Here is a 115,343-nt window from a genome sequence, read left to right as displayed (position 1 = left end):
GTCCCGATGATACGTACATCCGTATGCAACATCGGCAGACCAATTGTTCCCACCCTGTTGTCATCCGGCGGATTGAAACAGACCGCAGGCGATGTCTCTGTTAGTCCATAGCCTTCGATAATTTCGCAACCGGTCTTCTCTTTCCACATAACCGCGGTAGAGGGGTTCAGCGCCATGCCACCAGAGGCGGTGAATTTGAGATTTGTGAAATCTACTTCACTAAACTTTTCATTATTGCAGAGCGCAACAAATAGCGTATTCAAACCAACAAAAGTGCTCATCCTCCACTTACCCATCTCCTTAACAAAGCCTGGGATATCTCGTGGATTTGGAATCAAGACACTATGGCCGCCCAACAGTGACACTACCTGCGCAACCGTAAACGCGTAGATATGATAAAGCGGAAGTGGTGAGATCACGGTTTCCGTCCAGTCTACACCTGGCACGGTTAACCGCTCTTCGGCCTGCAGCATATTAGCAATAAGATTGGCATGGGTTAGAACGGCACCTTTCGACACACCTGTCGTACCACCGGTGTATTGTAAAACGGCCACATCGGATGTTTGCACATCGACGGGAGTAGGCTGCTGACCATCATATTGATAAAGTGCCGAACGCAATGGAATGGCATCCGGCAGGTTGTAATCCGGCTCCATTTTTTTAAGGTACTTAACGGCCGCATTCAGCAGATTGCGCTTAATAAAATCGTGAAGATCGCCTACCTGAGTGACAAACAGGTGCTGAATATCAGTATTGGCGATGATTTTCTCTGCATTGTGCGCCATGCTTTTGTGGATAATCAGTGCTTTGGCGCCAGAATCGCGGAACTGATGTTCCATCTCTTTTGGGGTATAGAGAGGATTGGTATTAACCACCACCATCCCCGCACGAAGAATACCAAAGAGCACAATCGGATATTGAATAAGGTTCGGTAGCTGAATGGCTACACGATCACCCGGTTTAAGATTGGTTTCCCGCTGCAGGTAAACAGCAAACGCAGCGGATAAACGATCCAGCTCAGCATAATCGATGGTTCGGCCAAAACTGGTAAATGCAGGCCTAGGTCCATACTGCTGCGTTGTATAGGCCAGAACATCAGGAATTGTCTTAAATCCGTACGGGTTTATATCAGCCGGAATCGTATCGGCGGCAGGAAGCTGCTGCACCATCTTAGGCTCCTCGTATAATTATTTTTATAGAGAACCTTATCGGTTCTAAAGAGTATCAGGTCGAGGGCGTGTAGTTGCACCACACGCCCTACAAGCTTAGGCTACAGGGAAAAGTGCAGCCAGCTTAGTTGCAAGCATGATATCGCCATCGGCCTGGATACGACCAGTCATGAATGCCTGCATACCATCAGTTTCACCTGACATTACCTCTTCCAGTGTTGCGCTGTCCATACGTAGTGTTACCGTAGCATCACCGCTGTTGCCCTCAGCAACTTCACAGCCACCATCCTGAACAGACACATACCACTCACCACCATCGCTGATCTCATACTGAAAAACCGCGTCAGTACCCGCCGCTGCATCGGCATTAAAGCGGCTCTTCATTTCAGTAAAAATCGCATTCAGATCGGCCATTTCAGAAACCTCATTGTCGTTTTTATTCTTTAATTGATAACGTTTGGCATTTAGTTTGAGCAGGCCGCGCAACAAAGTGCGGCCTACCGGGTTGTTAAGTGCCTTTTTCATAACTCTGCCTTAAAAAGCGAAGTGTTCTTCTTCAAGCGACATCAGGTTGTCAGCACCTGACTGCATAGTCACTACAAGGGAACGTGTTCTTGGCAAAATTCGTTCGAAATAGAATTTCGCTGTATTGATCTTCGCTTGGTAGAACGCAGCATCGCCTTCACCCGCCGCCAGTTTTTCCTGAGCGACTTTCGCCATACGCGCCCAGAAGTAACCCAGCACGGCATAACCGGAATACATGAGGTAATCTACTGACGCCGCACCGACTTCATCCCGGTTCTGCATCGCTTTCATACCTACTTTCATGGTGATATCGCCCCACTCCTTGTTTAGTTCAACCAGCGGTTTGATAAATTCTGCAAGATCAGCATTATCCGATTCTGCCTGGCAGAACTTATGCAGAATCTTAGTAAAGCCTTTCAGAGACTCGCCCTGAGTCATCAGGACTTTTCGACCTAAGAGGTCGAGTGCCTGAATCTGTGTTGTTCCTTCGTAAAGCATGGAGATACGGCTATCACGTACGTTTTGCTCCATACCCCATTCTGCGATGAAGCCATGACCACCAAAGATCTGCAGACCATGGTTCGCAGACTCGAACCCAACTTCTGTCAGGAAGGCCTTTGCAATTGGGGTCAGGAAAGCCAGCAGCGCATCTGCCTGAGCTTTCTCTTCACCTTCAGCCAACTTCACCTTATCTACGAGCTGTGCGCAGTAATAGATGAGTGCACGGCCACCCTCAGCAAATGCCTTCTGGGTTAGCAGCATTTTACGTACTTCTGGATGAACGATAATTGGATCAGCAGGCTTATCCGGGCGAGCAGGGCCTGTTAATGCACGCATCTGCAAACGGTCTTTTGCGTATACCAGTGAGTTCTGGAAACCCCATTCCGCATGTGCAAGCCCCTGAAGCGCAGTACCCAAACGCGCCGTATTCATAAAGGTAAACATACAGTTCAGGCCTTTATTTGCCGGACCGATCAGGTAACCCGTTGCATTATCAAAGTTCATTACACAAGTCGCATTACCATGAATACCCATCTTGTGTTCAAGCGAACCACAGCTAACACCGTTATCTTCACCCAGTGTCTCTGGAAGGTGCTTCGGTACGATAAATAGAGAGATACCTTTAGTGCCTTCAGGCGCATCAGGCAGTCGCGCCAGTACGATATGAACAATATTATCTGCCATATCGTGTTCACCCGCGGAGATAAAGATCTTGGTGCCGGAGATTTTGTAGCTACCATCTTCCTGAGGTTCAGCTTTGGTACGCAGCATACCCAGGTCAGTACCGCAATGAGGCTCTGTCAGACACATCGTGCCTGTCCACTCACCTGAAACCAGTTTGGTCAGATAAGTTTGCTTCTGATCTTCGGTTCCGTGAGCATCCAGCGTGTTCATCGCACCATGGCTCAAACCTGGATACATACTCCATGACCAGTTAGCCGTACCCACCATCTCATTGATCAGGATACCCAGGGATTCTGGCAACCCCTGACCACCGTATTCAGTTTCATGCGCAAGCGATGGCCAGCCACCTTCGACAAACTGCTGATAAGCTTCTTTAAAGCCTTCAGGTGTGATTACCGCACCATCATCCCAGGTGCAGCCTTGCTGATCACCAACCTGATTCAGAGGGGAAAGAACGCGCTCAGCAAACTTTGCACCTTCTTCCATAATCGCAGATACCATATCCGGAGTCGCTTCTTCACAACCTGGCAGGCTCTGGTAATGCTGCTCTGTGTTCAGTACTTCGTTCAAAACGAAGTTCATATCACGGAGGGGCGCTTTATATTCTGGCATGTCATTATCCTCAATCTTATTTTTATCTTTCCTTCACCAGCTAAACCGGGGTAGGAAATGCAGCGGTATAGAACTTAAGAAATGAAGTTGCTGCTGTTTGATTATGTAATTAAGAATGGTTCAAAGGAGGCAAACCGCCAATAACAAAAGCTACCAGCTTTGCTAACAAAAAAAACCAGATTTGAAAAAAGCCTTCAATTCCAAGGGATTCAAGGGCAATCAGATAACATTAACAGGCAATTAAAATAACATTATTGTTCATTGCATTTCGCAACGCACAAAAAGCCGGCTAAATGCCGGCTTTTTAAACAACTGATTTCTATCGTAAGAAGTTAAAGAGATTCAGATCCTGAACCCTGGCAAAGCTTGAATAGGCTGCCTGCAAAACAGTTTGCTGTAACTGGAACTGACTTATCGCTTCGTTGTAATCGAGGTCTTCGAAGGCTGATAAAGATTCAGTGGTGAACAGCTCATAATCCGTATTCACCGACATCTGCTGCTCAAGGGTATTCAAACGTCCACCTATATTGGCACGCGTGCCAACATTGAGCTCTTCAATACCACTGAGATTTTCCAGAATATGATCCATCCGCTCATTAAATTTATCTTTTCCTTCCTGAGTGGTGAAATCGGCATTCTCAAGTTCCGCTTTCAGATCCAACGCCGTGTTCAAAATATTGTGCTGACTGATAGCATCCACGGTTATTGTCGAATCAGCGGTAATATTACCAACCGTCAACTCTGTACCTGCAACCTTAATAACATCACCATCATTAAAAGCAACGTTAGTTAGTACCACGGGAGGCGTATCATCACTTGAAACCGGCTGTGGTGGTGTTTGGCTGTCCGTGACAGAGAAAGTACCCGCACCATCATTGAAAGTTATTTGCAAAGCACCTCTCTCAACCGTAAAGGCGTCAAAAGCATCAGCATCCTTTATTTCATTAGAAGCTATCTGCTGGCTTGTCTGGTTGATGTCCGCAATTACATAACCCGAAACTTTAGGCACAGTTTCAAAAATATCAAAACCTGAATCGGTAGAAGCCACTTTAGTTTCAGGACCTACCTGAAGGAAGCGCTGGCCATCATCACCATTAAACACATATCGCCCCGTCCGAGGGTCAATCGTATAGGGCTCAGTAAAACCTTTATTCCCTGAAAACAGGAATTCACCTTGAACATCTTTAGTGTTCATCAAACCATCAAGGGACTTAATAATTTGATCAACTTCAGATGCAATCGCCGCACGATCAGTATCATTCAATGTACCGGTTTTACCTTGAATGGTTAGTTCGCGCAGACGTATAGACTGGTTATTGATCTGTTCAATTGTATTTTCTTCAAGCTGTAAGCGCCTTTCCGATACTTCGATATTGCTGTTGTACTGTTCCGTACGTGCAATCTCTTTTTTGAACTTCTGAATTTGCGCGGAAGCCAAAGGATCATCAGATGGCTGCAAAACCTTCTTACCTGTGGAAAGTTGTTGCTGCGTTTTAAATACATCGGCACTGGTTTTACTGATGTTATCAATATTATTCAGAAATACCTGTTGTGTAGAGATTCTCATAACCTATCTCCTAGACACTCTGTAACAGCGAATCAAAAATAGTTTGCGCTGCTCGAATCAATTGTGCAGAAGCCTGGTAAGCCTGCTGATACTGAACCAGTTTCGCCGCCTCTTCATCAAGGTTTACCCCGGCAATACTGGCGCGTAATTCTTTGTTGGAATCTAATACTGACTTACCCGCCTGAGCATTAACCTGAGCGACTGCGGCCTGGGTACCAACACGCTCTACCGTCTGCCCATACTTGTCCTGATACGATGCGCCTTCAATCAATTTTGCTGACTGTAGATCGGACATCAGCAGGGCATTTCGGTTATCAGAGACACCGCCAGTATTGGGATTCACTGTGAATTTGTCATTTACATTCGGATTGTTATTAATCGTGATCTCATAACCACTCAACTGTATAGACTGGCCACTCGTGTAATCACCCACCATTCGATCGCCATCACCATCGGTCAGCACATAGGACATAACCCCTGTGTCGGACATGTGGCTAATCTGATAGGTTTCACCGTTTTGCGGAACCGTATTTACATCCAATAACAATCCATAGCCAGGAACATTTACCTGATTATTACCATCAGCCACACCTGCTGCGATAAGCGTTGTACCACCATTATCCACCACTGCATATGTACCTGGAGCACCGGCTGTATAAGTTACGGTTACCGGGAACTGTACATTAGCCAGATCTGTCGAATTTGTTACTCTGGCTTCAATATCATTTGTACTGTTAATACTTCCCGGCGCTGTTGCCAGCGGCGAAAAAGACACATTGACAGGCGGCGTCATCGCACCTGGCACAGCAGATAGATCGTTGTAATCTTTATCTGTAATGGAAACAGAGATAGTACCTGTCCCTGTATTTTCAGCACTAGCAGAAGTTGCCAAAGGGGCTGCCAGGGCTAGCTGACTGGCGATATTAATCTCTGCACTGATTTCAGAAGCAGCATTACGCGTGGGGCGTAGAATAAACTGATCGCCAGTAGCAAAGGCCCCTGGCGTTGACATAGTTAACGTAAAACCGTCCACACGCAGGGTCATATCGCCTGAGACAGTATCAAGGAAATACTCACCATCCTGATCAACATCCGATGCACTGGCCACCTGAGTAAGCGAAATATTACTGTTACTCCAGCGCTGCTCATCATCGCCGCGCACTAACGTAAAGGTATTCCCATCATTAAATTCCAGGGAATATTCAGCTGCTTCAAGCGCTGTTACGTCATTAATAGTGATTCCTGCTGTAACAAGCGTCGCATTATCACGGGCAGAAAGTACCCGACTGGATACGGCCGATGCGCTATTAATATCAGTAAAAATTAGTCCTCCTGCAGCTCCATTAAGGTCCATACCTTTTTGGTGCTGGGAGTTCATAGTTTCAGCCAAAACCAGCGCAATACGCCCCATTTCATCCAAGGTATCACCGAGGATATCGTCACGGTAATCAATCACACCGCCGATCTTACCGCCTGAAAGCTGGTTAGTGATATCACCAACACTGTTACCAATCTGCAAACCGATATTCAGCTGGCTACTGTCCGCAGGGCTAAACAGAGTTGTCATCTGATTTGCACTAAGCCCTACCACCAGCGGTTCGCCGTTACCCACAAACACACTGACTTCCCCGGTAGGCTGTTCAATCGTCGTAAAGCCAATATAGGTTGAAAGCTCTTCCAGCTCTGCATCGCGCTTGTCCAGCAATTCACTATTCACGTTACCCGATGCTTGGGCAACCGCAATATCCTGGTTGAGCTGCGCGATGTTTGCAGAAATAACATTAATAGCCGCGACATTGCTCTCTAAGCGCCCATTAATCGTGTCATTCTGTCGACGAATATTTGCATCCAGATCATTAAAGCGTTGAACAAGTGCTTCTGTCTGAGCAATAAACAGCTCTCGGTTGGGTAAGCTAACCGGATCATCAACTGCGGTTTGCAAAGCACCGAAGTAATCATCCATCGCTTTAGATACACTGGTAACATCTGAAGCTAATAAGTTATCCAGTTCGTTAGCAAAATCTTCAAAGGCATCATAGCTGCTAAAAGTCGCACTATCTGTCCAGATCTGTCTATTCAGGAAAGCATCTGCAATTCGATCAACATCTTCCAGAACGACGCCAGCACGTCCCTCTCGGGATTCAAATACAGGACGCTGACGCGAATACCCTTCAGTATTCACGTTACTGATATTTTGACCTGTTACAGCCAAAGCAGACTGATTCGCCTGAAGACTTTGCGTACCTAGTAACAGTAATGACATAGCTAACTCCTTTTGAGGTTCCTGAGCTACATTTCAGAAGCTATTTAAGGAGGGTTGAGTAGTAGTTTATCGGCTACTACTTAACCCTCTTTAGAATCGGTGCTTCTGGTGGCGAGCAGATCGCCCTCAAAAATGTTTTTTATCTTTTCAGCATATTTTGGATCGGTGGCATAACCAGCGTCCTGTAGCTGCTGAACATATTCATATGGATCACCTGCACTTTCTAAGGCCATCCGGTAGCGAGGACTATTTTTCAAAAAGTCCACGTAATCTCTAAAACTGTCTTCGTAGCTGTCATAGCTACGGAAAAATGCATTCTCACGCTGGGCAACGCCGTTTCGATACTCGAGTGTTGAAACCTGAGCACTTGCACCGTCCCAACGTCGATCAGCTTTGATATTGAACAGGTTATTGCTGTTATCACCATCCACAGATCGAACCATGAATTTTCCCCAGCCTGTTTCAAGAGCAGACTGAGCAAGGAGAACGCGTGGATCAACACCTAATTCACCGGCTACTTTTTCAGCCAGCGGCATTAGCTTTTCAACAAACTCTTCAGGAGTTTCAAATCGTTCAGGCAAATCTGATGCAGGTGCTTTTGCTGCCGCCTGAAGCTGCTGTTCAAATACCTCTTTTACCGTTTCTTTCTGATCTTCCGTCAAAGTCAGGCCCGGCGGATTTTCCTGCCCCTCAGCTTTAGCTAACAGAGCTGATGCTGCAATCGATGCAGCCTGATCAAACGCTCGATTCAGTTCACGGCTATTCATATCCAGCGCTTTCAGATCAGGAGACGTTTTATTAGGCTCTGACTGTCCACCTAACTGACGTACCAGCACATCTGTCAGACCAATCCCCTGAGAGCTGGCCATCTCAAGCGCAATCTGATTGTCATACATGCTCTGGAACATTTTTGTCTGGCTACTATTCATGAAATTATCTTCACCAAACGCAGCATTAGCATCACGCATAGAGCGCAACAACATGCTGACAAACAGCTGCTCAAACTGCTGAGCGGCCAGGCGCAGACCTTCTTCACTGTTATCTTTAGCTTTAGATTTTAGTTTCTGAAGCTCAGCCAGATCAGAATAAAGCTGTGCGTTTCCGCCACCTGCACCTGTCTTAATCATTAGATCACCACCAATTCAGCTTTTAACGCGCCGGCCTGTTTCAGGGCTTCAAGAATCGCCATCAAATCACCAGGAGCGGCCCCAACCTGGTTTACTGCTTCAACGATATCTTGCAGATTCGCACCTGGCGCAAATTCGAACATGTGACCAGAACCTTCATCCACTTCAATTCCAGTACGAGGAGTGACAACAGTTTGCCCCTGCCCCAAAGGATTTGGCTGATCGACATTGAGCTCTTCTGCAATAGCAACAGTTAAGCCACCATGAGTAATAGCAACCGGTGCGACGCTCACATTCTGCCCAATAATAATGGTGCCTGTGCGTGAGTTGATCACCACTTTGGCTGCATCTTTAGCCGGCTCAACATTCAGGTTTTCCAGAACCGACAGGAAAGAAACACGCTGATTAGGGTCACGTGGAGCACGGACGCGGATCGAAGTCGCATCCATAGACGCAGCCATATCAGGTCCTAGAAGGTGATTAATCTGCTCGGCCACACGGCGAGACGTAGTAAAATCAGGACTGTGAAGATTCAATACGAGACTATCACCTTGAGTAAATCCACTAGGCACAGCACGCTCTACTGTGGCTCCGTTTGGGATACGACCAACACTGGGAACATTCAGGGATAGGCGAGAGCCATCGGCGCCCTGGACACCAAAACCTGATACCACCAGATTACCCTGCGCTACTGCATATACCTGACCATCCGCACCTTTCATCGGTGACATCAGCAAACTACCGCCACGGAGGCTTTTCGCATCGCCAATCGCAGAGACTGTAATATCAATCTTTTGCCCTGGTTTTGAGAATGCAGGTAGATCCGCATGGATCGCTACTGCTGCAATGTTCTTAGAAGATGGGTTTGTTGTGGATGGAATCGCCACACCAAAGTTATTCAGCATGTTACGGAAGGTTTGCGATGTAAAAGCTGTTTTATCACCTGTACCATCCAGACCTACAACCAGACCATACCCCACCAGTTGGTTAGAGCGGACACCGGAAATGCTGACCATATCTTTCAAGCGACCCGCTTCAGCGACCACCGTTACCAACATACAAGCAACAAGGACTAATGCTTTTTTCATCACACTTCTCCTCAGAATGGCATTAAAGCGCTAATAAAGAATTTTGACACCCAACCCATCACATTGGTGTCATTCACCGCACCTGTACCACTATATGTAATTCGCGCATCAGCAAGCTTAGTAGACATAACAGAGTTATCAGAGCCAATATCCTGAGGGCGGACCATACCGCTGATACGAATATATTCATCGCCCTGATTTAAGGTCAGCCACTTCTCACCTTTCACAAGTAAAACCCCATTCGGTAAAACATCATGTACTGTCACAGTGATGTTACCGGTAAGGTTATTACTCATGTCCGAAGAACCTTCCCCATCAAAATCCAGAGTCGGACCATTCAAAGTAGCGCTTAACGGTCTACCGTTGATATCGACGGTCTGTCCAAGAAGGGTCGGCTGTGCTAGCGATAAATTGCTTGATTTATCTAACTCAGTTTTTGCGCTCTTTTGTGAACTGGTGCTTTCTTGCAAGGTAATTGTCAGAATGTCACCTACGCGGTGTGCTCGACCGTCACCGTAAAGGTTTATACTCGTAGCAGAGTTATAAATTGATCCATTAACAGGCGCTGGCTGGGTGAGCGCTTGCGGCACGATCGGCGCATACTCGGGGTTGTTCGGTTTTACCTGTTTTTGAACACAGCCGGTTAGGAACAGAGTGGAAACCAAAAATCCAATGACTAACTTATTCATCTCAATTACCTCAGTTTCCTATTAAAGCTGCTGACTTACGTAAGACAACATCTCATCCGCGGTTGAAATCACTTTAGAATTCATTTCATAAGCCCGCTGAGTGGTAATCATGTCCACCAGCTCCTGTACAGAATTCACGTTTGAGCCTTCCAGTGCACCTTGAACCAAAATACCCGTACCATTCTCACCCGGGTTACTAATAATCGGAGCACCACTGGCACCGGTTTCCTGATAGAGATTCTGACCTAAAGACTGCAAGCCCTGCGGGTTAACAAAGTCAGCCATCTGCAACTGACCGATCTGAGTCGGTGTGTTGTTACCAGCAGTTACCACCTCGACAACACCGTCAGTACTAATCGAGAAATTAACGACCTCGCCCGGCAACGTGATTGCTGGATTGATCTGATAACCTTCAGGGGTTACCAACTCATTGTCTGCGTTTAGATGTAACTGACCATTGCGGGTATAAGCCGTATCACCATTTGGCAGTGTTACCTGTAGAAAACCGCGGCCATTGATTGCGACATCAAACGCCTCTTCGGTGATTTCAATTTCACCCGTACCAAACAGTTTTTGTGTGCCAACCGTTCTTACCCCTAAACCAACCTGTAAACCAGAAGGTAGCTGTGCCTCTTCAGCGGTCTGAGCGCCTGGCTGGCGACGAATCTGATACATCAGATCTTCGAAAACCACTGCGTCTTTTTTAAAGCCAACCGTTGAAACGTTGGCCAAGTTGTTGGATATCACCTTCAGGTTAGTGTCCTGAGCGGTCATTCCTGTTTTTGCTACATTCAGTGCACCGTGCATTTATCTATCCTCAGGTGAAACTTAAGAAATTCTTAAAATTGCAGCTGCTGACTCAGAGTTCTCTTCAGCTGTCTTCATCATTTTGATTTGCATCTCGAATTGACGGGACGACGTTATAATTCCGGTCAGTTCACTCACTGCATTTACATTGCTTGCTTCCAGATAACCCGAACGCACCTGAACAGCAGGGTCCGGCTCTAAAGGCACTTGATCACCGGTAATCATCAAACCGTCGGGACCTTTGAAAACAGACGCCGGATCCGGGTTTACAAGTTTCAACTGATCGGCGACCAAGAGTTCTGTTGCATTCTCCCCTAATGGCCGAACAGTAATCGTGCCATTAGTCGCTATTTCGATATTCTCAAAAGGAGGTAAAACAATAGGAATTCCGCCGTTGCCCATTACCGGCAAACCGCTGCCCGTTACCAACTGACTAGCGGCATTGATCTGCAGCGAACCGGCACGGGTATACCCTTCAGTTCCGTCAGGGCGAATAACGGTCAACCAACCATCACCTGTAACTGATACATCTAGCTTGCGCCCTGTATCAATTAAGGTTCCATGGGTGACATCGGTAGCAGGTCTCTCTGTCTGAGCATAGACACGCGACGCATGACCTTCCCCAAACACCTGCATGGCGCGGGCTTGCGCCAGATCAGCTTTGAAACCTGTAGTATTCGCATTTGCAAGGTTATTTGCATGAGCCTGTTGGGCCAGCATGTTTTCTCTGGCGCCACTCATTGCTAAATAAAGAACCTTATCCATCTTTTACTTCCCGTTTGAGCGGCAAGGCCGCGTCTCGTTGAATGATTTATATAGAGGGACAAAGCAATAGGTATGCCAAAAACCAAAAAGGCCGCATACGCGGCCCTTTTAAAGTCTCAGGTTGCAGCTCTATTAGATCTGCAGAATTGCCTGAGTTACTGTATTTTGAGTCTCGATTGTCTTCGAGTTGGCCTGGAAGTTACGCTGGGCCTCGATCAACGCCACCAGTTCGGCTGAAAGATCAACGTTCGACTGCTCCAAGGCAGCTGATCGCAGAGTACCGTTCAGACCAGTGCCAGGTGGGTTAACAATCGCATCACCAGATGTGAGTGTCGCGGTCCACTCAGTATCACCGGATGGCTGCAAACCTGACTGGTTCTCAAAAGTAGCAATTGCCACTACCCCCAGATCCTGGTTCTGACCATTAGAGAAACTTGCAACCATCTCACCGGTTTCACTAAAGCTAACACCGATCAGGTCACCTTTTGTGTAACCATCCTGAGTCGATGACTTCACGATAGATGCTGACGCGAACTGAGTAGTACCGGTCAGATCCAGTGTAATCGTTGTCGCATTATTAGCCGGATCCGCACCACTTACTGTAATTGAAGGAGCTGTCGCACCGGAAGTGAAGGTCACATCATTAATACCGCGCAACAAACCACTTGAAGGGTTAAATTCAAGTAAGATCGGGCCTACTTCGGTATTGCCCGCTGGCGCACCTGGCTCACCCGGATCTTCAACTTTACCAATATCCAGCAATTCAGTACCATTCAAGTAAGCATAAAGACGGTACATACCCTGGAAGCCATTGTCACCATCAACTGTAGAGTTAAGGGACATGCCGGTATAGCCTGTTGGCGTTATGGAGATTGGATAAGAGGTTGGATTGATATTACCCTGCTCAGCTTTGAAACGGATACTGATCTGATAGTTACCGCTGCCCGCATCGATTACAGAAACAGATTCAATAGCTGGGTTACGATCCAGAATTTCCTGCTCCCTAGCCTGAATAGTATTCGCCATATCCAGTTCGCTCATACTGTCGGTTACAACAATAGAGACACCAGAAACATCAATTGTGGCCGGGGATTGTGCAGCCGAAGGCACAGCCAAGTCATACAGCCTTACTTCATTGGCATCACGTTCTGTTGGCGCAGGTGTAATATCCGTTGGTGTACCGGAGACATCTTCAATAACAACATCGCCGTAGTCACTGTACTTAGCTTTGATTTCAAAGCTCATGACACCACCACTGTAACTCAGTGTAGCACCATCAATGCGGCTATCTGCTGCTTCAATTGACGCAATTTCAGCCGCCGAGAAACCATCGGTCGGATCTACAGTAACGCCCGAAATACGTACAGCTGTTGATGCAGTTGTTACAGAATAAACATCTTTCGTTGGACGACGCTCAACCATGTTGTACTTAATCGTATGCTCATTACCCAGGCTATCAAAGGTACGGACCGTTGTACTGTAGGTAAACGACGCAGGGGTATCCTTATCATAAGGGAAGGTCAGCGTAGTCGGATCTTCCCTTGAGTCGATATTAAACGACAGATCAATATCTTCAGTCGCTTTTGGCGGACTTTCTTTCTGGCTTACCGCCAGATTACCAATCGGCAAACGGTTACCCTGATCATCCAGACCATAACCCTGAAGGAACTTACCGGATTTGGAAACGATAAAACCATCTTTATCAAGCTGGAACGCACCAGCACGCGTAAAGGTTGTGCCGCCCTGACCATCATCCAACTGGAAGAAACCAGAACCATTAATCGCCAGGTCAAGGTTATTGTTGGTGAACTCGATGGTACCGGCCTGGAAATCCTGGGCAATATCACTAACCGTTACACCGGAACCGGCAACGTTAGAAGAACCCGCACCAACTACGGCTGTCGCATAGATATCACCAAATTCGGTACGGGATGTTTTAAAGCCCACTGTACTCGAGTTAGCGATGTTATTACCGATCACATCCAGATCTGTACTGGCTGCTTTTAGACCGGTTACTGCTGTATTAAAACCTGCCATTTTCTTATCCTCACGCGCCGATCTGTTTCACTTCGCTAACATCGTAAGTGCCAGCCGTTGTATTAACCTGCATGCCGATACCATTCTCGCCTAGCGTCACACTGTTAACGCGGTAGGCCATATTAGTATCGATTGCGTTGTATTCGCCGTCATCCATGCGTTCAACCACAAAGGTATAGTCCCCTGCTGGTTGCTCAGGATTGCCGTCTTCGTCAAACTTCATCTGCCAGGCAAATTCATGCTCACCTTGGCTAACTGCCCCAAGCTGCATGGTATCAACCAGTGACCCACTAGAGTTGTACACCTTAATCCGTACTTCTGAAGCACTGCTATCGAGGTTGAAAGAGCCTTTTGCATACGGATTGACTACCGTACCTACTTCAGCAGTATCACCCGCGATATAAACTGACTGCCCCACCATAGACGAAGCTTGCAGTGCAGCTTGACTTGCCAGCATAGATTGCGAAGTCGACTGCACGGTTTGAGTCAGGTTATTGATACTTTCAACCTGAGACATGGTCGCGATCTGCTGCATAAAATCATTAGTATCCGCCGGACTGGTGGGATCCTGATTTTGCAACTGGGCGATCATCAAGCGCATGAACATATCGCTGTCTTCCTGAGACTGCGAGGTCGACGAAGATTGGGTACTCTTAGTTTGATTCTGAGTATTAATCTTGTCGAATATGTTCTGGTTTACGCCATTTACATCACTCATGGCTATTAACCTCGTTACTTAGATTATTGCTGACCCAAACGGATAGTCTGTTGCAGCATCTGCTTAGCAGTGTTCATAATTTCAGTGTTGATCTGGAAAGAGCGTGAAGCGGAGATCATATCTGCCATCTCTTCCACAACATTAACATTAGGGTAGTAAACAAAACCTTGCTCATCCGCCATTGGATGAGCTGGGTTATATTCCTGGCGCAGCTCCGCTTCGCTTTCCACAATGCCTAGAACTTGAACCCCACGTCCTGCAGCAATGCCTGCTTCATTATCGGGCTCAGCTAATGGATCTGTTTGCTGAACTGCGAATACAGGCTTTCGCGCACGATAGGTTTCATCAAGGCTAGAGCTGACACTTTCAGCATTCGCCAAATTACTTGCCGTAGTATTCAGACGAATCGTCTGCGCATTCATGGCCGAACCAGCAATTCCGAAAACATTACTTAATGACATAATTATTCACCCTTAATCGCTGACTTGAGGCCGGTAAACTTCTTATTCAAAAACTGGAAAGAGGTCTGATAATCCAGTGCATTCTCAGTATAGCGGGCCATCTCCTGCTGTAACTCCACAGTATTCCCATCAACTGAAGCCTGATTAGGAATTCGATACATCATATCGGCAGCCAGATCTGGCTCTAGTAGCTGCGTTTTATGACCTGATGATGTCGCTGTTTGCTTTACTTGCATCTGGCTTGCATGCTCAAGCGCATGCGCAAACTCCATGTCACGAGCTTTGAAGTTCGGTGTATCAGCATTTGCTATATTATTAGCTAACACCTCAGCACGACGAGCCCGATGAAGTAATGCATCATCATGAATCCCCAGTGCCGCATCAAAACTAATTGCCATGTTCTTGCCTCTTTTAAAAGTTACCCGTTACAAAGCAATACATGTACCAATTAAATATAAACCATACAAATCAAACACTTAAATAAAATATCTTAAAAAAATCATATGCCCTGCAAGGTAAAACGGCAAAGCGGAACCGCTTCTTTGCCGCAAGCGGCAAGCATTTCTTTTAGGCATAAAAAAACCGCTGCAGTTGCAGCGGCTTTATATTTATTCAGTATGGATCTAAATAGCCTGATAAATAATACCCGGCCGGCAATGGATCATTTTGTATTTATCAGAAAGACCTGAGAGGAATTCAGATGCACCAAGGATTAGAAATCCTCCCGGCTTTAAGACGCCATGCATCTTAGTCAAAATCTCTGTTTTCTTCTCACTGGAGAAATAGATAAGGACATTTCGACAAAAAATCACATCGAACTTACCCATCGAAGAATACTGCCCCTGGAGGTTGATACTCTGAAAGCGCACCCGGGATTTAATATCCGGTTTTACCGCCCAACTACCATTGGGCATCTCGCGGAAATGCTGGGTCAAACGATCCTGAGAAAGGCCACGCCCAATGGCCAACATCTCATACTCTCCCCTACGCGCCTGCTCAAGGACCTGAGTTGAAATATCTGTAGCCATAATTTCTTCAGACATCAACTTGCCAGGACTTTTCTTCTTGAACTCGTCCAGTGTCATACTGATTGAGTATGGCTCCTGACCTGTGGAGCAGGCGGCAGACCAAATTCTGATCTTATTGCTTCCAGGGGAGCTGCCTAACATTTCGGGTAAGATTTTATCGCGCAGAATGTCAAAAGGGTGAACATCCCTGAACCACAAGGTTTCATTGGTTGTCATTGCATCGATAACCTGCTCTCGCAAGCGTTTCGAAGCCGGACTCTGAAGCTTAGTGATCAATTCTTTAAGCGAGGGGCAGTTCTGCTCTTGAACAATCTTACCCAAACGGCTTTGCACCAGATATTGCTTATGCTTAGCCAGAAGAATGCCACTATTGTCTTCCAGAAACTTACTGAACAACTCAAAGTCTGAGTCGGTAATGGTAAATCCGGACCTACCAGCAATACTCATAAGGAGTGAAGCACCTCTGAATTAACGCTTTTCAACTTGCTGAATACGCTGCACAACGGCTGTAGCCAGATCATCTGGATTAAACTTAGCAAGGAAGCCATCAGCGCCAACTTTCTTAACCATAGATACGTTAAAGCCTCCCGACAAGGAAGTATGCAGGACAACATGCATTTTACTCATTCGTTCATCTTCACGAACCATTGAGGTCAGTGTATAGCCATCCATCTCAGGCATCTCGATGTCAGAAATAACCATTAGGAAATGTTCTGTCACGTCGGTACCACGATCAGCCATATCTCTTAGAAGATCCCAAGCCATACGACCGTTGTTACATGAAGTTACCTTAATACCAAGGTTCTCAAGGCTTCTCTGCATCTGATTACGCGCTACGGAAGAATCATCGACAATAAGAATCTGATGCTCACGTGCTTTTTCTCGCACCTCATCATCTGCAACGTCTTTACTGACTTCTGTTGCCATCGGGTAGAGGTCGGCAAGAATCTGCTCAACATCAAGAATCTCAATCAACTTACCTTCGTATTCGAAGATGGCTGTCAGATAGTTCTCAACGCCAATTTCTGTAGGCGGAGCCATAATCTGATCCCATTGTGTATTGAGAATCCGATCGACCTTACGGACCAGAAATGCAAGCGTGCGACGGTTGTATTCGGCAACAATCAGAAAACAATCTTCGCGCTGATCCTGAGGAACATTGTTACGACCAATCGCTTCTGAAAGATCCAATACAGGAATAGTTTCGCCACGTATGTGCGCCATACCCTTGATCGCAGATGTTTGACGCGGAACTTCCGTCAGTTCAGGGCACTGAAGTACTTCACGCACCTTGAATACGTTAATGCCATATTGCTGATCCGTCTCCAGACCGAATAACAACAATTCTAATCGGTTCTGCCCCACCATCTGGGTACGCAGGTTTACACTATCTAGGATACCTGACATGATTTAACGATCCCGTAGAGATTCTAATTAATCTTTTTATACGCTGTGATTCAAACATAATGTTAGTAACAACAACGTGAATAAGCATAATTTAACACGACTTTTCCTGCTAACCACTTTTCTTTTCTGTTATCAGGCTACTTTTGCTGCCAGTCAGACAGAAAAGCTGGAGCAAGAGGCGCTTAGCTTTCTGCATCAACATTACAAAAGCACTCAGCAAAATGCGCGTACTGAGATCAAACTTAACCCGATTAGCCGCAAAATCAAACTAAAAAACTGTTTAAAACCGCTTGAATTTCAATCACCAAGAGGAAATGGCAACAGAATCACCTTCAAAGCGCGCTGTCCATCTCCATTATGGCAGTTGTTTATTGCCGCAGAAATTAAACAGTACCAATTTGTTGTCACAGCCAAGAATAGCTTACCTCGCAGAACTGTGCTGCAGGCAAAAGATCTGGTGCTTGAAGAAAGAGACACAACGACCCTTAGGTCCGCTTATTTCTTATCTACGTCTGAAATTATAGGCTGGAGCAGTAAAAGATCCATCTCGACAGGCGCGGTGATTACCGCATCGATGGTCAAAGCCCCCATAGCAGTCACTAAGGGCAATGCCGTTATCATTGAGGCTAAACGAGGTAGCGTGAAAATAAGAACCGCCGCAACCGCGCTGGAAAATGGCGAAATTGGCCAACAAATAAAGGTAAGAAACGACCGATCAGGCAACATTGTGAAAGCCGTTGTTGTTGCCCCTGGCCTGGTCAGAGCGCCATAGGCAATGGATTGCCCCTGATAGTGCTGCTATACTGATCATTAATTAACAAATAAGTTATTTTTTTCTAAAGTTCCCAATTCAACTGCCGATAAGCTTGTTCAGATACAAGTTTGAGGACGGAAAAATGATAAATGACATCACGGGCCTAACATCGTCACAGACGGCTGGCACTCGTGCGCGAACAGGTGAGAATGACGCAGCCAAATCTGGCAGCGCTACGCCTACGCAGTCTCCGTCCAGTAAAGGTGACACAGTCAAACTCAGCGGTGCCGCGCAGGCTTTGCAAAATGTTGAGAAACAACTGGCTAACACACCTGATGTGGACAGCGATCGCGTCGAGCAATTGAAGCGGGATATTGAAAGTGGCAACTATCAGATAAACGCCGAGCGCGTTGCCGAGAAGATGCTAAACTTCGATAGCTTACTCTAAACTCGATATGACAGAACAACAATTCTCTCAACTGGATACCCTGCTATTGCAGGGTATTTCGCTTCTGGAAACACTCAGTTCAATCTATGACAAGGAGCTAGAGGCGCTTAGCAGCAAAGACCTTGATCTCCTCAGCGATATCACCCAAGAGAAAACCGGCCTACTAAACAGATTCCATAATTTTACTCTGGAACGCGTTGAGCTACTGAAATCCTTCTCGATAGAAACATCAAAAGAGGATTATTCCAGTGCGGGTTTAAGCGAACCTTTTGCCAGCAAAATAGATGAGCGAAACCTGACGATTAAAAGCCATTTAAAAGAGCTGCAGCAAAAGAATAATCGTAACGAGCAAACGATTTACCGTAATCAGCAGAATATTAACCAGCTGCTTTCGATTGTCCGCGGACATGATAAGAAAGACCAGCTATACAATAAGGCTGGCGGTTCAGGTTTATATAAAGCCCAGAGCAGAATTGGTAAAGCCTAACCGACGAATAGTGACTCGTCTCTAGAATCAGGCTAGAATCGCCCTCACTTAAAAAGTCCCAGTAGCTCAGTAGGATAGAGCGGTCCCCTCCTAAGGGACAGGCCAGGGGTTCGAATCCTCTCTGGGACGCCATTCTATCTAAGCAGATTACCTAACGATCCCCGCGGCAATAAGCTCACCTCATGCCCTACATAACGCTTTAGCTGGTGCTGCTTATCTAATTCTGTCCCCGTCAAAGACAACCGCTCTGAAAGCTTAAGGTAACGCCCTACCATTTTGATTCGCTCTTCACGCTTGTCTCGTGAATCTCTCGCGGACTCCAAAAACAGTTGAGCCAGATTCAGAAGCGCCGATGCATTTGAAGAATCATATTCAGTAGCCAAACCAAAATATTTGAGCGCCTGCGGCATCTTTCCTGCCAGGTAATGTTTCACCCCTAGACGATTCACTTTATCGCTCATCTCTGGATCATGCTTGCGCTTAGCTGACGAACTTTGCTGACTAACTTCAGATACCAGAATCGGTACAGCATCGCCGGTGACACTGAGCAACTCGCGATCCAGATCTAAGGGTTTTTCCAGTTGAGAGTTAATTAACTGCGCATCACGGGTACATTTGTTAGCTGCATCAGTATCTCCAACTTGATGATACACCTCACTTTTCAGCAGCGACGCCTTTACCTGAAGCTCCCGATCATTTGGAAAAGCCTGATACGCCAGCGCAATGGTATTGTCGACTTCATTAACCAATTCCACAGTGACAGACTCAGACGAACTGGCCATTTCTAGGCGCTTAACATTAGCCAAGCGAAGGTAGGGTTCCGGAGATTTGTAGCAACTATGTCTTCCAAGAACGATCGATTTTTTATAGGCACCACCTGCCATATCCAACTGTTTGGTCTGAGTCGCCAATCTACCAAGCTCCATTTGCCTGGGTATCCCCAATGGGCTTTTCTGCGTGGCCTCAGCCACCACCTCACGGGCTTGTTCTAAATCCCCATTGTGCTCGTGCACCTTAACCAGAAGATCATAGGAAGCGATAAACAGAGGGTACTCCTCTATTAATTCCATCAACAACGCCTTGGCCTCATTTGTCTTACCTGAAACCAACAGAGCCTCGGCCCAAACCACACCGATCTCTTTATCATGCGTCTTCCAATACTGTTTCTCAGCTACCTTAGCTGCATCTGCTGAGCGTTTGAAGCGCAGTAAAAGGCGAGCAAGGATCAATTGGGCTTCGTCATATTCCTGATCGTAAGGGGCAAAATTATGCCGACAATAATTAATAGCTGTAGGCAGATCACCTATCTCCAGCGCATCGTCAACAGGTTGAAAAACGGACTTCCGATAAAGAATACTGTCTAAACGATGCTTAAGCTCGTCGACAGAGAAAGGTTTCATGATCAGATCATCAGGGCGACTGTCGATAGCATGAAGTACGACTTCCTGAGATGCATCGCTAGTCATAAAGACCCAGCAAGCACTGGGTTTGATAAATCCCCGGTAACGACACTCTTCCAGAAGCTGTATGCCTGTAACACTGTCACTGACATTGTGTCCTAGCAAAATTACATCGTAACTATTTTCAGATATCTCAGTAAGAACGCGATCATTGATGGTAACCGCCTTCACGTTGACCACCCCGAGGCTGCGCAGCATATAAAAGATGGTCGATCGCATATTTCCACTGCTCTCGATCAGCAATACCTGCTTGTTCGAATAATCTATTTTTGCCACAGAGTAATCCATAACCTGAATCCGGTTCTAGAAGTATAAAAGGGGAGGCGCTTAGACAAAAGCTTTCTGTAGGCAAAAAAAAAGCACCGAATGTAGGGTGAAACATGCGGTGCTAAGACAGTTCTATGCTGTGAGACCATCCTATCCTTAGCACAGACAAACACTAATGACCTGGATCAAGAAAAAACTAACTGGGTAGGCGTAGTCTGAGTGTATTGATACATTTTGATGAGATCTTGAGATTAAGGTTTCAGGTAAACTAATAAAAAACCTATAAAAATAGATTCCTATGACTACAGCTTTTATCACACATGATGATTGTGGCCTCCACAATATGGGTCCGGAACACCCTGAAAGCCCGGTACGCCTTTTAGCAATAAAGAAGGTACTTGAAAAGACCGGTCTTATGCAGGAGCTGGAGCAATTAGAATCCGTTCACATACTTCCCGAACAGATTCAACTGGCGCATGCCCATCTACACCAAAAACGCCTGGAGATGAAATTGCCCGAGCATGGCGTGGTATATACCGATGAAGATACCGCTCTGTGCCCACACTCACTTCATGCAGCCAGCCTTGCAGCTGGGTCAGCAGTCATGGCTGTTAACCGTGTTATCGCGGGAAAATCCCAGAACGCTTTCTGCGCGGTAAGGCCTCCTGGGCATCACGCAGAACATAATATCCCGATGGGTTTCTGCTTTTATAACAACGTTGCAATTGCAGCAATTCATGCACTTCAGCAACCTGGTATAGAGCGCGTTGCCATTTTTGATTTCGATGTACACCACGGCAACGGCACCGTAGATATATTCAAAGATCGCCCGGAAGTACTTGTGTGCTCAACTTTTCAACACCCCTTCTATCCTGAACGATACAGTGACATTCAGAGGGATAACATCATCAATTGCCCGATGGAGGCGCACAGTGACGGCATGGTTTTCAGATCACTAGTAGAGGGCAAATGGCTACCAGCCATACAGGCCCATAAGCCTGACATGATTCTGATCTCCGCAGGGTTTGACGCTCATCACGAAGACCCTATGGCTGATATTAAGCTGAATGAAGAGGATTACCGATGGGTTACTCAGATGCTAATGGATTCCGCAAGGACTTATAGCGAGAACAGACTGGTATCTGTACTTGAAGGCGGCTATAACCCGGTCTCACTGGCGTTTAGCGTTCAGGCGCACCTGGAAGTACTGGCAGGACATTAATCATCTACAAAGATTGTGCGTTAGAAATAAAAAAGGCTGCCTTAGGCAGCCTTTTTTAGTGCGAAAAGATATCTCTTAGCTTACAAACTTGATCATCACACCGGCCGCAATCGCAGAACCGATTACACCCGCTACGTTTGGACCCATCGCATGCATCAACAGGAAGTTCTGAGAGTTGTACTCCAGACCAATCTTGTTAGATACACGAGCAGCCATTGGTACCGCAGATACACCTGCAGAACCAATAAGAGGGTTGATCGCATTGCCGCCCATCATCTTGTTCATCAATTTCGCCATCAGGACACCTGCAGCAGTACCGATACAGAAAGCAACGATACCCAGCGCCATGATACCCAGAGTTTCCAGATCCAGGAACTTGTCAGCAGACAGTTTAGAACCTACTGACAGACCCAGGAAGATAGTTACGATATTGATCAGAGCATTCTGTGCAGTATCGCTCAAACGATCTACTACACCACACTCACGCATCAGGTTACCGAAGCAGAACATACCCAGCAGCGGCGCTGCATCCGGTAGCAGAAGCGCAACCAGGATCAGCAGTACGATTGGGAATAGAATCTTCTCCAGCTTAGTCACGTGACGCAGCTGACTCATCTGAATCTTACGCTCTGCATCCGTGGTCAGTGCACGCATAATCGGCGGCTGAATCAGAGGCACAAGCGCCATGTAAGAGTATGCAGCTACAGCAATAGCACCCAGAAGATGTGGAGCCAGAAGACTGGTTACATAGATTGCCGTAGGACCATCAGCACCACCGATGATACCAATCGCAGCAGCTTCCTGGATGTTGAAATCCATGACTCCGATTGCTGACATACCAACAGCACCAAGTACGGTAGCAAAGATACCGAACTGAGCTGCAGCACCCAGGAACAGAGTACGTGGATTCGCCAGCAGAGGACCGAAATCGGTCATCGCACCAACACCCATGAAGATCAACAGCGGTGCAGCAGTGGAGCCAATCGCTACGCTGTAGAAGTTATACAGCATACCGTTAGCATAACCACCATCAAGCGCTACGTTGATAGCCGCCTGATGTTCCGCAGCTGAAGAGCTGTGATAAGCATGCATAATGTCATGCGGATCGGTACTGGTAATATTCAGTGCAGCCGCCAAGCCATTCATCACTTCAGGAACAGCAAAGTGCACAGCATTTTCTACTGCCGTGTAAGCAAGGCCCGCTTCCGGAATATTGGCCATAATGCCACCGAAACCGATTGGCACAAGCAGCAGGGGCTCGAAATTCTTTTTGATGGCCAGGAACAAAAGTAACAGGCCAACCAAAATCATTACGATCTGACCGCCAGTGATGTTATAAGCACCAGAGGCAAGAAACAGTTCGATTAACTTATCCATCAAACAGTACCTTACGCCAGAGTCAGCAGAGTGTCGCCTACCTGTACAGCGTCACCTTCATTGACTTCCACAGTAGAAACTGTACCTGCACGTGCAGCACGTACTTCAGTTTCCATTTTCATCGCTTCCAGAATAACCAGAACGTCACCTTCCTGAACTGCCTGACCAGGTGATACCTGTACTTTCCAGATGTTACCTGCAAGCGGTGCAGCGATATCTTCACCAGCACCTACTGGAGCAGCTGCTGGCGCAGCCGCAGGTGCCGCAGGAGCTACAGCAGAAATGTCACCGCCTTCAGTTACTTGTACAACGTAGTTCTGGCCGTTAACAGTAATAGTGTAAGTCTGTGGGCCTGTATTCTTAGGTGCAGCCATTGCTTGTGCGTCCTCTAATGTAGGTGCAGGTTCAAATGCATCAGGGTTGTTACGGTTTTCCAGGAACTTCAAACCAACTTGTGGGAATAGCGCATAAGTCAGAACGTCATCAATTTCGTTCTCACCTGTAGTCAGCTCAATTCCTTTCTCAGCAGCCAGTTCTTTCAGCTCGCCTACCAGCTTATCCAGCTCAGGCTCAAGCAGATCAGCAGGGCGACATGTGATGGCTTCACCGCCATCCAGTACACGAGCCTGTAGATCCGCATTATATGGCGCTGGAGCAGCACCGTACTCGCCTTTAAGGATACCCTGTACTTCTTTAGAGATAGTTTTGTAACGCTCGCCCATCAGGACATTGATTACTGCCTGAGTACCCACGATCTGAGAAGTTGGCGTAACCAGTGGAATCAGACCCAGGTCTTCACGAACGCGTGGAATCTCAGCCAGTACTTCATCAAACTTGTCAGCAGCACCCTGCTCTTTCAACTGGTTTTCCATGTTCGTCAACATGCCACCAGGAACCTGAGCTACCAGAATACGGGAGTCAGTACCACGCAGAGAACCTTCAAACTTAGCGTACTTCTTACGCACTTCGCGGAAGTAGCCTGCAATCTCTTCAAGTAGATTAATATCCAGACCAGTATCACGATCCGTACCTGCTAGCGCAGCTACGACAGACTCAGTAGAGGTGTGACCGTAAGTCATAGACATAGATGAGATTGCTGTATCAACACGATCGATACCAGCTTCAACAGACTTCAGGATCGTCATGTCAGACAAGCCGGAAGTTGCGTGTGCGTGCAGTTGAACTTCCAGATCAGTCTGAGCTTTCAGACGAGAAACCAGATCAAATGCATCGTACGGCGTCAGGATACCGGACATATCCTTGATGTTGATTGAATCAGCACCCATATCTTCAAGAGTCTTAGCGTATTCCACCCAGTTATCGATGGTATGTACTGCACTCTTGGTATATGAGATTGTGCCCTGAGCGTGCTTGCCTGTAGCTTTCACTGCTTTGATTGCAGTTTCCAGGTTGCGTGGATCGTTCATCGCATCAAAGATACGGAACACGTCTACGCCATTTACAGCAGCACGTTCACAGAATTTGTTTACAACATCATCAGCGTAGTGACGGTAACCTAGTAGGTTCTGTCCACGCAGGAGCATCTGATGTTTTGTGTTTGGCATTGCTTGCTTCAGCAAACGGATGCGTTCCCACGGATCTTCTCCGATAAATCGGATACATGAGTCAAATGTTGCGCCGCCCCAGCTTTCTAGGGACCAAAAGCCTACTTTATCTAGCTTTTCCGCGATCGGCAGCATGTCTTCAACTCGCATACGCGTAGCGAACAGCGACTGGTGTGCGTCACGTAGTACTACATCAGTAATGCCAAGTGGTTTCTTTGCGTCGGTCATGGGTAATGGCCTTCTGTCGATTAATGCAGATTATTCGTTATTAATCCGTTCTTATGTTACGAACGGTGTTTGTGAACAGCAGCTGTCATAACAGCAATCAATTCATCATTGTTATTCGCAGCCGCCGCAGCTGCAGGTGCAGCTTTCTTTGCTTTCGGCTGTGCTGGTGCTTCTGGAAAAAACTTGCCTACTACTTTGGACATTCCTGTTGTAGCGAATACCAACAAAGTAAGAAAGACAGCTACGAAGCCCATACCGAAGATCATGAGGTTTAGACCTTCTGATAACAGATTATCCATCTACTGGGTGCTCCTGTACTTATCGAAACCCATACGCTAAAGGACGGCTTTTGGCCTATCTACGACTATCGCAGAATTCCATTCAGCGGATGTTCTGGTTGCAAATGGACCACAATTAAACCTGAAAAGTCTATCTCAGGCAATAAATAGAGGGGAATTTTCGGTCGAATGGAGGATATGGATCAAAAATTGCTTACAACCTTTGATCCATCAGTCATATAAAGGAGTATTAGTTAGCACTTCCAGGGCGATATACTTTAACGTTTGTAAAGCCGCGCTCCTGCAGTTGATGGGCATGCATCTGACTCATCACACCCTTCTCACAATAAAGCAGATACTCTTTCTCTTCAGAAAATTCATCTACCTTGGAGCCTAAAGCAAAGAACGGAATTAGCTGAATCTCGCAACCAGGGATATTCAAAGGCTTCTTCTCCTGCTCATGAGGCGCCCTGATATCCACAACCACCTGATTTTCATCAACTTTGGTTAGCGCTTCCACTTCTGCGTGGATATTTACATCTTCTTCAATTTCATCAATACTGATCACCTGACGGCGCTCAAGAGCGCGCTCGAGAACATCAAAGTCAAAGTCTGACTCCTCCTCTTCAACACGGTCTTTTTTCGCGCTGGTCGTCGGACGATCGGAGATCACACCACAGTATTCGGGCATATTCTTAGCAAAGTCATATGCGCCGATTTCTCGCGTGATATCAATAATATCCTGTTTATCCATGGTCACCAGCGGACGCACAACCAACTTCTCAGTTGCAGCATCGATAATCGCCAGATTTGGCAAAGTCTGGCTAGATACCTGCGCAATGCTCTCACCGGTCACCAGTGCATCTATCCCCATGCGGTCTGACACTTTCTCTCCGGCACGCATCATCATACGCTTAAGCACCACACCCATGTGCGAATGGTGCACAGACTGCAAAATCTCACCCACCACTTCATCAAAAGGGATCGTGATAAATTTCACACGTGCGGATGAGCCATACTTCTGCCACAGATAGAGCGCTACTTGTTTCACACCAATCTCATGAGCATGACCACCCAGATTAAAGAACAGGAAATGGGTTTTGCAGCCACGTCGCATTGACATATAGCTTGCAACGATAGAATCAAATCCGCCCGAGATAAGGGACAGAGTCGCTTCCTGGGTACCTAACGGGAAACCACCTAAGCCTTTGTAGATATTGGTAACGACATACAAACTTTCGTTACGAATTTCCAAATCAACATATACATCAGGTTTATGCACATTCACACCGGCCGTATCTGCATTCTGATTCAGACCGCCACCAACATATCGCTCTACTTCGATAGATTTAAAGTCGTGCTTACCTGAACGCTTAACCCGCACCTTAAAAGTTTTGCCCTTTAACTGCTCAGCATAGATAGCGAAAGCCTTTTCATAAATGTCATGAAAATCACCCAAAGGGTATTCAGTCACTTCGATAAAACTATGGATACCCGGGGTCCGAGAAAGCAGGTCAACAACCTGCTCAGTAACATTCTCGGCACTGCCCGCATACTCGACATCAAGCTTATCCCACTGCCCTTTTACCTTAATACCTTCATCGATACGACGAAGCATATTTTGCAAATTACTTTGCAGGCGCTGAATCAGGCGTTTGCGAACAGGACGACTTTTGATAGTAATTTCGGGAAACAGACGGATGGAGAACTTCATAGTCTAGCGCTCAAACGGAAAAGAATTTGGGTTTATTATAAAGCGAGGAAGCATTCTGATACAGAGCAGATGGCGCGCCCGAGAGGATTCGAACCTCTGACCGCCTGGTTCGTAGCCAGGTACTCTATCCAGCTGAGCTACGGGCGCATATCTGATATTTTTCTTTGGAAGTGGCGCGCCCGAGAGGATTCGAACCTCTGACCGCCTGGTTCGTAGCCAGGTACTCTATCCAGCTGAGCTACGGGCGCATTCCAAAAAAAACCGTTGTTTGAGTGGCGCGCCCGAGAGGATTCGAACCTCTGACCGCCTGGTTCGTAGCCAGGTACTCTATCCAGCTGAGCTACGGGCGCACATCAAAATGGCGGTGAGCGAGGGATTCGAACCCTCGATAGGGGTAAACCTATACGCCCTTAGCAGGGGCGCGCCTTCAGCCACTCGGCCAGCTCACCAACAACGAGCGCGTACTATACAGAACTGATTTTAAAAAGGAAAGGTAGTTTTGAAAAAAATTATTCCTTATTTCCTTCTTCCGCTTTTTCGCGTTGGATGCGCTGGTAAATCTCTTCACGATGGACAGATACATCTTTAGGTGCATTCACACCAATACGTACCTGATTACCTTTTACACCTAATACAGTGACAGTAACTTCGTCACCAACCATCAGAGTTTCACCAACCCGGCGAGTAAGAATTAACATTGTAGGATCTCCTTTGTACTTCCTAGGCAAGCCCGGAACAGATCCGGGATCTACATACTGGCATTCATCCAAATCCCTGCCAGAACGCTGCCTCTAACAACAGCTGTCTTTACTATAGACCAGCTTTTAAAAAATAGTTCGATTATTCACTGACAGTATCGTCTGCATCCAGCTCAAATGCGGAGTGCAACGCACGAACAGCAAGTTCCAGATATTTCTCAGCAATTACGACAGAAACCTTAATTTCTGAGGTCGAGATCATCTGGATATTAATATTTTCTGCAGCAAGCGCATCAAACATTTTACTCGCCACACCCGCATGGGAACGCATGCCCACACCAACAATAGACACTTTAGCAATCTTGTTATCGCCAGCTACCTCGCGAGCACCCAGCTCTTCAGCAACCTTCTGCAACACCTTCTCAGCTGCATCATAATCGTTACGATGTACGGTAAAGGTAAAGTCGGTCGTGTTGTCTGCTGCAACATTCTGGACGATCACATCGACTTCGATGTTCTCGCGGCTAATCGACCCCAAAATTCTGGAAGCGACTCCAGGAACATCAGGAACACCAACCACGGTCAATTTCGCTTCATCTCGGTTAAACGCTATACCTGAGATTACTGGTTTCTCCATTGTCGAATCATCCTCTGTGGTGATCAACGTGCCTGGTCCATCCTCAAAACTGGATAGAACCCTCAGCGGCACTTTATATTTACCGGCAAATTCAACCGCACGGATCTGTAATACTTTAGAGCCAAGGCTTGCCATTTCGAGCATTTCTTCGAAAGTAATCTGCTCTAATCTCTGCGCCCCTTCAACGACCCGAGGATCAGTTGTATATACGCCATCAACGTCGGTATAGATCTGGCATTCATCGGCTTTAAGGGCCGCAGCTAATGCCACCCCTGTCGTATCGGAGCCACCACGACCAAGCGTAGTAATGTTCCCCTGATCATCAACGCCCTGAAATCCAGCTACAACAACAACGCGACCTGCCTCAAGATCCGACTGCATTGAACTGACTTCAATATCCTGAATTCGCGCTTTCATATGCGCTGTATCCGTAAGGATCTTAACCTGACTCCCAGTATAAGAACGTGCCGATATGCCACGCTTATCTAACGCCATCGAAAGCAGGGCAATAGTCACTTGTTCCCCAGTAGAAACAAGCACATCCATCTCCCGAGGATTAGGTGCGCTCTGGATATCTTTGGCCAGGCCAATCAGACGGTTTGTTTCACCACTCATTGCTGAAACAACAACAACGATGTCATGACCTTCCGCCTTAAAGCCGGCTACTTTATCAGCAACCGCTTCTATACGATCAACCGTTCCAACTGAAGTACCACCGTACTTCTGAACATAAAGTGCCATTTTGTTTCCTAGTCGGAATTAAACTGCTGCTTCAACCAGGCCAGCAACCGAATCCAGCGCACCCTCAAGGGCCTGAAGATCGGTGCCGCCACCTTGTGCAAAGTCAGGACGACCACCGCCCTTACCACCTAGCTTAGCGGTAAGCTCTTTAATCAGGTCACCTGCACGTACTTTGCTGGTCAGCTCTTTAGTCACACCCGCAGCTAAAGCGATCTTTCCATCCGACTCTGTTGCCAAAACAACGACACCTGAGCCCAGCTTATTCTTTAACTGATCGATTGTGTCACGAAGGGCTTTTGGTTCTACGCCTTCTAGTTTAGCTGCCAGAACTTTAACACCCTTCACATCCACAGCATTACTAACCAGGTCTGCACCTTTTGCAGCAGCCAGCTTAGCCTTCATCTGCTCAAGTTCTTTCTCTAGCTGGCGAGTCTTAGCCTGCTGCTCTTGCAGTTTCGCTTCAAACTGACCTTTCTGATCGGCAAAGTAATCCAGTGCTACAGCACCTGTAACAGCCTCAACACGACGAATGCCTGCAGCTACACCACCTTCCGATGTGATTTTCAGAAGACCGATATCACCCGTGCGCTTGGCATGGGTACCACCACAAAGCTCAACCGAGAAATCACCACCCATTGTCAGCACACGAACAACGTCATCGTACTTTTCACCGAACAGGGCTGCTGCTCCTTTGGCTTTAGCCGCTTCGATCTCCATGATTTCAGTAACCACTTCACTGTTATCACGAATCTGCTGATTAACCAATGCTTCAACTTCTGCAATCTGCTCTGGAGTAACTGCTTCAAAGTGAGAGAAGTCAAAACGTAAACGCTGATCGTCATTTAGAGAGCCTTTCTGCTGAACATGCTCACCTAGTACTACACGCAACGCCTCATGCAACAGATGGGTAGCTGAGTGGTTCAGAGCAATCGCTTTACGCCGAACAGCATCAACTTGAGGTGCAACCTTATCGCCAACACTCAAACTTCCTTGCTCCACGCTACCGTGATGCAGGTTGTTTTTGCCTTCCTTAGTACAGTTAGTGACTGCAAATACGGAAGCTGAGGCATTTAATGCACCAGTATCACCAACCTGACCACCAGATTCTGCGTAGAAAGGTGTTTCATCTAGTACGACCAGACCTGTTTCACCTGTCTGTAGCGTGTCTACGGCCTCACCCTCTTTGAAAAGCGCCACGACAGTGGAAGCATCACTTTCCAATAACTCGTAACCGGTAAAGCTGGTTTCACCTTCAAGCTTGATTGCATCGTTATAGTCGACGCTAAATTTTCCAGCCGCACGCGCGCGCTCACGCTGCGCTTCCATCTCACGCTCAAAACCTTCTTCATCGATCGTCAGCTCGTGCTCACGGGCAACATCAGCAGTCAGATCATGAGGGAAGCCATAGGTGTCGTAGAGTTTGAAAACTGTCTCACCTGGGATAACCGTGCCATCTAAGCCTTCGATTGCTTCGTGCAGCAGACGCATACCATGGTCCAGAGTTTTAGCGAACTGTTCTTCCTCTTTCAGAAGAACACGCTCAACCTGTGACTGTTTCTCAGCCAGTTCCGGATAGGCTTCACCCATCTCTTTAACTAACGCTTCGACTAACTGATTAAAGAAAGGCCCCTTCGCACCCAATTTATTTCCGTGTCGAACAGCACGACGAATAATACGACGCAATACATAGCCAGCACCTTCATTAGAAGGCAAAACACCGTCAACAATAAGGAATGAACATGAACGAATATGGTCGGCAATTACACGGAGAGATTTGTTATCCATATCTGTCGTACCTACCGCAGCAGCAGTAGCTTTCAACAGATTCTGGAACATATCAATTTCATAATTAGAATGTACATTCTGCATAACTGCAGCTATACGTTCCAAGCCCATGCCGGTATCAACGGAAGGCTTAGGTAGCGGTGTCATTTCGCCATCGGCGCTACGGTTGTACTGCATGAATACAACGTTCCAGATCTCGATATAACGATCGCCATCTTCTTCAGGGCTTCCTGGAGGTCCGCCCCATACATCAGCACCATGGTCAAAGAAGATCTCAGTACAAGGACCACAAGGCCCCGTATCACCCATTGACCAGAAATTATCTTCGTCCAGCTTAGAGAAACGCTCTGGATCCACACCAATTTCTTCTTTCCAGATACGTTCTGCTTCATCATCAGAATGGTGTACTGTCACCCAAAGACGCTCTTTAGGCAGCCCCAGAGTTTCTGTCAGGAATGTCCAGGCAAAATTAATTGCATCCTGCTTAAAGTAATCACCAAAACTGAAGTTACCCAGCATCTCAAAAAATGTGTGGTGACGTGCTGTATAACCTACATTCTCAAGGTCATTGTGCTTACCACCGGCACGTACACAACGCTGAGAGCTTGTGGCTCGAGTGTAGTTACGCTTATCCGTTCCAAGGAAAACATCCTTGAATTGCACCATACCCGCGTTGGTAAACATCAGCGTTGGGTCATTGGCAGGAATCAGCGAGCTACTCGCTACTATTTCGTGGCCCTGCTGTTTAAAAAACTCTAAAAAAGCCTGGCGAATCTCAGCACTTGTCATGTATTTCATTGATATGAACCGTATGCGTATCCATTCTGGTAAAACAGCAAACCGGCCTCAACACCGATCTGCCATATAAAATCACCGCAAAATTGGGCGCAACATTATATATCGTGTTCGAAAATTGTTCGAATATTTTTGAACAACATGACAAATAAGCGTTTTTTCACTGCAGATTCTTAAGATTTCTAGCCTAACTCGCCCTCAGGGTGATCTATCGCATACTTAATCTCATCCATGGAATACCCACGCTGAGCCATGTAACGCATCCGCTTAGACTTTTCCTTATAGTCTTGCTTATCCAGCGGCTTGGAATATTTCCGTTGATACAACTCGCGTGCTTGTTCATACCAATCAACCTCGAGTTCATCGAGCACTTCTCTAAGGAGATCACCCTCGATTCCCTTTTTCGATAGATCAAACCTGATTCTGATTAAGCCATGCCCCTGGCCTACCCGCATTCGAATAAAGCTTTCCACAAACCGCAGATCCGACTGATAGCCGTCTTCTTGCAGTCGCTGTAGGACAGATTCCACCTGTTCCTCCGAACCAATTCTCTTTAGCTTGGTTTCCAGCTCTGCTTGTGCATACTCACGACGGGACAACAGGTCGATTGCTTTATGCAGCAGATCTTTTTCAGTGACTTCCTGTTCTTTCATAAGCTCGTCTCAATATTCTCCAGATACAAAAAAGCCTTCGATATCTCTATCGAAGGCTCTTGTCTTAAAACCTAGCTATTAGATCAGATCCAGGTTTTCTGACTCATCTTCTTCAGCAGGCTTATCCAGTGGGTTAGATAGCAAACGACTGCGTAGTTCCGTTTCTATCTCGTTAGCGATCTGCGGGTTCTCTTCCAGGAATTTAGAGGCATTGGCCTTACCCTGACCAATCTTATCGCCATTATAGGCGTACCAAGCACCTGACTTATCCACAAGTCCTTCTTTAACACCCAGGTCGATCACTTCGCCCATGTGATAGATACCCTGACCATACATGATCTGGAACTCAGCCTGCCTGAATGGCGGTGACACCTTATTCTTAACAACCTTTACTCGCGTCTCGTTACCAACCACTTCATCGCCTTGTTTGATTGCACCCGTACGGCGAATATCCAGACGAACAGAAGAGTAGAATTTCAGTGCATTACCACCCGTTGTTGTTTCAGGGTTGCCAAACATAACCCCGATTTTCATACGAATCTGGTTGATAAAGACAAGCAAACAGTTAGAGCTTTTAACATTACCGGTTAACTTACGTAGCGCCTGAGACATCAAACGAGCCTGGAGACCTACGTGTGAATCACCCATATCGCCTTCAATCTCAGCTTTTGGCGTTAGCGCTGCTACCGAGTCAACAATGATCACATCAACAGCATTGGAACGAACCAGCATATCGGTAATTTCTAGCGCCTGCTCACCCGTATCAGGCTGTGATACCAGCAAGCTATCCACATCAACGCCAAGCTTTTCAGCATAAATCGGATCTAGAGCATGCTCCGCATCAACAAAGGCACATGTCTTACCCTGTTTCTGGGCTTCAGCAACAACCTGAAGGGTCAGCGTGGTTTTACCAGAAGATTCAGGCCCATAGATCTCAACGATACGACCATAGGGAAGACCACCTATACCCAGAGCAATATCCAGCCCAAGAGAACCCGTGGAAACTGATGGAATCGCTTCACGTGGCTGATCACCCATACGCATGACTGCGCCTTTACCAAACTGACGTTCAATCTGACTCAACGCCGCATCAAGTGCTTTTTTACGATTCGCGTCCATCTTCAACCCTGTACCATTTAATTAAGTTGCACTGGAAAAAATACTGTATGTATGGACAGTATTATTTCATAAGTTTTCCCGATTGCAACCCTCAAGCCAATAACTTCCTTAAAATTCCTTCAAGTGCATAGTTAACCGCTTGTTTTCGAACGGATTCACGATCGCCCTTAAATACAACTTTTTCCGCTGTAGCTCCCACTTCTTCGCCTGCCCATGCAATCCACACAGTACCGACTGGTTTTTCAGACGTGCCGCCCCCCGGGCCAGCAATCCCACTTGTTACAACGCTATAATTTGCATCACTATTTCTCAGAGCACCTTCAGCCATCTCCAGTACTGTTTGCTCTGACACAGCCCCATGCTCTTCAAGCGTTGAACTCTTCACACCTAACAAACGCTTTTTAGACTGGTTACTGTATGTAACAAAACCACTATCGAACCACTCTGAACTTCCTGGTAACGCTGTGATTTCCTGAGCAATCCAACCTCCGGTACAAGATTCAGCAGTCGCTATTTTGTGGTTTTTATTAATCAATCGATCTGCAATCTCTGTAAGGCTATTAACACCTGTATTTTCCATTCAGACCTCAGCTATGTAACTCATTATTTTTACCGTACAATGCCTGATCTCAACCCTGTAATACAGCAGTTTCATTCAACTTCAGCTCAAGTATTGATACCTATGTCAAAACAAAACGCCTCTGGTCACACACCTATGATGCAGCAGTATTTGCGAATCAAGGCCCAACACCCTGATCAACTTGTCTTTTATCGCATGGGTGACTTTTATGAGCTGTTTTATGATGACGCAAAAAAAGCCGCCGAGCTGTTAGATATTTCGTTGACCGCTCGAGGAAAGTCTGCCGGTGAACCGATTCCAATGGCTGGCATCCCCTACCATGCAGCTGAAGGCTATGTGGGTAAAATTGTCAGAGCGGGTGAATCGGTTGTTATTTGTGAGCAAGTCGGAGATCCAGCCACCAGCAAAGGACCTGTCGAGCGCGCTGTCGCACGTATCATTACCCCTGGAACGGTAAGCGACGAAGCCTTGCTCGATGAGAACAGAGACAACCTGCTAGTCGCCCTAAACCAAGTTGGCGATGAGTACGGGTTTGCTATTGTTGATATAGCCTCAGGGCGTTTCAGCCTGATGCAAGTCGATAATCAGGACACGTTAATCAGCGAACTGGAAAGACTACGCCCCTCCGAAACGCTATTCAATGAAGAATCGCCTCTGGCTACTCTTTTAGAGAAACGTAAAGGATTAAGGCCACAGGCACCATGGCACTTTGAATCTGACACAGCAAATGAGTTATTACGCCAGCAATTTAAAGTTAAAGACCTGAGTGGATTTGGCTGTGATCACCTGCCGGTTGCTATCACCGCTGCCGGCTGCTTACTTCAGTATGCGAAAGACACCCAGAGAACAGCACTACCGCATATACGTCGAATTCAGATCGAGCAGCACAATGATTGCGTCGCGCTTGACGCAGCCACACGCAAGAACCTTGAAATAGATCAAAACCTGTCAGGTGGTTTTGATAACACCCTGGCTAAAGTAATCGACAAGTGCCGTACCCCGATGGGAAGCAGATTACTACGCCGTTGGTTACACCGCCCAATTCAGGACAGAGCTACACTTCTAGCCCGACAAGCTTCAATTCAGTGGTTGCAAAACAACTACAAGTTTGAAGAGATACAGAAGCCGTTAAAAAATATTGGTGATATTGAACGTATCCTGGCTCGAATTGCCCTGCGCTCAGCTCGCCCGCGCGATCTTGAGCGTTTGAAAAGCGCTCTAGCCTCTCTGCCTGAATTACAAAGCCAGCTTAAAACAACTGATGCTCCGCTTATCTCAGAACTGGCAATACAGATTTCTCAGTTCCCTGAACTATCCGATCTGTTATTAAAAGCCATTATTGATAACCCACCTGTCGTCATTCGTGATGGTGGAGTCATCGCCGAAGGGTTTGACGAAGAGCTGGATGAGCTCAGAGGTATTAGCGAAAACGCCGGCGCATATCTTATTGAACTTGAGACACGCGAAAGAGAAAGAACCGGCATCGCTACCCTTAAGGTAGGCTATAACCGTGTTCACGGTTACTTCATAGAGATTGGTAAAGCACAAAATGCAGAGTTACCCGCGGAATACATTCGACGCCAAACCCTTAAGAATGCTGAACGATACATCACACCAGAGCTAAAAGAATTTGAGGACAAAGCGCTTTCTGCCAAAAGCCGGGCACTGGCACGTGAAAAAGCACTCTATGAACAACTTCTGGAAACCCTCGCTGCAGAGCTTTCTCCTCTTCAGGATTCATCTGCTGCGATTGCTGAGCTCGATGTCTTAAACAACCTTGCTGAACGCGCCTCTACTCTGGATTATGTGCCACCCACTCTCACAGAGGAGCCGCAGATTAAAATTCAACGCGGTCGCCATCCTGTCGTTGAGACAGTACTTGACGACCCGTTTGTCGCTAATGATCTGGACCTTGATAATGAACGCAAGATGCTGATTATCACCGGCCCAAACATGGGTGGTAAATCCACCTATATGCGCCAGGCTGCTCTCATAACCCTGCTTGCTCATATTGGCAGCTATGTTCCTGCATCGGCAGCAACTATCGGCATTGTGGATAAAATTTTTACCCGGATGGGGTCATCTGACGACCTGGCAGGTGGGCGTTCGACCTTCATGGTGGAAATGACTGAAACCGCCAACATCATGCATAATGCGACGGCGCGAAGCCTGGTATTGATGGATGAAGTGGGTCGCGGAACCAGTACATTTGATGGTTTATCCTTAGCCTGGGCCTGCGCAGAGAACTTAGCAAGAGAAACCAACGCTTTCACCCTGTTCGCAACGCACTACTTTGAACTGACTAGCCTTCCTGACCAAGCGGCAAATGTGTTCAATGTACATTTGACTGCAGTTGAACATAACGACCACATCGTTTTTCTGCATGAAGTGAAAGATGGTCCCGCCAGCCAAAGCTATGGATTACAGGTCGCTCAGTTAGCAGGTGTTCCTCTGAACGTCATTGAACAAGCAAAAGCCAAGCTAAACCAGTTGGAGCAGGATGTCGCTGTTGGGGCACAAATGATAGCTCCACCTCCGCCAGTACAAAACGACATGTTTGCAGCGCCAGAACATAAAGCGATCAAGGAACTAAAAAAGATCTCACCCGATGATCTTAGCCCGAAACAGGCTCTCGAACACCTATATGCGCTAAAGGATTTACTATAATTAAAAAAACCGCCGAAAGGCGGTTTCTTTTATTTAACTGGAAGATCACTACTGCTGAAAAAGATCTTCTCCACTTAGGCCATTTTTCTCAACTATATCTCTTAGTTTGCGTAAGGCTTCAACCTGGATCTGTCTGACACGTTCACGTGTCAGTCCTATCTCTTTACCCACTTCTTCAAGGGTACTCATCTCATAGCCGCGAAGACCAAAGCGCCTTGAAAGCACTTCGGCGTGCTTCTCGGGTAAGGCATCCAGCCAGCGATCAAGATTACCACTGATATTGGAATTCTGTAGCAACGTCGCGGGATCTGAGGAAACCGTATCTGGAATGGTATCAAGCAATGACTTGTCAGAGTCTTTGCCCATCGGCGTATCGACTGAACTAACTCGCTCATTTAGACCTAACATCCGTTCAACATTTTCAACCGGTTTATCAACCAGTTCAGCGATCTCTTCGGGTGAAGGCTCATGATCAAGTTTCTGCGCCAACTCACGGGCCGCTCTCAAATAAACGTTGAGTTCTTTAACAACATGTATTGGCAGGCGGATTGTTCGAGTCTGGTTCATGATCGCCCGTTCAATAGTCTGACGAATCCACCAGGTCGCATAAGTAGAAAAGCGGAATCCCCTTTCAGGGTCGAACTTTTCAACCGCACGTATCAGGCCCAGGTTACCTTCTTCAATAAGATCAAGAAGGGTAAGGCCGCGGTTGATATAGCGACGGGCTATCTTAACCACCAGACGCAAGTTACTTTCAATCATCCGTTTTCTGGCAGCTTCATCACCTTTGAGGGCTAAGCGCGAGAAATAAACCTCTTCCTCTGCACTGAGAAGCGGCGAAAAGCCAATTTCATTTAGATAGAGTTGAGTCGCATCGAGGTTTTTAGCATTCAACAGGTCCTTGTGCGCCATGCTTCCGCGCCCACGCCCGCTGTTGAGAAATTCAGGCTGCTTTCCTTTTTTGCCAGATTCAGCCTCTTCTTCCTCTAGCTGCTCCTCTTTAAGCTCATCGTTTTCCAGAGATACATCCTGCATATCCGTATTGCAGTCATTGTCGATATTTTCCATTACCCGTTCCCTTAACCTATCAATACACTGACCATCTTATTTAATTATTATTATGTTTTTATAATTATCTTTTCGGCAGATATCTTAAAGGGTTAACCGGTTTTCCATCTCGGCGTATTTCAAAGTGAAGCATAACCCTATCTGCACCGCTGCTTCCCATCTCAGCAATTTTCTGGCCTACCTCAACCATATCATTTTCTTTCACTAAAACACGACTATTATGTGCATAAGCGCTTAGAAACTGCTGATTATGGTCAATTATTACCAGATTTCCATAACCCAAAAGCCCGCTACCCGCGTATACAACACGCCCACGCCCCGCGGCTTTCACTGAACTTCCTTTGGATCCTGCGATGTTAATACCTTTATTAACCGTTCCGCGTGTTTTAAACGTAGCAATCACTTTCCCTGACGCGGGCCACTTCCATTTTAAAGGCCCATTGATTGGTTTTACGCTTTTCTGCACTTTTGGAGCAGGTTTTGCCTGTGGCGTTTGAGCTTTAGCCACTTTAGCCTGATCTTTGCTTTTACCTTGACTGCTCTTAACCGCAGCTGAAGGCTTTTTTGTCTGAACGGGCTTAGACTGACTGACGATAGTCGACTTTGAAGATGGATTGTTTTGTTGTTTGGAAGAAACAATCAATGGCTTAGGAGCCTGAATGGAGGAATCCCGGACAATCGATCCTTGGGGTTTTGGTTTAGTGAAATTGAGACTAAGGGTTTGGCCTGGGTAAATACTGTAGCGTTGATCAATATTGTTCTTTCTTGCCAGCTCACGGTAATCAAGGCCGTACCGAAAAGCGATTGAGTAGAGGGTATCACCTTTTTTTACACGATACTCGTTGGGCTTCGCCTGCTGAGAGAGACCAAGGGAACGCTCAGATACCGGCGCACGTGTAGATCCACCACACGCTGCCAGAATGAATATTAACGAGAATAAAAGCGCGCCCCTAAACCACACCTTCTATACCCCTGACCTACGCCCCATTCTTTCTATCAAGAATACCAGTGCAGCTCCAATCAACATTAACACCGCTGCATAGATGACAAAGGAAGGCTGACCAGTCATCGTCTCAAATGTGAATGGTGATATATTCTCTTGAACCAGAGGCACTTGTTCACCATGACGATTAATCGTGTACGCCGTCGTATATTTCCAAGGCCATACTTTATTCAAAGACCCTAGCAAAAACCCGCCAAGCAATGCCAATGTTGTGACCTTGAAAGAGCTGAACATCCAACTTAGCACTCGGGAAAAGCTTAATAACCCCACAGCACAACCCGCAGCAAAAATAGCTAATGTAAATAGCTCTAGGTTTTTTATCGCGCCTAAAATTGGGGTATACATCCCTAAAAGCAACAAAATAAAGCTTCCAGAAATACCCGGCAATATCATCGCGCATATTGCCACCATCCCTGATAAAAAGATGAATAACGGCGTAGCTTCAATTGACGTTGGGGATAGAGAAGTCACCAGATACGCAAAAATCGTTCCAATAATAAAAGCGGTGAAGCTATTAGAACCCCAGCGCTCAATATGCCTGCAAACAGACCAAACCGACGCAAGAATTAAACCAAAGAAGAAGGACCAAAGTAATTCTGGATATTCGGCTAACCAATAAAGAACCACATGCGATATGGTCAGCAAGCTGAGTAGTATTCCGCCCACAAGTGTCAGCAGAAAAGAGCCGTTAACAAATTTCCAGGCTTCCACAGGCCCCTCTTTAAAGAAGATCATCAATGCCTTGGGACCAAATTGCTTTAATGAATGAATAAGCTCTTCATAGATTCCTGTCATAAAGGCTATCGTGCCCCCAGAAACCCCGGGAACCGCATCAGCAGCCCCCATCATCATCCCTTTGACAGATAGCACGAAATAATCGCGCAAACTACGTCCCGACTGCATTTAAACTCCGTTAACGTACCGTACCACTTAACAAAGGTACAAATTTCACACCTTCCAGCACTTCTGTGGAAAATTCATCCTCCGAAAGCCGGATAACTAACTTCAATTCCTGATTTTCACTTCCACCGACAGGAATAATAAGACGACCACCGACAGCTAACTGCTGCTTTAACTCTTCAGGCACCTCTTCAGGAGCACAAGCAGCCAGAATTCCATCATAAGGTGCTTTGCCTGCCCAGCCCATACCACCGTCAGTGTGCTTTAGTTGTACATTTTTAAGCTCCAAAGTTTTCAGGCGCTGCCGCGCTTTATCTTGTAGCGGCTTAATTCTCTCAACACTGAATAACTCGCCCACCAATGGAGCAAGGATTGAAGTCTGATACCCAGAACCTGTTCCTACTTCTAAAACCCTTTGCAATTCCCCCTCGGCCAATAACATTTCAGTCATTCTGGCGACTATGAAGGGCTGCGAAATCGTCTGGTTATAGCCGATAGGCAGCGCAGTATCTTCATATGCCCGATGCGACAACGCTTCATCAATAAAGATATGCCGAGGGGTATTACGCATTACCTCTAATACTCTTTCATCCTTGATACCTTGATCGCGTAAACGATTTATTAAGCGATCACGGGTTCTTTGCGAGGTCATTCCAATACCGCGCAACTGCTGATCATTCAAAAACTACTCTCCAGCCAATCTGCGACATTATCCATACCCGAATACTGCGTCATATCAACATGCAGGGGAGTTATCGATACATATCCCTGATCAAGGGCATAAAAGTCCGTTCCTGGACCGGCCTCCGCAGCAGGCCCTGCACCCGCTATCCAATAGCGCACTTTGCCACGAGGGTCTTCTGCCTCTATAGGCATATCGGCGCAACTACGATGACCCAGACGCGTCACATGAACACCTTCCAGATCATCATAAGCTCGATCAGGCACATTAATATTCAGGACGGTACGTGGAGCAACGTTTAGTTGCAGTATCTTTTCGACCATTTCCCGGGCAACTTTAGCTGCTGAATCATAATGTTCAGGATGAAAGTTTCCAGATGAAATCGCCACCGCCGGAAGGCGAAGATGTCTGCCTTCCATAGCCGCTGCAACCGTTCCTGAATAGATAACATCATCACCCAGATTGGGCCCGGCATTGATACCAGAAACAACAATATCCGGTTTCATGCCAAAAATACCCGAGCTTCCCAAATGAACACAATCCGTCGGGGTACCATTGATACCGATAAAACCATTTTCATGACGAAAAGCCTCAAGCGGGCGATCAAGCGTTAGAGAATTACTGGCTCCACTTCGATTCCGGTCAGGCGCGACAACCAGAACCTCACCAATACTTGCCAGCTCTTTAGCCAGTGCCGCAAGCCCGGGAGCGTATACTCCATCATCGTTAGAGATAAGAATTTTCATCTATTTAAGTTGCCTGCGAATAATCACATAGTTCTCTCAGCACGCTCGTAGCAAAAGAACCTGAAGTTAAATCAAACTCAACCCAACAGGTAGATTCATCCTCTACGGTAATCTGTAGATTCATGGGCAGCAGCCTAAGTGCCCTTCTTTCCTGCATTAATGTTAGCTGCTCTAACAGGGAGGTAACCTCACCCCAGCTAGCAAGCTGTTGCAGCTCCCATTCTCTGGCAGCTCCAATAGACATTAATTCGCCCCGCCCCCATAAAGGTGCGGTCAAAGAAATATCCAAAGCCTTTAGACGCTGTGTCAGCTCATCAGTTAGCTGCTCTTCCACAAAACAGCTCTGGCTTCCAGTGAGCATAAGGGCATCACCCTGCAGTACAGTGTCCCATAATCCCTGCTTAATTCGTAGGGATAATAGCTGGTTAAAAACCCAGGATCGCACCGCAGATATATATATTCCTTTCTTACTCCGCTGCCGCTCTTGAAACTCACCTTTGAGTAACGCTATACCCTTATCAAGGTTCGCAAAATTTTGTCCAAAGCGCTGCTCACCAAAATAGTTAGGCACCCCTAATCGAGATACAACCTGAGCACGTTGCTGCAGATCCCGCATATCAGTCACCTGACGGAGCCTTATTTTGAAACGATTTCCCTGTAAAGTACCAAGCCGCAGTTTTCGAGGATGCCTTACGGATTGAAGCACCTCAATACTATCGCCACCAAACAGTTTCCAATTAAGATTTCGTTTTATGGGAAACTTCACGCAGAACCATTGTTCAGTGACCGCATGACGATCTTTCTTGCCCGCATAGCTGACATCTTTTGGGCTTATCTGGGCAAAATTGGCTAACTGCCTAGCGACCCAATCGGTGTTCTCACCTGTTTTGCGGATATATAAAAAAACATGTTCACCCTGCCCCTCTGGTTCAAAGCCAAGGTTTTCAATCACCTTAAAGTCATCGGGCTCCGAACGAATTATAGCTTTAGAGGCGGGTTCACCAAGGAGATAGGAAAAAGCGGTAGGAAGTGTAGTCACTGATCAATTCTTCTCATCGGCTGGTTCAACAAGCTGAAAGAAAGTTTCACCTTCTTTAATCATACCTAACTCACTTCGGGCACGCTCTTCAAGCGCCGACAATCCCTGCTTTAGGTCCTGAACTTCAGCTTCAAGTTCACTGTTTCGCTGGTTTAACTCCTGATTAATCTCTTGCTGCAATTCAATTTTGGAGTTTAAGGTCCAGATATCACGCAGGTTGTTTTCCCCAAACCACAGCCGATACTGCAATCCGATAAACAAAATGATTAAAGCGACTATTAACCAGCGATACATAGAATATTCTTAAGTAAAAAAAGGGGGCTACAAGCCCCCTTTTTATATCAGACAATCAAGGTTCAGACTATTACTGACCTTTGATTTCAGAAAGACCATTATAGATCGCAGCAGCACCCAGCTCTTCTTCGATACGAAGCAGGCGGTTGTACTTAGCAACACGGTCAGAACGACACAGAGAACCTGTTTTAATCTGTCCGGCTGCAGTACCTACTGCCAGATCAGCAATCGTAGTATCTTCAGTTTCACCAGAACGGTGAGAGATAACCGCAGTGAAGCCTGCATCTTTTGCCATTTTGATAGCATCAAGCGTTTCTGACAAAGAACCGATCTGGTTAAACTTGATCAGAATCGAGTTACCAATGCTCTGCTCAATACCACGAGACAAGATCTTAGTATTGGTTACAAACAGATCATCGCCAACCAGCTGTACTTTATCGCCGATTTTCTTAGTCAGATATGCCCATCCATCCCAGTCAGACTCATCCAGACCATCTTCGATAGAAACAATCGGGTAGTTTTCTGTTAGCGCAGCAAGGTAATCACCAAAACCTTCTGCATCGAAGACTTTACCTTCACCAGATAGGTCGTATTTACCTTCTTTGTAGAATTCGGAAGCAGCGCAGTCCAGCGCAAGCGTTACGTCTTTACCCAGCTCGTAACCCGCTTTTTCGATCGCTTCTTTGATCACAACCAGCGCTTCTTCATTAGAAGCCAGGTTAGGAGCGAAACCACCTTCGTCACCTACCGCTGTATTCAGACCTTTTGCTTTCAGCACTGCTTTCAGAGCGTGGAAAATTTCAGCACCGCAACGCAGACCTTCTGAGAACTTATCGAAGTTAACCGGCTGTACCATAAACTCTTGGATATCAACGTTGTTATCCGCGTGCTCACCACCGTTTAAGATGTTCATCATTGGTAGTGGCAGAGAGAACTGACCCGCTGTACCATTAATTTCTGCAATGTGCGCGTAAAGAGGGACACCCTTTTCTGTCGCCGCAGCTTTTGCTGCCGCCAGAGAAACGGCCAGAATAGCGTTCGCACCCAGCTTTTCTTTGTTCTCTGTACCATCCAGCTCAAGCATCTTGTTATCAAGCGCACGCTGATCTGTTACATCCATGCCAGTCAGGGCTTCACGGATTTCACCGTTAACCGCAGCTACGGCATTTTGTACACCTTTACCCAAATAACGGCTTTTATCGCCATCACGTAGTTCCAATGCTTCACGAGAACCAGTAGACGCGCCAGAAGGAGCACACGCTGAACCGATAACGCCAGACTCAAGAATGACATCCGCTTCAACAGTTGGGTTACCACGAGAATCCAGTACTTCGCGGGCTTTGATATTAGCAATCTGTGCCATGGGTAATAACTCCAGAAATTTTACGTTAAGGGGGCTGCGCACCCCCTTTCCTTTAATCTTTTACTTTTGCGCCTGCTTATCAAGAGCAGCCTGAATGAAGCCAGTAAACAAACCGTGACCATCACGAGGAGTGGAGGTAAATTCAGGATGGAACTGACACGCCACAAACCAAGGGTGGTCTGCAACTTCAACGACTTCTACCAGTTCGCCATCTACTGAACGACCCGAGATGCGCAAGCCAGCTTCTTCCAACTTAGCCACATAATTGTTGTTTACTTCATAACGGTGACGATGACGTTCAGTAATTTCAGTATTACCGTACGCTTTAGCTGCTGTAGAGCCTTCAGCCAGATGACAAACCTGAGCACCAAGACGCATAGTCCCGCCAAGATCATCGGCTTCTCCGCGAGTTTCAACACCACCTTCTGAGGTCGCCCACTCGGTTATCAGGCCGATAACCTGATGTTCAGCTTCTTTATCAAATTCAGAAGAGGTAGCACCTTCAAGGCCTGCAACGTGGCGAGCAAATTCAATCACCGCAACTTGCATACCCAGACAGATACCCAAATAAGGAACTTTATTCTCACGCGCATAACGAACAGCAGCAATTTTGCCTTCAACACCGCGCTCACCAAACCCACCTGGTACCAGAATCGCACTAGCACCCTCAAGGATTTCAACACCTTCGCGCTCAACACGTTCTGAATCAATACATTCGATGCGCACTTTTTTCTTCAGTGCGATACCTGCGTGAGAGATCGCTTCGATCAGCGACTTATAAGCGTCCAGCAGCTCCATATACTTACCCACCATAGCGATCTTAACTTCGCCTTCTGGGTTAAGGTGAGCATCAGCTACGCGATCCCATTCGCCAAGGTCCGCTTCAGTACACTCAAGATGGAAACGCTCAACAACAATATCGTCAAGCCCCTGCTCCGAAAGCATACGAGGGATGTTATAGATCGTGTCTGCATCTGGCAGAGATACCACTGCACGCTCTTCAACGTTGGTAAACAATGAAAGCTTACGGCGTGAAGAATCAGGCAAAGGAAAATCAGAACGACAAACCAGAATATCAGGCTGAATACCGATAGAACGCAGCTCTTTAACAGAGTGCTGAGATGGTTTCGTCTTTATTTCGCCCGCTGTCGCAATGTATGGAACCAATGTCAGGTGCATAAACATCGCACGTGCTGAACCTAGCTCAGCTTTCAACTGACGGACTGCTTCCATAAATGGTAGTGATTCAATATCACCTACTGTACCGCCGATTTCCACCAGCGCCACATCCGCATCACCTGCACCTTCAATCACACGGCGCTTAATTTCATCAGTGATATGCGGAATAACCTGAACAGTTCCACCCAGATAATCGCCACGACGTTCTTTACGCAATACATGCTGATAAATACGTCCAGCGGTGAAGTTGTTACGTTTACTCATGGTCGTACGAATAAAACGTTCGTAGTGACCAAGGTCGAGGTCAGTTTCTGCACCATCCTCTGTGACAAAAACTTCACCGTGCTGAATTGGGCTCATAGTCCCTGGGTCCACATTGATATATGGATCCAGTTTCAACATAGTTACTTTAAGCCCTCTGGCTTCCAAAATTGCAGCCAAAGAAGCGGATGCGATGCCTTTGCCCAATGAGGACACAACACCGCCTGTGACGAAGATATATCGCGTCATGCAGAACCTGTTTGATCGTGTTTTAAGCGAGGAATTTTTTAGATCGAGATGGGGCTACAGGATAGCAAATCAGGAGTTATCAGACAATGAAAAGGGACGCCATAAAAGCGAAAAACCTGACTTTTCTGCATCAAAACCCTGACACAGGCAAACCCCGGGGACTGCAACAAGCTCTTCACCTATAAAAATCAGTGGCCAGTGCTCTCGTTGCCAGGGGGGGATTGATGCTTCCTGCAGTAATTTTTTTACCGTTACTGTGCCGGATTTCCCGACAGGCCGACAACGCTCACCACCCTTACGGCGCTTTACAACCGCATTAACCCACTTTTCCGACGGTATTTTTCCTGTGACGCTTAATAGCCCATCACCCAGGTTCAACTCATCAGATAGACCTAAATCGATGTCAGACATATTACCTACCACTTCCGGCACCAGGTAAAGCTGGTTTTGAAAACGCCTGATTTCAACTCCTTTACGCTTAAATACTGGAGTAGCATCATCCTGCGCCATAATCAGATCAGAGGAAATAGATGAAACCTGCTTTTGATTTAGCGTTACTCCAGTTCGCAGAGCCACCCAAAAACGCAATAATTCAGGCTGACGAATATCCGGAAGAGATAACCATGCCCGAATATCAAGGCAATCATCTCCCTCAGAACAACTGTCGAGATCGGCCTGAAGATAATGCTTGAGCAATAATTCAGTCTGGCTAAGTAGCTGAGCATTCTGTTGAAAACGCTGTGTAACACTCCCCCAACGTTCTTTTATGCGAGGCAAAACATGATGACGGAGATAGTTCCTATCATAATGATCTAGGCTATTACTGGGATCATCAATATAAGCCAACCCTAAATTCTGAACAGCCCCTTCTAATTCCGAACGCTCAAGATTAAGCAACGGCCTGAGCAACTGCCCCTGGGCAAACTGTCTGGAGAACGGCATCCCCTGCAGCCCTCTAATGCCACTGCCACGAATCATACGAAAGAGGATTGTTTCCGCCTGATCATCGGCATGATGCCCCATTAACAGACAATCATTCTCTCTAAGCAGTGAAGTAAATGCCGCATACCTGGCATCTCTGGCATGCGCTTCAGATGAGGACTCAGGTACAACACAACTTACCTTATGCGATAAACCTAAGCGCTCAGCCTCTCTTTGCGAGAATTCAGCCCAGGCGCCAGATTTAGGATGCAATTGATGATTAACATGTACGACCAGCAACTCACGATCTGCAAGATGTTTAGCTGCTAAGTGAAGTAATAGCTGGGAATCCAGACCACCACTATGGGCAATAACCCAACGATCTACATCATTATTTTTAAGAAAGGATGAGATGAGCGCAGAAAAGCTACGCTCACACTCATTCAGAGGAAAGTGGTTGTGTGGCTTACGCCTCACCACCAAAACCGTAAGACATCAGGCGCTTGTAACGTCTTTCCAATAGTTCATCCATGGACAGCTCATTGAGTTTACCCAATGTTTCAGCCAGGTGACGTTTAAGGTTAGCCGCAGTCAAAGCAGGATCGCGATGCGCGCCACCTAAAGGCTCGCTCACAATCTGATCGACCAAACCCAGCTCATGCAGACGCTCAGAGGTAATACCCATCGCCTTCGCAGCATCCGCAGCACGCTCAGCACTCTTCCATAGGATTGAAGCACAACCTTCTGGAGAGATTACTGAATAGGTTGAGTAGTTCATCATCATTAGCTCATCGCATACACCTATCGCCAATGCACCACCAGAACCACCTTCTCCAATAACGGTTGAGATGATAGGCGTTTTCAACTGCGACATTTTAGCCAGGTTAAATGCAATCGCCTCAGACTGACCACGCTCTTCAGCATCGATACCCGGATAAGCGCCCGGCGTATCAATGAAGGTCATGATCGGCATTTTGAAACGCTCAGCCATTTCCATTAGGCGTAAAGCTTTGCGATAACCTTCCGGACGAGGCATGCCGAAATTACGACGCTGACGCTCATGAACTCCACGGCCTTTCTGATGACCAATGATCATGACCGGCTGCTCATCTAAACGCGCAATACCACCAACAATCGCCTGATCATCGGCGAAGTGACGGTCACCATGAATCTCATCAAACTCTTCAAAAATAAAATCGATGTAATCCAGGGTATACGGACGCTGCGGATGGCGTGCCAACTGAGAAACCTGCCAAGCAGACAGATCTGAAAAAATAGATTCGGTCAGACTACGGCTTTTGTCTTCCAGACGCGTAATCTCTTCAGAGATATTCAGATCAGCTGAATCCCCAACAAGACGTAGCTCTTCAATTTTTGCCTGTAGTTCTGCGATCGGCTGTTCAAAATCCAGGTAATTCGGATTCATATGACTCATCTATTCAATAGTGAAAAAAATTGTGCAAAGTTTACCTTATTTCACACATTAAGGACCAGACCTTAGTTCAGGCTAATAGGTAAGACTCACCGCATCACTGCCAAATTTATCCATTAATGCGATCAGCAGATCATCATTTGCCTGAACCTGCCATTCATCTCCTAGTCTCAAGGTCGCTTCAGCATCGGGTCTGGCATAGCGGAACTTAACCGGTAAAGATCCATTACCCTTATGCGCATGCAGCAGTTCTTGTAATTCTTTAAGTCGTCGGCCGGTGAAATGGCTTTCGTTACATTTAACCTGAACTCCGGATGCATATTGCGCCCTTGCCTGAGGAATACTGAGCACCTTATTGACTCTCACCTTCATACCGCCAGAATAGTGATCTTCGGCAACCTCCCCCTCAACAACCAGCACAGCATCTTTGTGAACCAGCTCTCTGACCGCATCGTATGTATCACCAAATAAAGTGACATCGATTCTGGCACTACGGTCATCCAGTGTCACAAAACAAAGATTGTCGCCTTTTTTGGTTTTTTTCAGGCGCAGGTCAACCACCAAACCGGCCATTTTCTGAGTCTGTCCGCGCGCCGGCTGAAGCTCGACAATTCTTCTGCTTATAAAGTGCTTAAGTTCAGCCTCATATTCATCAATTGGATGTCCAGTCAAATATAAACCGAGGGTATCTTTTTCCCCGGCAAGACGCTCTTTATCGGTCCAGGAGCGAACATTCCTATAGTCTTCATAAGTACAACGATCCGATTCGGCTTCAACCTCGCCGAAGAGATCAAACATTCCCGCATCGCTGTTTTTTGCTGCCTGGTCAGCTGCTTTTAATGCATCAGGGATGGCTTCCCACAATACGGCTCGCTCAGCCCCTAAACAATCTACGGCACCCGAACGAACCAATGCTTCAAGTACACGTTTATTAAGTTTCTTGGCACCTACCCGTTCACAGAAATCAAAGAGGTCATTAAATTCGCCTCCTTCAGCCCGAGCTTCAACAATCGCTTCGATAGGGCCTTCTCCCACCCCCTTAATAGCCCCCAGGCCGTACACGATGACTCCCTCATCGTTTACTGTGAACATATATTCGCCGGTATTCACATTAGGCAGGGCTGGAGGAATACCCATGTTCCGACACTCTTCAATGAAGATCACCACCTTATCGGTGTTCTGCATATCAGATGACATTACCGCAGCCATGAAAGGCGCCGGGTAGTGAGCTTTTAACCAGGCCGTTTGATAAGAAACCAACGCATATGCGGCCGAGTGGGATTTGTTAAATCCATATCCGGCAAACTTCTCTACCAGATCAAATATATTTCCTGCCAGGTCACGATCAATGCCATTTTGTTCAGAACCATCCAGGAAAGAGACCCGCTGCTTTGCCATCTCTTCAGGTTTTTTCTTACCCATTGCTCGGCGAAGCATGTCCGCTCCACCCAGCGTATAGCCCGCCATAACCTGGGCTATCTGCATTACCTGCTCCTGATACAGGATAATTCCATAGGTAGGTTCCAAAACCGGCTGCAGAGAATCAAGCTGGTAGTCCGGATGCGGCCAGGCCATTTCAGCACGACCGTGCTTTCGATTGATAAAGTCATCAACCATCCCCGATTGCAGAGGACCAGGACGGAACAAAGCCACAAGCGCGACAATATCTTCAAAGCGGGAAGGCAACAGACGACGAACCAGATCCTTCATACCACTGGACTCAAGCTGGAACACCGCTGTCGTTTCAGCCGCCTGCAACAAATCAAAGGTTTTCTTATCTTCCAGATCGATCAAAGCGATATCTAGCGGTTCTTCACCCTGTTTATCGCGGATTCGGTTAACCGTCTGCAAGGCCCAGTCAATAATTGTCAGGGTACGTAGTCCCAAGAAGTCAAACTTAACTAGCCCTGCTTCTTCTACATCACCTTTATCAAACTGTGTAACCAGACCGTTGCCTTCTTCATCGCAATAGGTCGCAGCAAAATCAGTGAGCTTAGTCGGAGCGATTACCACCCCTCCGGCATGCTTGCCTACACCTCGGGTTACCCCTTCCAGCTTGTAGGCCATATCCATGATTTCCTGAGCCTCTTCACTAGACTCAATGAATTCACACAGCATAGGTTCCTGATCGAGCGCTTTTTTCAGGGTAATACCGGGCTCAAAAGGGATAAGTTTTGATAAACGATCCGCCAGACCAAATGGCTTACCTTGAACACGGGCCACATCTCGCACAACCGCTTTCGCAGCCATCGTGCCGAAGGTTACGATCTGAGACACTGCATCACGACCATAGGTTCGAGCAACGTAGTCAATTACCTTATCACGGTTATCCATACAGAAATCGATATCGAAGTCCGGCATGGATACACGCTCAGGGTTAAGGAATCGCTCGAAAAGAAGGTCATACTCCAATGGATCAAGATCGGTAATCTTCTGCGCATAAGCAACCAGGGAACCAGCACCAGAGCCTCGCCCAGGGCCCACAGGCACACCGTTTTCCTTACCCCATTTGATGAAGTCCATTACGATCAGGAAATAACCAGGGAAACCCATCTGAATAATGATATCCAGCTCAAACTCAAGTCGGTCAATATATTCCTGACGCTTTGCGTCATATTCCGGATCATCCCTGTCCAGAAGGATCTCAAGACGTTCTTCAAGGCCGTCGAATGACACCTTCCTGAAGAAATCATCCATCAACATACCTTCAGGTATCGGATATTTCGGCAGATAGTAAGTGCCTATTTCAATATCGATATTACAGCGTTTTGCTATCTCGACACTGTTTTGTAATGCAGACGGAATATCGGAAAATAGCGCCTCCATCTCACGTTGCGAACGGAAGTATTGCTGTTCACTGTATTCTTTCGGGCGAGTCGGATCTTCCAGAGTACGACTCTGGTTTATACACACCCGAACTTCGTGGGCTTCGAAATCGTCAGCCTTAACAAACATCACTTCATTGGTTGCAACGAGAGGGCAACCAAACTGTTTGGCTAATTCTACTGAGCCATGGACAATTTGCTCATCGCCAACACGCCCAGTTCGCTGAACTTCTAGATAGAAACTATCCTTAAATACTCCCATCCAGCGCTGCAATACCTCTGGAGCTTGTCCTTTTTCAGCCAGAATTGCGCGACCAACTTCCCCTTTTTTAGCGCCTGAAAGTGCAATTAAACCTTCAGCTTTCGCCTCAACCCACTCGGGCTTCACCAGAGCCATATCTGGGATGATATTCTGCCCTTCTGCATAGGCCTGAGAGATCAGCTCCATAAGGTTCAGGTAACCTTGGGCATTACGCACTAATAGAGTAATGCGGTATGGCTCACCGCCTGGCTCATCCGTGTTCTCAACCCACAGATCCGATCCACAAATGGGTTTAATACCGTTCCCAGTTGCAGCCTTAAAGAACTTTACCAATCCAAAGAAGTTGGTCTGATCGGTCATACCTACAGCAGGCATGCCCTCTTTTTTTGCGGCCGCGACCAGCTCTTTGACGCGGACCAAACCATCCACCAAAGAGAATTCGGTGTGTACTCGAAGATGAACAAATGTAGGATCAGTCATAAGGCTTGATGTATTTATTGGGGTTCAATCAGTTCACGAACAGGTTTAAAGCTTCGGCGGTGTTCCAGTAGCGGGCCATGTTCTTTCAGAGCAGCAAAATGTGCGGCTGTCGGATAGCCCTTATGCTTAGCAAAACCATACTGTGGATAAGTTTTATCTAACTCTTCCATCTCACGATCTCTATCAACTTTAGCCAGGATAGAAGCCGCGCTTATTTCTGGAATTTTACTATCGCCCTTTACCACTGGTTCAGACGGGCATTCCAAATCAGGTGATCGATTTCCATCGACATAGACAAACTCGGCTTTTAGCGGCAGTCCCTCAACCGCTCTTTTCATAGCCAGCATTGAAGCATGGAGGATGTTAATTTGATCGATTTCCTCTGGGGAAGCTGAAGCCACACACCAAGCCAGGGCCTTATCCTTAATCTCATGATAAAGCGCTTCTCTGCGCTTAGCGGTCAGCTTTTTAGAATCCGCTAAACCCTCTATCGGTTTATTCGGATCGAGTATAACTGCAGCAGCAACCACATTACCTACAAGCGGTCCACGACCAACTTCATCAACCCCTGCAATTAGTTTACCCTGGCTAAAATCAAAGACTAACTTTTCCATTAAAGTACTCCGCGTTTAACCAGCAGCGCCTCTATCGCATCAGCAGCTTTCTCATCCGCATTTTGATACAACTGTTCATGAATTTGAGCAAATCGTTTTGCCAGATATTCTTGATACCCTTTATCCTGCAACGCCTTCAGAACATGCTCCCCTAAAATTTCAGGACGGACATCGTTCTGCAATATTTCAGGAACCAGCAGTTCATCTGCAAGTAGGTTTGGCAAAGATATAAATCGCGATTTCACCATTTTCGAATAAATAGAGTAGGTAAGGCTCGCCATTTTGTAGGCAACGACCATTGGCTTTTGCAAGATCGTTGCCTCGAGGGTTGCGGTTCCAGAAGCAATTAATATTGCGTCAGAAATAGCCATCACCTCACGAGAATGATTAATAACCAGCTGTATATTAAGATCTTCAAACTCTTCAGTGATCAGCTTGTGTAGCTGATCGTGCCGTTGTTTGTTTGCAGCAGGAATAACGAAACGAACATTATTGACCCGTTTCGCTAACCACCTCGCCGTTTCAAGGAAAGGTTTGGCTAAATACTTGACTTCACTTCCCCTACTCCCCGGCAAAATTGCAACAATAGTCTCAACATCAGCTACAGCGAAACGTTGCCGCGCTTTTTCGACATTGACACTTTTCGGAATACTATTTGCGAGCGGGTGTCCAACAAACTCTACCCACTGTCCTGTAGGCGTGTAATGCTGAGCCTCGAAAGGGAATAGGCTCAAAACTAGGTCAGTGGTTTGCTTAATCTTATAAATACGCTTTTGTTTCCAGGCCCAAACCGATGGGCTTACATAATGGACGGTAGGGATCCCAGCGGTTTTAAGCTCACCCTCCAGCTTGAGGGTAAAATCAGGTGCATCAACACCAATAAACAGATCAGGTGGATTATCTAAAAAATATTGAGTTAAATTCTTTCTGATTTTGAGAAGCTCTCGCAGCCTACTCAATACTTCTACCAGCCCCATGACCGATAAACGTTCCATTGGGTAATGAGATTTACACCCAGCATCAATCATTAACTCTCCGCCAATACCTTCGACGATAAGGTGTGGATGCCTTTCTTTAAGTGTTTTGATTAGCCCGGAACCCAGTATGTCGCCAGAGGCCTCTCCAGCAACAATACCTATACGCAATGGCTTGGACATAGCGGTACCTTAACGAATAATACCGCGAGAGGAGTTCTTAACCGAATCGATAAGTGGTTCTATCTCAGGACAGCTTTCAGCCATAACCTGTAATTCAGACAATGCCTGAGCTACGGTTAATTTTTTTCGATAAAGCGATTTATAAGCACGTTTAATCTGACTGATTGCTTCAGTGGAAAAACCGCGACGCTTTAAGCCTTCAGTGTTGATACCATGAGGGGTGGCAGTATTCCCGTTTGCCATGACATAGGCAGGGATATCTTTTAGCACGACTGTACTGGTTCCGCACATCACATGAGAACCTATTTTGCAGAACTGATGAACGGCTGTGAATCCACCTAGAATGCTCCAATCACCGACATGCACGTGCCCTGCAATAGCGGTGTTATTTGCCATAATTACATGGTCACCAACGACACAGTCATGCGCAACATGAGCATACGCCATGAAAAGATTATGGCTACCTATCGTGGTAGTTCCGGCATCCTGGATTGTACCTCTGTGAATTGTTACGCCCTCTCGAATCACATTGTGATCCCCTATAGTCAGGGTCGTTGGCTCACCAGCATATTTTTTATCCTGGCAATCCTCTCCAACAGAAGCAAACTGAAAAATCCGATTATTACAGCCAATTTTGGTTGGGCCTTTAATAACTACATGTGGGCCTACAACCGTTCCCGCACCGATTTCAACATCAGGGCCAATAATTGACCATGGGCCAACTTCAACATCATTAGCGAGTTTTGCAGATGGATCTACAATGGCGCGGGAATCAATCAAGACTTAAACCTTTCTATCAGCACACAAGATAGTTGCAGAACTAACCGTATCACCTTCAACAGACGCACGCACGTCAAATTTCCAGATACCACGACGTTCAGAAATCACTTTCGCTTCCAGCTTAAGTTGGTCGCCAGGAACGACAGGACGCTTGAAACGCAACTTATCAGAACCCACAAAGTAGTAGATAGAACCATCTTGTGGCTTCTTATCCATGGTTTTGAAACCTAGAATGCCAGCCGCTTGCGCCATAGCTTCGACAATTAATACGCCAGGCATAACCGGATGATCTGGGAAGTGGCCATTAAAAAATGGTTCATTCACCGTTACATTTTTGATGGCTACAATGGATTCTCCCTTTTCTAACTCCAGCACCCTATCCACAAGTAAGAAAGGATAGCGGTGTGGGAGATATTCCCGAATTTCATTAACATCCATCATTTATCAAAACCCTTAATCTTTTGAAATCTTTTCTTCGATAGACTTAAGCCGGCGAGCAATATCGTCCAACTGCTTAAATCTAACGACATTTTTCTTCCACTGCTTATGCGGCATCATCCCTGTACCCGAAGAAAACGCCCCCGGCTTATCAATCGACTTTGATACCAATGTCATAGCCGTTATATGTGTACCATCTGCTATATCAAGATGCCCTGTGATTCCACAGGCTCCAGCGATGGTACAACGGTCGCCAATTTTAGTGCTTCCCGCAACTGCGGTACAGCCCGCGATAGCAGTATTTTTGCCAATTTTGACGTTATGTGCGATTTGAATCTGATTATCCAGAATAACCCCATCACTTATAACTGTATTTTCAAGGGCACCCCGGTCAATTGTTGTACAAGCCCCGATCTCAACATTCGATCCAATGCGAACCCCGCCGAGTTGGGCAATTTTGACCCATTTCTCGCCATCATTGGCAAAACCGAAGCCATCTGAACCCAGAACAGCACCACTGTGAATCAGCGAATCTGAACCGATAGAAACATCATCGTAAAGCGTCACATTCGGCTTAATAATGCTACCTTTACCGACAGAACAGCCCTGACCAACAACAGTATTCTCACCAATAATCACATCAGCCATGATCTCAGTATCAGCGCCAATAACAACACCTGCTGCCAGGGTTACACCATCAGAAATTTTAGCTGTAGGATGAATTACCGCGTTTACGTGTATTGAGCCTGCGGACTCTCTCTTGCGTTCAAACAAACGACTGAGCTTCGCATAACCCAGGTAAGGGTCATCCATGACTATCACATTACCAACGAAGCCTTCTGCCAGCTCCCTGGTCATAATAATCGCAGCAGCCTGACTTTCAGCGAGATATCGTTGGTACTTTGTGTTGGAAACGAAGGCGATTTGTTCTTTCGAAGCATTCTGCAAGGTCGCAATAGACTCAACCTTGCAGTCAGGATTACCAATTAGCTCAGCCGAAAGGAATTCGGAAATTTCCTGAAGCGTAAATCCAGCTTGTGTCATTCAATATCCAAGCAATTACTGTTTGTTCAGTAGTTCTACAACCTTAGGGGTTATATCAAGTTCTTTTTTGGCGAAAAGAGTCGCTTGTTTAGCAATGACAGCGTCATAGCCTTCTTTTTCGATTAAACCGCGAATCACTTTATCCAAGCGAGGTTTCATCTCCTGAATAAACGCCTGTTCACGTTCCATTCTTTTCTGCTGAAGTGCCTGCCCCGAACGCTGATATTCAGCAAACACTTTCTGGAATTGAATCTTCAGCTTTTTCAGTTCCTCTTTAGAGACAAGGTCTTTATTCTTGGCAATCTTCTCTCTTGCCGCCTTTACTTGCTTTTCAAGATCAAGAACCTTTTGCTCGTCTTTCGCAAACTCACTTTTCAGTTTCGCACGAAAGTCAGCGGCTGCTTCAGATGCTAGTAGTGCTTGCTGTACCCCTAATACCGCTATTTTTTCAGCATTTGCATTAAAACTAATACCTAAAGCCAAAACCAAACTGCAAACAACTTTAATATTCATAAATAATCCCTTAGAACGTTTGACCCAGTGCGAACTGGAATACTTCAGTTTCATCTCCAGACTTGTCATTAAGAGGTGCCGCTATCGCAAACGATAGAGGACCAATTGGCGTCAACCAGCTTAATCCGAAGCCAGCAGAGTATCTAAGCTCATCCAGTTTGATACCCTCTTCGCAATTACCAGCAATTGATGCAGATGAGCACTGCGTATCAAATACGTTCCCGGCATCAACAAATAACAAGGTTCTCCAACCTGACTGGTCTTTAACAAATGGAGTAGGGAAGATAAATTCCGCACCGCCTGTTATAAGTACATCACCACCAAATGGATCGTTTTTAGAATCTCTAGGCCCAAGCGAATTCTGTTCAAAGCCTCGTACAGTTTTCAGGCCTCCTGCAAAGAAATGCTTATAGAATGGATACTCGTTACCACCTAACTCCCCTCCATAACCAAAACGGCCTCTCAAAGAAAGTACCCAATTTCGATTGTCATCCAGCGGACGGTAGTACTTTGTATTAAATGAGGCTTTGTAATAACTCAAATCGCTACCAGGCAAGCCCAATTCAAGTGACGCTGTATGCGAATAACCTTTTGTTGGGAAGAAACCTCTATTTAGATGATTATCCGTCCAGGTCGAACGCAGAATCATATTAAAATAGTCGTTACCTTCATCTGCAATATATTGATTAATCTCAGCCGGGGTCTCAGTTGCATTGGTATTAATCGACACCTGCTCTAGATTCAAACCAAAGTTCAGACGCTGATAATCATCGATCGGATAACCAAAGTTCACTCCCCCACCAATCTCATCGGTAGAGAAGGCACTGGTGTTATCTTCATCAAAATCTCGCTCACGATAATACAGACTGAAACCGCGGCTCACGCCATCAACTGTATAATATGGATCTACATAGCTGTAAGAATACTCGGTTAAGGTATCACTATTAGAGATCCCAACACCCACCTTCTTACCCGTACCTAAGAAATTATCTTGTTGTAGATTGAAACCAAGAATAATACCTGAGTTCTGAGAGAAACCGAGACTTGCCGAAAACGAACCTGACTGCTGTTCTTCCACAACGTAACTAACATCAACTAAATCATCGCTTCCAGGAACAGAGGTAGTCTCGACATTCACAGACTTAAAGTAACCCGTTTTTTCTAAACGCACTTTAGACTGTTCAATCATCTCGTTTGATGCAACAGCAGACTCCATCTGTTTCAAATGCTGCCTAATCACATCATCAGCAGTCCTGGTATTTCCACTAATATTTATTCTTCGTACATAGGTACGCTTACCAGGATCCAGGAAGAATTTAACCGTTACTGTATTATCGTCATGAACCTCTGGAACTGGTGAGATATTGGCAAACATATAACCGGCATTACCAATTGTTGTAGCTAGTGCATCTTGTGATTCAACAATAAGCTTACGAGAAAAAGTCTGCCCTTCCTCAACTCGCACTGTCTCCATTAACTGATTTTCAGGGACAACCATTTCGCCCGCTATATCTACAGCGCGAATAGTATGTTTCTCACCTTCGGTAACATTAACAGTAATGAAAATATTCTTCTTGTCAGGGGTAATAGATACTTGCGTTGAATCGATAGAGAAGTTGGCATACCCGCTATCTAGGTAGTACGAACGAAGCTTTTCAAGATCACCTGATAACTTCTGGCGAGCGTAACGATCATCTTTTTTATAGAACGACCAGAAATGAGGTAATTTCAGGGAGAAAAGTTCTTTAAGTTCTTCATCCGTATATACAGTGTTACCCACTATATTGATGTGCTGTATGGTAGCAATCTGACCTTCGGCAACATCGATATTAAGTGCAACCCTATTACCCGGTAATGTTTCTACGTCAGTAGTTACAGACGCACCATAACGGCCTTGCGAGGCATAAACACGAACCAGGTCCTGTTTAATGGATTCCAATGTTGCTCGTTTGAATACATCACCTTCCTGAAGACCACCCTGCTTCAAGCCCTCGAGCAGCATTTCAGTTTCGATAACATCATTACCTTCAATACGAATAAGACTTACAGAGGGGCGCTCCAGCAGCTTCAAAACAAGCACACCGTTATCACGGGAAAGCTTCACATCGTCGAAGTAACCAGTCTTAAATAGCTTTCTGGTTGCTTTTGCAAGAGCAGCTGAACTGACCTGATCACCCGCAGTAATAGGAAAGTTACGGAACACTAGCCCAGGGGATACACGCTGTAATCCCTCCAGACGAATATCCTGAATCTCAAAAGACGAATTGTTTGCCTGAGCCACGCTGGACCAGATCACTAGTGCTAACAGAAGACCAATGCTGCGTTTCATGAAGTACTTCTTTTTCCGTAATAAATTCGTAAAGCCGTAGTGTTTTTACAGCCGCATAAAGTCATTAAACAAAGCCACAAACATCAACGAGAGTAGCAGTGCCATTCCAACTTTGAGCCCAAGCACTTGCAGCCTCTCACTTACAGGCTTACCTGTTATCAGCTCAACTGAATAATAAAGTAGATGCCCACCATCTAGCACAGGTATCGGCAACAGATTCAAAATACCTAAACTAATGCTTAAGTAAGCCAGGAAGCTAATATAATACTCAAAACCTGCCGAAGCTTGGGCACCCGCCACTTTAGCAATGGTTATGGGCCCACTCAAGTTTTTTACCGAGATAACCCCTTCAATCATCTTCCAGATTGAATCCAAAGTCAGGGCAATCATCTGCCAGGTTTTTTCTACAGACTTACCAACAGCGGCTATTAAGTCATACTTAACGGTACGCTTATATTGCTCAGGCCAGCCTACCGCTTGCGCCCCGATGCCGACAAAGCCGTACTGGACTGCATTTTTTCCTTCTTTCGCCTCAGGACGCAACTGGATATCAAGCAGCAAACCACCACGCTTAATGTTCAGATTGAGCAACGTCTCCGGACTAGCCTGAACAATCTTCACAAAAGCCGCCCAATCTTCGATCTCAGTGCCATCGACACTAATAATCTGATCGCCAATCTCCAGACCTGACTGCTTACCTCGCCCTTCAGGAGAAAGTTCAGCTATGACCGCAGGCTGATGGGGACGCCAAGGTTTCAATCCAAGCGCACTTACTGGCGATTCACGATCAACATCAATCTCCCACTCAGAGATCTGAACTTCATATTGCTCAGCTAACGTAGTTCCTTCAGGCTTAACCTCAAGTGAAATCACCCCACTTTCGCCGACCCGGGCAGCCAACCGCAAGTTAACATCATCCCAGGTACCGGTCTTAAAGCCATCAACACTGACAATTTCCCCAGGAAAGGGAATAGCCAAGGAGGATACTGGTTTATTATCAGCAACCCCTCCCACCACTGGAGCAACGGTAGAAATGCCGTATCCATACATAATCCAGTATGCAAATACAGCAAATATAAGATTAACAAGAGGGCCAGCAGCAACAATAGCTATACGCTGAATAACGGGTTTGCGATTAAATGCCTGATCCAACAGCTCCGGCGAAACATCACCCTCTCGCTCATCCAGCATCTTAACGTAACCACCCAAAGGAATAGCCGCAATGACATATTCAGTGCCATCTTTACCAACACGACTAAAGAGGGGGCTACCGAATCCAACCGAGAATCGAAGCACCTTCACACCGCAACGGCGTGCGACATAGTAATGCCCCCACTCATGGATTGTTACCAAAATCCCTAAGGTTATGATTGTCGCAAGAATTGTATGCAGCAGATCCATACTAAATTTAACTTGCTATCAAATACTGCATTCCCAGCACGAACACTGGAGATGCTGCGGTTAGACTATCAATTCGATCAAGAATACCACCATGCCCAGGAAGCAATTGACTACTATCCTTAATCCCACGATGTCTTTTCAACATACTCTCGAACAGATCACCAAGCACAGACACAACCCCGGTCAAAACAGCTAAGCCCAGCAGCATGATCAATTGAGAAGCTTCAAAACCACTGTATATGGCATAACCAATAGCCACTATAGCCGTACTGAACAAGCCACCATAAACACCCTCTCGGGTTTTACCCGGGCTTACATGAGGGGCCAGCTTATTGCGCCCAAACCGTTTTCCTGCAAAGTAAGCCCCAACATCAGCTCCCCATACAAGTAAAAACAGAAGCAATATCAATAGCTCACCATTGTCAGAAGCTTTCATACTAACAAAAGCCAACCAACAGGGAACAAGTACAACAAAACCGATCAAAGCTCGCTGCCAGGAGCGCGCCCAGCCTACACTCTGCGGATAGCGCATCACCCAGACGAGTGCAATCAACCAAGCAAATGCTGAAACCAGTAGAATGGAGCTTACCGGAAGATCAGCGTAAGAAAGGTGTAATCCCAGTATAGCCAACGCCATTATCAGAACATATGTATAGCGTTTGAGGGCTTTATCGTAGCCCGAAAGATTTGCCCACTCCCAGGCTGCCAATAAAATTGCAGCATCTAGGAAATAGATAAAAGAGGAAAGAGGAAGCGCAAAGACGCCCAACAAAGCAAGAGGAGCTAAAACGATTGCCGTAAAAACCCGCTGTTTAAGCATTCGATTCAGCCTCTACCTGTTCACTGGTTTTGCCAAAGCGGCGCTGTCGACCCGAATAATCAACAACTGCTTTCTTAAGGTGTTCTTTATCAAAGTCAGGCCAATATGCATCGGAAAAGAACAGCTCAGTATAAGCAAACTGCCAGATTAAAAAGTTACTAATCCGCTGCTCTCCACCCGTTCTAATACAAAGGTCCGGCTCAGGAATATCAGCAAGGGATATGTTTTGTGCAAATAATGTTTCATTAATATCTGCAGGCTGGATCGATCCTGACTGACATAGCTCTGCCAATCGTTGAGCTGCCGAAACTATATCCCAGCGCCCCCCGTAGTTTGCCGCGATATTCAAATGCAGCCCATCACAATCCTGCGTCATCCCTTCCACCTTCTCTATCTTAGCCTGAAGAGATGAACTAAATGCTGTTTTATCACCAACTACTCGTAACCGAATATTATTCTTAACCAGCTTTTTCGCTTCGCGATCCAAAGCCAGTTTAAACAACTCCATCAATCCTTTTACCTCCAAAGGAGGTCTTTTCCAGTTTTCCGAACTAAATGCAAACAGGGTAAGCGCCTCGACTCCCATTTCCATGCAGCCTTCAATTACTGAACGAACACAGTCGACACCGGCTTTATGACCTGCCAGGCCAGGCAAACGACGCTCCTTTGCCCAACGATTATTACCATCCATAATGATGGCAATATGCCGGGGGATCTTAAGTCCATTTTCAGTCGATAGATTTTCTGATGACATGAGCAAAAACCAGCGGCACTTTCACAGTGCCGCATTTGATCAGATTTCCATTAGATCTTTTTCTTTTTGTTCCAGAAGGCTATCAACCTCCGCAACATGCTTATCCGTAATTTTCTGAACCTGATCTTCACCGCGGCGCTGATCATCTTCAGTAATTTCCTTTTCCTTAAGAAGATCCTTTAGATCTCCATTTGCATCACGGCGAATATTACGAATGGCAACACGAGCATTTTCAGCTTCTGCGCGCGCCTGCTTGATATAACCTTTACGTGTTTCCTCAGTTAGAGGAGGCATTGGTACACGAATGTTTTCGCCAGCAGTCGCTGGATTCAAGCCCAGATCAGAAGTCATGATCGCTTTTTCAATCACTGGCACCATTGGCTTTTCCCATGGCACGATGGACAGAGTTCGACCGTCTTCAACAGAGATATTCGCAACCTGACTTAGCGGCACATCAGATCCATAATAAGATACCTGAATGCCTTCAAGGATACTTGGATGCGCACGACCTGTACGAATTTTTTTAAAGTTGTTTACCAGCGCTTCCACACTCTTCTGCATGCGCTCGGTAGCATCCTGAGTAATTTCATTCAGCATATTTTTCTCCAACCGTTTCACTGCAATCAATCAGGGTCCCTTCATCACCACCTACCACTAGGTTGGCGAGAGCACCTGGTTTATTCATATTAAAAACCCGAACAGGCATATTATGATCACGGGTCAGACAGATCGCTGTCAGATCCATCACACCTAACTGCTGTTCAATTACTTCGTCATAATTCAGATGACGATAACGTCGTGCAGTTGGCTCCTTAACAGGGTCGGCAGTATACACACCGTCAACTTTGGTCGCTTTTAGCACAACATCCGCTTCCACTTCGATACCACGAAGGCAAGCAGCAGAATCTGTAGTAAAAAATGGGTTACCGGTACCTGCCGCAAAAATCACAACATCACCTTGATTCAAATAGCGCATAGCATTGCGTCGATCATAATGATCTACAACACCGCTCATCGGAATAGCGGACATGACACGCGTATTGATATTACTTCTTTCCAGCGCATCACGCATAGCAAGCGCATTCATAACCGTCGCCAGCATACCCATGTGATCGCCAGTCACTCGATCCAAACCAGCGGCATTCAAAGCCGCACCGCGGAACAAGTTTCCGCCACCAATCACCATGCCCACCTGGACACCGATACCGACGAGCTGACCAATCTCTAGCGCCATACGATTCAGCACATTAGAGTCGATACCAAAGCTTTCTTCGCCCATAAGCGCTTCGCCGCTAAGCTTAAGTAAAATTCGTTTATATTTGGATTGTTTTTCGGTAGATGGCATCCGTATATCTCCGCAGAATTTGAGATCAGGAGAGTGTAGCAGGAAAAGGGGGGATTGCGCATGCAGAACATGCGCAATCGAAAGGCTTTACAACAACTTAGCCGTTCAGCTGAGCAGCAACTTCTGCAGCGAAGTCAACTTCTTCAACTTCAATACCTTCACCCACTTCAATACGAGTGAAAGATGTAACTGTAGCACCAGCATCTTTAGCAACCTGACCCACTTTCTGATCAGGGTTTTTAACGAATGCTTGTTCTACCAGGCTATTTTCAGCCAGGAACTTGTTGATACGACCAGTAACCATCTTCTCTGCAATCTCTGCAGGCTTGCTAGCCATATCAGGCTGAGCCAGGATGATCTCTTTCTCTTTCTCAACAACTTCAGCAGGCATATCTTCTTTGTTAACAACCTGTGGGTTAACAGCAGTAACATGCATAGCGATGTCTTTAGCTGTTTCGTTGTTTCCGCCATCAAGCTGAACAAGCGCAGCAATTTTGTTGTTACTGTGTACGTAAGCACCAACAACGCCACCTTCAACCAGGAATACGCGACGCACGCCGATGTTCTCGCCGATTTTCTGAACCAACGCATCACGCGCATCGTTCAATTCACCAGCCATTAGCGCTTCAACGTCAGTTGCTTTATCAGCAAACGCTTTGTCCAGAACAACATTTGCGAAAGCCAGGAAGCCTTCGTCACGTGCAGCAAAGTCAGTCTCAGAGTTAACTTCTACTGCTACAGCGTAGCTGCTATCGTCAGCAACTTTAACAACTACAACACCTTCAGCTGCAGTACGGCCTGCTTTTTTAGCAGCCTTCATACCAGAAGCTTTACGCAGCTCTTCAATCGCTTTTTCGATGTCGCCACCAGCTTCTTTAAGTGCTTTTTTACACTCCATCATGCCCAGACCAGTACGGTCGCGCAGATCTTTAACCATTGCAGCGGAAATGTTCGCCATATCGGATACCCCTATAAAATAGTCACGGGTTAATCAAAAAATCCAAAAAAGGGGGCCAGGCCCCCTCTATTGTCAAAGAGAATAACTAACTGAATTGACAGTTAGATTACTCAGCCGCAGCCTGATTCTCTTCAACTTCAACGAATTCGTTTTTGTCGCCAGCAGTTGCTTCAGTGCCTTCTAGGCAAGCATCTGCAGCAGACTTAACGTAAATCTGGATAGCGCGTAGCGCATCGTCGTTACCTGGAATAACAACATCAACACCATCAGGGTTGCTGTTTGTATCAACAACACCGATTACTGGGATACCCAGCTTGTTCGCTTCGTTTACAGCGATACGCTCGTGATCTACATCGATAACGAACAGAGCATCAGGCAGACCACCCATCTCTTTGATACCGCCGATAGAACGTTCCAGCTTCTCCATTTCACGCTGACGCATCAGAGCTTCTTTCTTAGTCAGCTTTTCGAAAGTACCGTCCTGGCTCTGTGATTCCAGATCACGCAGACGACGGATAGACTGACGAATAGTTTTGTAGTTAGTCAGCATACCACCCAACCAGCGATGGTTTACGTAAGGCATGCCCGCACGGCTAGCTTCTTCTTTAACGATTTTGCTAGCTGCACGTTTAGTACCAACAAACAGAACCTTGTTCTTGTTCGCAGCCATGTTCTGGATGTTATCCAGCGCACCGTTTAGTGCTGGCAGCGTGTGCTCAAGGTTGATGATATGGATCTTGTTACGAGCACCAAAAATGAACTTGGACATTTTTGGGTTCCAGTAACGAGTCTGGTGACCGAAGTGAACGCCTGCTTTAAGCAGGTCACGCATAGTAATTTTAGCCATTGTATTTCCTAAAATTGGGTTAAACCTCCACGACCCCCAACACCCAACCCGAAGGCACCCTGAGCATTGTGACGGAACGTGTGTGATATGTATTTTTTGCTTACGCAAATTGAGCGCGGATTTATACCATAATCAACCAATAATATAAAGCCTATTTATCTTCACTACAGAGGATTGCTACAATCAGTTTTAATTGAAACTACGTATCCATGCAGTTTGCATGGGTAAAAGCAGAATCACAGGAACAACTGGCCACTTATGAGCATCAAAATCAAGACACCTGAAGAGATCGAAAAAATGCGCCTCGCCGGCAAATTAGCCGCCGAAGTACTCGAAATGATTGAGCCATACGTGAAGCCAGGTGTAACCACAAACGAATTAAATCAAATCTGCCACGATTACATCGTTGATAAACAGAATGCTATCCCAGCACCACTTAACTATCACGGTTTTCCCAAATCAATCTGCACTTCAGTAAACCAGGTGGTGTGCCATGGCATTCCCAACGACAAAAAGCTGAAAGATGGCGACATTATCAATATAGACATCACGGTTATCAAAGATGGCTATCACGGCGATACCAGTAAGATGTTTTTTGTTGGTAAAGAATTACCCCACGCACGACGCCTTGTAGATATCACCCTTGAGTGCATGTACCGCGGCATCCGACTGGTTAAACCGGGCGCTCGCTTAGGTGATATTGGCCATAGCATTCAAACTTACGCAGAACAAAATCACTATACGGTTGTTCGTGAATACTGCGGCCATGGGATTGGAGCTGAATTCCATGAAGAACCACAAGTCCTTCATTATGGCAAAGCTGACACGGGTGAAATTCTGGAAGAAGGGATGACCTTTACCATCGAGCCGATGATTAATGCCGGAAAACGGCAAGTTAAATTATCCAAGAAAGATGGCTGGACAGTTGAAACGTCAGATCGCCGACTATCAGCACAGTGGGAGCACACAATTCTAGTAACCGCAGATGGTTATGAAATTCTTACCTATCGTTCAGATGACAGCATCGAACGCATAGGCAAAGCAGAGTAGATATTTAAAGTTCACCTTATGCCGAACACATTACTACAGCAACTCGCAGAAGAAGAGATCATCAATATTGCTGAGTTTCGCGAAGAACTCAGCAATGCACCGTCTGCCATTCCGGTTTACAAAGCCGCTTTGACAAAAATCAGGGAAGAGCTTGATGAACGTTTCAAGAATGGGGAAGACATAAGGAAACTTATCTATGGCCGAGCCTGGGAAATTGACCGCCTGCTTCAGGTAGCCTGGGAACAATTTTCATGGCCACTGGATAAGATTGCCCTGATTGCTGTCGGTGGTTACGGCCGAGGTGAACTTCACCCCCACTCTGATATCGATCTACTGATCCTTTTAGATGACAGTATCGAACCCGAATCATTTCATGATTCTATAAGCGGCTTCCTGACACTCTTATGGGATATTAATCTCGATATCGGCTCTAGCGTTCGCAACCTGAGCGAATGCTACAAAGAAGCGCAAAACGATATAACGATCGCGACTAATCTGATCGAATCCCGGACCCTAAACGGCAATGATCAGTTACATACTCGCATGTACGAGATGGTCACATCTGAGGGCGCCTGGACAGATAAAGAGTTCTTTATCGCCAAACTAAAAGAACAGAAAGGTCGTCACCAGAAGACCAATAATACCGAGTACAACCTTGAACCTAATCTTAAAAACTCTCCCGGTGGGCTTCGCGATCTGCAAACTATCGGCTGGGTCGCTAAACGCCATTTTGGTTCTACCTATATCCGTGATCTGGTATCCGACGGTTTCTTAACAGAAACAGAGCTTGATATCCTGAACAAAGGCGAGCTGTATCTCTGGTCAGTACGCTATGCAATGCACATGCTTTGCAAACGCCGGGAAGATCGCCTTTTATTCGATCATCAACGCTCGCTTGCAGAGTTTTTCGGTTACGAAGATGAAGAGGGAAAACTTGCCGTAGAGCAATTCATGGCTAAGTATTACCGTATAGCCATGGCCATGTCGGAATTTAACGACATGCTTCTCCAGCACTTTGATGAAGCGATTTTACGTGCCGATGAAGAGCAAGTAATCGTTCCTCTCAACAATCGTTTCCAGATCCATAACGACTTCCTAGAAGTCACATATGAAACTGTGTTTGAGCACCACCCTTTCGCGCTGATGGAGTTATTTGTCCTACTCGCGCAGAACACGCAGATTAAGGGCGTACGCGCTTCAACCATCCGACTTATTCGCGACAACCGGCATAAGGTCGATGATGAATTCCGCTCAGACATCCGAAACACCAGCCTGTTTATGGAGCTACTCCGCTCCCCTGAGCGCGTTTCAACCGAACTCAAAAGAATGACCCGTTACGGGATTCTTGGGCGTTATCTGCCTGAGTTTGGGCGCATCATAGGCCAGATGCAGCACGACCTTTTCCATATCTATACGGTCGACGCGCATACTATGAAGGTCATCCAGAAATGCCGTCAGTTTAGGCACAATGATTACCGCGAAGAGTTCCCGATCTGCCACCGCATAGTCAATCAACTGCCTAAAATAGAGTTGCTTTATATCGCCGGTCTATTTCATGACATTGCTAAAGGCCGTGGCGGAGACCATTCCGAGCTAGGAGCCGTCGATGCGATTGAGTTCTGCCAAAGCCATTATTTAGGAAAATGGGATACACATCTGGTTTCATGGCTGGTTGAAAACCATTTGCTAATGTCGATGACCGCACAGCGTAAGGACATTTCTGATCCTGAAGTTATCCACACTTTTGCTCAACAAGTGCGCGACGTCGTTCATCTTGATTATCTCTATGTTCTGACTATTGCTGATATCAACGCCACTAACCATTCCCTATGGAACAGCTGGCGAGCGACGTTAATGCGCAAACTATACACCGATACCAAACGCGCATTACGCCGCGGGCTTGAGAACCCAATCAACAAAGAAGACCGCATAGAGCAGATCCAGAATGAAGCCCTGGTTTTATTACAGCGCCAGGGCGTCAACGGAGATGATATTGAGAAGCTATGGTCCAGCATAGGGGATGACTATTTCCTGAGGGAAACCGCCCAAAGCATCTCGGAGCACACTAAAGCAATTCTTGAACACCTGAACCCAGACGAGCCACTGGTACTCATTCGACAAACCTCGCATCGGGTGTTCGAAGGGGCGACTGAGATCTTTATCTACAGTGCTGACATCAAGAACCTGTTCGCCGCAACGGTGGCGGCTATGGATCAGTTACATCTGAATATTCAGGATGCACGTATTATCGTCACCGACAGCGGCGAAGTTCTGAACACTTACACAGTGCTTTCTGATGACAACACCCCACTGTCTGAAAACCCTGATCATCTGAAAAGCATCAAGCAACGCCTGATAGAAGAACTCGACGACCCGAATGACTACCCTGAAATCATTCAGAGAAGAGTACCTAGACAAATGAAGCTTTTTGCTACGCCAACCCAGGTTTTCCTTAGCAATGATGCGATCGCCCATCAAACCGTCCTGGAAGTCATCACACCGGATCGCCCAGGCCTACTGGCAAGAATTGGCGGCATTTTTGCTGCTCATAATCTGTCAGTACGTAAAGCCAAAATTGCCAGTGTTGGCGAGCGTGTCGAGGACTTTTTCTTCATTACTGATGAACAGGGTCTACCCATATCAGACCCTGAGCTATGCCAACAATTACAAAATGAAATATGCCAGCAACTGGATGAACATATCCAGCATGAGAGCTAGATAAGCGGAGCCAATATGGACAAGCAACAACAAAATGAGATCGAAGCAGCAGTATTCCGACGCCTACTAGAACATTTGGACAACCGCAAAGACGTACAGAATATAGATCTGATGATCCTGGCAGGCTTCTGTCGCAACTGCCTGAGCAAATGGTATAAAGCTGAAGCAGAAAAGCGTGGTGTGGAAGTTGACTACGATGCAGCAAGAGAGCTTGTCTATGGCGAGTCGTACGATAGCTGGAAAGATAAATATCAGACGAAAGCCACACCGGAACAACTAGCTGCTTTCGAGGCAACTCAGCAAAAATAATGCAAACAATACAAATAAAAAAGGGAGCAATAGCTCCCTTTTTTATGATCTAAAGATATTTACTTGCTGATCCAGGCACGCTGCACCTGATTCATATCCACTTCCAGGGTAGTCGCATAAGTATCTTCCTGCACAGGAAAGGTTTTCACCACTCTCGCCCCCCTTACGATACCTGACACAGCGGTTTTAAACTGATCACTCTGCAGGACCATATCCTGAACTGTCGTCGTGCCGAACATATACTGCCCATGCACAACGCCCGCCAATTCCTGATAAGCGCGTAACTTAGAAGCACGCATGGCCATCAGAATTTTATGCTGTTTGGTTTGACCAGGCTGAAGGCTAATAGGAGCATACCCTGTAGCACGAACCCAATTAGGTTCTTTCGGCTCTTCAACACGGGTAGGAAAGTTAATATCCGGTAAGGCTTCGACCATATCGATGGTTGTTTCTACTGCCGTCTCACATCCTTGCAAAGCAGAAAGTATCAGCACAAGCACTGAGGCACTTAACAGACGGTGTAGTTTATCTCTGACAATTTTCATCATTTACCTGCCTACTGGCCCACCACGGTTCTCTATGATCATCCCCTTATTAAGGGCTTCTAAAGGGTTGTACCCTGGAATACCACCTTCAAGGCGCGCGTTCGACACATGGCTTTGCCCTGTAGCAAGAACCTGCCGTGTTGTTGTATCAATAACCCGCGCATTGATTACCATTCCGTCAGAATGTTGTGCATAAGTTCCGGTAACCAGGAAGTAAATTTTATAACGCACCCTGAGCGCCGATAGATTTTGTTTCGATAGCGGCTGTTTGGTCGATGTAGTTAAGCCCGCTGCACGGTAATCCACCATATTGTATCCATGCTGTTGCAACTGGTAGATAAAGGCTTGCTCCAAGCGCTCACCAAAGCGCCCGACACGTCTTTCATTGTGAAGGTTCGTAAAAGGTACAACCGCCACAGGAAAACGCTTTACTCTATTCTGCTGCAACCCCACATTCATCTGCACAGCCATCTGCGCCACGGCTTCACTTAGAGGATCAAGACCATTAGGTAAACTATCTACCTGAACCACCTGACGCTGCAGCATCGCCTGCTCTTTATCCAACAAGGCCTCTTTTTCTGCAATATGCGCCTCTTCCAACTTGTGAAGTTCCGCTACAACTTCAGGGCTCATACTCTCAATATGAACCCTTTCAGGGGGAGCATCTTCCTTTTTTATCTGCTGAAGGCACCCACTCAACATGGCAACAAACACCAGCAGTAAAACTTTTTTCATCCCGACCTTCCAAACTATGGGGTTAAGCTTCACAATCTAACATATTCATTTGGGGAGCCAAACCAAAACTATATCCCCAACAACCATTTACAACACTATAGCAATTGCATACCGTCTCATAGAGTAATCGGTCACAGGTGGAATATGTTTAATTTGCTCATTCGGCTTACAGTGCTTTGCATCCTTCTTATCATGCCACGAATTGCATTAAGTGCGATTGTCGAAGCAGAAGGGATGGCCATCATTCATAACAACGATATAAGTTCGGCTCGTGAAGCGGCCATTCTCGATGCCTCTCAGCAAGCCTCAATGCAAGCGGCTGTCTACGTTTCCAGTAGTCAAATTGTTCGTGACGGCATCCTGCAGATCGATAACATGCAGATCAGCACTTTAGGTAAAGTGAGCAACATCGAAATTGTCGATGAAAAAGTGATCGGAAATCGCTTACAGATCAGAATTAGAGCGGATGTGCTTGTTGATCAAGGATGCGAGAACGGCGTAACAAACCAATATTCAAAATCTATCGCTTTTACAGCTTTTCCGGTAACCAACCTCAGACAACTCAGCCTGGGCGGACTACAAAATATCAGCAGTGATTTTTCAGCAAGCCTTAGCCAACATGCGCAAAAGGAAAGCGGAATCGTTGCCCACAACATCAGCAAGCTCAACATTTCTCTTACCAACCCGGCAAGCCTGCCAGACCAGCTGGATGAACGCGCTATAAATGCAGTAACTTCACAACTGAACGGCAGCACTCCCAACTACATTGTCAGCGGAATCATCAATGACGTATCAATGATTGATCCTCGCACTCACACTGAAGACAACTACTTTGTCGATCTCTACAACCGTCTGGACTATAAAAGCAAAAAGCACCTGAGAAACTTCGATATCAGCTTTTTTGTTTACGATGGTTATTCGGGAAATTTAGTTGCCCAAAAACAATATCAAACAGCCGGATTATGGAATCTCGACCGCACGATCAAAACAGGCTTCAACACAGCCGGTTTTCGAAAGCAGGATTATGGGCAAAAGGTTAATAAACTAGAAAAGCAGATTATCGAGAATCTAAGTACAGACCTTCATTGCGAGCCTTTCACAGCCCAAATTACCAGAACTCTTGATAAGCAGTTGTGGATAAATTCAGGCAAACGCCATGGAATCAAGCGTGGCGACAAGATGACGGTTTATCGAAAATCTACATTTTTCGGCAACGATATGCGGGCGACTACTGATCTGATTAACACTCAGCAAACGCTTATCATTGAAGATGTACAAATGAACACAGCTTCAGGCCGTCTTACGTCAGCAGCTGAATCATTCAACATCCGCCCTGGTGACCTTGCTATCGCGAGGTAAGATAGCTAAGGGGCGCCTGAAGAATCTTCTCCAGGCACCCAGAACTTAACGGCGAGTACCGCTGATATTAATTTCTACTCGGCGGTTCTGCGCACGTCCCGCTGCCGTTTTGTTGTCAGCAATAGGATAACGCTCGCCATAGCCCTTAGCATTGATACGCAGTCTCGAGATACCTGAGCTCACTAAATAATCCCCGACGCGTGCGGCCCTTCTTTCGGAAAGCTGCTGATTGTACTCGAATGAGCCGGTACTATCAGTGAACCCATCTACGTTGAGTTCCGTCTGATCAAACTTAACCAACACCTTAGCCACTGAATCAAGGACCGAATAAAAACTTGGTGCAATCTGATCAGAATTAAGAGCAAAGGTAATATTCCCAGGCATAATCAAACGAATGGAATCACCAATTCGTTCAACTCGCACGCCCGTACCTTCGAGCTCCTGGCGAAGTAGCGCCTCCTGCTGATCCATGTAGTATCCGATACCGCCACCAACAGCACCCCCAACCAAAGCCCCTGTCAGAGCACCTTTGCCACGATCATCTTTACTTGAAACCGCCATACCAAGAACAGCACCGGCCACCGCACCAATTCCGGCGCCCTTAGTGGTATTACCTACCTTTTGCTCTCCGGTGTAAGGATCTATTGTCTGACAGCCTGCTAAAAGAAGACCTGCAACGGCCACAGAAACCAGCTTTTTCATGTTTAACTCCTAAGAATCGTTCATTCCCTGAATTGAGCCACATTATGACTGAACAATCACTGACTAAAAAATGGATAAATAGATCATTGACGCTAGTCAGTAAAGGGAAACACCGATAAAATGTTGAGATTGTTTTGGTGCATAGAATCAGAATAAGTTCATTTTAGCTCTGCATCATTGGTTTCTGTAGCTTTACCCCTCGAGGAGAATCAATTGTCCCAGCTCCCTGTCATTGTTGGTTTTGGTGGTATCAACCCTGCTGGACGTGCCTCATTTCATCACGCATACCGACGTCTGATTCTAGATAAGCTAGATCAGAAATCACGAACAGAAACCCTGACTGATCTGGCTATTCTGACCGGTCTTGCGACTTGCAACGAAGGCAAGTATATCAACCAGAGCGGTGCAAGCTGTGACGCCTTGGAACTGGTTGAATCTCTAAAACAACAACTTTTAGACAGCACACTGATCCGCAGAGTAGAGAAAGGCTGCTTCGACGTTGAAAAAGTAATGTTCAACAAAGCAGCAACGCTTAATTGCGGAGACAATTCGTTAAAGTTCCGTCTTCGCAAGCGTCAGATGCCGCAGAATATCCCTGATCACTGGTCTGTAACGGAAACCACTCCCGGCCAATTTGATATTGAAGTTAGCGGTCAGTTGGAAGCAATCCTTCCTGACACAAAAACGGCTCCGGTACAGTCGGCGGGCCAACTGCCTAGCGGGTTCCAACCTGGCAAACTTTACCAATCACGCAATCATCCTAAAAACCTGCAGATGACCGTTTTTGCAGCATCTGATGCATTGTCATCGACAGGTATTGCCTTTGATACTATTGCCAAACATGTAGCACCTGACCAAATAGCGGTTTACGCCAGTAACTCAATTGGTCAATTGGACGACTTTGGTTTTGGCGGGCTAACTAAATTCCCGGCCATCGGTAAGCGAACAACATCCAAGCAGATGCCTTTAGGCTATGCACAAATGCCTGCGGACTTTGTGAATGCTTATATTCTTGGCAACGTTGGGACGACTGGTGGCGCTTTGGGCGCATGTGCGACATTCCTTTATAACCTTCGAAGCGGCGTAAATGATATCCGTTCAGGAAAACGTAAAGTTGCATTAATTGGTGGCAGCGATGCCCCCGTCACCCCCGAGATAATCGAAGGCTTCCGCGCTATGGGTGCCCTCGCTGAAGACAAAGATCTGCTTGCATTAGATGGGTTATCCAAACTCACCGATAACGATTATCGAAAAGCCTGCCGTCCCTTTGGCAACAACTGCGGATTCACCATCGGCGAAAGTAGCCAGTTCGTCCTTCTGATGAGTGACGATCTTGCTATCGAACTAGGTGCAGAGATCTACGGTGCCGTTCCTGAAGTATTCGTTAATGCAGATGGACATAAGAAATCTATCTCCGCTCCTGGTGTTGGCAACTATGTGACCTTGGCAAAATCAGCATCTTTAGTAAGAAAGATGCTCGGTGAAGAATCCCTTAAGCAAAGAAGCTTCGTCCAGGCACACGGTACCAGCACACCTCAAAACCGAGTGACTGAGTCTCATGTAATCAACGAAACAGCAAAAGCTTTTGGTATCCAGAATTGGCCCGTAGCAGCGGTGAAATGTTATTTAGGTCACTCTCAGGGCACAGCCGGTGGCGATCAGTTAAGCACTTCGTTAGGAACATGGGCATATGGCTATATCCCAGGAATTGTTACCACACCTGAGTTTGCTGAAGATGTGCACCAAAGCAACCTGAAACTCAGTAATCAACATATCGAGGTAGGCCGCACAGGAATCGATAGCGTACTGCTTAACTCGAAAGGCTTTGGTGGCAATAACGCCTCAGCGCCAGTTCTCGCACCACATATCGTGAAGACTATGCTGAAAAAGCGCTATAGCCAGGAGCAATTAGCGAAATACGAAGATAAACTAACGGTCACTCGTCAATCAGCGCAAGCTTATGACCAGGCGGCTATTCAAGGCGAATCCAAGCCAATCTATCTTTACGATAATAATGTTCTTCAAGGTGAAGACCTGCAAATTACTGATCGTCAGATAAAGCTACCGGGGTATGCCAACCCTGTTAGCCTTGACTGTGATAACCCATTCGAAGATATGTTTTAAAGGATAAAGCTATGCTCCGTAAAGGCCTTCTACTGATCACTGCAATGACCTTAACCGGCTGCTTAGGTCTAGATACCATGAAATCTGATCAGGGAACCCCGAAAGATACCAGTTACTACCTGATAGATACCAAATATAAATATTTATGTTTAGGGAACACATCCAAGTGTAAAGACATGACAAAAATTGTCTCTGCTCAGGATAAGTTCACGCCGATTGAACAAGCTTACGGAAAACCGATTGCGGGGCCAAACTATCCTATTTCCTTAATTCGAATGCTCCTTAACCCCCAGGATGGCAGTTACCAAAGCACACAGCAAGGCACAACCGGTCGACTCTACAGAATTCCCCGTAACGAAATGACGCAGACGGTATGGAGAACACTGGAAGTTATTGAAAGAGACCTATACAACTAGGACTCAAAGCAAAACAGTGTGCAGGCTTGCCGTGCTGTGGAAACGGCAACCTGCTCTGTCGTTATACCCTTTAAGCTAGCCACAACATCGGCTACCTCTTTGACCCTTGCGGGTCTGTTAGGCTCATTCCTATATGGCGCCAATGGCATATCCGGCGCGTCGGTTTCCAAAACGAAGTGACTCAAATCGAGCTCATCTACTATCCGCCGTAGTCTCCTAGCTCGCTCATAGGTCACAGTACCACCTAAACCCAGCTTAAAACCAAGTGCAATATATTGTCGTGCCTGCTGAAGGCTCCCTGAAAAAGCATGTACTGCCCCTCCTCTGTCCAAGCGATAGCGCCTTAGGAGCTTGAGAACCTGATCATGTGCTTTCCTGACATGCAACAACACGGGAAGGTTATATTTTGCTGCTAGCTCTAACTGTTTTTCGAAAAAGAAAAGCTGACCGTGCAGATCAGCCTCAGGAATAAACAGATCTAAACCTATTTCCCCTACTGCACAGACACTCTCTTTCTCAATTAACTTTTCAAGCCTATCAAGATCTTCTGGCTGATGCTGATCCATAAAGCACGGATGCAGGCCTAATGCAGGGTGTAAACGACAAGCATGATGTTCAGATACCACCTGTAACAACTTACCCCAACCCTCGGCAGTAACACCAGGCACTACAATATCACTCACGCCAAGCCTTGCAGCTTCGGTGATAACGTCACTACGTTTTTCATCAAATACGCTGAAATCTATATGACAATGGGTATCGATTAAGTTCATAGAATCAGCTTAAGCAGATACAAAAAAAGCCGCAAGCAGATTTGCTGGCGGCTTCTTTGATTAATCAAAATTAGTGTTCTCGGGTTGCTCTAAACTGCACCTCTGGCCAGCGCTCTTGAGCCAGGCTCAGATTCACCCGGGTAGGTGCCAGATAAGTTAACAAACCACTGCCATCAATTGCCAGATTATCATGATTCTTCTTCTGGAAATCCGCTAGCATCTTGTCATCTTCACACTCAGCCCAACGTGCTGTCTGAACACTGATCGGCTCATACTTACATTCCACCTTATATTCATCCTTAAGACGGAAGACAACTACATCAAACTGAAGCTGACCCACAGCCCCCAAAATCAGGTCATTATTCTTTAGTGGCTGGAAAAGCTGCACCGCACCTTCTTCCGATAATTGCTGAAGACCTTTCTGAAGCTGCTTCATCTTCAGAGGATCAAGCGGGCGCACACGACGAAACATCTCTGGGGCAAAGTGCGGGATACCGGTAAATTTAAGGTCTTCACCTGCTGTAAAAGTATCACCAATCTGAATAGTACCGTGGTTATGCAAACCAATGATATCGCCGGACCAGGCTTCTTCAACATTCTCACGATCACCTGCGATAAAGGTTACCGCATCAGCGATTTTAACATCCTTTTTGATACGCGCATGCCGCATCTTCATACCTTTGGAATATTTTCCTGAACAGATACGCATAAAGGCAATACGGTCACGGTGCTTAGGATCCATATTTGCTTGAATCTTAAAGATAAAACCACTGAACTTATCTTCGTCTGGCTCAACCTCCCGTGTTAGCGTCGCACGCGGCATCGGCGCGGGAGCCCACTCAACAAAATCATTGAGCATTTCACGTACACCGAAGTTAGCCAAAGCCGTACCGAAGAAAACAGGTGTCAGCTTACCCGCTAAAAACTCTTCTTGATCGAACTCATGCGTCGCGCCACGAACCAGCTCTACCTCATCAAGATAGTCTTCGTAGATATCACCTAAAAGCGCTTTTGCCTCATCGCTCTCAAGACCTTTAACCTGAACGTCTTCTGGTATGGTATGGCCTTTACCAGGCTGGAATACATGAATTGTATCTGTGTAGAGGTTGTACACACCTTTAAAGCGCGGCCCCATATCGATCGGCCAGGTGATCGGTGCAGCTGCGATTTTTAGTACCTCTTCAATCTCGTCCAACAACTCAATTGGATCACGAATTTCGCGATCCATCTTGTTAACAAACGAAAAAATTGGCGTATCACGCAGGCGACACACTTCCATCAATTTGATGGTGCGATCTTCGACACCCTTAGCACCATCCACGACCATCAACGCAGAATCAACCGCGGTTAATGTACGGTAAGTATCTTCGGAGAAATCTTCGTGGCCCGGAGTATCCAGTAGGTTAACCATGCGATCGTTATACGGGAACTGCATGACCGATGAGGTAATCGAAATACCACGCTCCTGCTCCATCGACATCCAGTCAGACGTTGCCATGCGATCGCCTTTTTTCCCTTTTACACTCCCCGCTTGCTGAATCAACTGTCCGAACAATAAAAGTTTTTCAGTAATGGTCGTTTTACCCGCATCGGGGTGGGAAATAATTGCAAACGTGCGGCGCTGGTTAACTTCTTCTTGCAAGATGCTCATTGGTCAAAATCGGTAGTCTTATGAGGAAAGCAGGCATTATACTCTTACTGAATAAAATTACCTCAACTGCGACATTTTGCCTCGCCTGTTTAGCCTCGCCCTAAGGTATAATCTGTTTATGGCCAATCATCGCGAGAACCTGCTACAACTCTCTTATATCCGTACAGTGACACTTTTCGGTCAGTGCCTTGCTGTCATCTTCGCAATTTATGGACTTCAAGCTGAACTTAATATCTGGCTGATCGGCCCCGCTCTGGCCGTTTTAGCACTATTAAATCTGATTACCTACGCCCGTTTAATGTCCCCCTGGCCCGTTACTGAGCCCGAGTTTTTCACTCAGCTTATTGCAGATATGAGCCTCTATGGAGCGATTCTTTTTCACATGGGAGGCGCTACGAACCCATTTATTTTCCTGCTTTTGGTTCCGCTCATTATCGCCTCTGCAACACTTTCGAAGCGCTACGTTTGGCTCGTAGCGATAACGGTCGTCGTTATATACAGTTCTTTACTATTTTACTACGAACCCCTGATACAACTTGAGAACAACCATCAACATCGGGTGATGGAGCTGTTCGATTTTCATATTGTCGGCATGTGGATTAATTTTTTACTCACGGTATTAGTCGTCACATATTTTATTGTCCGCATGCAACAGTCGATGCAAAAACAGCAAGAAAAGCTCGAGCAAGAGCGTGAAAAGCGGATTCAGGATCAGCAACTTTTATCCTTAGCGACCATGGCCGCAGGGACTGCGCATGAGCTCGGCACCCCTTTAAGTACTATGCAGGTGTTGTTGAAAGAGCTAGAGCACGAACACCAAGCCAACCCAGAACTTCTCGAGGACATTGAACTACTGCGCCAGCAAACCGATATTTGTGCTAAACGCTTAAAGCAGATGGCACAAAGCGTAAAACAGGAACAGTCATCGACCCGACTCATGGCCGCAACACTCATTATTGATGAGACAATCGAACAATTGATGATACAGAGACCGGAGGTCAGCTATTCTCTGCTCGTTTCAGGTCAGGGTGACTCGCCTTCTTTGAATTGTTCAACCTCATTACGCCAATCGCTGTTAAACCTACTTAACAATGCTGCTGATGCCCAGCCAAAAGACATTGCAATTGAACTCGACTGGGATCAACAGCATGTTTTCTTCAGAATCCATGACAAAGGGCCCGGCATTAGCATTGAGCAAAGCGAAAACCTGGGCAAACCCTTTGTCACAACGAAAGGGAAAGGGCTGGGAATCGGCTTATTCCTGACTGCTACGACTCTGGCACGCTACGCTGGAGATGTCAGGCTTTACAATCACCCCAATGGTGGAACTCTGACCGAAGTGACTTTACCCATAAGGAAGCATCATGAGTGAACGGTTTTTAATTATCGACGATGATCCAGCATTTACCCGTGTGCTATCTCGTGCGATGAGCCGCCGCGAGTTTGAGGTTCAGGTAGCTCGTAGCGCAGAAGAAGCCGAGCAAATTATCACGCACTGGATCCCAGACTATGCAACCGTTGATCTGAAAATGGAGGGTAATTCAGGGCTGAGTGTTATACCTTCCCTTCGTTCTGCTAACCCCGACATGAAAATCCTCATGCTCACTGGGTACGCAAGTATCGCTACAGCAGTTGAAGCCATTAAGCTTGGCGCAACCCAATACCTACCTAAACCCGCTGATGCGGATGAGATATTAAACGCGCTGCACAAGGTCGAAGCCGATGCGGATGTTGAGCTGACCGAACAACCGATGTCCGTAAATCGTCTGGAATGGGAACATATCCAAAAAGTACTGAATGAAAATGAGGGTAATATTTCTGCTACTGCCAGAGCATTAGGTATGCACAGAAGGACATTACAACGAAAACTCGCCAAACGACCGGTTAAACGCTGAGCTATTGATCATCTATATAGCCTTTAGCATCAAAAGTACGAACCCAGTCAGGGTGAAAAACCAGCATTCCTGTTAAAAAGATCCCGTTCATTAGCCCCTCAGGGAACATGATCAATGGTAGATAGCGTATATACTCGTGGTAGATTTTGTTCAGGTCATAAACGCCATCGATGACTAAGACCATACTGGTCGCCATACCTGATACCGCTGTTGAAATACCTGCCCCAATAAAACCGCAGACAAACAGAAATACAAAAAAGTTCTTGAGCAGTTTTCTCTCGGTAAATTTAAGCACTAAGTATGTTGCGGCTATAGGTAATAAAACTGAGCAAACCCCATTAACAAATAAGCCATCCCAGCTTTCTTTGCTAATAATTGCCATACCGACAAGCACAATAGACGCAGAAATGACCGCCAGATCCCAGCCAAACACCAATGTCATAACGGTCATACCTAGGAAATGAATCTCAAGGCCGGGTGATATACCTGCTCTCATAGACCACAACGCCATGAGTAAAGCAGTCGCTCCAAAAAGCATATGCTGGAGAATTCTGTTTTGTAGAATCACTCGCCACGGAGCACTTTTGAACGCTGCAAAAAGTACAAATATGTAAACTACCGCACTGCCAAACAGCCAATAGCTATTTACTAAGCCTTCCGAGAATCCCATTTTCTGTCTCTTCGACGAAATAATTACTATTTTACATTGAACATTCATTCTTTACGCATATGATTAAGCTATGGATGTACTCTTTTTGATACACATCATGCGGCAACGGATTATGCCGGTCACAAGGTATAGTGGATGAACATACTCGTTGTTGATGATGATCGATTTATTCGAGAAATAATTAGTGCTGTAATCAAAGATGCAAAGCACAATCCCATCACCGCTGCCAACGCAGAAGAAGCACTGCCTATTCTTGATCAGGGCGGTATAGATCTGGTTCTAACCGATGTAGAGATGCCCGGAAAGAACGGTTTTGAACTCACCCGCGAAATTCGTAATCGTTTCCCCGATAACTGGTTTCCAATTATCTTTCTCAGCGGGCAAAGTGATGAAAAACACTATGAAGAAGGGATTGACGCCGGTGGGGATGATTATCTGACCAAGCCGGTTAGCCCTATTGTATTAAAAGCAAAAATTCTGGCGATGGAACGTATTGCCAAAATGAAGAAGGACCTGGATTCAGCGAATGCCCGCTTAGAAAAGCTCAGCTCTCAGGATCCTCTGACTAAAATATCTAACCGCCGTGACCTAGAGCACAATCTGCTGAAGGAATGGCAACGCAGTAAACGAGATCAAACAGAACTCGCTGCCATTATGCTCGATATCGACTATTTCAAGCCTTACAACGATAATTACGGGCACCAGCAGGGAGATGATTGCCTTAAGGTGGTCGCCAAAACACTGAAAAAGTGCCTTAACCGTTCACATGATCTGGTGGCCCGCTATGGCGGTGAGGAATTTGCCATCATACTCCCCGATGCAAATTTATCAGGCGCTGAAACCGTCGCCTTACAAATCTTAGATGCACTAAAAGAAGCTAATTTGAAGCACGAATTTTCCACTGTGGCAGATCGAGTCACTGTTAGCATGGGGATAAGCAGCACTCGCTTCGCGGCTGAAACGCCTAATGCTCTAATAAAGCAAGCAGATGAAGCCCTTTATCAAGCTAAGGAAAATGGCCGTAACCGATTCGAACTGTATCAAGAATAGAAAGAGAAAAGCCTATCCCAACTGATAGCTCATAAGGATCGCATCTTCTCTATCCCCTCCAGGAAGGGAAGATGGATAGTATCCGTTGCGCACACCGTCCTCTTTAAAACCTATCCGTTTATAGAGGCCTACAGCAGGAAGGTTGGTCGAATTTACCTCAAGCATCAGTTTTACCACACCTTTCCCTTTAAGCGATTCAAGAGAACCTTTTAAAAGATTTAGCGCACAGCCCTTACGCTGTTCCAAAGGAGATATAGCAATTTGTAACAGCTCCGCTTCATCAAGGATAATGGAAAAAATGGCAAAACCTATCAGGCCATTTTCATACAGTCCTAAAGCTAGCTTTCGTGGGGATGGGGTCAGATACTCATTGAGACGCTGAGCACTCCAGGGAGAGGTAAAGCAGCGTTGTTCCATTTCCAGTAAGGCATCGGAGTATTCAGAACTCAACTGGATTAACTCGGGCATATTATAGAGAAGCCATCAGGGGCTGCAGATCAGACCATATCTGTTTCTTAACACCCGTAATCTGCATCGCTTCAGTTAGGCTATGCGTAGCTACAGACTTAGCACCAGACGTTACAGTCAGCACCACACCGTGCAGCTCATCCAGACCTTCATCACGATTCATAACCATCTGAGCAGCCACTTCGCCAAACAGCAGAACCGCTTTGATTCCGGCACCCTCTAACTCTTTATTGAGTTTGTGCTGCACGGCAATCATCGCCTGAGTTCTACTCTGATCCAGAGTCTTACTGGCAAACATCGGCCAGGGAAGCATGAAAGGTTGTGACACTTCACCGCTCAAACCAATCGAAGTCACAATTGCCTGAGCGAGCCTTTGATAGTTATCCCCAAAAGCTCCCCCTTGGGGTGGCAAGCTATCAACCACCAGCACTTCACCAATTCGCTGAAAGGCCAGCTTAAATACCGGTATTTCTTCGATGCTCTGCGACTGAGATACCGATTCAGGTGCGACTACATTTTCAACAGCGCTGTCATCGGCTACGCCTGCAGGCTCGTCAGGAACAGACGGTTCCGACAACCCTAGCGCAGCACGGGCCGCAGACATTCCCTGTTTCTGAACTGCAGAATCAGTAGCAGCCTTTTCTGGAGACAAACCACCTTTAACCGAGCCCAACTGGGCGCGCGCACTTACAGCTCGATCGGTTTGAAAAGGTATCTCCGGCGCTGGGTACTGAAAATCATTGACCCAGTCAGGCGATTCCGCAGCGCCGGGTAAAGCAGCACAAGGCAGCCAACTGGAAACACCGATGGCTTCCAGATATTGGTGCCGGAGCTGCTCCTGCTCTAAACTCACCTAAACCTCTAAAACTCAATTACACTTGCGGATGTGCTTTCTGCACATTGGCATCAAGCATGTTCAGGGCATGAATATAAGCCTTTGCAGAAGCGATAATGATATCTGTATCGGCGCCAAGGCCATTCACAATTCGGCCACCATTTTCCAGACGCACCGTCACTTCACCCTGAGAATCTGTGCCTTCCGTTACGGCATTTACAGAGTAGATCTGCAAGCTTGCACCGGACTCAGCAATCGACTCAATCGCTTTAAAGGTCGCATCGACTGGGCCACTACCTGTGGATTCAGCTCTTCTCTCTTCGTTCCCAACCTGCATCACAATTTTCGCAACGGGCGTTTCACCTGTCTGAGAAGTCACTGACAGACTGGAAAGTTTGAACTGCTCACTGCTTGCCTCTGCACGGGTATCACTGACCAGCGCAACCAGATCTTCGTCAAAGATCTCATGCTTCTTATCGGCCAGATCTTTAAAACGAGAGAAAGCATTATTAAGCTCTGAATCCGTTGCAAACGTTGTACCTAACTCTTCCAGGCGACTACGGAAAGCGGCACGACCAGAATGTTTACCCAAAACCATACGGTTAGTATTCCAGCCAACATCCTGTGCGGTCATGATCTCGTAAGTTTCACGATGTTTTAGTACACCATCCTGATGAATACCCGATTCATGCGCAAAAGCATTCGCCCCAACAATCGCCTTGTTAGGTTGTACCGGGAAGCCCGTAACACTGGACACCAGGCGCGATGCCGGTACGATCTGGGTCGTGTCGATATTGGTTTCCAGGCCTAGCGTATCTTTACGGGTACGGATCGCCATCACGATCTCTTCCAGCGAAGCATTACCTGCACGCTCACCCAAACCATTGATCGTACATTCAACCTGACGAGCACCTGCGCCAACCGCGGCCAAAGAGTTTGCAACCGCAAGACCCAGGTCGTTATGGCAGTGCACCGAGAAAATTGCCTTATCAGCGTTAGGAATGCGCTGGACTAATTGGCCAATCGTATGCGCGAACTCTTCCGGTACTGCATAACCCACTGTATCCGGAATATTGATTGTACTCGCACCCGCATCAATTACTTTCTCAATGATCCGGCACATGAAGTCCAGTTCAGAGCGACTCGCATCTTCAAGCGAAAATTCGACGTCGTCAATCAGATTACGTGCACGCGTGACTGCTTTAACTGCCTGCTCTACAACCTGATCAGGTTCCATCTGCAGTTTGTATTTCATGTGGATAGGTGACGTAGCAATAAAGGTATGGATACGCCCCATAGCGGCATTCTGCAGAGCTTCACCTGCACGATCGATATCTGCATCAAGCGCTCGGGAAAGTGAACAAACCCGGCTTTCAGTCACGGCTTCAGCAATCGTTTTAACAGATTCGAAGTCACCCGGGCTGGCAATAGCAAAACCGGCTTCGATAACGTCAACACGCATTTTTTCCAGCTGTTTGGCAACGCGCAGCTTTTCATCACGAGTCATCGACGCGCCGGGGCTTTGCTCACCATCGCGCAAGGTTGTATCAAAAATAATTACTCGGTTGTCATTACTCATAAGCGGCGCTCCAAACGAACTTATAGCGATATTTACCTATTATTATCGCTATACACTAAAATCTTTACAAAACCAGATAGGCTCAAGGCGTGAGATAACTCGTTACTTCCAACAGGAATCCGATATAAGGATCGAATATTTTGGCCCCAATTAAGAGATATCACTGGTAAATAAATACAGCAATATAATACTCTTTTTAAAGCCTGAAGGTCTGGGGTATTCGTGGTTATCCAATGACCACCCACTATAGCGCCGGAGCAACGTTTTGCAACCTGACAAATGAATAAAAGGTTATGATGAATAAAGAATTTGATCGTCAGATAAACAGAAAGGGAACGGCAAGCCAAAAGTGGGAAAAATATGGTGACACCGACATCTTACCTATGTGGGTTGCCGATACCGATTTTATGTCGCCCCCTTCGGTGATTGAAGCATTACATAAACGTATCGATCATGGGGTTTTCGGTTACACCAACGTTCCGGCAGAACTCAGTGAGCTGGTCATCGAGCGTATGGCACATCTGTACAACTGGAAGATTGAATCTGACTGGTTGGTTTGGCTTCCTGGCCTGGTCTGCGGACTCAATCTGGCCTGCCGTGCCATTGGTGAAAACGGCGATACGGTCTTTGCACCTAAACCTGTTTATCCACCATTTATGTCAGCCCCAAGGCTCTCCGGCAGAGAGGTGTGCACAATCCCTCTAACAGAATCCAATGGTCGATTTATTCTCGACTTCGAAGAACTGGAAGCCAACATCAATGAACGAACGAAATTACTCCTGTTCTGCAACCCCCATAACCCGGGTGGCGCTGTATATACAGTCGAGGAATTAAAAAAACTTGCCGACATTGCCATCAGGCACAATCTGCAAATATGCTCGGATGAGATCCACTGCGATCTGATTCTTGAGCAGGGCCTAACGCACACGCCAATCGCAACCTTAAGTCCAGAAATTGCAGCACGTACAATTACACTGATGGCGCCAAGTAAGACCTATAACATTGCAGGCCTGGGCTGCTCATTTGCGATCATTCCTGATACGAATCTTCGTAAGCAGTTTATCAATGAAAAGAAAGGTATTGTCCCCGACGTCAATCTACTCGGCTATACCGCAGCCATAGCGGCTTACAAAGAGGGGAATGACTGGAACCAAAAACAGTTAGACTATCTACGTGAAAACCGCGATTTCCTGGTTAAAGAGATTAATCAAATTCCGGGGCTCAAGCTTCTTCCAATTGAAGCAACCTATCTGGCGTGGATCGATATTTCCGGAGCCAAATTGAGCAACCCTGCCCACTTCTTCGAACAGGCGGGTGTAGGTATGTCTCCCGGACGCGATTTTGGTGATAGTAACTATATGCGATTGAATTTTGGCTGCACACGCAGCACGCTCGAAGAAGCAGTAAAACGCATCAAGACAGCGCTCGCCAACGAGCTTCCAGCATAATGTAGGATATGATCAGCGCTGGAGTTGCTCCAGCGCGGTACCTATTTCTTTAAGATAATCAGCCCGATAAAAACTGAATACCGGAAAGCCGCTATAATCCCATCCCTGATCAATGCTTCGGTGCGGGTTGTTCCAACCATGCCAGGTGACAATATCTCCGATACAAGTCTGGGTCAGATGTAACTGCCAGCAATCAATGTCCCCACAATTACAAACAAAAGGCGTCAGAGAGACTGGGTCTGAAAATAGCGCTTTCTGTAAAAACTCAGCATTGATTCCGTCCATGTAAGCGCCAGCGATCTTACTCTCAAAACCGCTTTCGAATGCACTAACCGTTCCCAACAGAGGAACATCGTCCACCATCACCGAAAAGTAATCACCCAATTGATGATTACACCCCATATATCTCAGTGCCAATCGATTAAAGCCATCCATAAGCTCACTCTCTTCTTTTACGCACGATCAAATGAAAAAGGTAAAACCTCAGCCAGAGATGATTTGTCACTTGCCAACCAAAATAAACGATCGAAACCCAACGCGACTCCCGCACAGTCAGGAATTCCAGCCTGAAGCGCATTAACCAAACGATAATCCAGCGGCCGCTGAGGCAGGCCTAGCTGTTTCCTTTGCGCCTGATCAGCGTCTAAGCGGCGCTTCTGCTCCTTTGCATCAGTAAGCTCATAATATCCATTAGCCAACTCAACACCCCGCACGAACAGTTCAAATCGCGCGGCAACCTCAACACCTTGGGCATTCTTTCGAACCTTTGCCAGGGCAGCTTGCGACGCTGGATAATCCATAACAAAAACGGCTTCATGCTCAGTAAGATGCGGTTCAATAACGTGAGACATTAATAGATTGAGCCAGGTATCAGGATCGGTATCTTCAAGCTCGATCTCAATATGCATACGGGTTTCAGTAATAAGCTGCTCAATACCTACCTGTTCGGGGCGAAATCCCAGATAGCGATAAAACAAGTCTGAATAGGTCACTCGTTCGATTGACTGCAAACCGAGTACTGGCCTGACTAACGCTTCAACCTCATCCATTAACTCAGTGTCAGTAAAACCCGGGCGATACCACTCAAGCATGGTGAATTCAGGGTTATGACGTCGACCAACTTCCCCATTCCGGAACACCTTACTTAGCTGATAGATAGCACCACTACCTGCTGCCAACAGCCGTTTCATCGCATATTCCGGGGAGGTTTGCATAAACATCAGTGTGCTATCAGCCTCGACACTGGGCTTATAGTGCACTTCGATGCTATCGATAAACGGATCACTAACCGCACAATGAGACATCACGGGCGTATCCACTTCCATTACGTTTCGATCTTTAAAAAAGCAACGAACCTGATGGAGAAGCTCTGCACGCTTTTGCAATATTTCAATTTCAGCGGTTGGTTGCCAGTCGTTCATGTTTAACTCTTTACTATGGCCAGAAACAAAAACGGCAGCCGAAGCTGCCGTTTTGAAATAATCATCAATTATGCACGTGAAACGTATTCACCGGTACGTGTATCGATTTTCAGAACTTCACCTTCGTTGATGAACAATGGGACACGTACAACCGCACCCGTGCTCAGTGTTGCAGGCTTAGAACCGCCCTGAGCAGTATCACCTTTCAGACCTGGGTCAGTCTGAGTGACTTCCAACTCAACAAAGTTAGGCGGTGTTACGGAGATAGGGTTACCGTTAAACAGCGTAACCGTTACTGCATCCTGCTCTTTCAGCCATGGCTTCGCTTCAGCAACCGCATTCTCATCTGCACCCACCTGCTCGAAAGTATTAGGGTCCATGAAGTACCATAGCTCACCGTCGTAGTATGAGTATTCCATGGTGGTATCCATTACGTCAGCCGTTTCGATACTCTCACCAGACTTGAAGGTGCGCTCCCAGATACGACCAGACATCAGGTTACGCAATTTAACACGCGTGAATGCCTGACCTTTACCTGGTTTAACAAATTCAACGTCGACCATTGCACATGGATCGCCGTCGATCATTACTTTCAGACCATTTTTAAACTGGTTAGTAGAAACGTTGCCCATAATGTTCTCTGTATCTCGTGTAAAAGGTTTTTTCGACTCACAGCCCCTGTCAGTCGTAAAATTGACAGACATTCTACTTGAAAGGAAAATGCGAGCAACTTTCTACCGCATTTCTGCAGCAAATCATCATGAATTCTATTTCTAGCATCACTTTACAACAGGACGAACCAACCTGGCAGCATCTGCTAAGTAACGCCATTGATGACCCTAAAGCTCTTCTGGAACACCTGAATTTGCCGCAGAACCTACTCGATGGTGCTCAAAAAGGCTCTGATCTTTTCTCAATGAAAGTCCCAGAACCTTACCTAAGCAGAATAGAACCAGGGAACCCGAAGGACCCTCTCCTCCGTCAGGTACTACCACTTAATGACGAGTTAGCTGACGTAAGCGGCTTTGTGGCTGACCCACTGGCGGAAATGGATGCGAACCATAGCGACGGACTTATCCACAAATATAAAGGCCGAGTACTGCTGATACTCAGCGGAGCTTGCGCGATCAACTGCCGGTACTGCTTCCGCCGCCACTTTCCCTATCAGGAAAACAGACTAGGTTCTGAGCAGTGGCAGCAGGTTCTCAACTATCTCAAATCCGATCCAACTATCTCTGAAGTGATCTTTTCAGGGGGTGACCCGCTAGCTACTTCCGATAATCGCCTGGAAAGGATGATCCGCGACCTTGAAGAAATTCCCCACCTGAGCCGGCTTAGAATTCATAGCCGATTACCGATCGTTATTCCTCAGAGAGTCACGGACAGACTGCTTCAGATTCTTCGGGATAGCCGATTTAGCACCGTTATGGTTCTCCATGCAAATCACCCCAATGAGCTGGATGGGTCCACAGCAGAGTCGGCCAAGCGTATGAAAGATTCGCATATCACGGTACTGAACCAAGCTGTTTTATTAAAAGGGATTAACGATCAGGTCGATGTCCTGCAACAACTCAGTGAAAAGCTGTTTGAACAAGGTATTTTGCCCTATTACCTATTTACATTAGATCCGGTTAAAGGTGCTGCACACTTCGACATCCCTGACGAAGAAGCGGTGAAACTCCATCAGCAGATGCAGGCGGTGCTGCCTGGCTATCTGGTCCCCAAACTCGCCCGGGAGATCCCTGGAAAGACAGAAAAAACGCTCCTTTTCTAAATGAAAATTGTTCACTATCCGTTCAGCTCATCTTCAGTTTTCAAAGTCTCAGCCGATACACCGCTAATGGACAAATAACTCCCTCCATTAGCATGGGGGCCCTATAGGCTTCCTGACAAACCGCCATGGAAGGTACAAAAAAACGGAAGGTGATGCCATGCGTATCGCAGCCTCAGACATCGCACTGGAAAGTGCCGCACACCAATCCTCCTATAAGGAAGTTCGCGAACACCTAACCGAAGGTTATGTTCGTCAGGGGGATGCCTTTAACAAAGACAACTTAGTTGCCGGTTCCCACCGGGAAAGCATCGAGAGAGAATCTCTTACAGAGATCAAAGAAGAAAAGGCGACCTATAGCGATATCCGCCAGATGATTGCCAAGCAAGATGCCGGTAAATATACCCTGGATCAGTTGATGACCAAGAGTACCGGTGTCAGCAATAGTCTTCTCGAGCTCACCCCTGAAGATAAGCTGAAGATAGAGATGCTAATTCGACTCTTTGAAAGCCTGACAGGGAAACGATTCAATGTCGGTATGATGAACACCCCTGCGGTAGGAGGCTCGAGCAATAACAATACTGAATCACTATCAGGAGATAGTTCAGAGCTTACTATCAGTTCAGTTGAAGGCCCTCTAGAGCATGGTTTCGAATATAGCTATAGCGAAACCACAGTTAAGCAAGAGCAAGTCCAATTTCAGGCCACGGGGCAGGTACGTACGGCTGACGGCAAAGTGATCGACCTCAACCTGCAACTAAATATGAGCCGATCGACAAGCGAGAACCGCAGCTTCATGATCCGTATGGGCGCAGCTTTGAAAGACCCCCTAGTCATCAACTTTGGAGGCAAAGCCGCAGAGCTAAGTAACGACACATTAGAATTCGACATTGACTCCGATGGTGACCAGGAACTTATCCACCGCCTGGCAGAAAGTAGTGGATACATTGCCTTGGATAAAAATGCTAATGGTGAAGTTGATGATGGCAATGAGTTATTTGGCGCCACGTCAGGTAATGGTTTCAAAGAGCTAGCTGAATACGATAATGATAAGAACGGTTTCATCGATGAGGGTGATGCTATCTGGGATAAGCTGCGAATTTGGGTTCAACATGCCGACGGTAGCAGCAGTATGTTCAGCCTTGCAGAAAAAGGGGTAGGCGCACTCTATCTGGGTTACGCACACACTGACTGGGACCTGGAAGCGGGCGAGAACAGCCAAGAATTAGGCGGTAAGATCCGGGCAACCGGCCTTTTTCTGACTGAAGAGGGGGAAACAGGTACCTTGCAACAGGTTGACTTAGTCGTTTGATAATCAAGAGCTCTTACTCTGAGGCATAATCGCCATTTTAGACTACCTTTAGAGATGATACTTTATTAACGGAACCCAAAGCCTGATGACACAAGCTGTAAAGAATGTGCCTTTTTGGATATACGGGCTTTATCTGCTCTTAACCATCACGAACGTCAGTTCAGCTGAGCTAGAACTTACTGCATCTGAAATAGAGTTCATAAAAAACCATCCGATCATCACCCTAGGGACTGATAAGTCGTGGGAGCCCTATGTCATAACCTCCGATAACGGAATCATTAGTGGATATGACTCAGAAATACTTAATAAGATCAATCAGATCACAGGGGCAAACTTCCAGTTAACCTTAGGTAACTGGAGTGAAATGCAAGAGGCGGCAAAAGCCCGAAGAATAGACGGTCTCAGCACTGGTGCGGCAATACCAGAAAGATTATCTTATCTTAATTTTTCGTTCCCCTACTTAACTTTACAAAAATCTGTTTTCGTCGCATTAGGAAACCCCGCGCAAATCCAAGATGCGCAATCACTTATTGACAAGACCGTGGTCATACAGAAGGGCAACTTATCCGATATTGAACTGGTTAAACAGTTCGATGGCGTTAAGGTTCTTTTTGTTGATACCGTTACAGAGCTTCTTAGTGCGGTTTCATCTGGACGAGCCGATGCTACTTTTGGCAATGGTGCCACTTTATATCTGGCAAACAAACTCGGGATGCCCTATCTACAGACAGCCTTTCATTTGGATCAAAAGCTGGATCTGGTAATGGGCGTAAGGAATGACTGGCCTGAAGCCATTTCCATATTAAACAAAGGGCTCACAGCCATACCTCAACATGAGAAAATTGCTATCCAAACCCGATGGTTTAGTCTATCTGCCCCAGAAAACAACAATGCAGAACCAGAAGGAAACATAAAACTCTCTAAGGGTGAACAAAAGCTCCTTAAGGAACTTGGACAATTTACCTTATGCGCTGAAGAAGAATGGGCGCCATTTATCAGCTTTACGAGGAAAAAGCACAGCGGAATTATCTCAGATGTCCTTACATTAATCGGCGAAAAGCTAGGAACCGAAATCCAACTTAATAATTCTGGAAACTGGCATCAAACCCTAGAAGCCCTAAAAACGGGACAATGCGATGCGGTTGTGCCTATTGCTCAAACCCAAGCACGAAAAAAATTCTTGGATTTTTCTAATCCTATTTTCACCTCGCCAATAGTTTTGGTGACTCGTCAAGATCAACTATTTGTTCCCGACATTGCCAAACTGAAGGACAACCCTATATCTGTTATTCGCTCTAGCGCGGTTCATGATTTGCTAAAGCAAAACTATCCTGACATGAACATACAAACTACAGATTCCATCAGCGAAGCCTTAAAGGATGTCACTCAGGAAAAATTATTTGGATACATTGATTCATATGAAGCCATTGCTCACCATATTAATTCAGGACAATTCGTCAGTCTTAAAGTCAGTAGCACTCTACCCATGAATTACCCCTTATCCGTAGGATTCCAAAAGGGCATGAGACAATATATCCCGTTATTCAACAAAGCGATCTATTCCGTTACAAAAGAAGAGTTCACTGCTATTACCAATCGCTGGGTCGGCGTCCGTTATGATAAGCCGGTTAATTACTGGATGTTTTTTTGGGCCGTGGTAGGTGGACTGATTTTAATGGGACTTCTCATTTACCGTAACCGTGTTATATCGTCATATAACAGCAAATTAATGAACCTCAATGAGCTATTAGCAAAGCAAGCAACAACTGATCACCTAACCGGACTGTCCAACCGATATTTGATCAATCAGGAGATGGAGAAAGCCATTGCTTCAGCCTCAAGATATGAAACACCATTAGCACTCATCCTGTTTGACCTTGACCTATTCAAACAGATTAATGACCAATTTGGGCACCAGGCCGGAGACGCTGTTTTACAAGAAGTCAGTCAGCTACTAATCAGCGAAAGCCGTCAGGCGGATACTCTTGGACGCTGGGGAGGAGAGGAATTTATCATGCTTTGTCCTCATACGGACTTAAACGGAGCCAAACTCATAGCCAATAAAATTTGCGAGTCCACCAAAGCTAAGAAGTACTCAGTAGACTTTCCTATCACCTTCAGTGCAGGAGCTACCGTGTATATACAAGGTGAAAGCCACCATGAGCTTATTAAGCGAGTCGATGATGCTTTGTATCAAGCCAAAAACTCGGGCCGAGACAAAATAGTTTCGCTATAACCGGCTAAACGTAAACGTTATTACCATCAGACGCTTATCACCTCTTTCCTCTAGCCTCGCTCTACCGAACCCCAAACATGCCAATTGACGACATCGGCACAGTTCCTGCTGATACCAAGATAACGCATTGATACCCATTGAATAATCACATTTCTGGATTGCTTTGCATAAAAATGGTGCAAAGCAGCGTTCACAAAAGGGCAGGCGCATCATTTTTGACTGGAGGGGCTCGTGATCGATTTAACGCTGATTTTCACAGATCTGGATGGTTCACTACTCGACCATCATAGTTACGGGTTTAGTGCAGCCGAACCTCTGCTATCACGGTTGGAACAACACAATATCCCTGTTATTCCTGCCACCAGCAAAACCTTTGCTGAACTCATTCCATTGAGAGATTCACTGGACAACCATCACCCGTTCATCGTTGAAAACGGCGCCGGTATATATATTCCACAGGATTATTTCCCTGAACAACTGAACCAGCCCATTGTTGATGGCTACCACCTTAAAAAGCTTTCGCAGCCCCGCAGTACCTGGCAATCCATTTTACAACACCTAGAGCGGAGCTTTCCCAACGAATTTATTACCTTTGCTGAATTAGGCACCCATGGAATTTCGACAAGCACGGGGCTTTCTCTAGAAGGAGCACAGCAAGCTAACCTTCGCTCATTTAGCGAGCCGGTACTTTGGAAAAGTACCGAACAACGAAAAAGAGCATTCATCGCATCATTACAAGAAGCAGGCGCTAACGTGCTTCAAGGCGGAAGGTTTCTGCATGTTTCTGGGCACTGTGATAAGGGTCAGGCACTTCAATGGCTAACCCAGTACTACAAAAACAACACGCCCCAAAAAACCATCACCACCATCGCTGCCGGAGATGGCGAAAACGATGTTGCCATGCTCGAAGCAGCCCAACAGGCCATTATTATTCGCTCTCCTGTCAATGCGGCCCCTCGGGTGCGCAACCCATATCAGTATTTAACCAAGGCTTGCGGTCCAGAAGGGTGGGTTGAAGGGGTCATGTACTGCCTATCAACGTCACTGTTTAACTCCATTAACTAAAAGAATTTCAACAGACTTAAGGGTGAGAATATGGCTGACTTCTATCAGAATGGCATTATAACAACGCTTCACAATCTCTCTGACCGACCTCTCAATGAACTTGAGTCGGAGTTACTGAAGTTCAGTAAAAAACGCCCGCTGGCACTAATATTACCCTCACTCTTTTCAGAACTTGAAGGCCCCGCTTTAAGCCATATCATCAATGAAATTTGTGAGGTGCCCTACTTAAATGAAATTGTCATAGGTCTCGATCGTGCCGATAAAGCACAATTTAAATTTGCCCAGAATTTTTTCGGCAGGCTTCCTCAACACCACCGTATTCTTTGGAATGACGGGCCGCGTTTACAGGCACTAGATAAAGAACTGCAGGCATTAAACCTGGCCCCTCAAGAACCCGGTAAAGGTCGTAATGTCTGGTACTGTATGGGTTATATTCTGGCTTCAGGCAGAGCAGAATCTGTCGCCCTCCATGATTGCGATATAACAACCTATAACCGAGAGTTGCTAGCCCGCCTGATTTACCCGGTGGCCCACCCTCAGTTTAACTATGAGTTTTGCAAAGGTTTTTACGCACGCGTAGCCGATGGGCAAATAAATGGCCGGGTCTGTCGCCTTCTGGTGACCCCCCTGCTCCGGGCACTCAAAAAAGTGTTTGGTGAAATCGAATACCTCCAGTTCATGGATAGTTTCCGCTACCCACTCGCGGGGGAGTTTTCCTTCCGCCGTGATGTGTTAAATGACATACGCATACCTAGTGACTGGGGACTGGAGATTGGCGTTCTCTCTGAGATGCATCGTAACTATGCTAATAACCGCCTCTGCCAGGTTGATATTGCAGACCGCTACGACCATAAACATCAGAATTTATCCCTGGATGATGCAGGGGCCGGTTTGTCAAAGATGTCGATAGACATCACTAAGGCGCTCCTACGTAAGCTTGCCACCCACGGACATACCTTCAGCACCGAAACATTCCGCTCATTAAAAGCGACCTACTTCAGAATCGCTCTGGATTTCATTGAAACCTATCACAACGATGCTGTCATGAACGGCCTGAAGCTGGACATTCACAGCGAAGAAAAAGCCGTTGAAATGTTTGCCCGCAACATCATGACTGCAGGCGAACAGTTCCTTTCGAACCCGATGGAGACACCTTTTATTCCAAGTTGGAACCGCGTCACCAGTGCCATGCCTGATGTTTACGACAGACTACTAGAAGCTGTCGAGCTGGATAACAAAGAGTATGGGTTAGCCTGACCAGGAGCGCTTGATGAACCTATTAAACGATAACCTTCACTTTCGGGTTAAAAGCCACCTCGAGAGCGTTTACCCTCTTCTGGATACGGAACAACTCGCCTCAGAGCTAATCACACTAATGCGCCTTGAGCAGGTGCTATCGGAACCCGCGCCTCACCAGAACCACTGGGATGCTTCAGACCTGATAATGATCGCTTATGGTGACTCAATCCATCACCCAGATGAAACGGCGCTCATGACCCTGTATCGCTTCCTACATGAACAATGCCAAGGCATGATTAATGGCATCCATATTCTTCCCTTCTTCCCCTATAGCTCTGACGATGGCTTTGCGGTGTCGGATTTTTATGCAGTCAGATCCAGTGCAGGCTCCTGGGAAGATATCGAGAAAATCTCCGCTGAATTTCGCCTGATGGCTGATCTGGTCATCAACCACTGTTCCAGCGAAAGCCAGTGGTTCAAAAATTTCAAAATGGCACAAGGGGAAGGCCACAACTACTTTTTTACAGAAAACCCTGAGGCCGATCTTAGCCAGGTTGTTCGCCCCAGAACCAGCCCATTATTAAACGCCGTACAAACCCACGACGGTATACAACATGTGTGGTGCACGTTTAGCCATGATCAGGTTGACCTTGACTTCCGGAACCCTGAAGTGCTCAAAGAGTTTGTAAAGATCATCCGTTTTTATCTGGATAAAGGGGTCAATATATTCCGCCTGGATGCTATCGCCTTTCTGTGGAAAGAAGCAGGCTCCAGCTGCCTAAATCTGCCCCAAACCCATGAACTCGTTAGGTTGCTAAGGACACTGATTGAATATGCTCAACCCAACGCAATGATCATTACTGAAACCAACATTCCGAGTCGGGAAAATCTCTCATACTTTGGCAACGCTAACGAAGCTCACTGCGTGTATAACTTTTCTTTACCCCCCTTGCTACTGCATACCCTGATTACCGGAGAATGCGACTATCTAAAGCAATGGATGATGAGCATGCCCCCCGCACAGGATGGCACTGCATATTTCAACTTTATTGCCTCCCATGACGGTATTGGGCTCAGACCTGCCGAGGGCATTTTAAGTGATCAGGAAGTCAGCCAATTGATCGATTTGATGCAGTCTTTTGGCGGACACGTTTCGTGGCGGGCACTCGAAAATGGCCAGAATAAACCCTACGAAATTAATATTTCATTGTTCGATGCCCTGCAGGGGACAACCCAGGGTCCTGACCAGTGGGGAGAGGAACGCTTTTTGTGCGCCCACCGGATCATGCTGGCCCTGGAGGGAATCCCCGGGATTTATATCCAGAGCCTGTTTGGCTCACAAAACGACTATGAACGCGTAAAAATGACCGGGCACTATCGCTCTATTAACCGCCATCACTGGCAATATGACGAGCTAAAAGAGGCACTCGATGATCCGCAAACGCATCATCACCGCATTTTTGAGGCGATGAAAAAGCTGATATCCATACGCACCTATCAACCCGCGTTTCACCCTAATGCAACTCAGTTCACCTTGCATTTAGGCTCACAGGTTTTTGGCTTCTGGAGACAGAGCATCGACCGTAGACAAAGTATCTTCTGCCTGAACAATATCAGTTCAGAACCAGCGGAGTTACTCCTGTCCAATCTGAACTTAATCGGTACTGATGACTGGTATGATTTGCTATCGGGGAAACGTTGCGAAGATCTGCACGAGACTCTGATTCTGCAACCCTACCAGAGCCTGTGGCTTTCAAATGTTTATTGATCAGATAAAAATCAGTCTTTTTTAGGGGCAGGGGTCATCGGGAACGCGGTGATCGTGCCTTTGGCCTCTGTGATTTTAGGCGTTCCCTCATGCTCCACTTCATCAATACGGATGATCGCATGACTTGGAATATAAGATCGCTTTACACCATTGAACTGATTTTTCAGTTTCTCTTCACCCGGATCGATCACCAGCTCTGAGCGATTCCCAAAAACAAACTCTTCGACCTCAAGGAAGCCCCACATGTCACTCTGATAGACATGCTTTGCGTAGATTTCGAAAACCTGGTCCTGGTTCACAAAAATCACTTTGTAGATTCGATCTTCTTTGTTTGCCATCTTATCTCTGAGAAACCCGCTAAAAACTTACAATATTGATTCAGACCTATTTATGTGGGCACGCCCACTCAATTCAAGCACAGCGCTAGCATTATGCGCCTGAATACATAAGAACCTGAGACTCATCAATATGCTTTGTCGCACGCTGAAGGGCAACGGTTCTTGAGTCGGCAAAGTGCTCACGGGTCAAACGCGAATCCATACAGAGTTTCAGCAGTTTTTCCTGAGCTTCTTCTTGCGAAGTTACAATGGAAACATGCTTACCCATATCTAATGCTTCTAAAACAACGTTTTCGATGGATAAAGCCATAGTGTCATCTAAAAACGACACATCACTCAGATCAAAGATAACCGCATCATGATGAGCAATATCCTGTCGCTCACGGGCAATGGCTTTGGACACTCCGAAAATCATCGCGCCTGATAAATAGAACAGCAGCACTCGCCCATCGGCTTTATTCAAAAGCTCCCGTTGTTCATCATCCAGTGGCAGCTCATCATCAACATCAGACATCGCGCGTACTTTCTGCGCTTCGACCATAGAGAGCTTCTGAATAATGATGATGTTTGCCACGAAAACACCGATCCCCACAGCAACAATCAGATCCACAAATACCGTGAGCAACAGTACGGTATACATAATCAGGGTACTGTGACGTGAGACTCTGTGCGCACGCTTGATAAACGACCAATCGAGAATATCCATCCCGACCTTCACCGCGATCGCCGCAAGTACTGCCAGGGGAATATTCTCTATCAAAGATGCAGCACCAAACACGGCTATCGCTAAAGCGATCACACGTATCACTCCAGATAACGCGGTTCGCCCTCCCGATTGAATATTGACGACCGTCCCCATCGTGGCACCCGCACCCGGCAGGCCACCAAATAAGCCGGACATGATATTACCCAGGCCCTGCCCCACCAGCTCTTTATTTGAATCATGCTCCGAACGTGTCAGGTTATCTGCAATTACCGAAGTCAGCATCGAATCGATACAACCCAACATCCCCAGCACCATTGCTTCCACCAGCATGATACTGAGCTCCGCATGGGTAAAATGAGGCATCACAAACGAAGGCAGTGACGCATCAATCTCGCCAATACGCTGAATCTGTGCAAAATCAAAAACAATAACGGAAAGTATGCTGACGAAGACCAACGCAACCAGTTGCGGGGGTACATACTTTTTAACCTTTTCCGGTGTAAAAAAGAGTAGCTGCAGGGTTACCACGAACAGCAAAAATTCACCCAACTGGATATTCATTACCAGTTCGGGCAGATTGACTAATGTCCCGACAACACCGCCTCCGGGGGAACTTTGACCCAGCGCGGGTGCCAACTGCATTAGAATCAGGATCACCCCTATCCCGGACATGAAGCCGGAGACAACGGAATAGGGCATCAGGGTAATATACTTACCGAGCTTTAAAAAACCGAAGACTATCTGGAAACAACCCGCCATCATCACGACCGTAAAGGCCATGGCGAGGCCCTTTTCCGGGTTAGCCGCAATCAAGGTACTGATCACCGCAGTCATTACCACGGTCATCGGGCCGGTTGGCTCAGAGATTAGCGTAGAGGTACCACCAAAGAGAGATGCAAACAAACCGATCAGTATTGCGCCATACAAACCAGCTTCAGCACCGGCTCCGGAAGCAACACCAAAGGTCAGAGCCAATGGAAGAGAAACAACCGCGGCGGTTAAACCACCTAATACATCACCACGAAGGTTACTCTTCCCAAGAGCATTTAACTTAAGCATCGAATTTTCTCTTTGAAAGCGGAATTACAGGCGCTAATTTTACTAGCGGTACGCGGGTGAGCAAGGCTTATCTTATAGAAAACGGCTATTTTCTATTCAATTGTATAAAAACGCGATTTTATGGGGGAGTAGACCCTGAAACTACAGGGTCATTCTCTTAATATGAAGTGTTTTTTTTAGTAAGTTTTATAAGGCAGGAACTTACCCGACAGCACTACATTAACCCGGTCACCATTAGGGTTTTCTTCGCGCTGGATATCCATAGAAAAATCGATGGCGCTCATGATGCCATCGCCAAACTCTTCATGGATCAGCTCTTTGATGGTGCTGCCGTAGACATTCACCACCTCATACCAGCGATAGATCAATGGGTCGGTGGGCACTTCAGTTGGCAGGGAGCCTTTGTAAGGCACAATTTGCAGCCAGGCTACTGCTTCATCAGGCAGCTCAAAAATCTCACCAACAATGGTCGCCTGTTCCTTATTAAAGGTCATCTGACCAAGACAAGCCGCCGTCGTCCACTCTTTAGAAAGACCGATCGCATCTGCAACCTCCTTCCACTGCACGCCTTTAGCGACCTTTTTAGCGAGTATTAATGCGGTCACTTCTTCACGATTACTGATCATACTAAGTTCCTCATTCTCGATTTATAGATGGGTTTGGATATAAGCCAGCAGGCCAGCCACCGTGATGGCCAGACCGAACGACAGGCTTTTCCAGAAAAACAGGGGGTTTCGTTCAATCAAGGGAGGGCGAGATCTACCGATAAAAGACGCATTAGGATGGCGAAGATCATAGATAAACTCTGAGAGTTCCGCGTAACGCTTATACACATTGGGCTGCAAAGCCTTACGCAACGTTTCATCCACCCAAGCGGGAAGTTCTCGCTCATCATCCAATACAGAACGGTATTTCAACCGATGCTGAGCAGCCGTTGTTCTGGCTTTAGCCATATTGGTTCCGTAGGGAAACCGTCCTGAAAGCATATGGTAGGTAATCACCGCCAACGAATAAAAATCAGCACGCCGGGATATGACCTCGCCAACAAAATATTCTGGCGCCATATACAAAGCGGTTCCCTGCATGTCAGGCTGCTCAAGCGTATTCTCAGCTTCGACAATGCCGGCAACCAAAACAGCACCAAAATCGATAATTTTTACCGTCCCGGTAGTATCAATCATGATATTTTCCGGGCGCATGTCCTGATGCAAGATCTCCTTACGGTGCATCGCCTGCAATCCATGCGCGATCTGCTCAACGATGTTGCGTGTCGTTTCTAAATCAGGGTTCGGCGTATCTCTGAGCCATTGCGCCAGCGTTTGGCCCTCAATATGTTCCATGACGGTATAAAGATAGTTCCGCTGGCGATCTTGCTTCGCCGCTTTCATAACGTGGGCGCTACTGATCCGCCTGGCGACCCACTCCTCCATGAGAAAACGCTCCAGATAGGCGGGGTCATCACTCATATCAACAGAGGGTGTTTTCAAAATAACCTGAGCCTGGCTTTCAATATCTTCGGCTAGATAGACCCGACTACGGCTATTCGCGTGCAGCTCACGCAGAATACGATAGCCATCAATTTCATCCCGCGCATAAAGGATGGGGGGCAGAGCGAGCTGATCGACCTGCTGTTTCAGAGAGCTCTCCAAAGCTTGCGGCAATTGTTCAACCCTGGCGATCTGCAACGTCAGATTATCGGCACTGCCTTCATTGAGTGCCTGATGGACAATCAGTTTTGCCGCTTCATCTAAATTGTTTTTACATGCTTCCAGCGTGTCTAAGACAAACTGTGTTTCGCTGAATTCATAAACACCATCAGTGCAGAGCAGATAGATATCCCCTTCCTTAAGGTGCTGCTGCTGATAGTCCAAATCCAGATCTAAAGAGACCCCAAGTGCCCGGCTCAGATAACTTTCATCTTTCGATTTCCATACCCTGTGGTCCTTAGTTAGCTGTTCAATTCCTCCCTCTCGTAACCGATAGATACGGCTATCCCCGATATGGAACAGATGGGCAATCCTGGCCTTAAACACCAGCGCACTTAAAGTACATACATAGCCCTTATCTTTATTGAGCCGGTACTCACTTCGCTGGGTTTGCGAATACAGCCAACCGTTAATTGCCTCCAATACCCGTTCACCCGATCGCTGTACTGTCCAGGCGTCCGATGTGCTATAGAAATCTTCCAGAAAGTTCTTAACGGCTGTTTCGCTGGCAATCTGACTTACATCACTGGAGCTAATCCCATCAGCCAACGCCAGGGCGACACCTTTTAAACTAAGTTGCGGTTCCTTAGGCACAATAGCGCCATGAAAGTCCTGATTCAGAGGCTTAACCCCTTTATCAGAATACTGCCCTGTACTTATTTTAAGTTGCTTCCTCATAGGTACAGCTCACATGGATTCTGCTTGAAGCCGACTGGATGAATAGAAAGGAAGATCCGACAACCTGTTAAGCTGCCGGATCTATACGTCAGATAACTATCTGAACAGTCTTGTTTTACAGGGCCGCAACAGTTTTAGCAGAACCTGTCGCTGCTTTACGCGCTTTGCTTTCTTTTACATGCGTCAGGTAAAGCGGCAGACCTACCAGCAGGAAGCCACCAAACAAGTTACCCAGGGCTGTTGGGATCTCGTTCCAGATCAGGTATTCCATGATAGTGAAGTCACCACCCATGATCATAGAGAATGGGAACAGGAACATGTTTACAATTGAATGCTCAAAAGCCATATAGAAGAACAGCATGATTGGCATCCACATCGCAGCCATCTTGCTACCTGCAGACGTAGAAATCATGGCACCCACAACACCCATAGATACCATCCAGTTACACAGCATGCCGCGAATAAAGATTGTGAACCAACCCAATACTCCCTGCTCTTTATAACCCAGCGTCCTTGATTCACCGATCGTACTTACCTTATCTGCAACCGCACCACCATCAATCTGATAGCCGTAGGTGAGGATGAAAGAGGCAAAGAAAGCAACCATCAAAGCACCTGACAGGTTACCAAGAAACACCAATCCCCAGTTGCGCCACAGCTGATTCATTGTGCAACCCGGACGTTTATCAATGATCGCCAGCGGCACCAGAGTGAATACACCAGTGAGAAGGTCAAACTTCATCAAATAGAGCATGATGAAACCAACCGGGAATAGAACTGCACCTAGCAGTGCACTACCGGTTTTGGTGATAACGGTGATCGCAAAGAACGCCGCCAATGCAAGGATAGCACCCGCCATAAACGCACGGATATAAGTATCCTTGGTGGACATAAATATCTTCTGTTCACCTGCATCGACCATTTTGGTCGCAAATTCACTCGGTTCTAAGTAAGCCATAATAAAGCCTCTCTTCTGTAGTTTTTAAGCTATGCACTGATCTGGAAGCTGCGAATAAATCCCAAAAATGCAGACCTATTCGCAGCTCCCGCTTCCCAGCGGCAAAAAAAAGCATCCACCCTCTTCAGGCTTTGGCCGGAAAAGTGTGGACGCCGTTGTCCAGTTCATCAGAGTTTTATTTTTATTCTTAGATCGCCATTGATCTATCTGCGCTTGTTAAAGCAGAAGCCATGCCAAAACAAAAAAAACCAATTATTTCATATAGATAATATAAAAAAGCACAAAACCCAGCTGATACAGCGCAATATGATTGTGCATCCGCACAATCAACGCACCATAATGCCCGCCTAAAGATAGGGTTTTATAAATAAGAGCCGAAAAGTCGGAATGACCAGTTTTCTACTATGCCTGTCTCCAGGCGTTTTTCGATCAGCGACCGCCAGGAATCAGGCAGTGGAAGCTCAAGGGCAGGTCGCAGGTATTCAGGATTTAGCTCCCCGGAAAAGATCAGCTGCATTACACGCGAAACTGTCCATTCAGGAAACATCCTTTCAACTAACAGAACCTCATCACCCGCGATTATCTCCCCCTCTTCGAGTACTCGGAAGTACAACCCGGTTTTCCGCGTCATTTGCAGCCTAAGTGCCATATCGGTTGTGAAAAACGCTCATTAAGTTTCCAGCAGGGCATTCTTCCCTGAGTTACTTCAAGCAGGGGTGTTCCAATCTTTATGTGATCCCCGATACAAACAGTAGCTTCAGACACACCTTTTGTACTGAGGTTTTCTCCAAACCCACCTGCAGAGAAATAAGCATGCTCCCCCAGCTCGGATAACCAGTGCGTATAGTGCTCTTCGGGGTAAAGGTGCAATGCTTTATCCTCGCCGCCATGATGACGTTTATCCGCTTGTTGATCTCCCGCTATCCCCAATCGCTTTACTGACGCAGCATCCTTTAAGACCTGTTTGTTAATCGCGCTTTCCACCCCACGATGAAACGGACCTGTTTTTCCAGATAAGACCGCCTGCACAACACCTAGCTTTTCCACATCACTGCCCCTTTAATACCAGCCACTAGTCTAACTACGCTTGTCATCAGCTTCCAGATGTAAAAGTCCCTTATAAATCAATGGAAATGACGGGTAAAAGCACGATTAAATGAGCCGATTTCAACATCAGTTAACTGTTCATTATCTAGACGTTTCAGTATAATGCGCGGTCCTTTTATACCTCCGGGCCTTTCTGCCCGGTTGATGATCCACGCAAGATACAGGTGAGCAATGGCTAAAAAGCTGTTTATTAAGACCCACGGCTGTCAAATGAATGAATATGACTCGGCGCGTATGGCCGATCTGCTGGGGGAAAGTCATGATCTGGAGTTAACGGAAGATGCCGATGATGCGGACGTCTTGCTCCTGAACACCTGTTCTATTCGCGAAAAAGCCCAGGAGAAGGTTTTCCATCAGCTAGGGCGCTGGCGCAAACTAAAAGAGAACAACCCAAACCTTAAGATTGGTGTGGGTGGCTGTGTAGCCAGTCAGGAAGGGGATAACATCCTTAAACGCGCCCCATATGTGGACATGATTTTTGGCCCTCAGACGCTGCACCGCCTACCGGAGATGATTACCGAGACCGGCGCCGGTGGTGTAGGTATTGTGGATGTTTCCTTCCCGGAAATTGAAAAGTTTGACCACCTGCCAGCACCAAAAGTGGAAGGGGCTGAAGCCTTTGTCTCTGTGATGGAAGGCTGTTCTAAATACTGTACATTCTGCGTTGTGCCTTACACACGTGGAGAAGAAGTTAGCCGCCCTCTGGATGATGTCATTACCGAATGCGTCGAACTTGCAGAACAAGGCGTACGTGAAGTTAATCTGCTGGGCCAGAATGTAAATGCTTACTTAGGCGAAACCCATGATGGTGACACAGCAGACCTTGCAGAGCTGATTCGTTGTGTTGCAGCCGTCGAGGGCATTGACCGTATCCGCTTTACTACCAGCCATCCGGTTGAATTTACCGATAGCCTGATCGAAGCTTATGAAGACGTCCCTGAACTGGTGAGTTTCCTGCATCTTCCGGTACAGAGCGGTTCGGACAAAATTCTCATGGCGATGAAACGTGGCCATACGGCACTAGAATATAAGTCAAAAATTCGCCGCATCCGTAAAGCACGCCCAGACATCGAAATCTCGTCTGACTTTATTATCGGCTTCCCCAATGAGACCGATACTGACTTCGCAGCAACAATGAAGCTCATCGAAGATATAGGTTTCGATAACAGCTATAGCTTTATCTACAGCCGCCGCCCTGGTACACCGGCTTCTGATCTACCTGATAACATCGACGAAGAGACCAAGAAAGAGCGTCTGAAGATCCTTCAGAGCCGCATCATTCAGAATGCGCAACTGATCAGTCGCCGTATGGTTGGTAGTACACAAACGATTCTGGTCAATGGTTATTCGAAGAAGGACCCAGGTTTACTCTCTGGACGAACCGAAAACAACCGTGTAGTGAATTTCCGCTGCGACAACCCGGATCTGATCGGCCATTTTGCTGATGTAGAGATCGTAGAAGCTTACGCTAACTCGCTGGTTGGCAAACTGGAAAGCTCCGAACTCGACGATAACTACACAATTTTTAAGGCAAGCTAACTTGAGCACAGCACAATCAATCAAAGTTACCCTGGAACCCGAAAATGCCGAGTTCCTGGCTAACCTCGGCGGCCCGTTTAATGAGCACTATAAGCTGATTGAAAAACGCCTTGGAATTGAGATCCGTAGCCACGGCAATCACTTTCAACTACTCGGTGATATTGAAAACATCACCTTTGTATCGGAGATGCTTGAGGCCCTTTATAAGGATGCTAAAACCGATAAGCGTATTTCTCCTGAACAGATCCATCTGTTAATTCAGGAAAGCGGCCTTGAGCAGAAAAACAGCCACCAACAGATTCAAGACACCGATATCAGCATTCGCACTAAGAAAGCGCTGATTCGTCCGCGTGGCGAGAATCAACAGGGCTACGTTCGTTCGATTTTGCAGCACGATATCAATTTCGGCATTGGTCCTGCAGGCACAGGTAAAACCTATCTTGCGGTTGCTTGCGCAGTTGATGCACTAGAGCGTGAAGAGGTTGACCGCATTCTGCTGGTCCGCCCTGCCGTTGAGGCGGGCGAGAAGCTTGGCTTTCTTCCCGGCGACCTGAGCCAGAAGGTAGATCCTTATCTTCGCCCACTTTATGACGCACTCTATGAGATGCTCGGATTTGAGCGCGTCGGCAAGCTGATTGAGCGCAATGTTATCGAAGTTGCTCCCCTCGCTTATATGCGCGGCAGAACCCTGAATAACTCTTTCGTAATCCTGGATGAAAGCCAAAATACAACTCGCGAACAGATGAAGATGTTTCTGACCCGTATCGGTTTTGGTTCCACCGCAGTGATCACCGGTGATATTACCCAGGTCGACCTGCCAAAAGGCACCCGCTCCGGTTTAATCCATGCGATGCAGGTTCTGGATGGCGTGAAGGATATTGGCTTTACACAGTTCACCGCTAAAGATGTGGTGCGCCACCCGCTGGTACAACATATTGTTCGTGCTTACGATCGCTTCGAAAAGCAGGAAAACAAACAGGACAAGAAAGCATGAGTTTTGATTGCGATATCCAGTTCGAAGTTGAGGGTAATCTTCCCTCAGAATCCGACTTCCAGCGCTGGGTTGAAGCTGCACTCTCTGAGTTTCGTGACGAAGGTGAGATCTGCATTCGTGTCGTCTCACCTGAAGAAAGCCAGGAGCTCAACCATACTTATAGGGATAAAGATAAACCCACCAATGTCCTTTCTTTTCCCTTTGACATCCCTGAAGGCATCCCTATTCAGCTTCTGGGCGATCTGATTATCTGTGCTGAAGTCGTTGTAACAGAAGCAAGTGAGCAGAACAAAGCATTATTTGATCACTGGGCACACATGGTAGTACATGGCTGCTTGCATCTTATCGGTTTCGATCATATAAAGGACGATGAAGCCGAAGAGATGGAAAACCTTGAGCGGCAAATACTGGCAAGCTTAGACATTGCCGACCCCTATAGGGACGAAACCTAATTCAGGACAACTGACCAAATGAGCGAAGATCGAACGGGACAGCCTAAGGGCTGGTTGGGCAAACTAACCCAGGCATTCAGTGATGAACCTCGTAGCCGCGAGGACCTGTTAACCGATTTACGACAAGCCACCGACGAAAATCTGCTGGATAACGAAGCCCTTACTATTATGGAGGGGGCTATGCAGGTATCTGATATGCAGGTTCGCGATGTCATGATCCCACGTTCGCAGATGGTCGTAGTCGAGGCCGACCAAACCCCGAAAGAGTTTCTTCCGGTGGTTATTTCCAGCGCCCACTCACGCTTCCCAGTCATCGGGGAAACACCCGATGAGATTCTCGGCATATTGCTGGCTAAAGACCTGATCCCGCTCATTCTTGAAGGCAACCTGGACCAGTTCGATCTAAAGAGCAAACTACGCTCAGCTACCTTTATTCCTGAATCTAAACGCCTGAACATTCTTCTAAAAGAGTTTCGGGTCACCCGTAACCACATGGCAATTGTCATGGATGAATATGGCGGTGTTTCGGGCCTAATCACGATTGAAGACGTATTAGAGCAGATCGTTGGCGAGATCGAAGATGAGCATGATAGCGAAGAGGAAGATGGCAACATCAAACCTTTCGAAGAGAATGCTTATATTGTCAAAGCACTAACGCCGATTGACGACTTTAATGAATATTTCGACTGCGGATTCCCTGACGAGGAATTCGACACCATTGGCGGGATCGTCACACAGAAATTTGGCCGTTTACCGAAAAAAGATGAAACGGTTGAGATCGAAGATTTCCAGTTTAAAGTTCTGTCTGCGGATACACGTCGCATCCGACTTTTACAGGTCAGCCGAAACGGATAAACCTTATGCCTCTGCAATTGCTCGTAGTTTTGCTTGCAGGGGCAAGCATCGCCCCCTCATTAGCACCCTTTTCGGTTCCCTATCTCGTCTTTATTGCTCCGGCACTGCTTTACCTGTGCAGCGCAAATAAAACCGTAAAACAAGCCAGTTGGCTGGGCTATCTGTTTGGTCTTGGCTTTTTTGGCAGTGGTGTCTCCTGGGTCTTCGTCAGCATCAGTGAACACAGCCAAACCCCATTACCTGTCGCAGTCGCACTCACAGGCTTGTTTGTAGCTGGCCTAGCCATTCTGTTTTTATTACAGCTATTCATATGGAAAAAGCTCTTTTCCGGTCGATGGCAACTACTAAGCTATATTGGCATCTGGATAGCTTTCGAATGGCTAAGAAGCTGGTTCTTTACGGGCTTCCCCTGGCTGTACCTGGGCACCGCAGGATTAGACACACCTTATGAAAACCTACTGCCTATAGGCGGCGTATGGTTATCCTCGCTTGCTATACTTATAACTTCAGTTTGCGGCGCCGAACTTCTTCGCACTCGTAAGCTGCTCCCGCTTCTGTGCCTGCCCTTGCCACTTATCGGCAGTCTATTACTTGAACAAAGCTGGACCCAACCCAAGGGCTCTGCTCTAAAAGTAGCGGTAGTACAGCCAAACATACCTCAGCAAATTAAGTGGAATCCGAATTATCGCCCTGAAATATTTACCCAGTACGAAGAGCTGACCTCTCCCCATCTAGATGCTGAACTGGTGCTTTGGCCGGAAACAGCTATTCCCGCACTTATTCAGTATGCGGCATCACCACTGGCTGAGTTACTTAATAATCTGGATAGTAATGGAGCCATTCTGATTAGCGGATTGCCCAGTGCAGAACCTGATCCTTCCTACCCTCGGGGGTACCGGATCTATAACAGTCTGGCAATTCTAACGGCTGGCAGCGGTGTTTATCATAAGCAACGCTTAGTTCCCTTCGGTGAGTATGTCCCGATGGAGGACCTGTTACGTGGCACTCTGGATTTCTTTAATCTGCCGATGTCGAGCTTCTCTTTACCCCGTGAACAGCAACCCCTTCTCAACGTAGGGAAGTACAAAATCAGTACCGCCATCTGCTATGAGATTGCTTACCCTGAACTGGTTCGAAATAGCGCGAAGAAGGCAGACATATTGCTAACAGTGTCCAACGATACCTGGTTTGGCCAATCGATAGCACCCGCACAACATATGCAGATAGCCAGAACACGCGCTTTGGAGAACGGGCGCTGGCTAATCCGCGGCACAAACAACGGCATCAGCGGCCTAGTCGACCCACAGGGGCAGATCATCGACAGTCTGCCACAATTCAGAGCAGGGGTACTGCGGGGCGAAGTCTATGCGATGCAGGGCTTAACGCCTTTCCAGCAATACGGCTCACTACCCGTAATTTTACTGGCCTTGCTGCTGTGTCTCTGCGGCTTAGGCAAACGCCAAAACCTGTCAGCTGAAAACCCTTACCCTAGCTTCCGCTAAGCCAGTTAACCTAGGGCCAAGGGTGCGAAACCCGCTTAAAATAGGTCTTATCGCATTTTTTGCAGGCCTCAAGTTTCTCTGTCTTCTGCAGCACGATCTGTTCGCCACAATTAAGACACTCCAGCGTGCCTACAGTCGCAAGCTCTCCACTCAGGTAGTGATCTTCATCATGATCTAGACGCTCTCTTAGCGCCTCTTGGCCAACCCGGGTTTGATCCGCAATCAGTTTTAGCTGCTCGGCGAAAGTATGCTCAAGGGCATTCAAATCAAACTTTAACCAGGCAGCAATACCCGCGCCGGTTTCGTGGGCATAAAACCCAAGTTGTTTAAGGTCTCGCGCCAGATATGCTTTTAACAGATCCAGTTCATCCCGGGTTAGCTCCTCAGCAGCCAATTCTAGTTCCACGGCATCATGAATCTTTTCCTGAAGCAGATCCCAGGAACCTGCTTCGGCACCCTTAAGATCTTTTGTTAGACGCAGGAGCACTCGATCGTAGTCGGCTGAGGCCAGTTTGGTTTTTTTATCGCCAGATTGATCCATAAATCACCTCTATCTGCACTGAAACCCTGTTTGCTTCTATGTATATATTGTATCCTATGGGGCAATTAGCAAATTTTTATTAACCGGCGTCAATGGATGCCGGTTTTTCATCCTACGCATAACGATTCTCGAACATGAACGAACAATATCGCCCGCAAAAGATTGAGCAGAAAATCCAGCAACACTGGCAAGAAAACGACAGCTTCAAATGCGAAGAGGACCTGCAGAAGGAAAAGTTCTACTGCCTGTCCATGTTCCCATACCCAAGTGGTCGACTGCACATGGGGCATGTTCGTAACTACACCATCGGTGATGTAGTTTCCCGATACCAGCGCATGCAGGGCAAAAATGTTCTGCAGCCAATGGGTTGGGATGCGTTTGGCCTGCCTGCTGAAAATGCAGCAATGAAAAACAACGTAGCGCCGGCTAAATGGACCTACGAAAACATCGACTACATGCGTAACCAGCTAGAACAGATGGGCTTTGGTTACGATTGGAACCGCGAATTGGCAACTTGCCACCCTGAGTACTATCGCTGGGAGCAATGGTTCTTTACCAAGCTGATGGACAAAGGCCTGGTTTACAAGAAAGAAGCCGAAGTTAACTGGGATCCGGTAGATCAAACCGTACTGGCCAATGAGCAGGTTATCGATGGTCGCGGCTGGCGCTCCGGCGCTCTGGTCGAGCGAAAAAAAATCCCGCAGTGGTTCCTGAAAATTACCGACTATGCAGATCAACTTCTGTCCGACCTTGATCAACTTGATCAGTGGCCGGAGCAGGTGCGTACGATGCAGAAAAACTGGATCGGTCGTTCAGAAGGTGTCGAGCTGACATTTGATGTACAGGGCTACGGCGAACTGGAAGTATTCACAACCCGTCCTGACACACTGATGGGAGTGACTTACGTAGCCGTTGCCGCCCAGCACCCGCTGGCAATGAAAGCTGCAGAAAACAACCCTGAGCTTGCTGCCTTCGTAGAAGAGTGCAAGAACATCAAAGTGGCTGAAGCTGATATGGCCACTATGGAGAAAAAGGGTATGGCGCTGGGAATCACTGCCATTCACCCACTGACCGGTGAAGAAGTTCCGGTCTGGACGGCGAACTTTGTACTGATGGACTACGGTTCAGGTGCAGTGATGTCTGTGCCTGGACATGATCAGCGTGATTGGGAATTTGCCAACAAGTACGGCCTGCCGATCAAACAGGTTATCCGCCCGCTTGATGATGAAGTAGTGGATCTGGATGTCGAAGCATACACAGAGAAAGGCGCGTTGGTTAACTCTGGCGCATATGACGATCTTGAGTTTGATGTCGCCTTTAAAGCGATCGCCGCCGACCTGGAAGCGAAAGGCAAAGGTAAAGTAACCGTTAACTTCCGCTTGCGTGACTGGGGTGTCTCTCGTCAGCGTTATTGGGGTGCTCCAATCCCGGTCATTAACTGCGCAAGCTGTGGCGCTGTGCCGGTTCCTGAAGATCAGCTACCAGTAGTCCTACCAACCGATGTTGAATTTGATGGCAGCGGCTCTCCAATCAAGAAGATGGAAAGCTTCATCAATACCACTTGCCCTAAATGCGGTGGCCCAGCAGAACGTGAAACCGATACGTTCGATACCTTCATGGAATCCAGCTGGTACTACGCACGCTATGCTTCCCGTAGCAGCGAAAATGCCATGTTGGAACCAGAAAAAGCCAATTACTGGCTGCCTGTTGATCAATATATCGGTGGTATCGAGCACGCCATTTTGCATCTCCTGTACTCGCGCTTCTTCCATAAACTGATGCGTGATGAAGGCCTGGTAAACAGCGACGAGCCATTCACCCGCCTGCTATGTCAGGGCATGGTTCTGGCTGACAGCTACTACTATGAAGATGACAACGGTGGTCAGGTTTGGGTCGCTCCTACTGATGTAGACGTTAAAACGGATGAGAAAGGCCGTGTAATCAGCGCCTCTCACCGTGAAACGAGGCAAGCACTTCAGCATGATGGCATGTCGAAGATGTCCAAATCCAAAAACAACGGTATTGACCCGCAGGTCATGATCGACAAGTACGGTGCAGACACTGTACGCCTGTTCATGATGTTTGCAGCACCACCAGAGCAATCCCTTGAATGGTCTGATTCCGGTGTAGAAGGCGCTCAGCGCTTCCTGAAGCGCATGTGGAAGCAGGTCTTCGATCACCTGAATGTAGGTGGTTCTTCTGTAGCGATCGACAAAGATAATCTGACCGATGTTCAGAAAGAACTTCGCCTGAAAGTACACCAGACGATCCAGAAAGTTTCTGACGATATCGAGCGTCGCCAGACATTCAACACAGCCATCGCAGCTGTTATGGAACTGTCTAATACGATTGCTAAATTTGTTGATATCAGCGAACAGGGCCGTGCTGTGATGCAGGAAGCGTTGGAAGCCGCTACCCTTCTGCTGGCTCCAATTGTTCCACATATCAGCCACCAGCTTTGGCAGGAACTAGGCCACGATAGTGATGTCCTGACAGCCCCATGGCCGATCGTTGATGAATCCGCGCTGGTTCAGGATACAATCCAGCTGGTCGTTCAGGTCAACGGTAAAGTGCGTGCAAAAATCAATGTCGCTGCCGATGCCGACGAAGATGTGGTTCTGCATACTGCGCTGGCGGATGAGAACGTTCAGAAGCATATGGCCGATAAGACTATCCGTAAAAAGATTGTTGTGCCCGGCCGCCTGGTAAATATCGTTGTAGCTTAATGCAGTTTAAGGAGCGGACCATGGTCCAGCATTGGAAAGCGATCTTCACGAAAGTCATTCTATTAAGCGCGCTGACAGCAATAATCAGCGCATGCGGCTTTCACTTGCGTGGCGCGCAAGAGGTGTCTGAAGACAAACGCCAGGTGACTTTAATCACTGGCAATGCCGATCAGCAGCTCATTCGCAGTCTGCGCCAGAACATGAAGTTCAATGGTATTTCTGAAGTCAGTGGCGCTCCTTATCAGTTGCAGATATTAAATCAACGCTACAACCGTAGAGCGGCAACGATCAGCAGTAACTCCGATGTCGATGAATACGAAATTTCTGTCACAGTCACCATGCTTATTGCTGACAAGCAGGGCAAACCTTTGACTTCTGATATTCGTATCCAGCGCGAACGCATTTACAGTTACGATAAAAACGCAGCAGCAGCAAGCTCAGAGCAGGAAGCCCTCTTAAAACGAGAGCTGTACAACTCTGTCGTGCAATCCATGCTGCGCCGCTACCTGGCCACCAACAAGGCTCAGTAGTTTTCAGCTATGAAACTTCGCCCGGAGCAACTCGCTGGCCATCTAAATAAAGGCTTATCACCGGTGTATCTAATTACCGGTGATGAACCTCTCCTTTCTGAAGAAGCCTCCGACCTGTTACGACAAACCCTACAACAACAAGGTTTTACCGAGCGCGAAGTTCTTCATGTCGATGGTAGTTTCAGCTGGGAGTACTTGCTGGAATGCGCTAACGCGCTCTCCCTGTTTGCAGAGAAGAAAATCATTGAACTGCGCTTGGGTAGCAGCAAGCTGAATAAGAAATCCAGTGAAATCCTTCAGCAGTATTTGAGCAACCCAGCTCCCGACAATATTCTGATGATCATCGCCGACAAACTGGATGGCTCCAGCAAGAAAAGTGCGTGGTTCAAAGCAATCGATAAATGCGGCGCAATTGTTGAAATCTGGCCGGTTGAAACAGCCCAGCTACCCAACTGGATAAGGCAACGCGCAGCGCAGATCGAATTGCAACTGGATGATGAAGCGATCCAGCTGCTTTGCGACCGAATCGAAGGTAATCTGCTTGCAGCCAAACAGGAACTCAGCAAACTCAGCCTGCTGTTCCCTAACCAGATGGTAACCGCTGACGCCGTTGTAGATGCAGTTTCTGACAGCTCCAGATATGACATTTACGGGCTTTCCGATGCTGCCCTTCAGGGACAATCTGCCCGCTGCTGCAAGATTCTGCAGGTGTTACGCCAGGATGGCACAGAGCCTCCGGTCGTCTTATGGGCACTCTCAAAAGAACTCCGATCTTTGGCAGCCATCCAGCAAGCGCAAAGTTCCGGTCAGTCCTTTGATGCGGTCTGCCAGAGGGAGCGTATCTGGGGAAAACGGAAACCCATGGCCCGCCAGGCCGCTCAACGCTTGAAACCTCAGCAAATTAATCAGGCACTTCGCCAATGCGCTGAGGTCGATAAAATTGTTAAGGGCATGAGCAATGGCGATGCCTGGCTACTACTCACTTCGATATCTCTAACGCTTGCCGGCCAACCGCTGTCCGTTTAGAACGTTATTTCACCTTTTTTTTACCTCTCAGATAGTACCGTGCGCCTACAGATTTTCTAACTGAGGCAAAGCGTATGCTCATAGCTCAAATGATATCCCCATCTCTTTTCGGAGGTGGTGATATAAAACCAGCTATCAGTACCCCTACAGGGAGCTCATTCCTCTTTCAGAAAATCAAAATGCACAGCCCTGCGTTTAGATGCAATACGGGCTTTTGCATATTTTTCTCTCTCCCACAATCAATTACCGTTCAGCTACGGATCTTCTAGCAGAGGAATATTAAATGCGCACAACTAAAGTTATGCTCCCATTCATTCTGGGAATCGGTTTTATTTCACAGGCTCAGGCTAATGAAGATGCAGAGTTCATGCTCGGCCTTGGCGTCTCATCAGGCAAGAGTATTTACAAAGGCGTTGGAACCGAAACAGATGTCATCCCGATGTTCGCCTATGAGAAAGGTGATTTTTACCTGATGGGGCCTGAACTGGGTTACCACCTTGTTAATAACGAACAATTCCAGCTCACCGCGATTGCCAGCTACAGACTGGAAGGCTATGAGGCTGGAGACAGTACAGCACTGGCTGGAATGGACGAACGCAAGGGTGCTATCGAACTGGGTATCGGCGCTAGTTTTGACACCGCTTACGGTGAATGGTCAGCAACCGCTCTTGCGGATGTTAGCAACGAACATGATGGTTACGAACTGGCACTGGGATGGGAAAAACGTATTGAGTTATCCCGTCAATGGAGCCTAACACCTGAAGCCACTATCAGCTATCGCAGCAAAGATCTGAACAACTATTACTACGGTGTTAAAGCCAGCGAAGCAACGGCTAACAGAGCTGTTTATACAGCCGATAGTGGGTCGGTATACGGTTTTGGAATCAATGCCGATTACATGATCGATCAGCAGCAGATGGTTCGCCTAGGAGCAGGTTACACCCATTACGGTAATGAGATTTCAAATAGCAGCATTGTTGAAAAAGACAGCAACTATGACTTAAGCGCTATGTATATCTATCGTTTCTGATCATCGAAAATATTTACCCTTTCTTAGTTTGCCCACTACATAGTACATAGTAGTGGGCTTTGCCCCGTTATATCTTCTAATTAACATAGAGCGCTAGTGACAACACTATCTATCCGTTATGATGGCTTGTATATCAAACAGATAGATAGCTTATGCGATTTTTCACTCTGCTCCTGACATTGTGCGGCTCATTACTACTCACCGGCTGTGACCGGGAGATCCCCCCTGAAAGGATGAAATCAGGTGAAGATCTGTATAACTACTACTGTAAAACCTGTCACGAAAATCGTGGCCCGGGAGCTCACATGGAGTACCTGGCAGATCAGGAGCCGATGAAACCCTATAAAATCATCCTGATGATTAAGTATGGATACAACCAAGACAAGCACAGCATGCCCGTCTTCGACCAGCTATCGGAAGAGCAAGCCGATGCTGTAGCCCGCCATGTTGTGATGCTTCAGATGTCCCATCGACAGCAATAAAGCCTACAAGTATGAAGCGTACTTTGCCTTTATCTCCTTTAAATCAGCTTCATAATCCCCTGTCGGCGTGAACACGCCCAACACCCCACCTACTTTGTTCTTGTAATCAATAAAGCCGAGAATAATGGGCACTTCAGCCCCGTTCGCTATATGATAAAAACCAGACTTCCACTCCTTTACCTGAGAGCGAGTGCCTTCAGGGGCCATCATAATGCGGAGTTCATCATTTTCAGCGAAAGTAGCGACAGTAGCATCCACCATATTATTGGATTGGCTACGATCAACAGGTATTCCCCCCATCCAGCGCATCAATCCAGAAAAAGGAAATTTAAAAATGCTGGCCTTGCCTACCCAATATAATGACCTTTGCAAGCAGAAGGCGATCATTAAACTGAACGGCATATCCCAGTTGGTGGTATGAGGCGCAGCAATCACGACGCACTTCTTGAGATCTTTGGGTATTTCACCCACCACCTTCCACCCCAAAATTTTCAATAACACTTTCGAGAAACCATAAAGAAGTGGTTGCACCAGCGGTGTATTAAACATGGTTTTCTGACGCACAAGGAATTCCCAATCTGCAAATGTTAGTCGGCCCTGACAGGCCTGACGTATGCCCCACCTGATGCATCCAGCACCAGTTCCAGGCTTACTAATGTCCATCCATTGGGTATTTCTATCTGATCAGGCTCAACTGTTTTATGCCAGCGCTGCCCGGCAATTTCCCAGATCACCTCTGCCCTGTTATTTCGGAATACCCTGGGCTTAAATTGGTTAGCGCAGAATCCCCCAGGGGCCAGTTGATCACAATTTACCCGACTACCACTTGAAGGAACCGATATTCTTACTGCCTCCAGTGTATGACTGGATAGGTTTAGCACCTGAATCTTATTAATCATGACAGGCGCAGGCGTGACCTTTTTTAACTGGCTGGCAAGCCAACAGAAGGAAAGTAACGGCGGAAATAAAAAGAGCTTTGACCATGTGGCTAGTATAGCCGGTCATGCCAGGAAAGAGCAGAGGAATAAAGCTAAGCCAGTATCACCTGACTTAGCCTTTGCCATCAGGAGAGCGAGTGCACCACTTCCGTAGCTAGTTTTACATTATCGTGCAACGGGCAGCGATCACAGACTTCATCAAGAAAAGCTTTTTTCTCGTCATCTGTCAGGTCGGCATCGATCTCGGCCATGACTCGAATCTGCTGAAAGCCCACACGATCATCGGTTGCTTTCCCCATGAGTCCCATCGGGTTCAGGTCGGCATCGACTTTGATCTCCATAGAACGAAGTTCAATACGCTTTTGGCTTGCAGCGATGCGGCCAATCGTACCTATGCACCCAGCGATTGA

107 protein-coding genes and 5 tRNA genes (2 of these 112 cut by a window edge) are annotated in these 115,343 nt (G+C 46.7%); 32 read left to right on the top strand and 80 right to left on the bottom strand.

Annotated elements, in window-relative coordinates:
* The 16 genes from MED92_RS13510 to MED92_RS13435 form a co-directional block, all read right to left on the bottom strand.
* A protein-coding gene (locus tag MED92_RS13510; RefSeq protein WP_007022116.1) for an AMP-binding protein crosses the window boundary here: on the bottom strand, positions 1 to 1,169 show its 5' portion. It extends 502 nt beyond the left edge of the window; only the first 1,169 of its 1,671 coding nucleotides appear in the window; it begins with the start codon at positions 1,167 to 1,169; its stop codon lies beyond the left edge, outside the window.
* 96 nt (positions 1,170 to 1,265) lie between these two features.
* Positions 1,266 to 1,694 carry an SCP2 sterol-binding domain-containing protein gene (locus tag MED92_RS13505; RefSeq protein WP_007022115.1) on the bottom strand — a complete coding sequence of 143 codons (429 nt, stop codon included), beginning with the start codon at positions 1,692 to 1,694 and terminating at the stop codon, positions 1,266 to 1,268.
* Between the two features lie 9 nt (positions 1,695 to 1,703).
* Positions 1,704 to 3,491, bottom strand: a complete 1,788-nt coding sequence (locus MED92_RS13500) for an acyl-CoA dehydrogenase C-terminal domain-containing protein (protein ID WP_007022114.1) — start codon at positions 3,489 to 3,491, stop codon at positions 1,704 to 1,706.
* Between the two features lie 319 nt (positions 3,492 to 3,810).
* A complete protein-coding gene (flgL, locus tag MED92_RS13495; RefSeq protein WP_007022113.1) occupies positions 3,811 to 5,058 on the bottom strand; it encodes a flagellar hook-associated protein FlgL in 1,248 nt (415 codons plus the stop codon).
* A 10-nt stretch (positions 5,059 to 5,068) separates the two neighbouring features.
* Entirely contained in the window at positions 5,069 to 7,321 is a 2,253-nt protein-coding gene (gene flgK, locus MED92_RS13490; RefSeq protein WP_007022112.1) for a flagellar hook-associated protein FlgK, read from the bottom strand.
* An 80-nt stretch (positions 7,322 to 7,401) separates the two neighbouring features.
* Positions 7,402 to 8,448: a flagellar assembly peptidoglycan hydrolase FlgJ gene (gene flgJ / locus MED92_RS13485; protein ID WP_007022111.1), complete on the bottom strand. Its 1,047-nt coding sequence runs from the start codon at positions 8,446 to 8,448 to the stop codon at positions 7,402 to 7,404.
* Positions 8,448 to 9,536 (bottom strand): flagellar basal body P-ring protein FlgI, encoded by a 1,089-nt coding sequence (locus MED92_RS13480; RefSeq protein ID WP_007022110.1) that lies wholly within the window; start codon positions 9,534 to 9,536, stop codon positions 8,448 to 8,450. The genes flgJ and MED92_RS13480 overlap by 1 nt, the downstream gene beginning before the upstream one ends.
* An 11-nt stretch (positions 9,537 to 9,547) precedes the next feature.
* Positions 9,548 to 10,225 carry a flagellar basal body L-ring protein FlgH gene (gene flgH / locus MED92_RS13475; protein ID WP_007022109.1) on the bottom strand — a complete coding sequence of 226 codons (678 nt, stop codon included), beginning with the start codon at positions 10,223 to 10,225 and terminating at the stop codon, positions 9,548 to 9,550.
* 21 nt (positions 10,226 to 10,246) lie between these two features.
* Entirely contained in the window at positions 10,247 to 11,032 is a 786-nt protein-coding gene (flgG, locus tag MED92_RS13470) for a flagellar basal-body rod protein FlgG (RefSeq protein WP_007022108.1), read from the bottom strand.
* Between the two features lie 21 nt (positions 11,033 to 11,053).
* The gene (locus MED92_RS13465; protein ID WP_007022107.1) at positions 11,054 to 11,797 is read right to left on the bottom strand and encodes a flagellar basal body rod protein FlgF; all 744 of its coding nucleotides are present in this window, start codon (positions 11,795 to 11,797) and stop codon (positions 11,054 to 11,056) included.
* Between the two features lie 132 nt (positions 11,798 to 11,929).
* Positions 11,930 to 13,834 (bottom strand): flagellar hook protein FlgE, encoded by a 1,905-nt coding sequence (locus MED92_RS13460; RefSeq protein ID WP_007022106.1) that lies wholly within the window; start codon positions 13,832 to 13,834, stop codon positions 11,930 to 11,932.
* Between the two features lie 10 nt (positions 13,835 to 13,844).
* The gene (locus MED92_RS13455; RefSeq protein WP_007022105.1) at positions 13,845 to 14,552 is read right to left on the bottom strand and encodes a flagellar hook assembly protein FlgD; all 708 of its coding nucleotides are present in this window, start codon (positions 14,550 to 14,552) and stop codon (positions 13,845 to 13,847) included.
* A 23-nt stretch (positions 14,553 to 14,575) separates the two neighbouring features.
* A complete protein-coding gene (gene flgC / locus MED92_RS13450) occupies positions 14,576 to 15,013 on the bottom strand; it encodes a flagellar basal body rod protein FlgC (protein ID WP_007022104.1) in 438 nt (145 codons plus the stop codon).
* 2 nt (positions 15,014 to 15,015) lie between these two features.
* Positions 15,016 to 15,411, bottom strand: a complete 396-nt coding sequence (gene flgB / locus MED92_RS13445; RefSeq protein ID WP_007022103.1) for a flagellar basal body rod protein FlgB — start codon at positions 15,409 to 15,411, stop codon at positions 15,016 to 15,018.
* A gap of 225 nt (positions 15,412 to 15,636) precedes the next feature.
* Positions 15,637 to 16,488 (bottom strand): CheR family methyltransferase, encoded by an 852-nt coding sequence (locus MED92_RS13440; RefSeq protein WP_007022102.1) that lies wholly within the window; start codon positions 16,486 to 16,488, stop codon positions 15,637 to 15,639.
* 21 nt (positions 16,489 to 16,509) lie between these two features.
* A complete protein-coding gene (locus tag MED92_RS13435; RefSeq protein WP_007022101.1) occupies positions 16,510 to 17,448 on the bottom strand; it encodes a chemotaxis protein CheV in 939 nt (312 codons plus the stop codon).
* Between the two features lie 76 nt (positions 17,449 to 17,524).
* Here MED92_RS13435 and flgA point away from each other — a divergent pair, with 76 nt between their 5' ends.
* From flgA to MED92_RS13415, 4 genes are all read left to right on the top strand, one after another.
* Entirely contained in the window at positions 17,525 to 18,220 is a 696-nt protein-coding gene (flgA, locus tag MED92_RS13430; protein WP_007022100.1) for a flagellar basal body P-ring formation chaperone FlgA, read from the top strand.
* 124 nt (positions 18,221 to 18,344) lie between these two features.
* On the top strand, positions 18,345 to 18,650 hold the full coding sequence (gene flgM, locus MED92_RS13425) for a flagellar biosynthesis anti-sigma factor FlgM (protein WP_007022099.1): 306 nt from the start codon (positions 18,345 to 18,347) through the stop codon (positions 18,648 to 18,650).
* A gap of 7 nt (positions 18,651 to 18,657) precedes the next feature.
* Positions 18,658 to 19,137, top strand: coding sequence for a flagella synthesis protein FlgN (locus MED92_RS13420; protein WP_007022098.1), 480 nt, complete (start codon positions 18,658 to 18,660; stop codon positions 19,135 to 19,137).
* A 55-nt stretch (positions 19,138 to 19,192) separates the two neighbouring features.
* Positions 19,193 to 19,269, top strand: a tRNA-Arg gene (locus MED92_RS13415).
* 2 nt (positions 19,270 to 19,271) lie between these two features.
* On the opposite strand, the gene MED92_RS13410 is transcribed toward MED92_RS13415, so the two are convergent.
* Complete coding sequence (locus tag MED92_RS13410; protein ID WP_007022097.1) at positions 19,272 to 20,885, bottom strand: response regulator; 1,614 nt, start codon at positions 20,883 to 20,885, stop codon at positions 19,272 to 19,274.
* Positions 20,886 to 21,162: 277 nt separating this feature from the next.
* Between MED92_RS13410 and MED92_RS13405 the strand changes: the two genes are divergently transcribed.
* On the top strand, positions 21,163 to 22,086 hold the full coding sequence (locus MED92_RS13405) for a histone deacetylase family protein (RefSeq protein ID WP_007022096.1): 924 nt from the start codon (positions 21,163 to 21,165) through the stop codon (positions 22,084 to 22,086).
* 75 nt (positions 22,087 to 22,161) lie between these two features.
* Here the strand turns inward: MED92_RS13405 and MED92_RS13400 are convergent, their stop codons facing one another.
* The 14 genes from MED92_RS13400 to MED92_RS13335 form a co-directional block, all read right to left on the bottom strand.
* Positions 22,162 to 23,463: a sodium ion-translocating decarboxylase subunit beta gene (locus tag MED92_RS13400; protein WP_007022095.1), complete on the bottom strand. Its 1,302-nt coding sequence runs from the start codon at positions 23,461 to 23,463 to the stop codon at positions 22,162 to 22,164.
* Between the two features lie 11 nt (positions 23,464 to 23,474).
* Positions 23,475 to 25,256, bottom strand: coding sequence for a sodium-extruding oxaloacetate decarboxylase subunit alpha (oadA, locus tag MED92_RS13395; RefSeq protein ID WP_007022094.1), 1,782 nt, complete (start codon positions 25,254 to 25,256; stop codon positions 23,475 to 23,477).
* 56 nt (positions 25,257 to 25,312) lie between these two features.
* The gene (locus tag MED92_RS13390; RefSeq protein WP_007022093.1) at positions 25,313 to 25,555 is read right to left on the bottom strand and encodes an OadG family protein; all 243 of its coding nucleotides are present in this window, start codon (positions 25,553 to 25,555) and stop codon (positions 25,313 to 25,315) included.
* Between the two features lie 229 nt (positions 25,556 to 25,784).
* Positions 25,785 to 27,248: a tRNA uracil 4-sulfurtransferase ThiI gene (gene thiI / locus MED92_RS13385; RefSeq protein WP_007022092.1), complete on the bottom strand. Its 1,464-nt coding sequence runs from the start codon at positions 27,246 to 27,248 to the stop codon at positions 25,785 to 25,787.
* A 70-nt stretch (positions 27,249 to 27,318) separates the two neighbouring features.
* Positions 27,319 to 27,395 (bottom strand) — tRNA-Arg (locus MED92_RS13380).
* 24 nt (positions 27,396 to 27,419) lie between these two features.
* Positions 27,420 to 27,496 (bottom strand) — tRNA-Arg (locus MED92_RS13375).
* Between the two features lie 25 nt (positions 27,497 to 27,521).
* Positions 27,522 to 27,598 (bottom strand) — tRNA-Arg (locus MED92_RS13370).
* A 9-nt stretch (positions 27,599 to 27,607) separates the two neighbouring features.
* A tRNA-Ser gene (locus MED92_RS13365) sits at positions 27,608 to 27,697 on the bottom strand.
* A gap of 60 nt (positions 27,698 to 27,757) precedes the next feature.
* On the bottom strand, positions 27,758 to 27,946 hold the full coding sequence (gene csrA / locus MED92_RS13360) for a carbon storage regulator CsrA (RefSeq protein WP_007022091.1): 189 nt from the start codon (positions 27,944 to 27,946) through the stop codon (positions 27,758 to 27,760).
* Positions 27,947 to 28,088: 142 nt separating this feature from the next.
* Positions 28,089 to 29,324 carry an aspartate kinase gene (locus tag MED92_RS13355; protein WP_007022090.1) on the bottom strand — a complete coding sequence of 412 codons (1,236 nt, stop codon included), beginning with the start codon at positions 29,322 to 29,324 and terminating at the stop codon, positions 28,089 to 28,091.
* An 18-nt stretch (positions 29,325 to 29,342) separates the two neighbouring features.
* The gene (gene alaS, locus MED92_RS13350) at positions 29,343 to 31,898 is read right to left on the bottom strand and encodes an alanine--tRNA ligase (RefSeq protein ID WP_040662696.1); all 2,556 of its coding nucleotides are present in this window, start codon (positions 31,896 to 31,898) and stop codon (positions 29,343 to 29,345) included.
* A gap of 188 nt (positions 31,899 to 32,086) precedes the next feature.
* A complete protein-coding gene (locus MED92_RS13345; protein WP_007022088.1) occupies positions 32,087 to 32,557 on the bottom strand; it encodes a regulatory protein RecX in 471 nt (156 codons plus the stop codon).
* Positions 32,558 to 32,635: 78 nt separating this feature from the next.
* Complete coding sequence (gene recA / locus MED92_RS13340) at positions 32,636 to 33,676, bottom strand: recombinase RecA (RefSeq protein ID WP_007022087.1); 1,041 nt, start codon at positions 33,674 to 33,676, stop codon at positions 32,636 to 32,638.
* Positions 33,677 to 33,767: 91 nt separating this feature from the next.
* Entirely contained in the window at positions 33,768 to 34,256 is a 489-nt protein-coding gene (locus tag MED92_RS13335; protein ID WP_007022086.1) for a CinA family protein, read from the bottom strand.
* 102 nt (positions 34,257 to 34,358) lie between these two features.
* Here MED92_RS13335 and mutS point away from each other — a divergent pair, with 102 nt between their 5' ends.
* The gene (gene mutS, locus MED92_RS13330; protein WP_007022085.1) at positions 34,359 to 36,923 is read left to right on the top strand and encodes a DNA mismatch repair protein MutS; all 2,565 of its coding nucleotides are present in this window, start codon (positions 34,359 to 34,361) and stop codon (positions 36,921 to 36,923) included.
* Positions 36,924 to 36,971: 48 nt separating this feature from the next.
* Here mutS and rpoS read toward each other — a convergent pair whose 3' ends face one another.
* The 26 genes from rpoS to rpsB form a co-directional block, all read right to left on the bottom strand.
* Complete coding sequence (gene rpoS, locus MED92_RS13325) at positions 36,972 to 37,991, bottom strand: RNA polymerase sigma factor RpoS (protein WP_007022084.1); 1,020 nt, start codon at positions 37,989 to 37,991, stop codon at positions 36,972 to 36,974.
* A 64-nt stretch (positions 37,992 to 38,055) separates the two neighbouring features.
* On the bottom strand, positions 38,056 to 38,952 hold the full coding sequence (locus MED92_RS13320; protein ID WP_007022083.1) for a peptidoglycan DD-metalloendopeptidase family protein: 897 nt from the start codon (positions 38,950 to 38,952) through the stop codon (positions 38,056 to 38,058).
* A 3-nt stretch (positions 38,953 to 38,955) separates the two neighbouring features.
* Positions 38,956 to 39,897, bottom strand: coding sequence for a polyprenyl-phosphate transporter (locus MED92_RS13315; RefSeq protein ID WP_007022082.1), 942 nt, complete (start codon positions 39,895 to 39,897; stop codon positions 38,956 to 38,958).
* Between the two features lie 10 nt (positions 39,898 to 39,907).
* Complete coding sequence (locus tag MED92_RS13310) at positions 39,908 to 40,546, bottom strand: protein-L-isoaspartate(D-aspartate) O-methyltransferase (protein ID WP_154715235.1); 639 nt, start codon at positions 40,544 to 40,546, stop codon at positions 39,908 to 39,910.
* A 26-nt stretch (positions 40,547 to 40,572) separates the two neighbouring features.
* The gene (gene surE, locus MED92_RS13305; RefSeq protein WP_007022080.1) at positions 40,573 to 41,322 is read right to left on the bottom strand and encodes a 5'/3'-nucleotidase SurE; all 750 of its coding nucleotides are present in this window, start codon (positions 41,320 to 41,322) and stop codon (positions 40,573 to 40,575) included.
* A gap of 4 nt (positions 41,323 to 41,326) precedes the next feature.
* Entirely contained in the window at positions 41,327 to 42,361 is a 1,035-nt protein-coding gene (gene truD / locus MED92_RS13300) for a tRNA pseudouridine(13) synthase TruD (protein ID WP_007022079.1), read from the bottom strand.
* 3 nt (positions 42,362 to 42,364) lie between these two features.
* Positions 42,365 to 42,655 carry a cell division protein FtsB gene (gene ftsB, locus MED92_RS13295; protein WP_007022078.1) on the bottom strand — a complete coding sequence of 97 codons (291 nt, stop codon included), beginning with the start codon at positions 42,653 to 42,655 and terminating at the stop codon, positions 42,365 to 42,367.
* 70 nt (positions 42,656 to 42,725) lie between these two features.
* Positions 42,726 to 44,018, bottom strand: a complete 1,293-nt coding sequence (eno, locus tag MED92_RS13290) for a phosphopyruvate hydratase (RefSeq protein ID WP_007022077.1) — start codon at positions 44,016 to 44,018, stop codon at positions 42,726 to 42,728.
* Positions 44,019 to 44,078: 60 nt separating this feature from the next.
* Positions 44,079 to 45,707: a CTP synthase gene (locus MED92_RS13285; protein ID WP_007022076.1), complete on the bottom strand. Its 1,629-nt coding sequence runs from the start codon at positions 45,705 to 45,707 to the stop codon at positions 44,079 to 44,081.
* A 69-nt stretch (positions 45,708 to 45,776) separates the two neighbouring features.
* The gene (tilS, locus tag MED92_RS13280; protein ID WP_007022075.1) at positions 45,777 to 47,105 is read right to left on the bottom strand and encodes a tRNA lysidine(34) synthetase TilS; all 1,329 of its coding nucleotides are present in this window, start codon (positions 47,103 to 47,105) and stop codon (positions 45,777 to 45,779) included.
* Positions 47,095 to 48,054, bottom strand: a complete 960-nt coding sequence (gene accA, locus MED92_RS13275; protein WP_007022074.1) for an acetyl-CoA carboxylase carboxyl transferase subunit alpha — start codon at positions 48,052 to 48,054, stop codon at positions 47,095 to 47,097. The genes tilS and accA overlap by 11 nt, the downstream gene beginning before the upstream one ends.
* An 81-nt stretch (positions 48,055 to 48,135) precedes the next feature.
* The gene (dnaE, locus tag MED92_RS13270; RefSeq protein WP_007022073.1) at positions 48,136 to 51,627 is read right to left on the bottom strand and encodes a DNA polymerase III subunit alpha; all 3,492 of its coding nucleotides are present in this window, start codon (positions 51,625 to 51,627) and stop codon (positions 48,136 to 48,138) included.
* 14 nt (positions 51,628 to 51,641) lie between these two features.
* On the bottom strand, positions 51,642 to 52,241 hold the full coding sequence (gene rnhB / locus MED92_RS13265; protein WP_007022072.1) for a ribonuclease HII: 600 nt from the start codon (positions 52,239 to 52,241) through the stop codon (positions 51,642 to 51,644).
* Positions 52,241 to 53,398 (bottom strand): lipid-A-disaccharide synthase, encoded by a 1,158-nt coding sequence (gene lpxB, locus MED92_RS13260; protein ID WP_007022071.1) that lies wholly within the window; start codon positions 53,396 to 53,398, stop codon positions 52,241 to 52,243. Before lpxB ends, rnhB begins: the two co-directional genes overlap by 1 nt.
* A gap of 9 nt (positions 53,399 to 53,407) precedes the next feature.
* On the bottom strand, positions 53,408 to 54,178 hold the full coding sequence (gene lpxA / locus MED92_RS13255) for an acyl-ACP--UDP-N-acetylglucosamine O-acyltransferase (protein WP_007022070.1): 771 nt from the start codon (positions 54,176 to 54,178) through the stop codon (positions 53,408 to 53,410).
* 3 nt (positions 54,179 to 54,181) lie between these two features.
* Positions 54,182 to 54,619, bottom strand: coding sequence for a 3-hydroxyacyl-ACP dehydratase FabZ (gene fabZ / locus MED92_RS13250; protein WP_007022069.1), 438 nt, complete (start codon positions 54,617 to 54,619; stop codon positions 54,182 to 54,184).
* A gap of 12 nt (positions 54,620 to 54,631) precedes the next feature.
* On the bottom strand, positions 54,632 to 55,660 hold the full coding sequence (lpxD, locus tag MED92_RS13245) for a UDP-3-O-(3-hydroxymyristoyl)glucosamine N-acyltransferase (protein WP_007022068.1): 1,029 nt from the start codon (positions 55,658 to 55,660) through the stop codon (positions 54,632 to 54,634).
* Positions 55,661 to 55,675: 15 nt separating this feature from the next.
* Positions 55,676 to 56,173: an OmpH/Skp family outer membrane protein gene (locus MED92_RS13240; protein WP_007022067.1), complete on the bottom strand. Its 498-nt coding sequence runs from the start codon at positions 56,171 to 56,173 to the stop codon at positions 55,676 to 55,678.
* Between the two features lie 10 nt (positions 56,174 to 56,183).
* Complete coding sequence (gene bamA / locus MED92_RS13235; RefSeq protein WP_007022066.1) at positions 56,184 to 58,502, bottom strand: outer membrane protein assembly factor BamA; 2,319 nt, start codon at positions 58,500 to 58,502, stop codon at positions 56,184 to 56,186.
* A gap of 45 nt (positions 58,503 to 58,547) precedes the next feature.
* Positions 58,548 to 59,903, bottom strand: a complete 1,356-nt coding sequence (gene rseP / locus MED92_RS13230) for a sigma E protease regulator RseP (RefSeq protein WP_007022065.1) — start codon at positions 59,901 to 59,903, stop codon at positions 58,548 to 58,550.
* Between the two features lie 7 nt (positions 59,904 to 59,910).
* Entirely contained in the window at positions 59,911 to 60,723 is an 813-nt protein-coding gene (locus MED92_RS13225; RefSeq protein ID WP_007022064.1) for a phosphatidate cytidylyltransferase, read from the bottom strand.
* The gene (gene uppS / locus MED92_RS13220; RefSeq protein WP_007022063.1) at positions 60,716 to 61,477 is read right to left on the bottom strand and encodes a polyprenyl diphosphate synthase; all 762 of its coding nucleotides are present in this window, start codon (positions 61,475 to 61,477) and stop codon (positions 60,716 to 60,718) included. Before uppS ends, MED92_RS13225 begins: the two co-directional genes overlap by 8 nt.
* A gap of 39 nt (positions 61,478 to 61,516) precedes the next feature.
* A complete protein-coding gene (gene frr, locus MED92_RS13215; protein ID WP_007022062.1) occupies positions 61,517 to 62,074 on the bottom strand; it encodes a ribosome recycling factor in 558 nt (185 codons plus the stop codon).
* The gene (gene pyrH / locus MED92_RS13210) at positions 62,064 to 62,822 is read right to left on the bottom strand and encodes a UMP kinase (protein WP_007022061.1); all 759 of its coding nucleotides are present in this window, start codon (positions 62,820 to 62,822) and stop codon (positions 62,064 to 62,066) included. The genes frr and pyrH overlap by 11 nt, the downstream gene beginning before the upstream one ends.
* A gap of 97 nt (positions 62,823 to 62,919) precedes the next feature.
* Positions 62,920 to 63,780: a translation elongation factor Ts gene (tsf, locus tag MED92_RS13205; protein WP_007022060.1), complete on the bottom strand. Its 861-nt coding sequence runs from the start codon at positions 63,778 to 63,780 to the stop codon at positions 62,920 to 62,922.
* A 106-nt stretch (positions 63,781 to 63,886) separates the two neighbouring features.
* Positions 63,887 to 64,627 carry a 30S ribosomal protein S2 gene (gene rpsB, locus MED92_RS13200; protein WP_007022059.1) on the bottom strand — a complete coding sequence of 247 codons (741 nt, stop codon included), beginning with the start codon at positions 64,625 to 64,627 and terminating at the stop codon, positions 63,887 to 63,889.
* A gap of 258 nt (positions 64,628 to 64,885) precedes the next feature.
* Here rpsB and map point away from each other — a divergent pair, with 258 nt between their 5' ends.
* Genes map through MED92_RS13185 form a run of 3 tightly spaced genes read left to right on the top strand, consistent with a single transcriptional unit; the run spans position 64,886 to position 68,704 of the window.
* Complete coding sequence (map, locus tag MED92_RS13195) at positions 64,886 to 65,677, top strand: type I methionyl aminopeptidase (RefSeq protein ID WP_007022058.1); 792 nt, start codon at positions 64,886 to 64,888, stop codon at positions 65,675 to 65,677.
* An 18-nt stretch (positions 65,678 to 65,695) separates the two neighbouring features.
* A complete protein-coding gene (locus MED92_RS13190) occupies positions 65,696 to 68,395 on the top strand; it encodes a [protein-PII] uridylyltransferase (RefSeq protein ID WP_007022057.1) in 2,700 nt (899 codons plus the stop codon).
* Positions 68,396 to 68,410: 15 nt separating this feature from the next.
* Entirely contained in the window at positions 68,411 to 68,704 is a 294-nt protein-coding gene (locus MED92_RS13185) for a DUF1244 domain-containing protein (RefSeq protein ID WP_007022056.1), read from the top strand.
* A gap of 59 nt (positions 68,705 to 68,763) precedes the next feature.
* Here the strand turns inward: MED92_RS13185 and MED92_RS13180 are convergent, their stop codons facing one another.
* Positions 68,764 to 69,252 carry an LPP20 family lipoprotein gene (locus tag MED92_RS13180; RefSeq protein ID WP_007022055.1) on the bottom strand — a complete coding sequence of 163 codons (489 nt, stop codon included), beginning with the start codon at positions 69,250 to 69,252 and terminating at the stop codon, positions 68,764 to 68,766.
* Positions 69,253 to 69,984, bottom strand: coding sequence for a FlgO family outer membrane protein (locus MED92_RS13175; protein WP_007022054.1), 732 nt, complete (start codon positions 69,982 to 69,984; stop codon positions 69,253 to 69,255). It abuts the gene before it with no gap.
* A 144-nt stretch (positions 69,985 to 70,128) separates the two neighbouring features.
* On the opposite strand from MED92_RS13175, the gene MED92_RS13170 reads away from it, so the two are divergent.
* On the top strand, positions 70,129 to 71,343 hold the full coding sequence (locus MED92_RS13170) for a flagellar assembly protein T N-terminal domain-containing protein (RefSeq protein WP_007022053.1): 1,215 nt from the start codon (positions 70,129 to 70,131) through the stop codon (positions 71,341 to 71,343).
* Between the two features lie 45 nt (positions 71,344 to 71,388).
* On the opposite strand, the gene MED92_RS13165 is transcribed toward MED92_RS13170, so the two are convergent.
* Positions 71,389 to 72,045 (bottom strand): YiaD family glycine zipper/OmpA-like lipoprotein, encoded by a 657-nt coding sequence (locus MED92_RS13165; protein WP_007022052.1) that lies wholly within the window; start codon positions 72,043 to 72,045, stop codon positions 71,389 to 71,391.
* A 213-nt stretch (positions 72,046 to 72,258) separates the two neighbouring features.
* Here MED92_RS13165 and MED92_RS13160 point away from each other — a divergent pair, with 213 nt between their 5' ends.
* A complete protein-coding gene (locus tag MED92_RS13160; protein WP_007022051.1) occupies positions 72,259 to 74,169 on the top strand; it encodes a beta-ketoacyl synthase in 1,911 nt (636 codons plus the stop codon).
* A gap of 11 nt (positions 74,170 to 74,180) precedes the next feature.
* Positions 74,181 to 74,585 carry a hypothetical protein gene (locus tag MED92_RS13155; RefSeq protein WP_007022050.1) on the top strand — a complete coding sequence of 135 codons (405 nt, stop codon included), beginning with the start codon at positions 74,181 to 74,183 and terminating at the stop codon, positions 74,583 to 74,585.
* Here MED92_RS13155 and MED92_RS13150 read toward each other — a convergent pair.
* Together MED92_RS13150 and MED92_RS13145 are read right to left on the bottom strand one after the other, a co-directional pair.
* Positions 74,582 to 75,358: a TatD family hydrolase gene (locus MED92_RS13150; RefSeq protein WP_007022049.1), complete on the bottom strand. Its 777-nt coding sequence runs from the start codon at positions 75,356 to 75,358 to the stop codon at positions 74,582 to 74,584. The genes MED92_RS13155 and MED92_RS13150 overlap by 4 nt on opposite strands.
* Before the next feature lie 70 nt (positions 75,359 to 75,428).
* A complete protein-coding gene (locus tag MED92_RS13145) occupies positions 75,429 to 77,009 on the bottom strand; it encodes a peptide chain release factor 3 (protein WP_007022048.1) in 1,581 nt (526 codons plus the stop codon).
* A 118-nt stretch (positions 77,010 to 77,127) separates the two neighbouring features.
* Here MED92_RS13145 and MED92_RS13140 point away from each other — a divergent pair, with 118 nt between their 5' ends.
* Positions 77,128 to 78,381, top strand: a complete 1,254-nt coding sequence (locus MED92_RS13140; protein ID WP_007022047.1) for an ATP-binding protein — start codon at positions 77,128 to 77,130, stop codon at positions 78,379 to 78,381.
* A complete protein-coding gene (locus tag MED92_RS13135) occupies positions 78,374 to 78,904 on the top strand; it encodes a response regulator transcription factor (protein WP_007022046.1) in 531 nt (176 codons plus the stop codon). Before MED92_RS13140 ends, MED92_RS13135 begins: the two co-directional genes overlap by 8 nt.
* A gap of 1 nt (position 78,905) precedes the next feature.
* Here the strand turns inward: MED92_RS13135 and MED92_RS13130 are convergent, their stop codons facing one another.
* The gene (locus tag MED92_RS13130; protein WP_007022045.1) at positions 78,906 to 79,574 is read right to left on the bottom strand and encodes an energy-coupling factor ABC transporter permease; all 669 of its coding nucleotides are present in this window, start codon (positions 79,572 to 79,574) and stop codon (positions 78,906 to 78,908) included.
* 135 nt (positions 79,575 to 79,709) lie between these two features.
* Between MED92_RS13130 and MED92_RS13125 the strand changes: the two genes are divergently transcribed.
* A complete protein-coding gene (locus MED92_RS13125) occupies positions 79,710 to 80,624 on the top strand; it encodes a GGDEF domain-containing response regulator (protein ID WP_007022044.1) in 915 nt (304 codons plus the stop codon).
* Positions 80,625 to 80,636: 12 nt separating this feature from the next.
* Here MED92_RS13125 and rimI read toward each other — a convergent pair whose 3' ends face one another.
* Genes rimI through MED92_RS13110 form a run of 3 tightly spaced genes read right to left on the bottom strand, consistent with a single transcriptional unit; the run spans position 80,637 to position 83,506 of the window.
* Positions 80,637 to 81,092: a ribosomal protein S18-alanine N-acetyltransferase gene (gene rimI / locus MED92_RS13120; protein ID WP_007022043.1), complete on the bottom strand. Its 456-nt coding sequence runs from the start codon at positions 81,090 to 81,092 to the stop codon at positions 80,637 to 80,639.
* A 1-nt stretch (position 81,093) separates the two neighbouring features.
* A complete protein-coding gene (locus MED92_RS13115) occupies positions 81,094 to 81,945 on the bottom strand; it encodes a uracil-DNA glycosylase family protein (protein ID WP_007022042.1) in 852 nt (283 codons plus the stop codon).
* Between the two features lie 19 nt (positions 81,946 to 81,964).
* Positions 81,965 to 83,506 (bottom strand): 2-isopropylmalate synthase, encoded by a 1,542-nt coding sequence (locus MED92_RS13110; protein ID WP_007022041.1) that lies wholly within the window; start codon positions 83,504 to 83,506, stop codon positions 81,965 to 81,967.
* 293 nt (positions 83,507 to 83,799) lie between these two features.
* Here MED92_RS13110 and MED92_RS13105 point away from each other — a divergent pair, with 293 nt between their 5' ends.
* Positions 83,800 to 84,954, top strand: a complete 1,155-nt coding sequence (locus MED92_RS13105; RefSeq protein WP_007022040.1) for a MalY/PatB family protein — start codon at positions 83,800 to 83,802, stop codon at positions 84,952 to 84,954.
* Positions 84,955 to 84,966: 12 nt separating this feature from the next.
* Here the strand turns inward: MED92_RS13105 and MED92_RS13100 are convergent, their stop codons facing one another.
* The 3 genes from MED92_RS13100 to efp all read right to left on the bottom strand — a co-directional run bounded on the left by MED92_RS13100 (position 84,967) and on the right by efp (position 87,007).
* Positions 84,967 to 85,389: a hypothetical protein gene (locus MED92_RS13100; protein ID WP_007022039.1), complete on the bottom strand. Its 423-nt coding sequence runs from the start codon at positions 85,387 to 85,389 to the stop codon at positions 84,967 to 84,969.
* A 17-nt stretch (positions 85,390 to 85,406) separates the two neighbouring features.
* The gene (epmA, locus tag MED92_RS13095; protein ID WP_007022038.1) at positions 85,407 to 86,375 is read right to left on the bottom strand and encodes an EF-P lysine aminoacylase EpmA; all 969 of its coding nucleotides are present in this window, start codon (positions 86,373 to 86,375) and stop codon (positions 85,407 to 85,409) included.
* Between the two features lie 68 nt (positions 86,376 to 86,443).
* Complete coding sequence (efp, locus tag MED92_RS13090; protein WP_007022037.1) at positions 86,444 to 87,007, bottom strand: elongation factor P; 564 nt, start codon at positions 87,005 to 87,007, stop codon at positions 86,444 to 86,446.
* 128 nt (positions 87,008 to 87,135) lie between these two features.
* Between efp and epmB the strand changes: the two genes are divergently transcribed.
* The 6 genes from epmB to MED92_RS13060 all read left to right on the top strand — a co-directional run bounded on the left by epmB (position 87,136) and on the right by MED92_RS13060 (position 95,766).
* Entirely contained in the window at positions 87,136 to 88,149 is a 1,014-nt protein-coding gene (gene epmB, locus MED92_RS13085) for an EF-P beta-lysylation protein EpmB (RefSeq protein WP_007022036.1), read from the top strand.
* Between the two features lie 157 nt (positions 88,150 to 88,306).
* Positions 88,307 to 89,458 (top strand): hypothetical protein, encoded by a 1,152-nt coding sequence (locus MED92_RS13080; RefSeq protein ID WP_007022035.1) that lies wholly within the window; start codon positions 88,307 to 88,309, stop codon positions 89,456 to 89,458.
* A gap of 85 nt (positions 89,459 to 89,543) precedes the next feature.
* Positions 89,544 to 91,694 (top strand): transporter substrate-binding domain-containing diguanylate cyclase, encoded by a 2,151-nt coding sequence (locus MED92_RS13075; protein ID WP_007022034.1) that lies wholly within the window; start codon positions 89,544 to 89,546, stop codon positions 91,692 to 91,694.
* A 231-nt stretch (positions 91,695 to 91,925) separates the two neighbouring features.
* The gene (locus MED92_RS13070; RefSeq protein ID WP_007022033.1) at positions 91,926 to 92,759 is read left to right on the top strand and encodes an HAD-IIB family hydrolase; all 834 of its coding nucleotides are present in this window, start codon (positions 91,926 to 91,928) and stop codon (positions 92,757 to 92,759) included.
* 30 nt (positions 92,760 to 92,789) lie between these two features.
* On the top strand, positions 92,790 to 94,016 hold the full coding sequence (locus MED92_RS13065) for a glycosyltransferase family protein (RefSeq protein WP_007022032.1): 1,227 nt from the start codon (positions 92,790 to 92,792) through the stop codon (positions 94,014 to 94,016).
* Between the two features lie 13 nt (positions 94,017 to 94,029).
* The gene (locus tag MED92_RS13060; protein ID WP_007022031.1) at positions 94,030 to 95,766 is read left to right on the top strand and encodes a sugar phosphorylase; all 1,737 of its coding nucleotides are present in this window, start codon (positions 94,030 to 94,032) and stop codon (positions 95,764 to 95,766) included.
* An 11-nt stretch (positions 95,767 to 95,777) separates the two neighbouring features.
* Here the strand turns inward: MED92_RS13060 and MED92_RS13055 are convergent, their stop codons facing one another.
* The 7 genes from MED92_RS13055 to MED92_RS19145 all read right to left on the bottom strand — a co-directional run bounded on the left by MED92_RS13055 (position 95,778) and on the right by MED92_RS19145 (position 102,258).
* A complete protein-coding gene (locus MED92_RS13055; protein ID WP_007022030.1) occupies positions 95,778 to 96,104 on the bottom strand; it encodes a DUF1820 family protein in 327 nt (108 codons plus the stop codon).
* A 91-nt stretch (positions 96,105 to 96,195) separates the two neighbouring features.
* Complete coding sequence (locus MED92_RS13050; RefSeq protein WP_007022029.1) at positions 96,196 to 97,869, bottom strand: SulP family inorganic anion transporter; 1,674 nt, start codon at positions 97,867 to 97,869, stop codon at positions 96,196 to 96,198.
* Positions 97,870 to 98,045: 176 nt separating this feature from the next.
* Positions 98,046 to 98,495 (bottom strand): cyanase, encoded by a 450-nt coding sequence (cynS, locus tag MED92_RS13045; protein WP_007022028.1) that lies wholly within the window; start codon positions 98,493 to 98,495, stop codon positions 98,046 to 98,048.
* 21 nt (positions 98,496 to 98,516) lie between these two features.
* Positions 98,517 to 100,253 (bottom strand): bifunctional protein-serine/threonine kinase/phosphatase, encoded by a 1,737-nt coding sequence (locus MED92_RS13040; protein ID WP_007022027.1) that lies wholly within the window; start codon positions 100,251 to 100,253, stop codon positions 98,517 to 98,519.
* A gap of 115 nt (positions 100,254 to 100,368) precedes the next feature.
* Complete coding sequence (locus MED92_RS13035; protein ID WP_007022026.1) at positions 100,369 to 101,211, bottom strand: formate/nitrite transporter family protein; 843 nt, start codon at positions 101,209 to 101,211, stop codon at positions 100,369 to 100,371.
* A 361-nt stretch (positions 101,212 to 101,572) separates the two neighbouring features.
* Positions 101,573 to 101,842: a 3-alpha domain-containing protein gene (locus MED92_RS19150; RefSeq protein ID WP_007022025.1), complete on the bottom strand. Its 270-nt coding sequence runs from the start codon at positions 101,840 to 101,842 to the stop codon at positions 101,573 to 101,575.
* Positions 101,839 to 102,258, bottom strand: coding sequence for an MOSC domain-containing protein (locus MED92_RS19145; RefSeq protein ID WP_007022024.1), 420 nt, complete (start codon positions 102,256 to 102,258; stop codon positions 101,839 to 101,841). Before MED92_RS19145 ends, MED92_RS19150 begins: the two co-directional genes overlap by 4 nt.
* A 231-nt stretch (positions 102,259 to 102,489) precedes the next feature.
* On the opposite strand from MED92_RS19145, the gene miaB reads away from it, so the two are divergent.
* From miaB to lnt, 5 genes are read left to right on the top strand one after another with little or no spacing between them, the layout of a single operon-like run.
* Positions 102,490 to 103,857 (top strand): tRNA (N6-isopentenyl adenosine(37)-C2)-methylthiotransferase MiaB, encoded by a 1,368-nt coding sequence (gene miaB / locus MED92_RS13025; RefSeq protein ID WP_007022023.1) that lies wholly within the window; start codon positions 102,490 to 102,492, stop codon positions 103,855 to 103,857.
* Position 103,858: 1 nt separating this feature from the next.
* Positions 103,859 to 104,851: a PhoH family protein gene (locus MED92_RS13020; RefSeq protein WP_007022022.1), complete on the top strand. Its 993-nt coding sequence runs from the start codon at positions 103,859 to 103,861 to the stop codon at positions 104,849 to 104,851.
* Entirely contained in the window at positions 104,848 to 105,303 is a 456-nt protein-coding gene (gene ybeY / locus MED92_RS13015; protein WP_007022021.1) for an rRNA maturation RNase YbeY, read from the top strand. Before MED92_RS13020 ends, ybeY begins: the two co-directional genes overlap by 4 nt.
* An 18-nt stretch (positions 105,304 to 105,321) precedes the next feature.
* Complete coding sequence (locus MED92_RS13010) at positions 105,322 to 106,158, top strand: HlyC/CorC family transporter (protein ID WP_007022020.1); 837 nt, start codon at positions 105,322 to 105,324, stop codon at positions 106,156 to 106,158.
* Positions 106,159 to 106,163: 5 nt separating this feature from the next.
* On the top strand, positions 106,164 to 107,660 hold the full coding sequence (gene lnt / locus MED92_RS13005; protein ID WP_007022019.1) for an apolipoprotein N-acyltransferase: 1,497 nt from the start codon (positions 106,164 to 106,166) through the stop codon (positions 107,658 to 107,660).
* A 10-nt stretch (positions 107,661 to 107,670) separates the two neighbouring features.
* Here the strand turns inward: lnt and MED92_RS13000 are convergent, their stop codons facing one another.
* The gene (locus MED92_RS13000; RefSeq protein WP_007022018.1) at positions 107,671 to 108,201 is read right to left on the bottom strand and encodes a zinc ribbon-containing protein; all 531 of its coding nucleotides are present in this window, start codon (positions 108,199 to 108,201) and stop codon (positions 107,671 to 107,673) included.
* 134 nt (positions 108,202 to 108,335) lie between these two features.
* On the opposite strand from MED92_RS13000, the gene leuS reads away from it, so the two are divergent.
* The 5 genes from leuS (at position 108,336) to MED92_RS12975 (ending at position 113,995) form a co-directional block, all read left to right on the top strand.
* On the top strand, positions 108,336 to 110,927 hold the full coding sequence (gene leuS / locus MED92_RS12995) for a leucine--tRNA ligase (RefSeq protein ID WP_007022017.1): 2,592 nt from the start codon (positions 108,336 to 108,338) through the stop codon (positions 110,925 to 110,927).
* Between the two features lie 20 nt (positions 110,928 to 110,947).
* Positions 110,948 to 111,457 (top strand): LPS-assembly lipoprotein LptE, encoded by a 510-nt coding sequence (locus tag MED92_RS12990; RefSeq protein ID WP_007022016.1) that lies wholly within the window; start codon positions 110,948 to 110,950, stop codon positions 111,455 to 111,457.
* A gap of 9 nt (positions 111,458 to 111,466) precedes the next feature.
* Positions 111,467 to 112,483 (top strand): DNA polymerase III subunit delta, encoded by a 1,017-nt coding sequence (gene holA / locus MED92_RS12985; RefSeq protein WP_007022015.1) that lies wholly within the window; start codon positions 111,467 to 111,469, stop codon positions 112,481 to 112,483.
* 283 nt (positions 112,484 to 112,766) lie between these two features.
* Entirely contained in the window at positions 112,767 to 113,513 is a 747-nt protein-coding gene (locus MED92_RS12980) for a MipA/OmpV family protein (RefSeq protein ID WP_007022014.1), read from the top strand.
* 152 nt (positions 113,514 to 113,665) lie between these two features.
* The gene (locus tag MED92_RS12975) at positions 113,666 to 113,995 is read left to right on the top strand and encodes a c-type cytochrome (protein WP_040662695.1); all 330 of its coding nucleotides are present in this window, start codon (positions 113,666 to 113,668) and stop codon (positions 113,993 to 113,995) included.
* Between the two features lie 3 nt (positions 113,996 to 113,998).
* On the opposite strand, the gene MED92_RS12970 is transcribed toward MED92_RS12975, so the two are convergent.
* From MED92_RS12970 to MED92_RS12960, 3 genes are all read right to left on the bottom strand, one after another.
* Positions 113,999 to 114,559 carry a lysophospholipid acyltransferase family protein gene (locus MED92_RS12970; protein WP_202899565.1) on the bottom strand — a complete coding sequence of 187 codons (561 nt, stop codon included), beginning with the start codon at positions 114,557 to 114,559 and terminating at the stop codon, positions 113,999 to 114,001.
* 23 nt (positions 114,560 to 114,582) lie between these two features.
* Entirely contained in the window at positions 114,583 to 114,894 is a 312-nt protein-coding gene (locus tag MED92_RS19020; protein ID WP_040662692.1) for a hypothetical protein, read from the bottom strand.
* 164 nt (positions 114,895 to 115,058) lie between these two features.
* Positions 115,059 to 115,343 carry the 3' portion of an OsmC family protein gene (locus MED92_RS12960; protein ID WP_007022010.1) on the bottom strand. 150 nt of this gene lie beyond the right edge of the window, so 285 of the gene's 435 nt are visible here — the last part of the coding sequence; its start codon lies beyond the right edge, outside the window; the stop codon is at positions 115,059 to 115,061.

It is taken from the genome of Neptuniibacter caesariensis (genome assembly GCF_000153345.1).
Classification (GTDB): Bacteria; Pseudomonadota; Gammaproteobacteria; order Pseudomonadales; family Balneatricaceae; genus Neptuniibacter; species Neptuniibacter caesariensis.
The sequence above is the reverse complement of the archived record's forward strand: the minus strand, read 5'-3'. Positions and strand labels throughout refer to the sequence as shown.

Bases quoted from the DNA above. Each gene is read 5' to 3' on its own strand.
- MED92_RS13505 (WP_007022115.1), bottom strand. From the start codon at position 1,694: ATGAAAAAGGCACTTAACAACCCGGTAGGCCGCACTTTGTTGCGCGGC.
- MED92_RS13500 (WP_007022114.1), bottom strand. From the start codon at position 3,491: ATGCCAGAATATAAAGCGCCCCTCCGTGATATGAACTTCGTTTTGAAC.
- flgL (WP_007022113.1), bottom strand. From the start codon at position 5,058: ATGAGAATCTCTACACAACAGGTATTTCTGAATAATATTGATAACATC.
- flgK (WP_007022112.1), bottom strand. From the start codon at position 7,321: ATGTCATTACTGTTACTAGGTACGCAAAGTCTTCAGGCGAATCAGTCT.
- flgJ (WP_007022111.1), bottom strand. From the start codon at position 8,448: ATGATTAAGACAGGTGCAGGTGGCGGAAACGCACAGCTTTATTCTGAT.
- MED92_RS13480 (WP_007022110.1), bottom strand. From the start codon at position 9,536: ATGAAAAAAGCATTAGTCCTTGTTGCTTGTATGTTGGTAACGGTGGTC.
- flgH (WP_007022109.1), bottom strand. From the start codon at position 10,225: ATGAATAAGTTAGTCATTGGATTTTTGGTTTCCACTCTGTTCCTAACC.
- flgG (WP_007022108.1), bottom strand. From the start codon at position 11,032: ATGCACGGTGCACTGAATGTAGCAAAAACAGGAATGACCGCTCAGGAC.
- MED92_RS13465 (WP_007022107.1), bottom strand. From the start codon at position 11,797: ATGGATAAGGTTCTTTATTTAGCAATGAGTGGCGCCAGAGAAAACATG.
- MED92_RS13460 (WP_007022106.1), bottom strand. From the start codon at position 13,834: ATGGCAGGTTTTAATACAGCAGTAACCGGTCTAAAAGCAGCCAGTACA.
- MED92_RS13455 (WP_007022105.1), bottom strand. From the start codon at position 14,552: ATGAGTGATGTAAATGGCGTAAACCAGAACATATTCGACAAGATTAAT.
- flgC (WP_007022104.1), bottom strand. From the start codon at position 15,013: ATGTCATTAAGTAATGTTTTCGGAATTGCTGGTTCGGCCATGAATGCG.
- flgB (WP_007022103.1), bottom strand. From the start codon at position 15,411: ATGGCAATTAGTTTTGATGCGGCACTGGGGATTCATGATGATGCATTA.
- MED92_RS13440 (WP_007022102.1), bottom strand. From the start codon at position 16,488: ATGAGTATTGCTGGTAGGTCCGGATTTACCATTACCGACTCAGACTTT.
- MED92_RS13435 (WP_007022101.1), bottom strand. From the start codon at position 17,448: ATGTCAGGTATCCTAGATAGTGTAAACCTGCGTACCCAGATGGTGGGG.
- flgM (WP_007022099.1), top strand. From the start codon at position 18,345: ATGATAAATGACATCACGGGCCTAACATCGTCACAGACGGCTGGCACT.
- MED92_RS13420 (WP_007022098.1), top strand. From the start codon at position 18,658: ATGACAGAACAACAATTCTCTCAACTGGATACCCTGCTATTGCAGGGT.
- MED92_RS13410 (WP_007022097.1), bottom strand. From the start codon at position 20,885: ATGGATTACTCTGTGGCAAAAATAGATTATTCGAACAAGCAGGTATTG.
- MED92_RS13405 (WP_007022096.1), top strand. From the start codon at position 21,163: ATGACTACAGCTTTTATCACACATGATGATTGTGGCCTCCACAATATG.
- MED92_RS13400 (WP_007022095.1), bottom strand. From the start codon at position 23,463: ATGGATAAGTTAATCGAACTGTTTCTTGCCTCTGGTGCTTATAACATC.
- oadA (WP_007022094.1), bottom strand. From the start codon at position 25,256: ATGACCGACGCAAAGAAACCACTTGGCATTACTGATGTAGTACTACGT.
- MED92_RS13390 (WP_007022093.1), bottom strand. From the start codon at position 25,555: ATGGATAATCTGTTATCAGAAGGTCTAAACCTCATGATCTTCGGTATG.
- thiI (WP_007022092.1), bottom strand. From the start codon at position 27,248: ATGAAGTTCTCCATCCGTCTGTTTCCCGAAATTACTATCAAAAGTCGT.
- csrA (WP_007022091.1), bottom strand. From the start codon at position 27,946: ATGTTAATTCTTACTCGCCGGGTTGGTGAAACTCTGATGGTTGGTGAC.
- MED92_RS13355 (WP_007022090.1), bottom strand. From the start codon at position 29,324: ATGGCACTTTATGTTCAGAAGTACGGTGGTACTTCAGTTGGAACGGTT.
- alaS (WP_040662696.1), bottom strand. From the start codon at position 31,898: ATGACAAGTGCTGAGATTCGCCAGGCTTTTTTAGAGTTTTTTAAACAG.
- MED92_RS13345 (WP_007022088.1), bottom strand. From the start codon at position 32,557: ATGAAAGAACAGGAAGTCACTGAAAAAGATCTGCTGCATAAAGCAATC.
- recA (WP_007022087.1), bottom strand. From the start codon at position 33,676: ATGGACGCGAATCGTAAAAAAGCACTTGATGCGGCGTTGAGTCAGATT.
- MED92_RS13335 (WP_007022086.1), bottom strand. From the start codon at position 34,256: ATGGAAAATACAGGTGTTAATAGCCTTACAGAGATTGCAGATCGATTG.
- mutS (WP_007022085.1), top strand. From the start codon at position 34,359: ATGTCAAAACAAAACGCCTCTGGTCACACACCTATGATGCAGCAGTAT.
- rpoS (WP_007022084.1), bottom strand. From the start codon at position 37,991: ATGGAAAATATCGACAATGACTGCAATACGGATATGCAGGATGTATCT.
- MED92_RS13315 (WP_007022082.1), bottom strand. From the start codon at position 39,897: ATGCAGTCGGGACGTAGTTTGCGCGATTATTTCGTGCTATCTGTCAAA.
- MED92_RS13310 (WP_154715235.1), bottom strand. From the start codon at position 40,546: ATGACCTCGCAAAGAACCCGTGATCGCTTAATAAATCGTTTACGCGAT.
- surE (WP_007022080.1), bottom strand. From the start codon at position 41,322: ATGAAAATTCTTATCTCTAACGATGATGGAGTATACGCTCCCGGGCTT.
- ftsB (WP_007022078.1), bottom strand. From the start codon at position 42,655: ATGTATCGCTGGTTAATAGTCGCTTTAATCATTTTGTTTATCGGATTG.
- eno (WP_007022077.1), bottom strand. From the start codon at position 44,018: ATGGCACAGATTGCTAATATCAAAGCCCGCGAAGTACTGGATTCTCGT.
- MED92_RS13285 (WP_007022076.1), bottom strand. From the start codon at position 45,707: ATGACGCGATATATCTTCGTCACAGGCGGTGTTGTGTCCTCATTGGGC.
- accA (WP_007022074.1), bottom strand. From the start codon at position 48,054: ATGAATCCGAATTACCTGGATTTTGAACAGCCGATCGCAGAACTACAG.
- dnaE (WP_007022073.1), bottom strand. From the start codon at position 51,627: ATGACTGATCCTACATTTGTTCATCTTCGAGTACACACCGAATTCTCT.
- rnhB (WP_007022072.1), bottom strand. From the start codon at position 52,241: ATGGAAAAGTTAGTCTTTGATTTTAGCCAGGGTAAACTAATTGCAGGG.
- lpxB (WP_007022071.1), bottom strand. From the start codon at position 53,398: ATGTCCAAGCCATTGCGTATAGGTATTGTTGCTGGAGAGGCCTCTGGC.
- fabZ (WP_007022069.1), bottom strand. From the start codon at position 54,619: ATGATGGATGTTAATGAAATTCGGGAATATCTCCCACACCGCTATCCT.
- lpxD (WP_007022068.1), bottom strand. From the start codon at position 55,660: ATGACACAAGCTGGATTTACGCTTCAGGAAATTTCCGAATTCCTTTCG.
- MED92_RS13240 (WP_007022067.1), bottom strand. From the start codon at position 56,173: ATGAATATTAAAGTTGTTTGCAGTTTGGTTTTGGCTTTAGGTATTAGT.
- bamA (WP_007022066.1), bottom strand. From the start codon at position 58,502: ATGAAACGCAGCATTGGTCTTCTGTTAGCACTAGTGATCTGGTCCAGC.
- rseP (WP_007022065.1), bottom strand. From the start codon at position 59,903: ATGGATCTGCTGCATACAATTCTTGCGACAATCATAACCTTAGGGATT.
- MED92_RS13225 (WP_007022064.1), bottom strand. From the start codon at position 60,723: ATGCTTAAACAGCGGGTTTTTACGGCAATCGTTTTAGCTCCTCTTGCT.
- uppS (WP_007022063.1), bottom strand. From the start codon at position 61,477: ATGTCATCAGAAAATCTATCGACTGAAAATGGACTTAAGATCCCCCGG.
- frr (WP_007022062.1), bottom strand. From the start codon at position 62,074: ATGCTGAATGAAATTACTCAGGATGCTACCGAGCGCATGCAGAAGAGT.
- pyrH (WP_007022061.1), bottom strand. From the start codon at position 62,822: ATGCCATCTACCGAAAAACAATCCAAATATAAACGAATTTTACTTAAG.
- tsf (WP_007022060.1), bottom strand. From the start codon at position 63,780: ATGGCGAACATTTCCGCTGCAATGGTTAAAGATCTGCGCGACCGTACT.
- rpsB (WP_007022059.1), bottom strand. From the start codon at position 64,627: ATGGCTAAAATTACTATGCGTGACCTGCTTAAAGCAGGCGTTCACTTC.
- map (WP_007022058.1), top strand. From the start codon at position 64,886: ATGAGCATCAAAATCAAGACACCTGAAGAGATCGAAAAAATGCGCCTC.
- MED92_RS13190 (WP_007022057.1), top strand. From the start codon at position 65,696: ATGCCGAACACATTACTACAGCAACTCGCAGAAGAAGAGATCATCAAT.
- MED92_RS13185 (WP_007022056.1), top strand. From the start codon at position 68,411: ATGGACAAGCAACAACAAAATGAGATCGAAGCAGCAGTATTCCGACGC.
- MED92_RS13180 (WP_007022055.1), bottom strand. From the start codon at position 69,252: ATGATGAAAATTGTCAGAGATAAACTACACCGTCTGTTAAGTGCCTCA.
- MED92_RS13175 (WP_007022054.1), bottom strand. From the start codon at position 69,984: ATGAAAAAAGTTTTACTGCTGGTGTTTGTTGCCATGTTGAGTGGGTGC.
- MED92_RS13170 (WP_007022053.1), top strand. From the start codon at position 70,129: ATGTTTAATTTGCTCATTCGGCTTACAGTGCTTTGCATCCTTCTTATC.
- MED92_RS13165 (WP_007022052.1), bottom strand. From the start codon at position 72,045: ATGAAAAAGCTGGTTTCTGTGGCCGTTGCAGGTCTTCTTTTAGCAGGC.
- MED92_RS13155 (WP_007022050.1), top strand. From the start codon at position 74,181: ATGCTCCGTAAAGGCCTTCTACTGATCACTGCAATGACCTTAACCGGC.
- MED92_RS13150 (WP_007022049.1), bottom strand. From the start codon at position 75,358: ATGAACTTAATCGATACCCATTGTCATATAGATTTCAGCGTATTTGAT.
- MED92_RS13145 (WP_007022048.1), bottom strand. From the start codon at position 77,009: ATGAGCATCTTGCAAGAAGAAGTTAACCAGCGCCGCACGTTTGCAATT.
- MED92_RS13140 (WP_007022047.1), top strand. From the start codon at position 77,128: ATGGCCAATCATCGCGAGAACCTGCTACAACTCTCTTATATCCGTACA.
- MED92_RS13135 (WP_007022046.1), top strand. From the start codon at position 78,374: ATGAGTGAACGGTTTTTAATTATCGACGATGATCCAGCATTTACCCGT.
- MED92_RS13130 (WP_007022045.1), bottom strand. From the start codon at position 79,574: ATGGGATTCTCGGAAGGCTTAGTAAATAGCTATTGGCTGTTTGGCAGT.
- MED92_RS13125 (WP_007022044.1), top strand. From the start codon at position 79,710: ATGAACATACTCGTTGTTGATGATGATCGATTTATTCGAGAAATAATT.
- rimI (WP_007022043.1), bottom strand. From the start codon at position 81,092: ATGCCCGAGTTAATCCAGTTGAGTTCTGAATACTCCGATGCCTTACTG.
- MED92_RS13110 (WP_007022041.1), bottom strand. From the start codon at position 83,506: ATGAGTAATGACAACCGAGTAATTATTTTTGATACAACCTTGCGCGAT.
- MED92_RS13105 (WP_007022040.1), top strand. From the start codon at position 83,800: ATGATGAATAAAGAATTTGATCGTCAGATAAACAGAAAGGGAACGGCA.
- MED92_RS13100 (WP_007022039.1), bottom strand. From the start codon at position 85,389: ATGGATGGCTTTAATCGATTGGCACTGAGATATATGGGGTGTAATCAT.
- epmA (WP_007022038.1), bottom strand. From the start codon at position 86,375: ATGAACGACTGGCAACCAACCGCTGAAATTGAAATATTGCAAAAGCGT.
- efp (WP_007022037.1), bottom strand. From the start codon at position 87,007: ATGGGCAACGTTTCTACTAACCAGTTTAAAAATGGTCTGAAAGTAATG.
- epmB (WP_007022036.1), top strand. From the start codon at position 87,136: ATGAATTCTATTTCTAGCATCACTTTACAACAGGACGAACCAACCTGG.
- MED92_RS13080 (WP_007022035.1), top strand. From the start codon at position 88,307: ATGCGTATCGCAGCCTCAGACATCGCACTGGAAAGTGCCGCACACCAA.
- MED92_RS13075 (WP_007022034.1), top strand. From the start codon at position 89,544: ATGACACAAGCTGTAAAGAATGTGCCTTTTTGGATATACGGGCTTTAT.
- MED92_RS13065 (WP_007022032.1), top strand. From the start codon at position 92,790: ATGGCTGACTTCTATCAGAATGGCATTATAACAACGCTTCACAATCTC.
- MED92_RS13060 (WP_007022031.1), top strand. From the start codon at position 94,030: ATGAACCTATTAAACGATAACCTTCACTTTCGGGTTAAAAGCCACCTC.
- MED92_RS13055 (WP_007022030.1), bottom strand. From the start codon at position 96,104: ATGGCAAACAAAGAAGATCGAATCTACAAAGTGATTTTTGTGAACCAG.
- MED92_RS13050 (WP_007022029.1), bottom strand. From the start codon at position 97,869: ATGCTTAAGTTAAATGCTCTTGGGAAGAGTAACCTTCGTGGTGATGTA.
- cynS (WP_007022028.1), bottom strand. From the start codon at position 98,495: ATGATCAGTAATCGTGAAGAAGTGACCGCATTAATACTCGCTAAAAAG.
- MED92_RS13040 (WP_007022027.1), bottom strand. From the start codon at position 100,253: ATGAGGAAGCAACTTAAAATAAGTACAGGGCAGTATTCTGATAAAGGG.
- MED92_RS13035 (WP_007022026.1), bottom strand. From the start codon at position 101,211: ATGGCTTACTTAGAACCGAGTGAATTTGCGACCAAAATGGTCGATGCA.
- MED92_RS19150 (WP_007022025.1), bottom strand. From the start codon at position 101,842: ATGACGCGGAAAACCGGGTTGTACTTCCGAGTACTCGAAGAGGGGGAG.
- miaB (WP_007022023.1), top strand. From the start codon at position 102,490: ATGGCTAAAAAGCTGTTTATTAAGACCCACGGCTGTCAAATGAATGAA.
- ybeY (WP_007022021.1), top strand. From the start codon at position 104,848: ATGAGTTTTGATTGCGATATCCAGTTCGAAGTTGAGGGTAATCTTCCC.
- MED92_RS13010 (WP_007022020.1), top strand. From the start codon at position 105,322: ATGAGCGAAGATCGAACGGGACAGCCTAAGGGCTGGTTGGGCAAACTA.
- lnt (WP_007022019.1), top strand. From the start codon at position 106,164: ATGCCTCTGCAATTGCTCGTAGTTTTGCTTGCAGGGGCAAGCATCGCC.
- MED92_RS13000 (WP_007022018.1), bottom strand. From the start codon at position 108,201: ATGGATCAATCTGGCGATAAAAAAACCAAACTGGCCTCAGCCGACTAC.
- leuS (WP_007022017.1), top strand. From the start codon at position 108,336: ATGAACGAACAATATCGCCCGCAAAAGATTGAGCAGAAAATCCAGCAA.
- MED92_RS12990 (WP_007022016.1), top strand. From the start codon at position 110,948: ATGGTCCAGCATTGGAAAGCGATCTTCACGAAAGTCATTCTATTAAGC.
- holA (WP_007022015.1), top strand. From the start codon at position 111,467: ATGAAACTTCGCCCGGAGCAACTCGCTGGCCATCTAAATAAAGGCTTA.
- MED92_RS12980 (WP_007022014.1), top strand. From the start codon at position 112,767: ATGCGCACAACTAAAGTTATGCTCCCATTCATTCTGGGAATCGGTTTT.
- MED92_RS12975 (WP_040662695.1), top strand. From the start codon at position 113,666: ATGCGATTTTTCACTCTGCTCCTGACATTGTGCGGCTCATTACTACTC.
- MED92_RS19020 (WP_040662692.1), bottom strand. From the start codon at position 114,894: ATGATTAATAAGATTCAGGTGCTAAACCTATCCAGTCATACACTGGAG.